The following is a 106,704-nucleotide window of genomic DNA, read 5'->3' as shown; positions in this document are numbered from 1 at the left end:
AAACTGGTTTTGCCTTTGTGATGAAATTTACCGATAAAACAGGTATCAGGAAGTAGGTATCAGGATTTAGCTTAAAGCTAAGCCCTAACTCCTAAACCCTCGAACCTTATATACAACCTTTAGGGTGGTTTTAGCGGTGGGGCTCACCTGTTCCCATTCCGAACACAGAAGTTAAGCCCACCAGCGCCGATGGTACTGCGAATAGCGGGAGAGTAGGTCGCCGCCAGTTTTTTATTAAAAGTCTCATACAAATGAATGTATGAGACTTTTTTGTTTTATACCCAATCCCAATTATTTTTGACAGATACCAGATACCAGATACCAGATACCAGATACCAAATGACAGAAGCTGGAAGTTTCGTAGGAGCTGTCTGTTCATAGCATTCATAGATCAGCTTTAAACCAGGAGCCCCGTAGGGGTGACCTGTTAATAGCTTAAAGTAATGTCTTATTTTTATATAGGAGTCCTGTAGGGGCGATCTGTTAAGAATTAGAAAAATAATTTCTGAAGGAAACAATAATATCTTACCTTTTAATAAGTCTATTTAGTATCAAAATAAGATTTAATATTGGCAATATTCATTTTCACTGTGAGTCTGTATGTTAAAAAGCCGATTAACATTCCAATTGTATTTAAAAATACATCATCGATATCAGCTACGCCTAAACCGGTAACAAACTGCATTAATTCTATAAATGAAATGCAGCAAATAAAAAATAAGGTGAGAGGGATAAATCTATTAAATATTTTTACTGCTAAACCTAACCAACCGAAAGGAAGAAATATGAGTATATTTCCTATAATATTAATTAAGAAAATTTCATTATGTAGAGTTGTATCGGCAAAGAATAAATGAATAGTATTAAAAGGAACCGTTTGTAAATAGCCTATACCAGATAAATGTCTTCCAGATCCAAAAAACATCATATATAATAGCAGAATGCCGTAAACTATTATAAATGCTACAAAATATCTTTTCATACTGTGTGTTTTAAAAGAGTTTGTAGTGTTATTAGTGATGATCCTGTGAGACAAATTTACACTAATATTTTAAAAATAAAAAAAGCCTCACAAAAGTAAGGCCATATAGGTTATTTAAAAGTTAAGTTTAAACCTGAATTACTCCCAAATTAAATTTCTCAGTAATAGGCGAGTGATTAGCAGCTTCAATTCCCATTGAAATCCATTTTCTGGTATCTACAGGGTTTATGATAGCATCTGTCCATAATCTGGCAGCTGCATAAGTAGCTTCTGTCTGTTTTTGATATCTTTTTGAAATTGTATCCAATATTTCGTTATGTTCCTCTTCAGAAATTTGTTTTCCTTGTTTTTTTAAAGTAAATTCCTGAATTTGAGCTAAAACTTTCGCTGCCTGTGATCCTCCCATTACTGCTAAATCTGCCCATGGCCAAGCTACAATTAACCTCGGATCATAAGCTTTTCCGCACATTGCATAATTTCCTGCGCCATACGAATTTCCTGTAATGATGGTGAATTTCGGAACAACAGAGTTGGAAACTGCATTTACCATTTTTGCGCCGTCTTTGATGATTCCGCCATGCTCTGATTTTGAACCAACCATAAATCCTGTCACATCCTGTAAGAAAACTAAAGGAATTTTCCTCTGATTACAATTGGCAATGAATCTTGTAGCTTTATCCGCTGAATCAGAATAAATTACTCCTCCGAACTGCATTTCTCCTTTACCGCTTTTTACCAGCTTTCTCTGATTGGCAACAATTCCTACCGACCAGCCGTCGATTCTTGCTGTGGCACAAATAATACTTTTGCCATAATCTGGTTTGTATTCTTCATATTCCGAATTATCGACAAGACATTTTATAATTTCATAAGTATCGTATTGTTCGGTGCGGGAAACAGGCATGATGCCGAAAATATCTTCTGACTTCACTTTAGGAGGAAAGCTTTCAATCCTGTCGAAACCCGCTTTTTCGGTACTTCCGATGGACTTCATAATATTTTTAATCCTGTCTAAAGCATCTTTGTCATCTTTTGCTTTATAATCTGTAACTCCTGAGATTGAACAATGGGTGGTAGCGCCACCTAATGTTTCATTATCGATACTTTCTCCGATGGCTGCTTTTACAAGGTAGCTTCCGGCAAGGAAAATAGAACCGGTACCATCCACAATCATAGCTTCATCACTCATAATTGGAAGATAGGCACCACCGGCAACGCAACTGCCCATTACAGCAGAAATCTGTATGATTCCCATAGAGCTCATCTTGGCATTATTTCTAAAGATTCTCCCGAAGTGCTCTTTATCCGGGAAAATTTCATCCTGCATTGGCAGATAAACGCCTGCGGAATCTACAAGATAAATAATAGGAAGCTTGTTTTCCATTGCAATTTCCTGAGCTCTCAGGTTTTTCTTACCTGTGATCGGAAACCATGCTCCGGCCTTTACTGAAGCGTCATTTGCTACCACAAGACATTGTCTTCCGGAAACGTATCCCATTACTACAACAACGCCTCCGCTTGGGCAGCCTCCATGTTCCTCATACATTTCGAAGCCTGCAAAAGCACCGATTTCTATGGATTCCGAACCTTTATCGAGAAGATATTCAATTCTTTCTCTTGCTGTCATTTTTCCCTCGTCACGAAGCTTCTGAAGTCTTTTTTCTCCGCCTCCTTTTTTTATTTCGGCAAGTAGTCTATTTATTTCTGATAATTTTAATCTGTTTTGATCTTCTCGTTTGTTGAATTCAATGTCCATAAAGATTTCGATTTTTTCCGCTTAAAGATACTATTTTTCAGAGTAACTCATATTGAATTAAAACAAATGTTTAATTTATTGGTATTCAGAATTTTGTGAATTTTTTAACATATAAATATTTTTAAATGTTTGATATTTTTTCTAACTTTACGTCAGAGTAATAGAGATGATATCTCTGGTAAATACTCTAAGTTCCTAGTTTATTTTTTTAATAGTTTATTATTTGAAGGCCCTGAAAGTTGAACAAATTTTCAGGGTTTTTTGTTTCTAATTTTAAAATATTTAACAGATGATTCAAATAAAAATTAATTGAAAAGAAATGTTTCTCAAAAACTTATTAAGTTTAGTGTAATTTTTTTACGGATTTGTGAAAGCTATTTGTAAATTTGCAAATAATTTAAAAGGAGGGTAGAATATGCACAAAATGGCGCTCTTCAGATTGCATCTGATTGTGTTTTTATGGGGATTTACGGCAATTTTAGGAAAGCTGATTCATGCAAACGCTCAAATTCTTGTTTTTTACAGGATGCTGATAGCAGCGGTTTGTCTTTTTGTGTTTATCAGGGTGATTAAAAAAGACAGTATCAGGGTTTCGAAGAAAATTTTTTTCCAACTGGCTGCCATTGGCTTTTCGATGGCGCTTCACTGGTTCTGTTTTTTTCATTCCATTAAAGTTTCAAACGTTTCTATTGCTTTAAGCTGCCTTTCTTTATCCACATTATTTGCTTCAATTTTGGAACCCGTTATTTTTAAAAGAAAAATTGATGTTTCTGAAGTGATTATGGGAGTGGTAATTGTTGCCTGTATTTTATTGATATTTAAAACAGAATTCAGATTTAAAGAAGGAATATTATACGGTGTGGTTTGTGCAATTTTCGGGACTATATTTTCTGTTTTTAACGGGAAAATGTTTGGAAAGACGAGTTCCGGAAATATTATTTTTTACGAAATATTTTGCGGATGGTTCATTTTGATGATAATTTATTTATTTACCGGACAAATTTTTCACATGAATGAAATAAGTTACCGTGATATTGCGTTAATATGCTTGTTGGCGAGTGTTTTCACGGCTTTTCCCATGCTGGAATCGGTGAACCTGATGAAATATATTTCGCCTTTCACGTTAATTTTAACAGTTAATTTAGAACCGGTTTACGGAATTATACTAGCTTTTTTTATCTTTGGGGAATCAGAACACATGAGCCCGATTTTTTACATCGCTTCAGGGGTTATGATACTGGCAATCATTGCCAACGGATTAATAAAAGCTAAGAAACAAAAAACTTTAAATTAAGCATCAATTTATATGATGAAAAAATATTTTTTACTTGTATTTTCTCTGGTTTTCGGGATATCACAATCTCAGATTATCAGAAAATATTCCAACGAATTCCTGAATATCGGTGCAGGAGCAAGAGGTTTAGCCATGGGTGGAGCCGTAATCTCCAACCAGGACGATGTTTATTCTCCTATGTGGAACCCGGCTGGTTTAATGGCCATCGAAAAAGACTGGCAGGGCGCGGCAATGCATGCAGAATATTTCGAATCTATTGCAAAATATGATTATCTGGCATACGCAAAAGTTCTGGAAACGGGAGTTTTCGGAGTTTCTGTAGTGAGACTGGGGGTAGATAACATTTTAAATACAACTCAATTAATAGATACTGAAGGGAATATTGATTACGATAAAATTACAAAGTTCTCACAGTCTGACTATGCTGCGATTCTTTCCTATGCATTCAATCCGGGAGGGAATACCAAGCTGGACGTAGGTATTAATGCTAAAATAGTTTACAGAAACGTAGGGAAATTTGCAAATGGATATGGTTTCGGTTTTGATATCGGGGCTATTTATAAATTGGATAACGGGTGGAAACTCGGAGGTATGCTGAGAGATGCGACTACTACGGTGAACTTCTGGAGCATTAATCAAAAAGAACTTTCTACAGTGGTAAACGGTGAAGAATTCAACCCGGCGCCAAAAGATAAGTTAGAACTTACAATGCCGAAACTAAATGTAGGAGCCAGTAAATTATTTGAACTTAACAGCAGTGTGTATGTTTTACCTGAAGCAGGTTTAAATATCGATTTTGCGAAAACAGCAGCGCTTATTTCAACAGATTTTGCAAGTATTACACCGTACGCCGGAGCGGAACTTGGCTATCAGAAAATGATTTTTGTGAGATTGGGTATCAACAGGTTCCAGTCTATTACAGATATTGAAGATCTTAAAAGAAAAGTTTCCTTCCAGCCTAGCGCAGGGATCGGGATCAGATACAGAGGTCTTACACTTGATTATGCGATTACAAATTCTGGAATCGGAGGATCCAATTTCTACTCTAATTTCTTCTCCCTGAAACTGGATATGGGACAGTTTAGAAATGATTAAAATTTAATGAAAAAAATTATATTACTTTTTTTAATATTTTTTAAAACAAGCCTTTTTTGTCAAACGGGTTTCGTAAGTAATATTAATCCGCAACTTAAACATATTCATGCCGAAGTTGGAGATAATGTAGAAGTAAAATTTACGGAAGTATTAAATTATAATGCATCAGACTTTATAAAAAAGCTTACAGCAGAAGTTAAAACTTTAAATGATTTTGATTTCGGTATTCTAGAAAATAATTTGTTTAATAAAAAAGAAAGAGAATATCTACATAATTTTTGTAAAAATAATAATATTGACAAAGTAATTATACTCTATAGAAACCCTTTTTTTACTCAATATTCACCATATAAAAATCTTTATAGATTAAAATTTGATTTTGGAATTCTTACTCAAGTGAGGAAAAAGAAAGTAATTTACTATATGAATAGAATTATTTTAGCATATTACGATATTAAAACAGATAAGTTATCCTATGTTTATTTGTCAGGTGAAGATTCATTACACAAAGAATATCTAAAAAGGAATTTGGATGAAAATGTCGTAGATGAGTCGAATAGACTTATCAATAGTAATGAAATTGTATCGGATTTTATATATAAATTTGAAAGTAGGCTTAAAAAAAATTTTAATGAGGCGATGAAAAAATAATGCCTAAATAATATAAATAATAATAAAATGAAAAAGCTTTCACTAATTATATTTACAGCCTGCTCAATGCTTTCTTTCGGGCAAAAGGTTTCAGATTATAAATATATTTCAATTCCTTCCAAATTCGAAACTTTTAAAGAAGATTTCGGTTTAGGTGATGTATTAACGAAGACATTAAGAAGTAAAAATTATACTGTTCTTCCATCAGATAAGCTGCAGTGGCCTGCAGATGCGCAAAGTAATCCTTGTAATGTTTTGATGGCGGATATTATTAATGACAGTGGATTTTTGAGAAATAAAGTATTGGTAGAGTTTAAAGATTGTAATAATAAGAATGTTGCATCCATTAAAGGTGCTTCAAATATTAAAGATTTTAAAGAAGGATATCAGGATGCTTTAAAGCAGACTTTTGTATCAATTTCACCTGCTAATCCTGTAAATCAGGTGAATAATAATCCTGTTAATACAACCAATACTGTTTCGGCAACAAAAGAAATACAGATTACAAATGATAGCCCGGCTGATAATAATGCAATAAAATTCAGCAATGGAAAAGTTGATCTGAACAGAATTCAGATAGATAACAAGCAGTTTATTCTTGTAGGACAGAATAGTTCATCTCCATTTGCAACTTTCAAAACAACAACAAAGGATGATGTTTTCAGGGTGAAATTACAGAATGGAGAGTCCACTTTAGGATATTTTGAAAACGGAAATATTGTAATAGAAATTCCACTGGGTAACGGAGAATATTCTAAGGAAATATTTTTGAAGAAATAAATAATAAAAAATAAAAGTCCTCAAACCGAGGGCTTTTATTTTTTTCTGATACTATTAATTTCCATTAAAAAACTCATAAATAACCTTTGCCTTGCTTTTACCAAGTATCTCTTCCAGAGTTTCCAAACTAGCCTCTTTAATCCTTTTTACAGATTTTAATCTTGATAAAAGCAATTCAATCGTTTTATCCCCGACACCCGAAATTTCTTCCAGTTCAGATTTTATGGTTGAATTTTTTCTTCTTGTCCGGTGATGCTTTACTCCAAACCTGTGAGCTTCATCTCTTACTCTTTGCAAGATTTTAAGCGTCTCAGATTTTTTATCAAGATATAGCGGAATAGGATCTTCCGGAAAGAAAATTTCTTCTAATCTCTTAGCGATCCCAACGATAGTGATTTTCCCATACAAACCTAATAACCGCAGACTTTTTACCGCAGAAGATAATTGTCCTTTTCCACCATCAATCAAGATCAGTTGTGGTAAATTTTCACTTTCATCCAGCATTCTTTTATAGCGGCGGTAGATTACCTCTTCCATAGTAGCAAAGTCATTCGGGCCTTCTACTGTTTTAGGATGAAAAATCCTGTAATCTGCCTTGCTTGGCTTCCCGTCTTTGAAAACTACACAGGCTGAAACAGGATTTGTTCCCTGTATATTTGAGTTATCGAAACCTTCAATATGTCGTGGTTCCACGGGCATTCTCAACAGCTTCTGCATTTCAGCCATAATTCTGTTCGTATGTCTTTCCGGATCTACAATCTGTACCTGTTTAAGTTTTTCCAGGCGGTATTCCTTCGCATTTTTTTCGGAAAGCTCAACGATTCGTTTTTTATCTCCTACTTTCGGAACAATAAGCTTTACATTCGGAATCTCCACAGTGAGATGAAACGGAAGCAGCACTTCCTTAGAATCCGAACTGAATTTCTGACGAATCTCTATTAAAGCCTGTTCCATGATTTCCTCATCGCTTTCTTCCAGAATTTTTTTAATTTCTGTGGTAAAGCTCTGGATGATATTTCCATTTCTGATTTTAAAGAAATTGACGTAAGCTGCAGTTTCATCACTCGTCATTCCAAAAACATCCACATCGTCAATATTAGGATTTACAACGGTATTTTTTGCCTGATAATCTTCCAGAACATCCAATCTTTCCTTTATAATCTGTGCATTTTCAAACTGCAGATTGGATGCGTGCTTCATCATCTGATTGGTAAGGTATTCTTTAGCCTTACGGAAATCACCCTTGATAATTCCCCGGATCGCATCTATTTTCTCATCATAATCCTGTTTGCTTTCAAGGCCTTCACATGGGCCCTCACAGTTTTTGATATGATATTCCAGACATACTTTGTATTTTCCGTCATCTATTTTATCTGGAGAAAGATTTAAGTTACATGTTCGCAGCTTATAAATATGCTTAATAGTATCGAGTAAAATTTTTGCGGGGCGTACTTTTGCGTATGGCCCATAATATTCTGAACCGTCTTTTATAACCGTTCTGGTAAGAAATATTCTGGGAAAATCTTCATTTTTTATACAGATCCATGGATAGGTTTTGTCATCCTTCAGCATGACATTATAAAACGGCTGATGCTCTTTGATCAAGTTGTTTTCCAATAAAAGTGCGTCGTATTCACTATTTACAATGGTTGTTTCCAGCCTCTGGATTTTCCCCACCATGATTCTCGTCCTGTAGCCTGATAGATTTTTATTGAAATAGGAAAGAACCCTTTTCTTTAAATTTTTTGCCTTTCCTACATATAAAAGCTGTTCATTTTTATCATAATAACGATAAACTCCGGGCTCAGAAGGTAAAGTTTTGAGTTGTAATTCTAAAGAAGGATTCATATAACAAAATTAAGGAATTTAAAGCCATAAAAAAAGCCGTAGAAAGTCCTACGGCCATACAATTTATGTTAAAATTATTTTATCCGTTGCTCATTGCAGTATATTCCTGCACCAAAAAGCTGAAATAATCCCATTCTACAGAGTTTTTAGGATATTTCTTCACAAATTCTGCATTATCCCCGAAAAGGAAATCATAATTATCTTCAAAATCGTCTTTATGAAGCCACATTACCTTATCGCCTTTCTTTACATAATAAGATTTGATAACACCTCCTCCCAGCTGAGGGCTTCCCATTACAGAAAATCCTGCTGTTTCCTTAGCTCTCGGATCATGATATACTGAAATAATATCATCAAATTCAGGATTGATGACCTGCATCAGGAATTCTTTGTCATCTTTCTTATTTTTCAAAGAAACGGTTTGATTAATGAAATAAATCCTGTCGTTATTGGTTCTTTTGGTTAGCTTTTTTGTGCTGTAGTTTCTGATATTTCCCATATAGCTTGCCACTTTAGCAAATTTTTCTGCATTGCTTGGGTAAACATACATTTCAGCGATCTGCTCTGCATTAAAAGTCTCACTTTTCTTCGTGATGCTGTCTTTAAGGGCAACTTCAAAGATTTGTCCTTTTTTTGTGTCAATCTTACTGCAAAAGCCTTTGTGTGTAGATCCGTCTTTTAAAATAAGGGTAGAAGTTTTTTTAGGAGACGGAGCGTTGAAGCCTTCATTAAAAAGGTACATTTCCATCTTTTTGATCTCGTCTTTAGAGTATTTTACTTTCTGTGCGAAAGAAGCTGCACTTACAAGTAACAATGCAAACAGCAAAGTTTTTAGTTTCATAAGGATATTAATTTTTTATTTCGGCGGTAAAAATAGGAAATTAAATGACTTGTTTTCAGAAAAATATAATCCTGCAAAATTTAGTTTTTACAATAATTGTTAAATGCGTAATTTTAAGACAAATTTTTAGAGAATGATATACGGTGTAGATGTTTTCAGTTTCCATGATGTTTTGGAGATCTGTAAAGCTCCAAATAAAGCTAAGCTTAATAAAGCGGCAAAAGATCAGATTTTAAAATCCCAGAAAAACGTTCAGAAAATTGTAGAGTCAGACCGTTGTGTTTATGGCATAAATACAGGTTTCGGGCCTCTTTGTGACACAAAAATTTCTGCTGATGAAACAGCGCTTTTACAATATAATTTAATAATCTCCCACGCCGTGGGTGTTGGAAAGCCTATTGATAAAGAACTTTCAAAAATCATGATGATTGCTAAAGTTCATGCATTGTCAAAAGGATTTTCAGGAGTTTCTCTTGAAGTGATCGAGAGGATGATTTTAATGTTGGAAAAAGATATCATTCCCATAGTTCCGGAGCAGGGTTCTGTAGGTGCTTCCGGGGATCTGGCGCCTTTAGCCCATCTTGTTTTACCGCTTTTGGGCCTAGGAAAAGTATGGGTAGGAAACGAAATTTTTCCGACTGCTGAAGTTTTGGAGAAAAATAATTTAGATCCGTTGATCTTAGGTCCGAAAGAAGGATTAGGATTAATTAATGGTACCCAGTTTATCCTTGCCCATGCTATCAGAGGGCTGGAAAAATTTGAATATTTACTTGATCTGGCTGATATGACGGCTGCAATGAGCCTTGAAGCTTACAGAGGTTCTGCAAGTCCTTTCAAAAAAGAGCTGCATGAGATAAGACCTTTTGAAGGAAGTAAAAAAGTGGCAGCGAGAATGCTGAAGTTTTTGAAAAATTCCGAAAACATGAAGGCTCATGAAGATTGTGAAAGAGTTCAGGATCCGTATTCCATGAGATGTGTACCACAGGTTCACGGTGCAAGCAGAAATGCTTTCGAACATTTGAAAATAATGGCTGAAACAGAACTGAATTCCGTAACAGACAACCCGATTGTTTTAAGCGCTGAAGAATCTATCTCCGGAGGTAACTTCCATGGGCAGCTGATGGCTTTACCGTTGGATTATGCAACGTTGGCTGCTGCGGAATTAGGAAATATTTCAGACAGAAGAAGTTATTTATTATTGGAAGGGAAATATGGCCTACCAAGATTATTGACGGAAAGTTCAGGCTTAAATTCAGGATTTATGATTCCTCAATATACTTCTGCAGCTTTGGTTACAGAAAATAAAACACTATGTTTCCCGGCTTCAGCGGATTCTATTCCTACAAGTCTGGGGCAGGAAGATCATGTTTCGATGGGAAGTATTTCAGGTAGAAAATTCAATCAGGTTCTTGGAAATCTGGTGAATATTTTATCGGTTGAATTAATGTTTGCAGCGCAGGGATTAGAATTTAGAAGACCGGCAAAATGTTCTAAAATTATTGAAGAAAATTATGCGATCATCCGTTCGAAAGTTGCTAAGCTTGAAGACGACCGATTGATAGGCGAAGATATGCTGGCTATCGCAGAATTGATTAACGAAAGAAAATTTGTAGTTAATTAATTTTGACTTAAATAATATGAAGGCTTCCAGAGATGGGAGCCGTTTTATTTTTACCACGAATTATACAAATTTGAACAGATTTTTAGGTATCCTTTAACTTATAAGTTTTTAAAATAATATAAATAACAAACTAACTTTCAAAAAAATAAACTTAAACATCTTTACAAATCTGTGTAATTCGTGGTAAAAAAAATAATAATTTTGTTATTGTAAAAAACAGACAAATGACAATTAAAAGAACAGATTCTTCCAACACAGACTTTCAGAATTTAGTTAAGCTTTTAGATGCCGACCTGGCAATTCGTAACGGTGAAGATCATGCTTTTTATGACCAGTTCAATAAAATTGATATGATTAAAAACTGCATCGTCATTTATATTGATGAAATGCCTGCCGCCTGCGGAGCTTTCAAAAAGTTTGAAGAGGAGACTGTTGAAATTAAAAGAATGTACACCAGCCCTGATTTCAGGAAACGAGGGCTTGCAAGTACTATTGTAAGGGAGCTGGAAGCCTGGGCAAAAGAACTGGGTAATAAAAAAGCCGTTCTGGAAAGCTCTCTGGAACAAAATGAGGCCCTTTCCGTATATGAGAAAAGCGGCTACCAGAGAATTCCAAATTACGGGCAATATATCGGGATTGATAAAAGTGTCTGCTACGAGAAGATGCTGTGATTTAATACTTTAAATATTATTTTCAGCATAACAAAAGTTCAATAAATTAAAATTTCAGCAATGTGTAATTCAATGTAAAGTGATATCTTGGTGTTGCCAATCAAATATTATTTTATATGAAAAGAAATGTATTTTACTTGCTCATGCTGTTCTTAATGTTCACAGCGTGCAACAGAGATGACCTGCAAAACAGCCCTGCTGAAATGGAAATTATCCAAAAAGATCCGCTCACAGCAAAACAGATCAACGACAAAATCAACGAAACAATTAAAACGAAAGGAAGATTTTCCTGGAAAGAATCTTCTGATCATTTTGTATGGAGTGCCATTTATCAGGGAAATAAAATAGCATCCATAGGTTTTGGATCTTCTTTTGACAGAAGCCTGACTCCGGATAATAAAGCCATTGAAGATGAAATTTTAAAAATAATTGAACAATACGAAGGAAAGAATGACAGATTACTACTGTCTTCAGATCAGTACCTCAATCAGATAGATGTAGCAATAGAAAAGCAGGAAACGGTGATTGCATTACGCAAAATGAAAAATATCCGCTATCTGGAACCGGCAGATTACCGTTATTTTGAAAATGAAAGAAAATTCAACGGTGCTTCAAAATCAAGCGGAAGCTCAGGGTGCGGCTTTGAATCCACAACATTAAATGCAGCAGATTATACAACAGTAACTCCAAACGCCAAAGCACCATGGTCTTTTACGAAACATAACATTACAAATGCCTGGAATTACAGTACCGGAGCCGGGATCACCATCGGAGTAATCGATAGTGGAGTTTCCCCGGAACAGAGCTTATTGGGAAACAGTTTCAATAATGGTCTTTCATCAGGAAGAACCATCAGTAAGAATGGGGTTTATGTAGATTCTGTGTGGCCTTGGAGCAGTGGTTTTGACGGTTCGGGGGATCAGTGTGGTCATGGAACAAGCATGGCTTCGGCAGCGGCGGCACCAAGAAATAACCTGGGTCAGCCGGTGGGTGTTGCCTACAATGCTAATCTGGTGACATACAGAGCGGCTTCAAATGTAGTTCTGGACGGTTATCATGAGCAAAATGGAGTGAAAATAGCATTTACAGAACTCGGAAATAATAATAATGTTAAAATTATATCGATGTCTATGGGACACATTTTCTCTGTCGGAAAAATTGAAGATGGAGTGAAATATGCCTATTCAAAAGGAAAACTGATTTTTTGTGCCGGTGGAACTTCTACAAGCTTTACTAATTTCGTTGGGGTGATTTTCCCGGCCTGGATGTCAGAAGCACAGGCTGTTACTGGAGTGAAAGAAAATACCTCAAACCAAAAATGTGATGTATGCCACTCTGGTGCAGAGATTGATTTTACTTATCAGATGGAAAGAGCTTCAGGAAGCAATATTCCGGTGTTAAGCTATTATAATGGACAGACAGATTATGTGGGAGGCTCTTCCGTAGCAACTGCTTCCACTGCAGGAATTGCAGCCTTGGTGTGGGCTAAAAACCCGACTTGGACAAGGGATCAGGTTCTTAATAAGATGAGACAGTCATCTACATATTATCCAAACCCGAATTCAGACTACGGATACGGAAATATCAATGTTCTGCAGGCTGTTCAATAAATATTGAAGTCAATGTAGTTTAAATATCAGTTTTGAAATTATCAATACAGTAATGTCATTCATGGATGGCATTACTTTTTATTTTATACTTATAAAATTTATTCTGAATATTTAGACCAGATTGCGTATTTCTACTTATAGTGAAAAATGAGTACATCTACTCTAGTAAATTCATGTATTGCAGGCTAACTTTGTCCTGTGATCACAAACAAAAAACTTACAACCATGGAGACCAGAAACCATTAAAACGGGGCGTAAACCGAAAAGCCAAAAGAGTAGGAACTCAAAATTATTATGGAAACACAAGATTTAGTAGTAGGAGGCTGGACAAAATATCATGCTCTTACACCAGAAGATCAGAAAGTATTTGATGAAGCAATGCGCGGATTCGTTGGGGTAAAATATACACCTCAGGAAGTATCTACACAATTAGTAAACGGTACCAACTACCGTTACAAATGTGTTGCTTCAATGCCGCCAGCAATGGTAGTTTGGGAAGCAATTGTAGAAATTTATGCTCCTATCGAAGGTGTGCCGCATGTTGTTTCTATTCATAGAATTTAATTTCAACATTTTACTTATAGGACCGGAGGATTTTTCTTCCGGTTTTTTTTATCCGATTCTTACACTCGTCATGCTCAGCGATCCGGCAATCAATTCGTCATTAAATAAAGCCAGATTTTCAGATTTTTCCTTTAAGCCTAATGTATAGATCAACGGCAGATAATGATCCGGAGTAGGAACCGCATATTGCAAAAAAGTTCCCTGTTTCTGATAATCAATAATATTCTGAAAATTTCCGTCCAAAAGCCAGTTGTTGGTTTTCTCACGGGCTTCTATTGCCCAATCCCAGCCGGCTCCCACGGTGTTGATGTTTTTCCAGTCTACCAGTCTCAGGTTATGAACAATATTTCCGCTTCCGATAATTAAAATTCCTTTTTCGCGGAGCTTATTTAATTTTTTAGCTAAATCAAAATGATATTGCGGAGGCTTCGTATAATCAATGCTCATCTGTATTACAGGAATATCTGCTTTAGGATACATATGTCTGATAACAGACCATGCGCCATGATCCAAACCCCAATGATGATCTTCTTCTACCAAAACAGGAGCTAACAGCTCGGCGGTCTCTCTTGCAAGCTCCGGACTTCCGTGTGCAGGATATTGTACATCAAATAAAGCTTGTGGAAAGCCCCCGAAATCATGAATGGTTCTGGGCATTTCCATCGCAGTTACCTTGGTTCCGTTGGTAAACCAATGTGCAGAAATACATACAATTGCATTGGGTCTTGGAATTTCAGTGGCTGCTTTCCGGAACCCCTGTACAAACTGGTTTTCTTCAATAGCATTCATCGGCGAACCGTGCCCAAGAAATAAAACAGGCATTCTTTGAGTGTTCCCGAAATTTTCGCTGATGTTTTGTAGATCGTTGAGGTTCATTTTGTTTAGAAAATAGAAATAGAAAATAGAAAATAGAAAAAAGAAAAAAGAACAAAGACGCAAAACTGGTATGTCTTTTTATCTTTGCTCTTTTATCTTTATTATTTGTTAACTCTTACGCTTGCTTTACAAACTGTAATTCTCCTGCAAGTTTTACGTCTTCGCTTACCATTACACCACCTGCTTCAAGAGCTGCATTCCAGTTTAATCCGAAATCTTTTCTGTTGATTTTTCCTTCAAAAGAGAATCCTGCTTTTGTATTTCCCCACGGGTCTACATTGATTCCGTTAAAATCTACATCTAAAGTAACGGGTTTTGTAACACCATTGATGGTAAGATTTCCTGTTACAGATCCATTTAAAGCCTGAGCTTCGAACGTGATGGTAGGATTAGCTTCAGCATTGAAAAACTCTGCAGATTTTAAGTGATTATCTCTGTCTGTATTGTGTGTTGAGATAGAATCTGTCTGGATGGTAGCTGTAGTTTTTGCATTAGCAAAAGTATCGTCTTCAGCTTCGATTTCTGCATTGAAATTGGTGAAATTTCCTTTAATATTAGAAATCATCATGTGTTTTACTTTGAAAGTAATTTCACTGTGTGCTGGGTCTAGGTTCCATTTTGTTGCCATTGTATTATATTTTTTTGTTATTTATATTGCAAATGTAGTTCAGGATACAGGCTCAAATCATTGATTTAGGATAAGAAATGATTTTTACATAAATTTCATTGATTTTGCCATGATATTGAATTAAATAGTTAAAGGTACTCAGCACTAAAGTAATTCTATTCCTTCTATCAACTCGGAATAACAATTTGAAAAATCTTACATTAAGTTAATAAATTTTTCCCATCAATACCACATTCTCATTTTATGAATCTTTTATTTTAACATTTCTTAACGGATGATTTTTATTTCTTATTTTTGATGGATTCAATTTTTTACGATGAAATTATATAAGTTTTCTTTATTGATGATGGTTTTGGGCGGTTCGGCGTTTGCCCAGACCCAAAAATTTACGATGGCGGAGGCTGTTAACGGTCTGAGAAGCAATCTTGCGGTGAAAAATATCTCGCAGTTTTCATGGTCTAATGATGGTAAATCATACATTCAGGCAGTAAAAGGCGGTTATTTGATTACTGATCTGAAGAATAATAAGCAGGATACTTTGGTTTCCCTTACACAATTAAACAAGAATCTGGGGGATAATAAGTTAAAGGCTGTTCCGCAGATAAAATTCATCAGTACTTCTGAAGGATATTTCAACTCGGATGATAAAATGGCCTGGGTAGAAAAATCAGGAAACGGCTGGAAGGTGAAAAACGCTGTGGAGGTAGATAAGGAAGCTTCTAATGTAAAAGTGTTTGGTGACAATCAGACTTTTGCTTTTACTGTAAAAAATAATTTATTCATAAATAAAAACGGTAAAACAATTGCCGTAACAAATGATTCAGACGAAAATATTCTGAACGGTGCCTCCAATGTTCACAGAAACGAATTCGGAATTGACACAGGAATTTTCCCGGCTCCTGATTCTGAAAGTGTGGCCTTTTACAGAATGGATCAGACGATGGTAGCAGATTACCCGATTATAGACTGGTCCGTAACTCCGGCGGTGAATCACAATATAAAATATCCTATGGCAGGGCAGACTTCACATCAGGTGACATTGGGTGTTTTCAATATCAAAACACAGTCAACGATTTTTTTAAATATTGAAGGAGAAAAAGATCAGTATTTAACAGCTGTAACATGGAGCCCGGATTCAAAATATATTTTTGTGGGGGTGCTGAACAGAGGTCAGAATCACATGAAAATGAATCAGTATGACGCTGCGACAGGAAATTTAGTAAAAACTTTGTTTGAGGAAACAAGCGATAAGTATGTGGAACCACAGCATCCTTTGACATTTTTCCCGAATTCCAATACAGATTTCATCTGGCAGAGCCAGAGAACGGGTTATAACCATTTGTTTCATTACAGCTTAGAAAAAGGACTGGTTGCCCAGATCACCAAAGGCGATTGGCTGGTAACCGATATTTTAGGTTTCAATGAAAAGAAAAAGGAAATTTACTTTACCTCTACAAAGGAAACTCCTCTCGAAAAACATTTGTATAAAATCAACTGGACAAACTTCAAAATGCAGCGTCTGGACAATGCTGAAGGGGTACACACCGGAATTTTAAGCAGTGACGGGAATTATCTTTACGATATGTACAGTAACGCCAATACGCCAAGAGTTGCAAACATCATCAATACTAATACATTAAAAACTAATAATCTTCTCACAGCTGAAAATACATTAAAAAATTATCAGCGTCCCGAAATTAAAAACGTAAACCTAAAAGCAGATGACGGAACTCCTCTATACGGGAAAATAATTCTTCCAACGAATTTTGATCCCAATAAAAAATATCCTGCTATTGTTTATCTATACAATGGGCCGCATTTGCAGCTGATCACCAACAGTTTCCCGGCTTCCGGAAATCTGTGGTATGAATACATGGCCCAAAACGGATACATTATTTTCACGATGGACGGAAGAGGTTCTGCCAACCGTGGTCTGAAGTTTGAGCAGGCTGTTTTCAGAAATCTGGGAACCACTGAAATGAACGATCAGATGAAAGGGGTAGACTACCTGAAATCTCTTCCTTATGTAGATGCTGAAAGAATGGGGATTCACGGATGGAGCTTCGGAGGCTTTATGACAACCAGCTTTATGCTTCGTAAGCCTGAAGTTTTCAAAGTAGGTGTGGCCGGAGGTCCTGTAATCGACTGGAAGATGTACGAAATCATGTACGGCGAAAGATATATGGATACACCCCAGGAAAATCCGCAGGGATATGCAACGGCAAATCTTTTGGATAAAGTTCAAAACCTGAAGGGCAAATTACTGATGATCCATGGAGCTCAGGATGATGTGGTGGTTTGGCAGCATTCCGTGAAATTCATAAAATCTGCTGTTGATAACGGCGTACAGATCGACTATTTTGCTTATCCTGGCCATCCTCACAATGTAATCGGGAAAGACAGAGTGCACCTGATGCAGAAAATAACTGATTATTTTGATTTATATTTGAAGAAATAATCTTTAAATACAGTCCACGAGGCTGGATTTTTTGTTTGATATTCTTTAAATAGCTAGGATTAAATCTTAAAAGAAAAGCATATTTCATTCTTATCAAACATCAATGTTTCTAATTTTTAGTTGAAGTAAATTTGCTTAAATAAAATCAACAATATGGAATTAGGAATAGGAATGTTTGGCGACTTGGCGGTTGACCAAAGCACCGGAAAATATAGAGATGCAGGAATAAAATTACGTGAAATCCTAGAGCAGGTAAAATTCATGGATGAAATAGGAATTGATGTTTTTGCAATGGGTGAACATCACCGTCCGGATTATGCGGTTTCTTCCCCTGAAATGGTTTTGGCTGCAGCGGCCAGCATCACAAAAAATATAAAATTAGCAAGTGGTGTAACGGTTTTAAGCTCATCCGAACCGGTAAAGGTATATGAAGATTTTTCAACATTGGATTTAATTTCAGACGGCCGTGCGGAAATCTTTGTAGGACGTGGCAGCTTCATAGAATCTTTTCCTTTATATGGCTATTCCCTGCAGGATTATGAGGAGCTTTTTGATGAAAAGCTGGATTTATTATTAAAAATAAATTCTGAAGAAAATGTAACCTGGTCAGGAAAGCTTCGTGCTCCGATGAACAATCAAACTGTGTATCCGAGAGCAAAAAATGACGGAAAGCTTCCGATCTGGAGAGCCGTTGGCGGAACTCCGCAGTCTGTTTTAAGTGCTGCAAAATTAGGTATGCCGTTAGTAGTTGCTATTATCGGGGGAATGCCGATTCAGTTTAAAAATTTAATTGAATTTTATAAGCAGGAATATGAAAAAGCGGGTCATGATGTATCAAAAATGCAGATTGCCGTTCATTCTCATACTTTTGTGAGCAATGATCCTAAAGTAATAGACGATTATTTTTACAAGTATAAAACTCAGGTCGACAGAATCGGTGCTTCACGAGGATGGGCTCCCTATACCAAGATGCAGTATGAAGGGGGAAGAGGAGAGGACGGTGCCCTGTTCATCGGAAATCCGAAAGAAGTTGCAGATAAGATTACTTATTTGAAGCAAATTTTCGGAATTACGAGATTTATCGGCCACATGGATGTTGGTGATCCTTCCCATGATCTTATGATGAAATCCATCGAACTATTCGGGAAAGAAGTAAAACCGGTTGTAAAGGATTTATAAAAAGCAGACCCTTCGTTGATTCCAGCGGAGGGTTTTTTATCATTTCAGATTAATATCCTTAATTTTACAAAAAAAATCATGAACCAGCCATCCAAAGATCCATTACACGGTAAAAGACTAGACACCATTCTTGAAGAGCTGGTAGAATATTACAACGGGTTTGAGAAATTGGGTGAGCAGATTAAAATTAAATGTTTTACAGATAACCCCAGCATAAGCTCTTCATTAAAATTTCTTAGAAAAACACCCTGGGCAAGGGAAAAAGTAGAAAGCTTATACCTTTATGTTTTAAGACAGAAAAAAAGAAACGAAAAATAAAAGAGGTACATTTAAAACTCTTCTTTTAACGTTTTCGCACAGCCACTCATTTCAAAAACAGTATATTTGTGATGTTAAATCGTGAAGAGCATCACGAAAAAAAGAAAAAATATGACAATTGAAAACAATCACGTTGTAGCGGTAAGCTACATCCTTCATACAATCGAAGAAGACGGAAGTAAGATTCTTGTAGAAGAAACAACAGCAGAAAATCCCCTTACATTTTTATACGGTGTAGGAATGATGATTCCAAAATTTGAGCAGAATATCCTTGGCATGAAAGCTGGTGATAAAGCTGCTTTTACCATTCAGCCGGAAGAAGCTTATGGCGAGAGACAGCCGGATGCTATCGCACAATTGCCGATAGAGATGTTCAAAGAATCCGGAACACCGCCTGTAGGAGCTATTTTACCTTTGTCTGATAATCAGGGTAATAATTTCCAGGCATTTGTTTTAGAAGTAACTCCTGAAATGGTAGTAGCAGATCTTAACCATCCTATGGCTGGGAAAGTGCTGGATTTTCAGGTGGAAATTTTAAACACACGTCCGGCAACTCAGGAAGAGCTTTCACACGGCCACGCCCATGGAATTGACGGAAACGAAGCTCACTAAAATATAAATGTCCGATTTTTTCGGACATTTTTTTATTCTAAAAATTCGCCGCTCACATAAAACCAGCGGTTCTGAATCATTTTAAACGTTGACAGCTCATGATGTACCTGCTTTTGGCCGTTTTCATCAATGTAATACGCTTTAAATTCAACTTTATTCATTGAAGGTTTATCCATGATTTCCAGCTTTGTCCATTCATTTATTTCTCCCCATTCTTGCAGGTCTTTTTTACTGTGGTTTTGTCTCTTGCTTGGAGATGTGGTTTGCATTAAATATTCACCATTCGGAATAGCAAATGCCGAAAACCTTGATCGCATCAAAGCTTCTGCGGTAGGAGCATTTTTTTCTCCGGAATGATAGGGTTTACAGCATTCTTCGTAGGATTTTCCTGAACAGCAGGGACAATTCATTTCTTGATTTTTTTAAAGGACAAATTTACGGGAATATTTTTTCACAAAAATGAATCTAATTGTTTATTCAGGGATTCTGTATCAATAGGAACGGGCTTTAGCCCGTTTAAATAAAGAATAACTCAATTATGGCTTTAGCCAAAACTTATATTAAATCTCCCACAGATTTCACGAATGTTTATTATATAATATTAAAAAGAAAAAATGTGCACAATCATCTGTGAAAATCTGTGCAATACTTGGGAAATAAAAAAGCATCCAAAAAATGAATGCTTTTAAAAATTTATTTAATAAAACCTCTGCTTCTCAATAAAGGTTTAATATCCGGATCGTGTCCTGTAAAATCCCTGAATGCCTGATTCAGATCAACAGAATTTCCTACAGAAAGAATATATTTTCTGAAACGGTCACCGTTTTCTCTTGTCAGTCCGCCGTTGTTTTTAATCCATTCCCAAGCGTCATTATCCAGCGTTTCGGACCATAGGTAAGCGTAATATCCTGCAGAATAACCACCTCCCCAGATATGTGCAAAATAAGGAGTATGATATCTTGGAGGAACCGTAGATAAGGTAAATCCATGATTCATTAAGGATTGTTTTTCAAAATCCAGAACAGGAATAAGCTGGCTTTCATTTGTTACGGTATGCCAATCCATATCAAGAGCCGCCGCAGAAACCAATTCCGTCGTCATATATCCTTGATTGAAGGTGGCAGCTTTTTTAATTTTATCAACTAATGCCTGCGGAATCGGCTGTTTTGTTTCATAATGAAGCGCATAATTCTTCAAAACAACAGGATCTAAAGCCCAGTGTTCATTAATCTGTGAAGGAAACTCCACAAAATCTCTCGGTACATTTGTTCCGGAAAGGGAAGGATATTTCTGACTGGCAAACATTCCGTGGATAGAATGGCCAAATTCATGGAAAATAGTTGTCACATCATCATAGCTTATTAATGAAGGTTTTCCCGGAGCCGGCTTCTGATAATTGTAGCAGTTGACAATCACCGGTTTGGTTCCCAATAAATAAGATTGCTCAACAAAATTGCTCATCCATGCGCCTCCGTTTTTGGAATCTCTTGTATAAAAATCCAGATAATAAATCGCAATAGATTTTCCATCATGGTCGAAAACTTCATAGGTAACCACATCAGGATGATAAACCGGAAGATCAGTCCTCTTTTTGAATGTTAATCCGTAAAATTTTTCAGCCGCGAAAAAAACTCCTTTCTCTAAAACTGTTGTAATTTCAAAATAAGGTTTTATTTCACTTTCATCAAGATCAAATTTTGCTTTTCTTACCTGTTCGGCATAAAAATTCCAATCCCAGGGCTCCACTTTGAAGCCTCCCTTTTGCTGATCTATTAAGTCCTGAATATCTTTAGCTTCACGTTTTGCTGTTTCTACAGCAGGTGTAGCAATCTGGTTCATCAGTTTTGTAGCAGCTTCAGGTGTTTTTGCCATCTGATCCTGCAGTTTCCATTCTGCAAAGCTTTTTTTTCCTAAAATCTGAGCTTTTTTAAGTCTGAGCTTTGCTAATTTTTCAATGGTTTCTCTAGTATCGCTTCCATCACCTTTTTCAGCTCTCAGCCAGGATGCCTTGAAGAGTTTTTCTCTTGTTGCCCTGTTTTTAAGGTTTTGTAAAAGTGGCTGTTGTGTAGTATTTTGCAGTGCTAATAAATATTGTCCCGGTTTTCCGGCGTTTTTAGCATCACTTGCAGCAGCCGCAATTTCATCGGCGGAAAGTCCGTCCAGTTCTTTAGCATAAGAGAAGAAAACGCCGCCCTGTTTTCTGGCTTCCAGCAATTTATTGGAATATTGTGTGGAAAGGGAAGCTAATTCCTGGTTTACCTGCTTTAATTTTTCTTTGTCGGCTGCAGAAAGATTAGCTCCGGCAATTTCAAAATTCTGCTTGTAAAATTGTAAAAGTCTTTTGCTTTCAGAATCCAGCCCGTTATCGTTGATGGATTTAATTCTTTTATACAGATTTTCATTCAGGTACATTTTATCAGAATGTGCCGCAAAAACAGGTGCATATTCTTCATCAAGTGCCTGTAAAGTTGGGTTGGTGTTAGCGCTTGTTAAGTTTGAAAATACAATCATGGCTCTTTTCAGAACTTCACCGCTTTTTTCCAGGGCTACAATCGTGTTTTCGAATGTCGGCATATCAGGATTATTGGCTATTTTCAGGATTTCAGCATCATGTTGTTTTAATCCGAAATCGAAAGCCGGTTTAAAATGTTCATTTTTAATTTTATCAAACTCCGGTGCTTCGTACTGAAGCTTGCTTTTCTTCATGAACGGGTTTGAGGAAAGGGATGCGTCGGGAGCCGGAACTTCCTGCTGGGTATCGGTGCTTTTCATTGTAGTACAAGATTGATTAAATGCTATTGCAGAGATTAATAATACCGATGAAATCTTCTTCATAAATTAGTTATTAATAAAGCATAAAGATATTAAACTTAAATATAAATATGCTATATAAACAAATGGAATATAAGAAATGGAAACAATTTAAGGTTCGCAGGGCTTTGGCTTTATGTAAATAAATATTTATCAAAACAGATGTAATATTTTTCATAAATTAGTTGTTATTAAACTATATATACATCAATACCAAAAAACAGTAACATGAAATCAACAACACTTTTTATTTCTGCGGCAATTGTTCTATTATCATCTTGTGAAGGAAAGCATGACAGGAGAAACAACGAAAATGAAAAAAACAACTGGGTAGAAAAAGTTGTTACAAATGATAACGGCCCCATCAGGCAAAAGGAAGTAACCGGAGATTTTGATGAAATCGAAGTTTCACAGGCTATTGACGCTGAAATTATAAAATCTGATATTGAAAAAGTAGTGATTTCCGCTCCTGAAAATATCATAGATGAGGTATTGGTGGATATAAGCGGTGGAAAACTTCATATCCATTACAAAAAAGGAATCCGCGTGATGAACACCCATAATGTTTCCGCAAAAATTTATACCAAAGATTTTACAAAGCTTAATGCCAATTCAGCTGCTAAAATTACGGTAAAAGATAAGTTCGTTCAGGATAAAACAACCATTGAGATATCCAGTGCAGCAACTGTTTCCGGTGATCTTGAAGCGAATGACTTTGATCTTTCTGCGGATAGCAGCAGCAATTTCAATGGGAAAGTTTGGGCGGTAGACCTGGATGTGGACGCATCTTCAGCTGCGAGCATTAATATTTCAGGAAAAGCAAAAAATGCGGAAGTTACTTCTTCATCAGGAAGCAGCATATCTGCAGAAAATGTAATTGCAAATAATGTAGACGCAGAAGCTTCCAGCGGCGCAAGCATACAGATCAGTGCTTCTTCATCCATTAAAGCAGAAGCCTCATCAGCCGGAAGTGTAAATGTGTATAAAAAAGGAAATGTAACTACGGTAACTAAAGAAGAAAGCAGTGGCGGAAGCGTAAGTATCCAATAACTAGCCGGCAGCTTCCTCATCTTCTTCATCGGATGAGGAACCTTCCCATTCGCGGTTATCAAAATTAAGATTATCGTAAGCCAATAATTCCTCCTCTCGCTGGAGGATTTCTTTTGTGGTAAAGAGAATAAGCTCGTCTTCCTCTTCTTTCATTTTGGCTAATTTTTTTACGGAAGCTTTATCAATAGCCATAAATCTTTGTGCGAGGCGCCTTGCTGCATATTTTCGCATTCCGGTTTCATGAAGAACGTCCACTGCCATATCAACGGCGGTTCCCAGTGTTTCGCGGTAGATATTTGTAATTCCGTTGTTGAGGTAATCATAGGCATCCAGCCTGTTTTTAGCCCTCACGAAAATTTTCACTTTAGGATAATGTTCGCGAACCAGATCTGCAATGAATTTATTATCATCAGGATCATCAAGACAAAGGACCAGAATTTCGGCATCTTCAATTCCCGCAGCTCTTAAGGTGGGAATTTTGGTGGCATCACCGTAATATACTTTGAAACCGTAGCTTCTCAATAATTTTACCCTGTCAGAATCCCGGTCCAGGACAGTGGCTGAGATTTTATTGGCCTTTAAAAGTCTTCCCACCGTACTTCCGAAATGCCCGAAGCCTACAATAATGATTTTCTTTTGAGAAACATTACTGTCCAGAATATTAAAATCATGATTGCCTTCCGGAATTTCCCTGATAAATCTTGGAGTAATCAGCTTATCATTAATCATTAAAAGAAATGGTGTAATGCACATGGTAATTGCCGTTACGGCCATCATTTGTGCATTCAGTTCAGGACTGATGAGATAAAGGCTTGAGGCGTAGTTAATCAATACAAAAGCAAATTCTCCCACCTGCGAAAGTGCAAATGCATAAAACAGGCTTTGAGGGCTGTCTATCCTGAAGAATTTTCCAATAGCATACAAAACAATAAATTTTATAGCTAAAACCGCAAAAACAGTACTGAAAATAAATACCGGATCATTCTGAATGATATTGAAATTCATTGTAGAACCCACACTTACAAAAAATACGGCGAGCAAAAGTCCTTTAAAGGGATCAATCTGTGCTTCAAGCTCGTGTCTGAACTCACTGTTGGCAAGCATTACGCCTGCAAGGAAAGCTCCTAACGCTGGCGAAAGCCCAATGGCAACCATCAGTTCTGAAACGCCGATCACCAGGAATAGGGAAGAGGCAGTTAAAAGTTCAGTCATCCCTGATTTTGAAACATATCTTAAAAACGGAACAAAAATGTAGCGTCCCAGTAAAATTAGTATCACAACACCCAAGATTACCGTTGCAAACTGAAGCCATTCGGGTAAAGTCTGGATGAGAACCTGGATGTCATTATCATTATGTTTTGCTTTATAATTCGCAATAAGCGGAAGTATAGCCAAAATAGGGATCACCGCAATATCCTGAAACAAAAGGGTAGAAAACGAAGCTTCCCCGGCGAGGGTTTTCAAATTGTTTTTTTCCTGCAAAGTCTGCAGAACAATAGCTGTAGAAGACAGTGCAAAGCACATGGCAATGGCAATCGCCTTATCAACCCTCCAGCCGGCCCATATAAAAACCAGAAAAAGCAAAGAAATCGTTAAAAGCATCTGGGTGAGCCCTAATCCAACAATTTTTTTTCGCATATCCCAGAATTTTCTGGGTTCCAGCTCAAGGCCAACCAAAAATAAAAGCATAATCACCCCGAATTCGCTGGCGTGCATAATGTCGTTCACATCTTTCCCTGTAAGCTTCAAAACGTAAGGCCCTATGATAATACCTCCTGCGATGTATCCAATTACAGAGCTTAATCCCAGCTTTTTTGCCAGCGGAACCATAATAATGGCAACGCCTAAAAAAATAAGGGTATTCATCGCTAGGCTGGTTTCCATAGGCTTACTGATTCAGAGATTCTGCGAACTCCTGCTTATGCAGAATGATATCTTTTTTTGATAATTTATTGGCTTCGTAAACGATTTTGATATTTTTGATATTGGCTTTAAAAACATTGAGGGAAACAATCAGTCCGCTGATCAATTCTTCCACGGTGTATTTATAAGTTCCTTCTTTGGTAAAAGATCTTTGTTTTCCGCCTGTGGTGACGAGAATATGAACTTCTTTGCCTTCCAGAGGATTGTATTCTCCCTCTTTCAGCCAGTCGCGATCAAAAACTTCATCTATCCAAAGCCTAAGCAAGGGCGGCATTCCAAACCAGATTAGAGGAAACTGGAAAATAAAACGGTCGTAAGTTTTTAATCTTTTTCTTTCACGAAAAGCGGCAATATGAAAATCCGGATATTCTTCGTAAAGATCCCGAAGGGTAAAATGCTGATGACGGACATAGAAATTGATGAGCTCTACATTTGAGTTTGAGTGCTCTAAATAAGGGTGCGCAAAAACTACCAACGTCTTCTTCATAAGCCTCTTTTCAGTAAATATAATGAAAAAAGCTTACATTAAAGGTAGGTTTTAATTAGGTTTATTAATTTTTTAATATAAAAAATAGAATTTTAAGTTAAATAAAAATAACGAATGAGTTTTAAATGAATTGAGGATATTTTTTAGTTTGTAAAGGCATTTTTCTCAGTAAAGAACGGTGTTGCTGTCATTCTGACGAAGGAAGAATCTCTTATTCAAATTAATTAAATTTAATTTAATAGTGTTTGTCTTTCCGTAAGAATCTCGATTTTGTTTAAATAAAACAGCTCAGATTCCTACGAAATGACAAACATTGTGGAAATGTATTTCAAATAATTATTTTAATTTTTAAAGTAATTTAAAGAGATTCAGAAGAAAGCAAACAGATATTTCTACCATCCTCCCGAAGCACCACCGCCTCCGAAACTTCCGCCACCGCCGAAGCCTCCAAAGCCACCGCCACCACCGGAACTGCCACCACCAAAGCCTCCTCCTCCGAAGCTGCCCGGGAAAGGGAAAAATCCGCCAGGATAATTTCTGCGTCCTCTTTTGGATAAAATGACATCGTCATCATCATAATTGCCGCCGCCGCGACCTCCGCCTCTGTTCCCGAAAATAATAATCAGGATAATGAAAATGATAAAAGCAATTATCAGAATTTTTCCTACACCACCATCTCCTCCTGCTTCCTGGTCATTCAATGGTTTGAATTTCCCCTGTACGGCTTCCATAATGGCAGAAGTTCCACGGTTGATTCCTTCGTACCATTCGCCCTGCTTGAAATGAGGAGTCACGATATAGTCTAGGATCTGTCCTGCAACAGATGCCGTGAGATACTGCTCAACAGCTCTTCCCTGCTGGATAGACATGGTTCGGTCTTCTGTTGCAATTAAAAAAACAATGCCGTTATCAACGCCTTTTTTACCTATTTTCCACTTTTGGCCGAACATGGTAGCCAGAAAATTCACATCTTCACCTTTGGTAGACTTTATAATCACCACTTCAATTTCCGTTGAGGTAGAATCTGCAAAGGCAATCAGCTTTTTATTAAGATCGTCTTTTTCCTGCTGGCTCAATAGATTAGCTTCATCAAAAACAGGATAAAGAACAGCCGGTTTTTCCGGAACAGTATATTGTGCTGATACAAAAGTGTAAAAGCAGATCAGTAGAAATGAAAATACTATTTTAAGAGAACGTAATTTCATTAGGTAATTCGTTGTGGTTCTCGCCTGTTATGGGAAAGTGTTTCTTTAATTCCAAACCTGTTTCCAGGATAGCGCTTTTTAAGGCTTTGTAATAATTTCCTTTTGCAAATTCAGAGGTAATAAAGTCGTGCAGATGATCCCAGTAAGACTGGTGTACTTTTTCATGAATTCCTTTATCCCCGATGATGGTAAGGTATTTTTGTTCAAAATTGACATGGAAAAGCACGGCATTTCTTTCCTTGGTTTTATTCAGGCATAATTCTTCGAAAACCTTGAAGGCAATTTTAGCATTGTCTCCTTCTGTATTGGAATCTATATGCACCCTTATTTCGCCGGTGGAATGATCTTCCGCAGACTGAATAGCTTCCACGAGGGAAGCTATCTGCTGATTTGTTAAGAATTTATTATCCATTATTCTGAGAATACTTCAGGTGCTTTCTGAGCTCCTGCATCCGCTTTGAAATAAGGTTTTTCTTTAAAGTTTGTAAAATTCGCCAGAATATTATTCGGGAAAGTTTTGATGGATGTATTATAATCCTGAGCTGCTTCGTTATAGTAAACAGTTTCTGTTCTGATGCTGTTTTCGATAGCTGTATATTCTCTCTGGAAATTAATGTACTGCTGATCCGCTTTCAAGTTGGGATACTGCTCTACAACGGCCATCAATCTGCTTAATGCACCTGTAAGTTCACCCTGTGCAGCCTGGAATCTTGCGATATCCTGCTCTGTCATATTCGTAGGGTCTACGTTGATAGAAGTTGCTTTTGAACGGGCTTCAATCACTTTCGTTAAAGTTTCCTGCTCAAATTTTGAATATGATTTTACCGTTCTTTCCAGATTCGGGATCAGGTTGGCTCTTTTTTGATAAACGGTCTCTACATTAGACCATTTTGTATTTACATTTTGTTCTTTCGTTACAAAGCTATTGTAGCCGCTTTTCCCCCAGAAAAATAATACTGCAACAATAATAAGGAGAGCAATACCGATGGTTCCGGCGCTCAGACAGCCCTTGTTTTTCATAGTTTATTTTTTTTTAAAATTTTTTTGTGCTTACCAAATATACAAATTATGTGCTAATTTTGTAAAAATTATTTTAATGACGACAATAGTGGTGGCAATGGGAGAGAAGAATGAAATTGGTTTTGAAAATCAGTTGCTTTGGCATCTCCCGAAAGATTTAAAGCACTTTAAAGATATTACTTCGGGGCATCCGGTGATTATGGGAAGAAAAACCTATGAAAGCATCGGGAAACCGCTTCCCAACCGTACGAATATTGTGGTTTCCAGACAGAAAGACTGGTTTGAAGAAGGGATTTTAATTGTCGGAAGCATTAAAGAAGCTGTGAAATTCGCAAAAAAAATTGATGAGGATATCTTTATCATCGGAGGCGGAAATATTTATGAGCAGACAATGGATGTAGTTGACAGGCTGGAAGTTACTTTAGTGAAGGCAGACCTTCAGGCAGATACATTTTTTCCAAAAATCGATGAAAAAATCTGGAAAAAGGTAAGTGAAACCTGCCACGAAAAAGACGAAAAAAATCAATATGATTTTTGTTTCCAGACATTTGATAAGGTTAAAAGTGAATAGTTGTAAGAATTCTGGCTTCTAACTGCTAGCTTCTAACCTCTAAATTCTTTATCTTTGCACTTCTAAAATTTACTAATGAATAAATACATAAAGTTCGGAATCTCTGCTTTATTTATTGCAGTAGCTGTTTATCTGATGATGAACAGGAATATCGGCTGGGGAATAGTTTTGATCGTACTTTCTGCTTCACCGGTTTTACTTTTCTTTAAAAATGAATATATTCTTTTGGCTTTCTGGCAATTGAGAAAACAAAATATGGAAAAGGCCGCAGAATGGCTTTCTAAAATTACCAACTACCAATCTCAGCTTCACAAGTCTCAGTATGGATATTTTCATTATCTAACGGGGCTGACTCAGGCACAGGATCACCCTGCAAAAGTGGAGCCTCTGATGAAAAAAGCTTTGGAATATGGCTTAAATATGAAGCATGACAGAGCTATGGCTACATTAAATCTTGCCGCCGCAGCAATTTCTAAAGGAAGAAAGCAGGAGGGGCAAAAACTATTGGAAGAAGCAAAAAGGCTTGACAGTGCAGGAATGATGACGGACCAGATTAAAATGATGAAAGATCAGCTGAAAATGCCATCTATGCAAAAGCACATGCATAACCCTAATATGAGAAACAGAGGGAAATTCTTTTAATTGAGGGATTTAATTAAAAAATATAATTGCACTTGAGAGATCAGGTGCTTTTTTATTGTATTTATGTTATGGAATAATGCTTGTGAGATCCTTCGACTGCTTCGCGCTCAGGATGACATCGCTAATACTAAACTTTTTCAGTTATTAAGTTACTTGTGTCATCCTGAGCGCGAAGCAGTCGAAGGATTTTTTCTTAAGTTATTACATCTCAGAATTATTATGTTCATACCCATAAAATTTCGGGATCTGCCAATGGTATTTCACGGCTAAAGTTCTGATTGCCACAATTAGTAAAATGGTAAAAACCTGGATAATGGTATAAGAGAGTGTTGTGAATTTTGTTAATAATAAAAAAGCAGAACCGCCGACAATACAAGCAGTGGCATAAATTTCTTTCCTGAAAATCAAAGGAATCCTGTTAAGTAAAATATCCCGGATAATCCCTCCAAAACAGCCGGTAATGGTCCCTAAGCCTATACATATTAAAGGGTGAATATCTGCATGTAATCCTTTCTGAACACCGATAATAGTAAATAATCCGAGCCCGAAACTATCAAAAATAAACAAGGTTACCCTGAAATTTTTTTCAAATGATTTAAAAACCATCGTGAAAATACTGGTCAGGATAATTAATGCGCAGGTTAATAAATCGTGCATCCAGAAAACCGGAATATCCAGCAATAAATCCCGGACAGTTCCCCCGCCTACAGAAGTTACGAAGGCAATAATCAATACACCGAACGGATCAAGCCTTTTCTGCATTGCAGCGAAGCTTCCCGACATCGAAAATGAGATCGTTCCAAGGACTTCTATGGCAAAATTGAACTGTTCGTGCATAATATTTATGAGTAATAAGCAATGGGTAATCAGTAATATTAAATTATGGCGTTTTGCTTTGGGATAATTTAAACTTATATGATGTCATTACTTTAACCAATTCTTCACATTCTTGTTTTAAATGTAAAATTTTTTCATGACTTAAATATTCGAGTTCCTCAATTATATCAAGCCAAAGTTGAGTTTCATCAATTTCTTCGACCACGATGCAAAGTTTCGCAAATCTTTCTTTATCGGATCTTGCTCTTGAAACCGCTCTGTAATTGGCTGCTACAGAAGTCGCGGATCTGATAATTTGTTTCCTGATAACTGAAAGGTCGTCAGAATAGGGTAATGGTGATAAAGATTTAATAATAGAAACTGAAAACCTTTTAGTTCTATCCCTAAATACTTGATTGAAATCTGTAGTAATAAAATTACTCATTACCCATTACTTATTATTAACTCTTACGGCTTCCGGAACCAACAATTCATATTCGCCGTTGTGATTGATAATTTCTCTTACAATGCTGCTGCTGATGAAAGATTTTCCTGATGAGGTTAATAAAAATATCGTCTCCAGTTTTTTATGAGCTAAAGTCCTGTTGGTGTGGGCGATCGCTTTTTCAAATTCAAAATCTGCCGGATTTCTCAGGCCTCTGAGAATGTACTGTGCATTTTTTTCGAAGCAGTAATCTACCGTTAAGCCTTCGAAAAAATCTACTTCCACATTTGGGAATTCGGCAACGGAATTTTGGATAAACTCCATTCTTCTTTCCAGTGGAAACATATATTTCTTCTGAGAATTCTGCCCGATAGCTATAATTAATTTATCAAAAAGCGGCGCCGCTCTTTCTATAATATCATAATGCCCTAAAGTAATAGGATCAAAAGACCCCGGAAAAACAGCAATTTTCATGCGTATACAGTTATAAGTTATGAGTTATAAATCGCAATTGTGGATAGTAGTGAATCTTCAAATTTGAGTTTTGCCTTCTGCCATCATCAATCTACTAATTTCTAACTTCTAATTACTAATTCTAAATTTATTTAAAGCTTTTTCAACTTCATTTCCACAAAGGTCTGTGATTGAAATTCCGTAGATTTTTGCCTGTTGGGGAAGAATACTTGCGGGTGAGAATCCCGGGTTGGTATTCATTTCCAGCATGTAGGGAATGCCGTCCATTAAAATGAATTCACTTCTTGAAAAGCCACTCATTCCAAGAGAATTGTAGGCTCTTTTAGCAATTTCTTCTACCCGGATTCTTGTTTCATCGTCAATTCTTGCAGGGGTAATTTCCTCGGAAGCTCCTTCATATTTCGCTTCATAATCGAAGAATTCATTCTGAGGGACAATTTCTGTAATTCCTAAAACAATGGTTTCGCCTTTATAATCAATTACTCCCACAGAAACTTCCATACCGTCCAGGAAACTTTCAATTAAGATTTCATCATCTTCCTTGAAGGCCACTTCTGTTGCAGCGATCAATTCTGATTTTTCTTTAACCTTTGAAATTCCCAGTGAAGAGCCCGATTGATTGGGCTTAACAAAAACAGGCAGCCCCAGACTTTCTATAATTTCATCTGTATTTATTTCCTCTCCTTTTCTCAAATAAACACTCTTTGCAGAAGGGATTCCGTATTTTGAAAGCACGGCCAGTGTATCTTTCTTATTGAATGTCAAAGCACTCTGGTAAAAATCGCATCCGGTATATTTTTGTCCGATAGCATCCCAGTAAGCCTGAAGGATACCGTTCTCACCGGGTGTTCCGTGGATAATATTAAAGCAGACATCAAATTTCAATGTTTTATCTTCCAGCATTACCGAAAAGTCACCTTTGTTGATTTCGTGTTTTTCGCCATTTTCATTTAAAAAATACCACTCATCTTTCAGAATAACTACTTTATATACATCGTAAAGATTTCTGTCTAAGGAATCATAAATTAATTGTCCGCTTTTTAATGATACAACATATTCGTCTGAATAGCCTCCCATTACTACGGCAACACTTTTTTTGCTCATAACCGTTAAGTATCAATTAGGGCAAATTTAATGAAATTATGCAATGCAATACGGGAAATTCATAAATTTTAAAATTCAAAATGAATTGTGTTAAATTAAAAGCACATTCTAAAATTATTAATTATATTTGCTGTCTAATTATAGTAATTTTAAGTATGCTTAAATCACTTTTCAATTGGAAAGTTTTACTGAACTTAGTCGTAGCCATCGGCGTTTTTGTGGGGTTGGTCTGGCTTACGTTTCGTTGGTTGGAATATCATACTAACCATGGTCAGGAAATTCCGGTTCCTAATATTGTAAATAAATCTGTACAGGAAGCCATCAAGATATTGGACGATTCAGGATTGGAATACGAGGTAGACAGTGCCCAGTATAATCCTAAATACAGGCCTTTCCAAGTGTTGCAGGTATATCCTACACCCGGTTCCCGCGTAAAAGACGGAAGATCAATTATATTAAAAGTAAATCCAAGAACCTGGGCAAAAGTGGAGGTTCCGGATGTGATCAATAAATATTCCGGGCTGGCTTTCCAGAGACTGGAGCAGGTAGGCCTGAAAGTAGGGGATACGCTTTTTGAACCTAGTATTCAGAAAGATGCTGTATTGAGAATTATCTATAAAGGAAATGCTGTAAAACCAAAGACAAAACTCCCTAGATTCTCAACTGTAGACGTTGTAATCGGATCTGGTCCTATGAGAAACATACCAATCCCAAATGTTGTAGGATTAACGGTAAAAGAAGCAAGAGCCATTATTGCAAGAAATATGTTTGAAGTAGGACTCGTAGAGCATGAAGACGGAAGCAAAGACGAATCTGATATTATCTATTATCAGGATCCGGCAGCAGGAGATGCAAGGGATCAGGGAATGCAGATCGATCTCTGGGCAAGTAAGAAAACACCGGCAGAGCTTGGTGCTAAAATAGAACAGCTGAACTCCATATACAGAATGAAAGTAGACACTTCTCTGCCTCCGATACAATATGAAGAAGTTCCTGCTCATCCGGAACCTCATTATGAGTCACCGGCAAATATTCCGGCTCCGGAACCTAGAAGAGAAACTCCGAAACCGGCTGAAACAAAACCGGAAGTAACGAAAACTACAACTGCAAAACCGGCGGCTTCTGCAACAGAAAATAAACCTAAAGCTTCTACAGCAGCAAATAACGCTGGAAGCACATCAAATAAAACAACAACTACAACCACGCAGAAACCTGCAGAAAAGCCAAAAGCTAAAAAAGTAGTCGTAGAATAATAAGCAGATGCTATAAAAAATACAGGCTTCAACTCATCATGTTGAAGCTTTTTGTATAAAAAATAAGACAATGACAGAAGATAACGAAGATTTTTTGGATGAAGAATTATTAGACCAAAACAGTATTGATAATATTGATATTGATGAGGAAAATAAGGGATTGTATGAACATCTTAATATCACTGTTGATAAAAGTCAGGAGCCATTAAGAATTGATAAGTTTTTATTGATTTTCCGCCAGAATTCTTCAAGGAATAAGATCTCACAAACCTGCCGTGCCGGAAACGTAATCGTAAACGGTGTTGCTGTAAAGCAAAACTATCGAGTAAAGCCTGGAGATCAGATTTCGGTACTATTGGCGCATCCTCCGAGGGAGAATGTGATTATTCCGCAAAATATTCCTATTAATATTGTATACGAAGATGATGATCTTATCGTTGTTGATAAAGAACCGGGAATGGTTGTTCATCCGGGATTCGGGAACTGGGACGGAACTCTTGTGAATGCGCTGGCTTACCATTTTGAGCAGAACGGAGAAAAATCCGATCTGGACCGGGTAGGATTGGTTCATAGGATCGACAAGGACACTTCAGGATTACTGGTTATTGCTAAAAATGAATATGCCTTAAGTTATCTGGCCAAACAATTCTTTGACAGAAAAACAAAAAGATTATACTGGGCTTTTGTCTGGGGAAATGTACAGGACGATGAAGGCACTATTAGAGGCCATATCGGCCGTCATCCTAAAAACAGGATGCAGATGCACACCTATGAAGACGGAAGCCAGGGAAAACATGCGGTGACTCATTATAAAGTTCTGGAAAGATTTAGATATATGACATGGGTGGAATGCAAACTGGAAACAGGAAGGACTCATCAGATCAGGGCACACTTCAAACATATCGGCCATACGCTGTTTAATGATGAAAGATATGAAGGGCATACTCCGCTTCGGGGAGTGAATCTGCCTAAGTATAAGCAGTTTATAAAAAATGTTTTCGACATTTTGCCGAGACATGCGCTCCATGCGCACACTTTAGGATTTATACATCCTACTACAAAGAAGGAATTATATTTTGAGAGCCCAATGCCGAAAGATATGGCGGATGCTGTAAAAAAATGGAGAAATTATTTAGAAAACTAAAAATATATTGAGAATTTTTTTATATTTGTTGAATTGAAATCAAGATTTGTTATGAGAAAACTATATGCTATCGTATGTTTAGCTCTTTTGTCAAATGCATACAAAGCACAAGAAACATTACCATACTATCAACAGTACCTTTTGGATGGTGAGTTTCTTTTCAACCCTGCACAATATGGTAAAACAGACTATGTGCAGCTTAATCTTAACTATCAGCAGCAATTTTCGAAGTTCAGCGAGTCTCCCAACGTACAGTCTGTGGGGATTAACGCGAACATCTTTGATAGAGTAGGAGCGGGTTTATCTGTATTCAGAGACAGTAATGGCCCTATCTCTGCAGGAGGTATTACGGCTGGTGCTTCCTATTTTATCCCTCTTAGCAGCGAAGGAGACAGAAAAGACCAGTTCTCTTTCGGTACAAGCGTTAGCTTTTACAACATGAATTTTGATTATTCAAAAATCAATACACAGGATGCTTCAGACCCCTTATTACAGGGGAGTGAAAGTAATATCTTCATGGCGTATGCCAACTTTGGTGCACAGGCTACTTATAGAAATATCTTCGCAGGAGTTTCTGTAAATGATATTGCACTTACCAATGATGAAGCTATCGTAAACGGACGTGAGCCTTCTCCGATCAAATTCTTCTTAAACTTAGGATATGACTGGCATGTAGGAGATAACATCTATTTCACACCATCAGCTTTAATCAACCTTAATACGAACTCTACAAGAACAATCGATTATAACTTAATGGGTACGTTCTTTAATGATATCAACTCATTCTCTTTCGGGGTAAGCTACAGATCTGTTCAGAACAGATTTGACAGTCAGCAATTACAGATTGCACCGGTAGTAAAAGTAAGATTCAATAAATTCATGATTGGAGCTACTTACAACCTTGGTTTATCTGATATTCAGGAATATGGAGGAAACAGCTTCATGATCGGGTTAGGATATAACTTCGATAACTTCATTAACCACAGAGGTTATAGATATTAATTGATTTAATTTAAATAAATTTGAGCTCTGAAATTTTTCAGGGCTTTTTTTATGATCTATATTCACATCCCGTTTTGTAAGCAGAAATGCAGCTATTGCAATTTTCATTTTTCAACTTCTTTAAACTTTAAAGATGAAGTGCTTGCTGCCATGAAGAAGGAAATCTTTTTACGAAAAGATGAGCTGCAAAACAAAAGCTTACAGACGCTTTATTTCGGTGGCGGAACTCCCTCCATACTTTCAGCTGATGAAATCAGGTCTTTAATAGATGAGGTCTTAAAATATTTCAGCTTCGATGGAGACATTGAAATCACCTTGGAAGCCAATCCGGATGACTTGGATAAAAACTTTTTAAAAGGATTATCAAATTCACCAATCAACAGATTGTCTATCGGAACCCAAAGTTTTTTTGAGGAAGATTTAAAATTAATGAATCGTGCACATACGGCAAACGAAGCCGAAGATTCTATCAAGAGAGCACAGGATTTCGGGTTTGAAAATTTAAGTATTGATTTAATTTACGGTTCACCAACTTCCAATCTTGAAATCTGGAAGGAAAATTTAAATAAGACCATCACTCTTGAAGTTCCACATATATCATCGTATGCCTTAACGGTGGAACCGAAAACTGCACTGGAGAACTGGATTGCAAAAGGAAAAATAATAAGCCCGAAGGAGGAGGAACAAAACAGAGAATTTTATTATTTATCGGATTTTTTGAAAGATCATGGATTTGAACACTATGAAGTTTCCAATTTTGCGAAACCTGGTTTCTATTCAAGGCACAATTCTTCTTACTGGAAATATAAGGAATACCTGGGAATCGGGCCTTCGGCACATTCTTACAACGGTTTTGATGTAAGAAGCTGGAATGTTGCTAATAATCAACAATATATTAAAAAATTAAATTCCAATCTTTTGGCCAAAGAAGAAGAAGTTCTGTCTCAAAAAGATCAGTTCAATGAAATGATTATGATTGGGTTAAGGACCATTTGGGGGGTAGATCTGGAAAGTTTAAAAGAGAAATTTAATGATAAAATTCTGGAATATTTTCAAAGAGAAATTAAATCAAAATTAGAAGAAAAAGTTTTAATTATTGAAGAAAATCACTTAAAAATTCCCGAAAAGCATTGGTTTATGGCGGATGGCATTGCTTCGGATTTGTTTATGGTATAAGCTGGAAGCCAGAGGCAGGAAGATGGAAGACCGGTTTGTGGAAAAACTTCAAACACCCAGCTTCAAGCATCCAACAAATTCACTATTTTTGTATAAAATTTCAGCTCAATTTTGAAAACTAAGAAACAAGATTATTCGCATCTTTCACCAAAACAGCCTATCGGGATTTTTGATAGTGGAGTGGGAGGATTAACGGTAGCCAAAGAAATTAAAAGACTTCTTCCTAATGAAGATTTAATTTATTTTGGAGACACAAAACACCTTCCGTACGGCGAAAAATCTAAAGAAGCCATCATTGAATATTCTACTAAAATCACCAATTTTCTGCTTGAACAAAACTGTAAGGCAATTGTAATTGCATGCAATACGGCTACAGCAAACGCTTTGAACGAAGTAATGCAGTCGGTGGCCGGGAAAGTTCCTGTAATTGACGTTATTAATCCAGTTGCAGAAAAAGTTTCGTATGAAATTCATAATAATGTAGGAGTGATTGCAACAAAAGCAACCGTAAATTCTGGCTTATACAAGAAAAGTATCCGTAAGCATAATAAATGGATCAAAGTGGATGAGCTGGCAACGCCTCTACTGGTTCCGGCAATTGAAGAAGGTTTCAAAAATCATCCGATTACACATGCTATTATTTATAATTATTTGAGCAATAGTAAATTAAAAAACATTGAAACCTTGATTTTAGGATGTACTCATTATCCTTTATTAATCGACGAAATCAAGCAATATTACGGAAATCGCGTTCGTGTAATAGATTCCCCAAATATCGTAGCGAATCATTTGAAAATTATTTTAGATAAATACCATCTTCTGAATGATCAGAATCCAAAACCGAATTATCATTTTTATCTTTCGGATTTAACGAAAAACTTTGAAAAAATATCAAAGAAATTCTTCGGGAAATCAATCGACTTAGAACTAAAAGTATTATAAATAATAAAGCTGTCTCTATTTGAAACAGCTTTTATTGATATTAAAAGTTATTTGGATTTTTATAAATTCCTCTATCGCTCGGTTTGTCATCCCGTAGGGATCTAAGCATAGTATTAGAGAAAAATAATGAAAAGATTAGTGCCTAGATCCCTATGGGATGACAAACTGCGTGGATATTTTTTATATTTCCAAGATCACTTTCTTATTTTCCAATCTCTTTTTCGGAGTGTGAATCGGCTGGTTTTTATCGTCATCCGACTTTTTACCGATTACTACAGCAAAAAGGCTTTCATATTTTTCATTATTTAAAATAGCATCATATTTCTCTGTTTCAATTCCTTCCATTGGCGTAGAATCGATCTCCATGGCTGCACAGGCAGAAAGGAAAACCCCAAGAGAAAGATAAACCTGATGTTTTAGCCAGGATTTAATTTCAGCTTCACCTTTTGGTTTTACAAAAGTTTTATAATAATTAATTGATCCTTCAGGCAGATTTTCTTCTATTTGTTTTTCAAAATCTGCGGGATTTTTCAGGGTTTGAAATACAATAAGCTGGCTGCTCTCCAATACTTTCTCTTTGTTAAAATAGGAAGCATCGGCCAGCTGCTGTTTAACTTCAGGATTACTAACGAATACAAAGTTCCATGGCTGGCTGTTAATAGAAGATGGGCTTAGGTGTAAGATTTCTTTAAGTTCCTGTATTTGTTCTTCGCTTACACTACCCTGAGGATTATACTTTTTAACACTATATCTCGATTTCATTTTGTCTAAAAAGTTCATAATTTTATACTATATTTTTTATAGTTGCAAAACTAATGTAAGTTTATTAACTTTGCAATAACGGTCTAAAAAGATAGTAAGAGATGTATACAATAGACAATAAAAATTACCCGTGCTGTACTACCGTAACCATGCGGTTTATCGGGGGAAAGTGGAAATCTGTGATCTTATATCATCTTGTCGATGATGCTAAAAGATATAATGAATTAAGGAAACTGATTCCTACAATTACAGAAAGAACTTTAAGTCTTCAGCTAAAACAACAGAAAAGTTTACACGGAAAAGCCGCCATTAATGGTAGAATATTCATTAACGGAATTTGGAAAAACATTAATTCCTGTATTGAAAGAAATAGCAAAATGGAGCGAAGAAGCAGTGCAAAACTCATACAAAGTAGAGGTTATAAGCCATCATACTGGTAAAGAATTTCCAAAAGGTTTATCCTGATTATTCTGAAATATCAGTATTATCTTCTTTATTTGGCTCAAAAAAGCTGAAGCTTACATTTCCGTATTTTCTGGTATCAGTCAGATTCGGATGGTCAAATTTCATACGGCTCTGGTGCTCTATGACTAAGATTCCGTTTGGTTTCAGGTATTTATTATTTAAAACCAAAGAAATTATTTCGTAGTATTTTTTTTCTTCCATTTCGAAAGGCGCATCAGAAAATACTAGTTCAAAAGATTTTTTGTTTCTGAATTTTTTCAGCCAGTCGAAAACATCTCCCCGCTGAACATTCACCTGCAGGGCCATATCAAGTTCTGCAGCTGTAGAATTGATAAAAGCCGTATGTTTAGGGTTCATTTCCACGGAAGTTACGTCCTGACATCCTCTTGAGGCAAATTCCAGTGTGATGGAACCAATTCCGGCAAAAAGATCCAGCACAGAAATTGACTGCATATCATATTTGTTCTCAAGAATACTGAACAAAGCTTCCTTCGCAAAATCCGTTGTAGGTCTTACATCAAAATTTCTGGGAGCGGCTATTTTCTTGGCTTTCCATCTGCCTGAGATTATTCTGAACATGTTTTTTAGGATTTAGGATTTGGGATTTAGGAAATTAAGGTTTTTTGTCAAACTAAGCCCTAATTGCTAATTCCTTATACCTTAATTAAGTATAAAGTTTTTATTAGGAATATTATCATATATAATTTTCAGGTTCTTTACGAACTTCTGTAATTCCGAAATAAAGGTTTCATTTTCAGTGGTTTCACCATAAGCGTAGAAATTGGTTTCATTAATTCCAAAACCTATTTTGCTTAAAGTAAACATCACGAAATAAAGAAAATCAACCTCAGAATTTACATCCAGATTATTGTATAAAATAACTTTTTTGTTGTCTATAGCGAAAAACTCACATTGATTATGATAAAGATTAATGTGAATTTCCTTGTTATTTTTATTATTAATTGAATTTAAAAACTTTTCACCGGAAAAATTAAAATTGACAGGCAATGCCAGCTCTTTAATTTTCTTGTAAAAATTCTTTGGGAAAGTATAATAAAACTGAACTTTAAATTTTTCATTGATGGAAAGCATCAATTCTTCCTTTTCCTTGTCTACAGGGGCATTGTAAGCAATTAAATCAAATCCTGTCTCATGCTGCGAAAATCCTTCAGGCATCAGGGTAAAATGATTCAGTGCAGAGATTACCTGAATTTCATCAAATCTTTGCCTGATCAAAACTTCATCCAGCTGATCCGCGATAAAATTCTCCGGCGATTCTTCGTCCACGAAATAAGATTTCTCTTCCACAATGCTTTTATTCTTAGCAATCTGGTAGGTTAATCCGTCTTTGGTAAAAAGTAAATTAAGTACGTTCATATTTCAATTCCTGCAAATTTAGTGAAATTCTACCATTACCGCACCCGATTGATGATGAAGTATTTCCTTATTATAAAAATCGAGGCCGGCCTGGCTTTCCAGAACATCAAAAACCATTCTCTGAAGTATACCATCACCGATTCCGTGAACAATTTCAAGTCTTTTCAAATGATTTTTACGGCAAAATTCAAGTGTATTCAATAATTTTTCTTTTTGTATGAAAAGCCGCTCAAAACTGTCATAATCATTAGGATTTTTAACCAAATTGTGAAAATGCAGATCAAGAACCAATGCATTTTTCTGGTGTTTTTTGGAAATGTTTTTCTTGGGCTCCGCTTTTTTTACAACTTTAATGTTTTCGTATAAATCAGAATTTTTTGGAACAAGTTTCTCTTTCGGGTATTGATAGGTAAAGCCGTAATTGTCTTTAAAAACGACGATATTTCCGTTGACCGAAGTCACCACTCCGCTCAAATCTTCATCTACCACAGAAACTTTATCGCCTATTTTCATATTTGTCATTGCGAGGACCGAAGCAATCCTTTTCCTCAACTTTTTTAATGATTAAAATTTAGGGCCCAGCTCAATAATTTCTAAATCCTTAATCTCCGAACCATCAATCACAAACCGCATCATCGTCCTCACTTTATGCCATCCCTGTTTTCCACACGCACCGGGATTCAGATGGAGCAGATTATTTTTACTGTCAAACATCGCTTTCAAAATGTGTGAATGCCCGGAAATAAAAAGGTTTGGAGCTTTCTCCGAGATTTCTTTTTGGGCTAAAGGAGTATATTTTCCGGGATAACCGCCAATATGAATCATCAAAACTTCCACATTTTCACACATAAAACGACTCACTTCCGGAAATTCCGAACGGATTTTTGCGTTGTCAATATTTCCGTAAACGCCTTTTAATGGTTTGATTTTTTCAAGCTGTTCAATCACGTCCATACTCCCAAAATCTCCGCCATGCCAGATTTCATCAGCCTGTTGGGCATATTCTAGAATACGGTCGTCTATGTAGGAATGAGAATCGGAAAGCAGAAGGATTTTTGTCATGAATATATATAACTGTTTTTTTGACATCACAAATTTAACTAATAAAACCCGAATTGATTAACTTTGAAAAAATTAAAAAAATGAAGCAGAAACTTTCTTTTTTCCTTCTTCTTTTGGCTGTTGGGATTTTCAATGCGCAGGTGGAGGAGAAGAAAATGGATGAATTAATCCAGAATACATTAAAAACTTTCGATGTTCCGGGCATGTCCGTGGGTGTCATCAAAGATGGAAAGGTTATTTACTCAAAAGGTTTTGGAGTACGTTCTTTAACGACAAAGCAGCCGATGGATGATCAGACATTGGTAGGAATAGCCTCTAATTCCAAAGGTTTTACCTGTACTGCCCTTGCGATTCTGGCCGATGAAGGTAAGCTGAACTGGGACGATAAAGTTTCAAAATATATCCCCGAATTTCAAATGTACGATCCGTATGTTTCTCAAAACGTAACAATTAAAGATTTGGTGACTCACAGAGCCGGATTAGGGCTTGGCCAGGGAGACCTGATGTTCTTTCCGGAAGGCGGAAGCCTCACCGTGAATGATATTGTTCACAATGTAAGATATTTAAAACCGGAAAACCCTTTCAGAACGACTTTAGATTATAATAACATCATGTTTATCGTTGCCGGTGAGGTGATTCACAGAGTTTCCGGGTTGAGCTGGGCAGATTTTATCGAACAGAGAATCATGAAGCCTGTCGGTATGAATTCAAGCTTCGGGAGCTACAACAGAGCGAAAGCGGTTGCCAACAAAATTGATGCGCACGCACCAGTGGATGGGAAAGCAATTGCTGTTCCCCACGACTGGAATGAAACGGCCAATGCAGCCGGAGGAATCATGAGCAATATTAAAGACATGACGCTTTGGGCAGAATGCTTACTGAATAATTTTACAACAAAGGACGGCAAAAAATTAGTTTCAGATAAAAATGTACAGCAGCTTTGGAGCTTGCAGATTCCGGCAGGTACCGCTCCGAAAAGCCCTTATGATACGGGTTTCTATGGCTATGGGCTGGGATGGTTTCTGAGTGATGTTAAAGGCCATAAGCAAATTCAGCATACAGGCGGATTGATCGGGACGGTAACGCAGTTCACTTTGATTCCTGATATGAAGCTTGGAATTGTTGTTTTGACAAACCAACAGTCAGGAGCCGCCTTCAACACGATTACAAATACCGTTAAAGATTCTTAATTAGGTATTGCAGACAGAAACTGGCTGAAAACATACGGCGACAGAATGAAAAAAATGGAGGAAGGGTTTGATAAGCAAAAGAAAGAAGCTTTCGCAAAATCTGATGCATTTAAAAAAGAGAAAAACCTTCAGCCGAAACCTGAGCAGTTTGTCGGAATTTACAATGATAAGTGGTTTGGTGACGTAGAAATTGCCAAACAGGGAAATATATATATAGAGTTTCCTGCAAAAATTCTCCAAGATTAAAAGGCGAATTATTGCCTTTTTCAAATAATTCTTTCATTATCAAATGGGACGACAGAAGCTATGATGCCGATGCCTACATTATTTTTGATTATGATGAAACAGGAAAAGCACAGTCCGCAAAATTGAAACCGATTTCAGAAATTACCGATTTCAGTTTTGATTTTGATGAGCTGGATCTGAGAAGGAAATAACGAAAAATAAATGATATTCAATTATATCAATAGGGACGGGCTTTAGCCCGTCTTTTTTTGTGTGTAGCGCTGGCTTTAGCCAAAACTTATGCTATTAAAATTCACAATTGACCATTCACAATTCACTTTAAAACCACTCCGACAAAAATTCTTTGAATTTTCGCCACCCCTCCAAAGGAGGGGAATTTGCGCGAGTGACTATATTTTCCCGGGGTCATAGAAAAAAAGCAATTTCTTTTGGGCGCCGTCAAATTCAGACCACGATTGGCAGTCTATCTCAAAACCGGCAACACCACATGTGGGGAAATGGAAGATATCTTCAGAAATAGAATTCGCAAAATTTGAAATCCCATTATTGTGTGAAAAAAAGGCAACCGATTCAAGATTATCATCCAGATCATAAATTACCGACTCAAAATTGCTTTCTGAGGGATTGTAAAGTTTCTCATCCGTTGTAATGTTGATATTGTAAGACTGGTTGAAAATTTTACACGTATTCAGCGCACGAACCGCGGGGCTTGATACAAAATAATCAATCGATATCTTATTGTCTTTCATAAACCGAGACATGTGCAGGGCTTCTTTTAACCCTTTGTCTGCCAATGGTCTGTCAAAGTCGTCCGTTTCTTCCGGCCAGTCGCTTTTCGCATGTCTTACAAGGATGAGTTTCTTCATATTATCGCTTTTTGGAAAAATAAAATTATAAAAAAAATAACGTAAAAAAACATGATTTATAAAAAAAACTGTGTATGAAATAAAATCATTAAAATTTACTAAATTTGCAGACTTATGGGACAGATACTCGCAATAGACTATGGAAAGGCGCGTTGTGGCATTGCTGCAACGGATGATATGCAGATTATTGCGAGCGGATTGGATACCGTTCAGACTGCTTTACTGGTGAGTTTTCTTAAAAAATATTTCACGGAAAACAAGGTAGATGAAGTGGTGATCGGGCTTCCTGTGGATTTAAAAGGGAATGCTTCCGAAGTGGAAAATGATATTTTAAAGTTCATAGAAACTTTTGAAAAAGAGTTCCCGGATATTAAAGTAAACCGTTTCGATGAAAGATTTACATCAAAAATGGCTTCGTTTTTTATATCACAAAGCGGAAAAAGCAAAAAACAGAGACAGGAAAAAGGATTAATAGATAAAGTAAGCGCAACCATCATATTGCAGAATTTTTTAGAACAAAGAACAAGATGATTTTACCGATAAGAGCCTTTGGTGACCCAGTTTTAAGAAAAGTAGGAAAGGATATTGATAAAGATTATCCTAACCTGCAGGAGCTGATAGGAAGTATGTTTGATACCATGTACAGTGCAAATGGCATAGGATTGGCAGCACCGCAAATCGGGCTGGATATCCGTCTGTTTGTGATTGATGTGAGCCCTCTGGCGGAAGATGAGGATTATGAAGATATCAAGGATGAGCTGGCAGAATTCAAAAAAGTATTCATTAATGCTAAAATTCTTGAAGAGTCGGGTGAAGAATGGAAATTCAATGAGGGATGCCTTTCTATTCCGGATGTAAGAGAAGATGTAAAGAGAAAAGGAACGATCTTAATTGAATATTATGACGAAAATTTTGTGAAACATACAGAAACTTTTTCCGATATTAGAGCCCGCGTAATTCAGCATGAATATGATCATATTGAAGGAATTTTGTTCACAGACCATTTAAGCGCTCTAAAAAAGAAGCTGGTAAAGGGAAAACTGACGAAAATTACTCAGGGTGATGTAAGCATTAATTATAAAATGAGATTTCCAAAATAAGTAAACAAGGATTAAAAAAATAAATATTAAAGCGCAAAAAGTTTCATGCGGAGCTTGTCTGAAGTAGTGAAAACGGATTGCAGAATTTACAAAAAATAAAATTATGTTGTTAGAAAAAATAATTTCAATCTCTGGAAAGCCAGGACTTTACAAATTAGTTTCCCAATTAAGAAACGGGTTTATTATTGAAGATGTTACGACGAAGAAAAAAGTAAGCATTGGAAACTCCAGCCAGGTGAGCTTACTGGATAATATCGCGATGTTTACAGTTGATAAAGAAGTTCCTTTGTTCGAAGTTTTTGAAAATATTGCTAAAAACTACGATTATAAAGAAGCAATCGCTCACAAATCCAGCGATGCAGAACTAAAGGAATTCATGACGGCTTCACTTCCAAACTATGATACGGAAAGAGTGTATGCTTCTGACATCAAGAAATTGGCTCAGTGGTACAATATCCTTCAGAAAGCAGGATACATCACTCCGGAAAGCTTCGTAAAAGCAGAGCCTGAAACATTGGACGGTGAGCCGGCAGAAGAAGTAAGCATTGAAAAAGAAGCTCCGAAAAAAGCAGCAAAAGCTGAAAAACCGGCAGCTCCAAAAGTAAAAGCTACTTCTGCCGCAAAATCTGCTCCTAAAAGTACACACAGAAAACAAGGGTAATCATTAATTTGACCTAAAAATAATGCAAACCTTGCCAGAAATGGTGAGGTTTTTTGTTTAAAAGTAATTCGTTATTCGCAATGGCACAAGGATTTTATCTTCGATAAATTTAGTAATGTAAGGATTTTTATAGATTAAAGTATCACCATCCTTACCCAAAATCTTTGTTTTTTTGCGTCTTAAAAAGTGTTACAAAGTAAGCTTTTGCTCCTTTGCGGGTAACCAATAAATTTGTACAAATACAGGACATTCAGAAGATTTTACCTTAAATTTGTATGACTTCAATTCTTAAATTATGAATACCAAACAGGAAAAACTGGAAGCTTTCGGAAGATTATTAGATATTATGGATGATCTTCGCGAAAAATGCCCGTGGGATCAGAAGCAGACGTTGCAATCTCTTCGTCATCTTACGTTGGAAGAAACCTACGAGCTTTCAGATGCTATTTTGCAGGAAGATTTACAGGAAATAAAGAAAGAATTGGGAGATGTTCTGCTTCATCTTGTTTTTTATGCTAAAATAGGCTCGGAAAAAGGAAGCTTTGACATTGCAGATGTTATTAATTCCCTGAATGAAAAGTTGATTTTCCGCCATCCTCATATTTACGGAGATACAGAAGTGAAAGACGAAGAAGAAGTAAAGCAGAACTGGGAAAAATTAAAATTAAAAGAAGGCAATACGTCTATTCTGGGTGGTGTTCCGAAAAGTTTACCGAGCCTTGTAAAAGCATACCGAATTCAGGATAAAGTAAAAGGTATCGGTTTTGAATTTCATGATGCTGAAGATGCCTGGAAGAAAGTAGATGAAGAAATCCGCGAATTTCATGAAGAAAAGGATCCTGATAAAAAAGAAATGGAATTGGGAGATGTCTTTTTTTCATTAATTAATTATGCAAGAATTTCCGGGATTAATCCTGATTCCGCATTGGAAAGAACCAATTTAAAATTCATTTCTAGATTCCAGAAAATGGAAACGCTTGCCACAGAACAGAATTTAAAGCTTGGAGAAATGTCACTGGAAGAAATGGATATTCTTTGGGAAAAAGCTAAGCTTTTACAATAGGCGAGGTGAAAATCTTACACGGAAGATCGTTCATCAGCAGATTATTAATACCTTAGAGAAAAATATAAGATTTTCTTATTTTCAGTTTAAAAAATTAAAAAAATAAGTATGCTACGTGTTTTTGCTTTATCTGCATTTTTCTTATTCAGCTGTAATCCGAAAGCACAGGATTCGCCGAAAACTGATGATTTAAAAATAGAATTTTCCCTTCCGAAAAAGCTGAAGGAAGTTTCAGGAATTACAATATCTCATGACAAGAATATGATTTGGGCTATTGAAGATCAAGGCAATAAAAATGTGATTTACGGTCTTGATAAGAAAGGAAATCTCATGAGTGATGTATTAGTAGAAAATATTGAAAACAACGACTGGGAAGATATTACAAGCGATCCTTCCGGAAATATCTACATTGGTGATTTTGGAAACAATGAAAATGACAGACAGGATCTTGAAATTTTAAAAGTTGATTTAAAAGACTCGGCTCAGAAAACAACAAAAGTTGTTCAGACCACAAAATTCCATTATGAAGGGCAGACAGAATTTCCTCCAAAAAAATCAAACTGGCTTTATGATTGTGAAGCTTTTGTAGAAATGGATGGCAATTTTTATCTTTTCACTAAAAATAGAAGTAAGGGTTTTGACGGAACTTTTTTAGTTTTCCAAATTCCTAATAAAGAAGGGAACTTTGAAGCTAAAATGGTAGGTAAATTAAAGCTTCAGGGCGGTTATAGCGATGCAGCCATAACTTCGGCAACCATTAACAGCACGAAAGATAAAATTGTTTTGTTAAATCATAAAAATATTCAGGTATTAACCGGCTTTACAGCAAACGATTTCAGCAAAACAAAAATTCAGAAAATATCACTGAATCATAATTCCCAAAAGGAAGCTATTGCGTTTATGGATGATAAAACGCTTCTTATTGCTGATGAAAAGGACAAAAAAGAAGGTGGAAATGTGTATCAGTTTACCTTAAAATAAAAAACCGCAGAAATTTCTGCGGTTTTTTTATGGTTTTTAAGCAAACGAATTGGCTTTCTTAATCAATTTTATTTGCTTTAAAAAGTCATTCCCACTCCAGCAGAAATCCTTCCGCCATCTGATCCGGTAAAGTAATTGAGCCTTGCGGAGAACATTTCAACAATACTCAGCCAGAATCCTGCACCTACAGACTGATGCCATTTTTTGGAATCTTCATGGTCATTCCACACACGTCCTACATCAAAACCTACCAGAATACCCATGTTTGCAGGAACAATATTGTTTTTTACCCTCCCAAAATCCCAGCGGATTTCAGAGTTATTGGTGAAATAAGATCGTCCCGAAAACCTTTCGTTTCTGAAGGCTCTCATTCCGTTGTTTCCGCCGATGGCTGCGGCCTGGTAGAACTCAAAATTATTATTGCTGATCCACATTGCATTGCTGGAATTAGCAAATACAAAATTTCCTCTGTTGTCTATTTTCTGATCAAATGCAAGTCTTCCGCGAAGGATCAGGAAGTTTCTTTCAAAATCGGAAAGATTGGCCTTCCAGTCGGCATTTACCGTGAATTCCAAACCTAAAGTAGGGAAAGCTTTATTATCAAAATTTTTATAGCTGAATGTATAATTGGCTCCGGCAAATTGTTGGTTTTTGAAAACCTCCGGCCTTACATCCGATGAAACATCTACAAAGCGGTCGCCGTTTCTCTGAACTTTATTATTTTCAAAAGTTAATTGAAATTGATGAAATAAATTCGCCCAGCTTTTTTTAGAAATAGAAGGTGCAAAATTAAATTTAGAAATCCTTGCCCTGTTGTATTCTCTTTCTATGACATCTTTATCATACTCGCTTTCATTGGACAGTCCGAAGAAGTTTTCAGCAAAACGAGGAGTGGTGAAACCCGCATCAATATTAAAATCCCAACCTGCGATTGCTTTTTTGAAAATTCCTTTGTAGGCCGCATTAAATCCGCCGGTTGCAGTATAAAAGTTCACTTTTAAGCTATGCTTTTGAGTGTACGGTTCACGAATGAAATTATTTAATGTATAATTTGCCAACACTCCCAGGATTACACCGTCATCAGGATTATAATCTGCATTCGGATAGCCTGCAAAAAAGTTGTATTTCGGATGCTTGTAATTGTAGGTATTGATGTTGTAATCATCAGAAATATTTTTCGTTGCTCCGTGGGTATTATATGTATTTTTTTGCGATTTGAAATCATATATTTTTACCTTGCTGCCATCGGCTACATTATAAGTGTCGTGATTATATCCGCCGATCAGTCTGATGTTCATTTTCGGATTCCCGTCTCCCGAAACTTCGTAAATATCATCATCTTCGAGGCCATAAACCCAAAGTTCCTTTGTTTTGGTATCATTATATGTTTTTTCAAATACCAGCTCAGGATTTTCCTTGTTTTTATCTAATTTATATTGCTTTACATTTACAGTATTGCCTGTTTTTGTAATCTCAAATTTATCAGGGTTTACAGTCCCTGCAAGCGGAACTTTCTTCTGCAGAACATCATAATACTGAGAAGCATACGTCTCTAATTTGGTTTTTCTTAGTTTTAATTTTCTCTGAATATCGGCAATGGTTTCATCCTGAACTTCTTTAGGAAGGTTTTTGAAAGCTTCATCTATGTCGCTGTCTGTCAGATGTTCCTGGATATATTTTGCCTGCGCAATCCAGTCTTTTTCTTCAGAACCTTTTAAGAAAACCAGGTCCAGCGGATAAGGTTCCATGGCAAGCCATTTCACACTTTTAATGTCATCTTTGAATGTTTTCATGTGTCGGATTGCCGGGACATTCATGATAAGCTTGAATGCTGCACCGTCATATTTGCTGAACGCCTGATCCCTGTCCCGAGGGATTGGCTTGTAAATTATTTTGTCTCCATCGCTGTATTCCGCACATTTCCATTGATCTGCATGCCTGTCCCAATCCCCGATCAGCATATCAAAAATCCTTGCTCTGATATAAGTTTCCTGATCTACTGAATATTTGTAATTCTTATTAAAATTTTTCAGTACGTCATCTGTTGAAATTACATCTTTAGCATTGTCAAGAGAAGCCAGTGTTTTCGGATCAGAAGAAAATCTTTCTTCTATCATGTACATTTCGTCTCCATAAGTCAGGTTATATTCACCTAAAGCCTTCTGTTTTGGGATGTAAAATAATCTGGGATTACTATGGAAAAGGTTAATTTTTTCCGCCATATTTCCAACGGCAAATGATGTAAACGGATGATTGGTGGTGTAAAAATCCAGCAGAAACTTTTCTGGGAAAGTATTATTCAATTCATTTCCGAAAGTACTTTTCTTAAAAGCCATATTGTTAAGGAATCGTACAGCGCTTTTTTTAACGCCTCTCATTACAAATTCCTGTTCATCCTGAGACATCAGCCTTAAGCTGTTCGATTGGTTTCCGCCGCCCTCCCTGAAAGGCCTGTAGCCGCCGTCAAGTGTTGAAATATTGGCAGTTTGGGCTTCGATCGGCATTCCATAATATCTACGGTAATGCTCTCCCCAAAGCCATCTGTAAAATTTTCTTTTTTCTGTTAATTTCTTAGGATAAATTGTAGAGGTTACAGTAACAGGAAAAGAATTCGGATAATTATTAATAAATTCTTTCGGCTTATCAATTACCTGGATATGTGAAATTTTTTCCAGTTTATTATCTTTTGTTGAAAAATATTCAACATCGGAGCTTTGGTCTTTTCTGATGTTTAGTATAGCAAAACCGCTTCCTCCGTAAGAAAAATCTGTTCGTTCTCTGATAGTTGCAGGGTCTACTTTAGAGCCGGCCCCGCTTATGATCTGCCTGATATTTCTATCTTCGTGATACTGTAAATTATGATCATGACCGGAAACGAAAATTACGTTTTCCTTTTCCTGGACAATACTTTTCAGTCGGTTTGCGAGGTCTGCATAGTTTTGATTATTAATATCTTCCGGACTTGCTCCGGATGAGCTTCTCAGAATATTAATGACGCTTGCCACTCCGGGAACAGGAATCTTGCTTTTTAAAGGAAAAAGATGAGATTTTGCCGAGCTGTAACCTGCATGTGTTCCACTGCTGATAACCGGGTGGTGGAGGGCAACGATAATTTTTTTATCCTGATTTTTATTAATTAAATCTTTAAACTCTATGAAAAGATCTTCGCGTGTTTTGATGTTGCAGTTTTTATTGATTCCCGGATTTTTGTCCCAGTTTTGCAATACCCATTCCGTGTCAATTACTATGAGCTTGATGTCTTTTGTCAGGCTGATATCATCAATCGCACAAGAATTTTTCGGTAGAAAAGCTTTTTTATCATTGAAATAATTTTTTACAAAATCTTCCTGTGCCTTTAAACCTTCAAGACCGTGATACCAATCGTGATTTCCCGGGATCACTAATGTTTTTCCTTTGAAGCTTTTTGTAATTTCAAGCTGATTCTGAAGCTTTTGTTTTGCTAATGCATAAGTTTTATCCGTTTCCTCCGGCATTCCTTTAGGATAGATATTATCTCCTAAAAATATGAGCATAGAATTTTTATCCGCAGTTTCCAGCTGACTTTTAAGAAGATCCAACGTATGCTGAGACTGAATTTCATCTGCATTTCCAGCATCACCCACTAAGAAAATTTTAAAGTCATTCTCAGATTTTATATCAGAATTTTCTACTTCAGATAAGTTTTTACCCTTTTTTACGTTATATGTTGCGCAGGAATATAGAAATCCAGCCGACAATACTACTCTAAGGATAACGGAAGTATTTTTTAGATGAGTTTTCAAGGATAAATTCATAAATTTACATTAACAAAATTTCAGTGATGAGCATTTTACAAAAAGCCAAGGATTACGTTGAAATCTTATTCAAAGATAAGCTATCTTCTGTATATTTTTATCATAATTTTATTCATACTACGTATACTGTAAATAAAGCAGAAGAAATTATAAAGAATACACCCATTTCCAAAGAAGATCAGGAAAAGGTGCTGTTGGCGCTTTGGTTTCATGATACAGGTTATATAGAATGTGCTCAGGAGCATGAAGAGGAGGGAGTAAAGATTATGAAAAATTTTCTCCAAAAAGAAAATTATCCTGAAAATTATATTAAAGATGTTGAAAATTTAATCTTGGCCACAAAAATTACTTATCAGCCACAAAATCTTTTAGAACAAATCGTAAAAGATGCTGACTGCAGTCATTTTGCCAGCCATGATTATAATGATATTTCCGATGCATTGAGAAAAGAATGGGAGCTTACTAATGTAAGATGTTTTTCAAACGATGAATGGAATGCAGGAAACCTTGATATGCTTAAAAATAAGCACCATTATTACACTGAATACGCAAAGCAGAACTGGCAGCCTTTGAAAGAAAAAAATATTAAAAAAATTGAGAAAAAACTAGAAAAAGAAGACGTGAAAAAGGAGCCGGAAAGTAAAAAAGAAAAAGAACCAAAATCTGATAGAAGTGTCGATACGCTTTTCAGAGTCACTTTGAATAACCATACAAGATTGAGCGATATTGCAGACAGCAAAGCGAATATTTTACTTTCTGTAAATGCCATCATTATCTCTGTATGTCTTTCTGTGCTGGTTCCTAAACTGGATACCCCAAAAAATTCACATTTAATTATTCCTAGTTTTATCTTATTGTTGTCTAGTGTTTTAACGATTATTTTTGCTATTTTATCTACCAAACCCAATGTTACAAAAACCAGATTTACATTACAGGATGTGGCAGACAGAAAAGTAAATCTTTTATTTTTTGGTAATTTTAACAGGATGCTTTTCGATGATTATAACAGCGCAATGAAAGATTTAATTAAGGACAGGGATTATATTTATGATTCTATGGTGAAGGATTTGTATTATCTGGGGAAAGTTTTGGATAGAAAATACAAGCTTTTATCTACGACGTATAAGATTTTCATGGCGGGAATTATTATTTCGGTATTGTCTTTCGGATATGCTTTCCTATCGCTTTAATTGACAATTTCTACCAAAGAAACCCTTAGTGCGAGCAGCCCGGTGATCCCTTGTAAATCTTCTACTTTTAAGAATTCAACATCGTTTTTTAAGATTTCTTTCTTCTGTAGCTTGTTGATATATTCAAGGTACTCTTTTTGATTTTCCATCCCAAAATACACGATGGTAATTTTTCCCGGGCAGGTAATCCTTTCCGTTGAATCCTTGATGTGTGCTTTATCTATCCGTTTTTTAATGATTTCGTAGTAAGAATTAAAGGCGCCGTCTACATCGAAACGTTTTTCGTCCATTCGGAAACGGATATCGATTTTTTCATTATACACAAAAATTAATGAAGCAATATCCAATGAAATCGGAAGATCTTTCTTGAAATTCTGCATTTCCCTTTCCATATTGCAGATCGTTTTAAGTTGCCAGTATCTCAACTTATGGACTACTTTTGAATGATAATGAAGTTCAGGTGCAATATTTTGGCCGGTATAAAGGTTATGTTCAACACCATCGGACTTAAATCTTTCGTAGTAATGAGGGAATATCTGCTGCGCCTGTACCTGGCTTTCATCCAGCATATCGGCTAATTTTCTGTTTACCAGAGTTATAGAATCATCCAGGCTTTTTCTGTTGCCATAAAACAGATCATTTTGAGTAAAAACCTGCGTAAAATAATCTTTAATTTTAGCCTTTATTTCACTGGACGATTTAATTTCCAGCTTGGCTTGTAAAAAAGGATGAATCTCTTCCCGTAAAAGCCTTTGAAAACGCTGCTCACTGTCTGCTTTAATTTCATTATTCAGTTCATTTTCAAAAATATCGAGCGCCAGTAAATATTTCTCTGAATCTGAATTTATCAATGTAAAAATACCGTGAAGAGAATCAATCTGCTGATTAAGATCTTCAAGCATTAAATTAAACCTTTTTTCCGATGAAGAACGGATATCTGAAAAGCCGAAAACCGGGGTAAGGTTTTTAAATGAAATCTGCTTTAGGGTGTATATTTTTTTGGAAAGGGAAGCGTTGAAATACTTTTCTGCTTCGTTTCTGAATTTCCAGACTACGCTGTCATGAATGGTAGTATATTCCCTCTGAATGATCGCCTCGATCTGAAAATTTTTCTCAAAACTGAATCTGTTTAATGAAAATAAGATCATGTCTGTAAAAAACTCCATTTTCTTGAGCTTAAGACCATTGAAACTATTGGCCAGAGGTGAGGTAAACTCCATGATAGCCAGCAAATCACCGTCTTTCATGATGGGAATCACCATGAAGCTGTTAATTTTATTCTTCTTTAAGATATTAAAAGATGGGAGGGATTTTATTTCATTATCAAGATTATCAACATTTGATATTACAATCGGCCTTGAGTTATGATTGAGATTATTAAATGTATTTTTCCTGGTCTCCTCATCAAAGGCATTGATCCAGAAATCCAGAATATGATTCGTAAAAACACTTTCATAAATAGGAATTCTTTCAAGCCTTTGGTCTTTTTTATTGAAAAGCATTAGCCCAAAATTAAGCTCGGCAACATCAAAGTAAGATTTAAATATCTCTTTTAAATTATCATCCGGAGACAAATTTTCCGGGTCAATCTGAATCATGGTAGATTTCAGGTCAGAAAGTGCTACTTCTGAAGTACAGTCTACCAGAGAAATGATGGTAAATCCTTTCAAAATCCAGGATTGGGAAGGAAAATATTTTTTCCAGAGTTTATAATCATCCAGATTTTCCAGTAGCATGTTAATCACTTCTTCTGATGGGATTTTGGCATTTTCTGTAGGATAAATTTCGGTGAAATCTGCATTAACGGTAATTTTATAATGCTTCATAATCCCTTGCCTGTTCGGGATGTCATAGTAAAACGGGATGGTACTTTTAATATCCCTTTTAAAGTACGCCTGAAGGATCATGCAACAGCAAAATACGTAAAATTCGTCATCATCAATATTCCTTAGCTCAATTTCAAAATCTTTTCCGGCGTCTTTCAGGATGTTTTTAAATCTTTCCGTATAATTAAACGTAATGTTGGAAAGCGGTATGCTAGCCGCTTTTATCTCATTGTTGGTAAGCCCTGTTGGAAAAAGATCAGCCAGTAAAAGCCTGATAAGCTCATCATGTTTTTCAAGAAGGGAAGTGTCCTGAAAGCCGTCTCTAAGCTCCTGAAAATTTTTTGTCTTTTCTATTAAAGATTGTGCATAATTTACACGATACTCCAGACGGTCATTATACCGGATATGCTCAAGCACATCCAAATATTTTTTGAATGAAATAAAAACCTGGAATGGAGCTTCTTTTTTGTAGAGAATTGACAAAAGTTCAAATTTCAAGTAAAGTTATGAAAAAAGCCGGATTTTGGATTGCAGATTTTTATTTTTTGACTTAATTATATTTAAATTTTTAAGTTCAAACACCGCAGAGGATCATATTTATCTTAAAAACATAGAACGGCATAAAATAAAAGAAGCACAACATTTCTGCTGTGCTTTCTTTATTATTTTTAAATCCGAATTTTATAATCCGAATGCTCTTGCAAATAAATCCGGAGCAACGCCCAATACAATGATTGAAGCAATTACAAATACCGCAACTATATTATAAGTAACCGTTACTTTTTCTGAAGATTTGAATGATGTTTCTTTGAAGAAGAACATTGCAATAATCAGTCTCAGATAATAAGCAATTGAAACTGCTGAACCTAAAACGGCTATTAAAACCAGAAAAGCCGCACCGTTCATTGCCTGGGAGAATAAAGCAAATTTACCCATAAAACCAGCCGTTAAAGGAACTCCCGCCATTGAAAGCATAGAAATTGCCGCTACTGTTGCTAATAAAGGTTCTGTTTTTGCCAACCCTTTGAAAGCTCCGAAAGAAGTTTCTCTTTTCAGTTTTTCAACATAAATAAGACACATGAAAACTCCTACTGTAGATAAAGCGTAAGCAAATAAATAAAACGCTAAATTATAAGTGGAAAGGCTTGTCATCCCAAAGAAAACCAACCCAATGTATCCCGCGTGGGAAACTGAAGAATATGCCAGCATTCTTTTTGCGTTTGTCTGGGCAAGACCCATTACGTTCGCTAAAAGCAATGTGATAATTAAGAATACTCCGAAAACATTGATCCATTCTCCTGTAACACCACCAAACCCGATGGTCATTAACCTAAACAATGCGAAAAATCCTGAGATTTTTACCACACTCGCCATAAAAGCTGTAATCAGTGAAGGCGCACCGTAATAAACATCAGGGCTCCACATGTGGAAAGGCGCTAATGCTACTTTGAATGCCAATGCACAAAGGATTAATAAAACCCCTAAAATAAACATGACATCCTTAGGATTTGCTACCCCAAAATCGTGAATTTTATATAAATCAAAACTTCCGGCACTTCCGTAGATAAATGCAATACCGAACAACAGGAAACCTGTAGCGAATGCACCCATAAGGAAATATTTAATGGAAGCTTCGTTTGATCTCAAATCTGTTTTATTAGCTCCTGCCATTACGTATAAAGGAATAGAAAGGATTTCAACTCCTAAGAATAATGTTACCATGTTTTGGTATCCGAAAAGGATAATCCCTCCACAAAGAGCAAAAAGTATTAATGCATATAATTCTGACTGGTGGCTTCTGTGGTTGCTGAATGCAAAACCTCCCAAAAAGAATAGTAATAATGTCGTTACGATTGATATTTTAGTGAATAGCGCAGTATTTGCGGTGTAGTCATACATGTGTCTGTACTGTTCAAAGAAAGCACATTCCGGCATGAAACTCACACATAATGCGATGATTAATCCCAAAATCCCAATGTATCTTGCGAATTTCCCTTGTTCAAAAACTCCTGAAAATAACGCAACAACTGCCGTTAGGAAAACAATAATTAAAACACTCATAATTTATGTTTGAGATTTTGAGTTCAAAGTTTAAAGTTCAAAGTCTAAAGCCTTTGTTCTTTCCTCTTTATTCTTCTCGATCTCTTAATTTTTTAATTTTTAAATCTTTTAATATTAATTGGCCATTGAAGCGTAGATAAACTTCACTGAACTACTCACCATTTCGATTACCGGCTGTGGGAAAATACCAAGTACAATCACAAAAACCGCTAAACTTGCCAATACAGAAAATTCTACTGCAGATAAATCTTTCGCTGTACTTAATACCGCTTCATCTCCCTGCCCAAACATTGCTTTTCCGTAGAATCTTAATAAGTATACAGCACAAAGAATTACCGTAAGACCAGCAATTACTGCTGCTGTTCCGTTAAAATCATAAACCGATTTCAACAAAATAAATTCCCCGATGAATCCATTAGTCAATGGAACTCCCATTGAACCTAATATAATGATCAAGAACAATACGGCAAACTTAGGTGTTACTTTTGCAAGGCCTCCCATTTGTCTGATGTCTCTTGATTTAAATCTCTTATATAAAATATCACAACAGTAGAATAGACCTACCACGTTGATACCGTGAGCAAATGTCTGTACCAAAGCCCCTTCAGCACCCTCAACATTGAAAGTTCCTCTTAAAGAAATTACTGCTGAAGCAAAGATACCTGCCACCATTAATCCAACGTGAGAGAAAGAAGAATACGCAATGATTCTTTTCATATCTGTCTGGATGATCGCGATTAAAGCTCCATGTACAATTCCTACAATCGCAAGAATAATTACAATCTGTCCTGAAATTCCTGCAATCGGAAGCGGAGTGATTGGTAATAAATAACGCATAACCCCATATACCGCCATTTTTAGCATGATCCCTGATAATAACATCGAGCCCTGCGTTGGTGAATAGGTATAGGTGTCTGGCTGCCATGTATGGAAAGGGAATACCGGCAATTTCACTGCAAAGGCAAAGAAAATGAACCAGAATACCACAGTCTGCTGTGTTTCGTTTAATTGAGCATTATATAAATCTGTCAGGGCAAAAGATGCAGAGTGATTGTAAACATAAATCAATCCGGCTAGCATGAATAATGACCCAACGAATGTATATACGAAGAATTTCGTAGTGAATTCAAATCTTTTATTTTCCTGACCCCAAAGTCCGGCAATAAACCAGATCGGAATCAGCGTTACTTCCCAGAAAATATAGAATAATAATCCGTCAAGCGATGTGAAAACTCCTACAAGCCCGAACTGCATCAGCAGAATCAAACCGTAGAAAGTATTTCTGTAGCTTACATTTTCATTAAAAGAAGATAAAATAATGATTGGCGCTAAAATATTAGTCAGCAATAAAAGAAGCAGGCTCATCCCATCGATACCGAAGTGAAGAGAACTCTTCATAAATTGTGACCAGGGATAATTGATCTCATGCTGTAATACGCTGTCTACCGTCGGAGCAAAATTAAAATCCGCCGCAATGTAGAAGGTAACCAGCATCTGAACCAATGCAATTCCCAATGCCAAATATTTGCTGGAATTGTTTTTCCACGCAAAAACTAATCCCGAACCTACTAGAGGTAATAGTAATAATGTTAATAACAAACCAGACATTATTATTGTAATAAAAAGTTAACAATTAATATAATTCCCACCGCTAAAGACATGATCAAAATGTAATTCTCAACATTTCCGTTCTGAATACGCTTCATGGCTTTTCCGCTGTCTTCAGCGCCGTCACCCACAAAATCTACAAAACGATCAAGAATACCTTTGTCAAACATCTTTCCTCCGCGCCCTAATCCTTCAACAGTTTTTACAATAATTGCATTGTAAAGTTCGTCAATATATAATTTTCTGGCAGACAGTTTTTCCCATCCTGTATACATCTCTTCCGGTAAAGCCTGTTTTTTCTTGTTAACATAAGTATTTTTAACAATAAACCAAACACAGAAGAACATCAGAACTGTTGCTCCCAATAATATCATTTCAGTACCAAACGGAACTCCCGAAAGGGTAGCTTCCATTTGCTTAAAGCTTTCCTCAGTAAGAACCGGTTTTAGCCATTCCATTAATTTTGCATAATGACCGTGGCCTATGAAGTGAGGAAGGTTAATTAAACCACCTAAAACAGAAAGCATAGCTAATACGATCAATGGTATTGTCATATTAGACGGGCTTTCGTGTAAGTGGTGTTTCTGTTCTTCAGTACCTCTGAATTCTCCGTGGAAGGTAAGATAGTACAGTCTGAACATGTATGTTGCAGTAACAGCCGCTAAAACAAATAAAATTACCCAGTAAACAGGATTTTTAGCGAAAGCTGCTACTAAAATTTCGTCTTTAGAAATCATTCCCGATAATAAAGGGAATCCTGAAATGGCCAATGTCCCGATAAGGAAAGTGGCATGAGTAAGAGGAATATATTTTTTAAGACCTCCCATGAAACGCATATCCTGTTCGTTGCTCATTGCGTGAATTACAGAACCTGCGCCCAGGAACAATAATGCTTTGAAGAAAGCGTGAGTCATTACGTGGAACATCGCCGTAGTATAAGCTCCCAATCCTAAAGCAATGAACATAAATCCAAGCTGTGAAACGGTAGAGTAGGCTAATACTTTTTTGATGTCGTTCTGACGTAGTGCGTAAAATCCTGCCAAAGCAGCCGTTAAGAATCCGATGAATAAAATTCCTCCCTGAACGGTTGGGGCCAACGTAAATAAGAAATTTGATCTTACTACTAAATAAATACCTGCCGTAACCATCGTTGCCGCGTGAATTAACGCAGAAACTGGAGTTGGACCAGCCATCGCGTCCGGTAACCAAGTATATAATGGAACCTGAGCAGATTTACCCGTTGCACCGATAAATAAACTCGCCGTAATAAAAATAATTACGCTTCCATCTAATTCAAATTTGCCTGCGTTTTCAGCTACTGTTAAATAATCAACAGCGTTGGTTTGTCCGGCGATCATGAAGATACCGATCAACAACGCAAGGTCACCAATTCTGTTCATGATGAAAGCTTTTCTTGCTGCTTTACCATATTCTTCGTTGGTGTACCAGAATCCGATCAGTAAGTAAGAACACAATCCTACACCTTCCCATCCGATGAATAAGATCAGGTAGTTGCTTCCCATTACCAATAATAACATGGAGAAGATAAACAGGTTCAGATAAGTGAAAAACTTATAGAATCCTTTATCATGGCTCATATATCCGATAGAGTAGAGGTGAATCAAAGATCCGATCCCTGTGATGATCATTATCATCATTAACGACAGCTGATCGATCTGGAAACCGAAATTGATCTGAACTCCATTTACTCTAAACCATTCAAAAGCTTTTACAATGACAGCAGGGCTTTCGGAATTAAAATTCATGAAAATACTTACAGCAATACAGAATGGGATAAAAACCATTGTCGTAGCCAGAGAACCTACCAATATTTTTGGAAGATTTTTCCCGAATAAACCGTTTATAAGAAACCCTAAAAGTGGTAAAAGTATTATTGCATATACTAGATTTTCCATTCTTATCCTCTTAATTTATTAAATATACTTACATCAACAGAACGGGTATTTCTATACAGCATAGCAATAATTGCCAAGCCTACCGCCACTTCCGCAGCAGCCACCACCATAATGAAGAAAACTAAAAGTTGTCCGTCGCCGTTACCTTTGTATGCAGAAAACGCAGCCAATAAAAGGTTTACAGAATTCAGCATAAGCTCTACACAACCCAAAATAACAATAGCATTTTTTCTCAATAATACTCCCAACACTCCCAGACAGAATAATACTGACGAAAGAATGATGAAATAATTCAGAGGGATGCTTTGTATAAATGTATTTACTTCTCCCATAATTTTATAAATCTTTTTTACCGATTAATACCGCACCTACAATACCTGCCAAAATAAGGATGGATGCAAGCTCAAACGGTAAAACATATTCATTAAACAAAAGTCTGCCCAGATTTTTCGTAAGACCAACGCCCTTGTCTACATTTTCAACAACAACATGATTGTCCTGAACTCCTCTGAATACACCTAAAACTCCAATTAATAAAAGACCGGCCGTAAAAACTCCAACAAATTTTAAAGTATTGTTCTTCTTACTTTCGTCTTGTTTATTAAGGTTAAGCATCATCAGGATATAAAGGAATAATACCATGATGGCTCCTGCGTAAACAATAATCTGGATAATCGCAAGGAATTGTGCATTCAGAAGGATGTACATGCCTGCAATAGAAAACATTGTAACAATTAATGACAAAATAGCATATAAAGGATTTCTGGCAAATACGAAATACACCGCACTCGCCACTGCTAAAAACGCCACCAAGAAAAATAAAAACTGATCCATTATTTTACCGCATTTTTTTGTTTCTCGGATTGTCTTTCTGTGATATCAATCCTTTCATTTATTTTTTCCACCAACTTATCTTTTCCGTAAATGAAAGAACCTCTGTTGGTTTCCACGTCTACCAATCTGTCTGTAAGATAGATTGCAGATTTTGGACAGGCTTCTTCACACATACCGCAGAAAATACATCTCAGCATATTAATTTCATATACTGATGCGTATTTTTCCTCTCTGTAAAGGTGCTTCTCTTCCTTGGTTCTCTCAGCAGCAGTCATTGTAATTGCTTCTGCAGGACAGGCCACTGCACAAAGCCCGCAAGCTGTACATCTTTCTCTGCCTTCCTCGTCTCTTTTCAAAACGTGCTGACCTCTCCAGATTTCTGCTCTCGGTTTCTGCACTTCCGGATATGAATATACTGCGGGAGCACCTTTCAATACGGTTCTTACAGCATGCTTAAATGTAATCCCCATTCCTGTAAAAATTGCAGGTAAGTAGATTTTTTCAGCAAGGGTCATTTCTTTATTAGAAACAACTTTTGATCTGTTAGTTAATTTCATTTAATTATAGATGTTAGATGTTAGACGTTAGATGTTAGAAGATGGAAGCGGGAAGTTTTACCCGGATCACCAAATTATCACATCATCACATCATCTCATTTTCAAATTATTCTAATTTCCAAATGCTAAAATTACAGCTCCTGTAATCAGCAAGTTCACCAATGCCATTGGAATCAACGTTTTCCATCCCAAGTGCATTAACTGGTCATATCTAAATCTCGGAAGCGTCCATCTTATCCACATAAAGATCAAAATTCCGATGATTGTTTTAGTTAAGAATGCTCCAATACTGATAATTCCAGCAATATTTTCTCCCCAATGTTCTGTTGCCCATTCAATTCCGGGATAGTTGTAACCACCGAAGAAAAGGACAACCATGAAAGCATTAGAAATAAACATATTCACGTATTCACCGAACATGTACAAACCTAATTTCATGGATGAGTATTCTGTAGAATATCCTGTTACCAATTCAGATTCACACTCTGGTAAATCGAATGGATGCCTGTTTGTTTCTGCTAAAGCAGCTACGAAGAAAACAAGGAATGCAATCGGCTGGTAGAAAATGTTCCAGTTCAAGCCTGAAACCCAAGGAATAACTCCCCAAAGTTTTCCGCCAGTTTGACTTTCTGTAATTTCTTTTAAATCTAAACTTCCTGTCATCATAATGATAGAAAGTAATGCCAATCCCATTGCCAATTCGTAAGAAATCATCTGAGAAGAAGCACGGATAGCGCCTAATAATGAATATTTGTTATTCGAAGCCCAACCTCCGATCATAATTCCGTAAACGCCAATGGAAGCCATTCCGATGATGAAAAGTACACCAACGTCAATGTTAGCCACCTGAAGATCATAAGAAACTCCACCAAAATTTAAACTTTTACCCCAAGGAATAACCGCTCCTGTGATTAATGAAATAAACATTACCAACGCCGGCCCCAATACGAAAAGGAATTTTTCTGCATTGGCAGGCGTAAAATCTTCTTTAAAGAAAAATTTTCCACCGTCAGCAAGAGGCTGCAGCAATCCGAAAGGTCCGGCTCTGTTTGGACCGATTCTATCCTGCATAATAGAGGCAACTTTTCTTTCCGCCCAGGTAGAGTAGGCCGCAATCGTTAACGAAAGCAGGAAAAGCGCTAATACAAGTATAAGTTTAAATGTAAGTAAATCCATTTTTTATTTAAATGTTTTGAAGATGGGAGTTGGAAGCTGGAAGTTTATCACGTCGTGGCATTAACTCATCATCACATTACCAATTTATTTTATTTTTTAACGATATTAAAGTTAGAAGTAGAAGTGGAATATTTTACGGTTACAAACCTCCATCTTCCATCTTCAGACTTCTAGCTTTTTATTTTTCGTCTTTTTCACTGATTTCTTTAGCCATCGGGTTTTCTAAAACTCTTAGCTCATCCTTAGGCTTTTCGTAGTGGTTCAATGAAATAACTGAATGTCTGTCGATATGTCTAGGACCTTCGATGTTCCAGTCAGAAAGTTCTTTTCTTTCGAAACGGCAGGTATCGCAGATGAATTCTTCCACTTCACCCCACTGGTCTTTTCTTGCAGTAACTCTCACAATTTCATCACCTTTCATCCAAACCGTAGCTTTTCCTGAACACTTATCACATTTACAAGAAGCGTTCATAGGCTTTGTAAACCAGACTCTGCTTGCAAAACGGGCTGTTCTGTCTGTTAATGCTCCTACCGGACAAACGTCAATAACGTTTCCGATGAAGTCATTGTCTAAAGCTTTATTTAAATACGTTGAAATTTCAGCGTGATCTCCTCTGAAAAGAATTCCGTGTTCTCTTTCACCTGTCAGCTGGTTTGCAGCTAATACACATCTTGCACACAGAATACAACGGTTCATATTTAATTTAATATGAGGGCCAAGATCGTCTGCGTCATACGTATTTCTTTCGAATTCTGTTCTGGTATTTTCTACTCCGTGCTCATAGCCAAGATCCTGAAGGTGGCATTCTCCGGCCTGATCACAAATAGGGCAGTCAAGCGGGTGATTTACCAGCAAAAACTCAGTGACAGCTTTTCTACCTTCCTGAGCTTTTTCAGAAGTAAGATTTTTTACTTCCATACCATCCATCACGTTTGTTCTGCAGCTTGCAACCAATTTTGGCATAGGGCGAGGATCTGCTTCAGACCCTTTAGAAACTTCCACCAGGCAAGTTCTGCATCTTCCTCCACTGGTTTCCAATTTGCTGTAATAGCACATTGCAGGAGGTACAGATTTTCCACCGATCTGTCTTGCTGCTTCCAAAATAGAAGTTCCAGGCAAAACTTCAGTAGTTTGTCCGTCTATTGTTATTTTGAATTTTTTAACCTCTTCGCTCATATTCTATGCTTTTCGCTTATACTGTTTAAGCAGTTCAGCTATATTTTAATTATACTTTTTTGTATTAAATGTATATCCGATCCCAAAATCCACCTCACCATACACAAAATCCTGTGAAGCCTTATCCGGCTTATTGTTAAGAGTAGTTTTGATATCCGGCATATTGATATACCCGAATTTCCCTTCTACCTGAACCACAATATGTCTTATGGCAACAATACTGAGAGCTGCTCTGATATCTGCCCCGAAGCCTGCCAAATGGAATCTGTCACTTCTTTCATTTCCCATCAGCTTTACGTTGGACTTTGGTAATAAAGCTCCAATTCCGGCTCCGTAGCTTAAGAAAATATCAATATTTTTTTTGTTTAAAACATTATGATACTTCTGAGCCCCGATATTGATATAATTAAGACCATCCGTATGTTCAAAAGTCAATAATTTTGAATCGCTTAAGTTAACCTGTCCGTTCTGAACCGTAGAAGCATATTCCGGATTATTGATATATCCTTTAAAATTTACAGTCTGATCCTGATCCATTACATATTTCATGTGATCCATTCCTAAAGTAACCCCGAGATTATCCTTAGGAAAATAGGTAATCCTATAGTTTACCTGCGGAATTGTGATTGAACCGGGATTAAAATATACTCCCCAATCAAATTTCGTCTGTCTGTCGTGAGCGACTACATTATTCAGTTGAAAATCATATCCATCCCCTTTAAAATGAATATCCGAATTTGAATATACTGAATTGTTCCACCCCCAAAATACCATCACTGATCCTTTCTTAAACGGATCCACGTGAGATTTTTGAGCATTTAAGCCCAAAGTTACTGTTACTAATAACAGTAATAAACACTTTTTTATCACCCTAATTTATCTAGTCTAGTTATGAATTTAAACTGATGGCGCCGGAATAGGATCTGCGTAATTCGCTAAACCATAGTTTTGTGTAAGACACAATTCCGGATTTTTCACGTGCCACTCAAATTCATCCCTAAAATGGCGTATCGCTGCCGCGACAGGCCAGGCTGCTGCATCACCCAAAGGACAAATGGTATTTCCCTCGATCTTTCTCTGGATATCCCAAAGTAAGTCTATATCTTCCATTTTACCTTCACCTTTTTCTATTTTCTTTAAAATTTTATACATCCATCCCGTACCCTCTCGGCATGGTGTACATTGACCGCAACTTTCGTGATTATAAAATCTTGCTAAAGTCATGGTATGCTCTACAATACACTGGTCCTCATCTAATACGATAAAGCCTCCCGAACCCATCATTGTACCGGTAGCAAAGCCACCGTCTGCCAAGGATTCGTAGTTCATGTATCTTGGTTCTCCGTTTACGGTTTTTAATAATAAATTCGCAGGAACAATCGGAACTGAGCTTCCTCCAGGGATACAAGCCTTTAATCTTTTTCCGTCTTTAATACCGCCGCAATATTCATCAGAATAAATGAATTCTTCAACCGTAATGGTCATGTCGATTTCATAAACTCCCGGTTTGTTGATGTTTCCACAAGCGGAAATTAATTTCGTACCTGTAGATCTTCCAACACCTATTTTAGCGTATTCAGCTCCTGTAATATCAATGATTGGAACTACTGCTGCGATAGATTCAACGTTATTTACTACCGTTGGTCTTTCCCAAAGTCCTTTTACAGCCGGGAATGGCGGTTTTAGTCTTGGATTTCCTCTTTTACCTTCAAGAGATTCAAGCAATGCAGTTTCTTCACCGCAAATATATGCTCCACCACCTCTTTGAACATAAATTTCGCAATCGAAACCTGTTCCTAAAATGTTTTTACCTAAAAATCCTGCTGCTTTAGCTTCTTCAATCGCCTCTTCTAAAATATCCGGAATCCATGAATATTCTCCACGGATGTAGATATAAGAAACATTTGAACCCAAACAGTACGATGAAATCAACATTCCTTCAATCAATAAATGAGGAAGGAATTCCATGAGATATCTGTCTTTGAACGTTCCCGGTTCAGATTCATCGGCATTGACTACCAAGTGTCTAGGAACACCTTCCGGTTTTGCCAGGAAGCTCCACTTCATCCCGGTTGGGAATCCGGCACCACCACGTCCACGAAGTCCGGAAGCTTTTACTTCTTCCAAAATTTCGTCCGGTGTCATTTTCAAGGCTTTTTCTGCTGCTGTGTAACCTCCCTGTTTGCGGTAGGTTTCAAAGTAACGTATACCTTCTATATGTGCGTCTTTAAGTAAAAGTTTTTTACTCATTGTAATATGCTTTTGGCGAATGGCTTATAACTTTTGGCTATTTGCTGCGCGCCTTTTTTAATTAGTTTAAAATTTATTTAGCCCAAATCAACCTGTCCTTCTCTGCAAAGATCAAGGATTTCGTCAACTTTCTCTATCGTTAAATTTTCGTGAAAGAATTTTCCCAACTGCATCATCGGAGCATATCCGCAAGCACCAAGACATTCAGCTGGCTTTAATGTGAACATTCCGTCTTCCGTAGTTTCTCCGTCCTTAATGTTCAGCTTGGTTCTGATATGGTTAAGGATTTTTTCACTTCCGCAAACCATGCAAGGCCCCGTTCTGCAAACTTCCAAAACATATTTACCAACCGGCTTCATATTGAACATTGTATAAAAAGTAGCTACTTCATATACTTCAATTGGCTTAATACTTAATAATTCAGCAACATAATCCATCACAGGAACGTCTAACCATCCTCCGAATTCCTTCTGTGCCAAGTGAAGTACAGGAAGAAGGGCAGATTTTTGTCTTCCTTCAGGATATCTTGCGATAATTTTGTGTACCTGTGCTAAACTTTCCGGTTTAAAAGCTATTGTTTCGCTCATTTTATTTAATGTATTATTGTACAATGTACAATGTACTAATGACTTATTTATTTTAATCACTGCAAAATCATTACTACATTTTACAATGATACTTTTTATAATTTTATGCGTCTAATTCTCCCGCAATAATATTCATACTACACATCGTAACGATTGCATCAGAAATTACAGAACCTGTAATCATCTCAGGATACGCCTGGTAGTAGATAAAACATGGTCTTCTAAAGTGCAGCCTGTAAGGACTTCTTCCGCCATCACTCACCAAATAGAATCCTAATTCTCCGTTTCCACCTTCTACAGCATGGTAAACTTCACCTTTCGGTACGTCAGTTTCTCCCATTACGATTTTGAAATGGTAGATTAATGCTTCCATTTTCTGGTAAACATCTGCCTTTTCAGGAAGATAGAAATCAGGAACATCCGCGTGGAATGGTCCTTCAGGAAGATTTTCGTATGCTTGTTTGATGATTTTAATGGATTCCCAGATTTCCTGCTGACGAACCATAAAGCGGTCGTAAGTATCTCCCGAGGTTCCCACAGGGATGATAAAGTCGAAATCCTGGTAAGAAGAATAAGGCTGTGCAACTCTCACGTCATAATCTACACCTGCTGCACGTAAGTTCGGACCTGTGAAACCATAGCTTAATGCTCTTTCTGCAGAAATGGCTCCAGCTCCGATGGTTCTGTCCATGAAAATCCTGTTTCTTTCCAATAATGTACAGAATTCTTTGAATCTTGGAGGGAAAGTTTTAAGGAAATCCTTAATCAACTCATGGAATTTGGGTGTGAAATCTCTTTCAAAACCTCCGATTCTTCCCATATTAGTGGTCATTCTGGCTCCGCAGATCTGCTCATACATGTCGTAAATACGTTCTCTTTCGATAAACATATAGGTAAGACCGGTAATCGCTCCTGAGTCCATTCCGGTTACCCCATTACAGATAAGGTGGTCACCGATTCTTGCCAGCTCCATCAAAATGACACGCATATAGTCTACGCGCTTTGGAACTTCAACGCCAATCAGTTTTTCAACTGTCATGTGCCAACCTAAATTGTTGATCGGTGCAGAACAGTAATTCATACGGTCGGTAAGGGTAGTGATCTGAGAATAGTTTCTTCTTTCAGAAATTTTCTCAAATGCTCTGTGGATGTAGCCCACGGTTTGCTCTGCGTGAAGGATTCTTTCCCCGTCCATCGTTAAGATATTCTGGAAAATCCCGTGCGTTGCAGGGTGGGTAGGTCCTAAATTGAGGGTGTATAGCTGACCGTCAATTTGTTCCTTGCTTTCGTATTGGTTAAGTATATTAGATAATGAGTTATCTTTCATAATTTAAATGCTTTAGGCTATAGGCTTTAGGCTTTAAGCTTATTGCTTGCTGCTTACTGCTTATTGCATTATATTTTTATCTTCCGAACATTGCATCGTCCTTATCTGTTCTTGTGCCATCTTCAAGACGATATTCTTTCAGCATAGGGTGGTATCCAAGATCTTCCATATTCAAAATAGGTCTAAGATCAGGATGCCCTTTAAATTTAATTCCGAAGAAATCATAAGTTTCTCTTTCCATCCAGTTGGCTCCTGCATATAGATCTACTAAAGAATCTACTTCAATATTTTCTCTGGACATAAAGATTTTCAAACGTAACCTGAAGTTGGTCATCATATTATGTAAGTGATAAACCACCCCGATTTCTTTCTCAGGAAACTCCGGGTAATGGATTCCACAAATATCCGTAAGGAAATTAATTTCCAGTGATGAATCTTTAAGATAGTGAACAATTTTCTTCATATCTTCTTTCTTCACCTCTATGGTCAGCATTCCATACGGTTCTGAGCTTGTAATTACAGATTCCGGAAATTCTCTTGTGATTGCTTCTAATACAAATTCGTTTGTCATTTTAATTTAATTCAAAGATTAAAAGATTAAAAGATTAAAAGGTTTAATGTTTTCGTATTAATTTTTTAATCCTTTAATTCTTAAATTTTTAATCAATTCCGTAAGAATCTAGTAATTTTTGGTATTCCGGCATATCTCTTCTTCTGATGCTTTCGCTTTCTGCCAAAGCCTGAACCTGCATTACTCCTTCAATAATCTGCTCCGGTCTTGGAGGGCATCCCGGAACGTATACGTCTACCGGAATTATTTTATCAATTCCTTGTAATACAGAATAAGTATCAAAAATACCGCCGCTGGAAGCACAGGCTCCCACTGCTACCACCCATTTCGGCTCAGCCATCTGAGTGTAAACTTCTTTTAGGACAGGTCCTAATTTCTTAGATATAGTTCCGCAAACCATCAACATATCCGCTTGTCTCGGCGAGAAAGAGTTTCTTTCCATACCGAATCTCGAAGCGTCATAAGTCGGGTTCAGGGTAGCCATAAACTCGATACCACAACAAGAGGTTGCAAAAGGCAACGGCCAAAGAGAAAATTTCCTTGCCATCCCGATCACACTGCTCAGTTTCGTTGCGAAAAACCCTTCTCCTTCAAATCCTTCCGGAGCAGGTGCATCTGTTCTTATTACTGGTTTGTTATCTGACATTTTGTTTATAAATATTTAAAGATTTAGGAATTTAAAGATTTAAGTATTTGCTAATTTTTAATCTCTTAATCATTCAATCTTTTAATGTTAAAATTTATTTATCCCAATCCAGCGCGCCGCGTTTCCAGACATAAAAAAATGCCATGAAGAAAATCGCCACGAATGTAAGTACTGCCAGGAATCCTTCCATTCCGAATTCTCTGAAGTTTACAGCATATGGATAAAAGAATACGATCTCAATATCGAATAATACGAATAATACCGCAGTCAAAAAGTATTTAATGGAAAACGGTGTTCTTGCATTTCCTTCTACAGGGACTCCACACTCCCAGCTTTGGTTTTTTACAGAATTTCCTTTTTTCTGTTTCGGACCTAAAAAATGCGCTCCAAGCAATGAAATGGCTACGAAACCGATCGCAACACCTGCTTGTATAAGGATTGGAATATAACTTTCAGGTAAATTCATTTTTGCATTATTATCTCAATTTGCAAATTTACAGAATAAACAAGAAAGCATGAAATTAATCTACTTAAAAGTGGGATGAAAATGGGAAAAACCGATAATTTAGAATCAATAAAAATAACATTTATTTCTTCATTTTTTTAAGGAGAGAGTAGGCCAGAAACGAAATATATCCAAAAATAACACTTGCATAGATTATGTTAACTATTGTATTCGTTCTATCATCCTCAATTTGAAAAAGAAGATTGTAAATGATATATCCGGCAATCAGAATCCCGAAAATGATGAGTTGTGGTTTCATGTGAAGAGTTATAAGTTTTGAGTTATAAATTATGAGTTAAAATTGAGTATGAATTTTTAGCTTTATTTTTAAGTGATGTTTCCTTTAAAATCTCCTTTAAAATTAAATAAACAGTCTTAAATTTAACTCATAATTTATAACTCATAACCATTAATTATTTAAGGTTAATGAATACGTTCTTCTTCTTTTGTGGTTTACCGGGTTATAATCCTGCCATAAAACCTGTACGCTTTTGTTTTCTTCCAATTCGGGGTTTGTTTCAGCATATTCTATTCCCATACTTGTAAAACGAACAAAAATTTCTTTAAAGATAATGGCTGTTACGCCACGTCTCTGATATTCAGGATGGATTCCTATGAGATAAAAATTGGCCCTGTCGTTCTTCTTGCCTGCCTGAAGGAAATGCCACCATCCGAACGGGAACAGTTTTCCTTTTGATTTTTGTAAAGCTTTTGAGTAAGAAGGCATGGTAATGGCAAATGAAACCAATTCATTGTTTTCATCAACTACACAAATGACATAGTTTTTATCAATAAACGGGAAATATTTCTCCTTATATGTTTTTATCTGCTCTTCTGTGATAGGGGTATAGGTTGAAAGATGCTTGTAAGTTTCGTCGAGCAGTTTGAACATAGGCTCCACAAACGGTAGAATTTCTTCTTTTGTCTTGAAAGGCAAAACTTTAAGCTTATATTTCTGAGCAATCAATCCACTGAATTTTTCAACTTTTTCCGGTAAAACTTTAGGGAAATTCATTTCAAATTCTACCCATTCTTTTTCCTTCGTTAAGCCAAGTTTTTCAAGATGTTTAGGATAATATTCATGATTATAAATACCAATCATGGTTGCCAGTTTGTCGAAACCCATTGTAAGCATTCCTGCCTTGTCGAGATTCGTAAATCCCATTGGGCCTTCAATTTTATGGATGCTGTTTTCTTTAGCATACTCTATCGCCTTTTGAATCAGAGCTTTGGAAACTTCTTCATCATCAATGAAATCTATCCATCCAAAACGCACTTTTCTAATGCCTAATTCTTTTTCTTCCTTTTGGTTGATAATTACCGCTATTCTTCCGACTACTTTGTTGTCTTTTAGTGCTAAAAACTGTTTAGCTTTGGAATATTGTAAGGCTGGATTTTCTTTGGCATCCCAGATTTTGAATTCATCTTTAATAAAAGATGGAACATAGTAGGGATTGTTTTTATATAAAACCATTGGAAATTTTACAAACTGCTTGAGTTCGCCCGGGGTTTTTACTTCAATAACAGATACTTTTGACATAGTGTTTTGGGGAGAATTAAAGAGCAAATATAATTAAATTATATCTAATACTTTGGCATAGTTTTTACATCATTATGGTTAAAAATATACATATAAATTAATTTAAAATGATCGATTATTACATAATTATCATCATTTCAATGCTTGTGAGCTGGTGGGTTTCATCGAGATTGAAATCGAAATTTGAGTATTATTCCAAAGTGCATTTGCGAAACGGGCTTTCAGGGAAAGAAGTGGCAGAAAAAATGTTGAGAGATAACGGAATAAATGATGTGCAGGTAATTTCTGTTCCCGGGCAATTAACTGATCATTATAATCCTGAAAATAAAACAGTTAACCTTTCCGAAGGCGTTTATATGCAAAGAAATGCAGCCGCTGCGGCAGTTGCTGCCCATGAATGCGGGCACGCAGTTCAGCATGCGGTGGGATATTCCATGCTTCAGCTTCGTTCAAAACTGGTTCCGGTTGTTAACATAAGTTCCAACCTCATGCAGTTTGTACTTATTGCAGGTATTGTCATTATGACAGCTACTAGATCTATTCATGATCCGAACGGAAATACAACGGTTTTAGCAATCGGTGTTTTAATGTTTGCCTTTACGACTCTTTTTGCTTTTGTGACACTTCCGGTGGAATATGATGCGAGCAACAGAGCGATGAAATGGCTAAAAGATACAGGGACGGTAACTGCAGAAGAATATGTAGGCGTTCAGGACAGCTTAAAATGGGCGGCAAGAACCTATGTAGTGGCCGCAATCGGCTCACTGGCGCAACTTCTTTACTGGGCATCTTTGCTGATGGGCGGTAGAAGGGATTAATCTAAAAATTCAAAAGAAATATATTGCATCTCGGACAATTTGTCTGAGATGCTTTCTTTTTGTGATAACTTCAAAGAGGCTTTAACTACACAATTTTCATTGGCGTCAAATTCCAACACCTTTGCATCATATTTTGAAAGCAGGGTGAAAATGATATTCTGCTGATTAAAATTAAACTCAATTCTAATGACGGTTTCCAACTCTTTAGTAATAATATTGACTTGCTTCAGCGTAATTTTCGCTGATTCTTTGTACGCTTTCACCAATCCGGAAACCCCTAATTTTGTCCCGCCATAATAACGGACGGAAATGACTAAAACATTGGTAATTTCATTAGCCAGCAATTGGTTGTAAATCGGCAGTCCGGCACTTCCGGATGGTTCTCCGTCGTCATTGGCGCGGTAATTTTCCCCGTTTAAACCCATCCTGAAGGCATAGCAATGATGGGTTGCCTTTGGATGTTCCGTACGGATTTTTTCCAATGCAGATTTTAATTCTTCTTCATTGTGTACAGGAAATGCATACCCGATAAATTTGCTTCCTTTTTCTTTCAGCAATATGTTTTCGACAGGTTTTTCTATGGTTTTATATTCGAACTGCATTTATTCCTCATTCTTATAAAATTCTATCAGATTATCTCTGAAATTTTCAACCTTGTATGGAGTAAAGTGAAAATCCGGTGCTTTTGTTCCGTTTTCTAATTTCAGACCTTCATTTTTTATCACAATAGCTTCATCCCAGAGGTTTTCATTGATAAACTGTTGCAGTGTAAATCTGCCGCCTTCAATAACCACAGACTGAATTTGTTCCTCATATAAAGCATTCATTAATTCATTTAAAAAATTTTCTTTCTGTATTTTAATGAATTGAATATTATCCTGAGCTTCGTTTTTAATTAAATTAAAAATCAATGTTCTTGCTTCTTTATTGTAAATGCTAAAATCCTGTGGAACTTTAAGATCAAAATCAATGAGAATTCTCACCGGATTTTCGCCCTGCACATTTCTTACCGTAAGGCTAGGGTTATCATTAAGGGCGGTCTGGGTTCCTACCAAAATAGCATGTTCATCGGCTCTCAGCTGATGTACAAACTGATTCACCAAAGCATTGGAAATGGAAGTGGGCTTAAAATCTTTGTCTAAAAATCCATCTCCGGATTCTGCCCATTTTAAAATAATGTAGGGTCTTTTCTTTTCGTGATAGGTAAAGAATCTTTTGTTTAATTCAATACATTCTTTTTCCAGAATTCTCGAAACAGCTTCTATTCCGGCATCCTGGATGATTTTTTTTCCTTTTCCGTTTACTTTGTCATGAGAATCCATTGCGCCGATTATCACTTTTTTGAATCCGAGCTCCTTAATTTTTAAGGCGCAGGGTGGGGTTTTTCCGTAATGGGCACATGGTTCCAGTGAAACATAAATTGTAGATTCCGGAATCAGGCTTTTATCTTCTACAGAATTGATGGCGTTGATTTCCGCGTGATTTTCACCGGCTTTATGATGGTAACCTTCTCCAATGATCTTGCCTTCGTGCACGATAACACTTCCCACCAGAGGATTGGGGTATGTTTTGCCTAAAGCTTTTTGAGCCAGCTCAATACATCTTTTGATATAAAATTCGTCTTGCATTATGTATGAAAAAGGCGAAGACAAATTGCTTTGCTCCGCCCTTTTAGATTTTAAATTAATTTATTCTCCTGAGATAATATTGTGGAGATTTTGTCTTAAAGTTTCCAGATGAGCTTTTTTCTCGTCAATGGTATTGAAAGTATCTTTTAATAAAGGATTTTCTCTCGACGGCTTATTGAAGAATGAAAGGTTGTTTTCCAGCTTCACGATTTCAGCTTCAAGATCAGAGATCTGGCTCTTGATTTTTCTTGCTTTATCCGTTAATTGGTTTTCCGTTAAACCTTCTTCTTTAAGCTCTAATTCATTGATTTTGTTTAATTTGAGCTTCTCTCTCAATGTTTTATTAAACTCTGAGTTAATTGAAATTTTATCTCTCGGAACTTTACCGATATTGTTCCAGGCCGTTTTTATGGCTTCTATTCTTTCGATGCTGCCTTCTTCGTCTGTAACGGTTTTAAGCTCATCAAGGATTGCTTTTTTATTCTTGTAATTTTCTTTCCAGTTATCCGTAGAGGTATTGCTTTTTTCTCTGTAGTTGTTGAAGAAAGCGTTACACGCATCACGGAATTCATCCCAGATCTTATTGGTCATGCTTTTCGGAACGTGGCCTATTTTTTTCCAGTCTTCCTGAAGCTTTTTAAACAAAGGAACGGCGATATCCCATTCTTCATTGTTCTGGTTGTCTTTTGCGGTCTGGATCAGCTTCAGCTTTTCCTCAAGATTAGCCTGCTGAGACCCTTTCAGGGATTTGTAATACGTATTTTTTGTAGTATTAAAAGTTCTTAGTGTTGTTTTGAAATCATTCCAGTTCTGGTTGGAAAGTTTTCTGGGAACACTTCCTGTTTTCAAGAATTCAGAACGGAGATCCTCCACTTTTCTGATGGCATTCTGCCAGTAATTGTGGTTTGGATTTTCTGATGGCTCAGAAAGCTTTTTGATCTCTGCGATGATCTGGTTTTTCTTTTCCAGATTGGTATTCTGCTCAGCTTCAATGGCTGCGGAAAGTTCGGATTTTCTTTCGTGGATTTTATTTGAAATTTCTTTGAATTCTTCCCACGTCTTTTCACGGAATTCTTCTGCGACAGGCTCTGCTTCTTCCTTCCAAAGTTTGTGAAGATATTGAAGCTCATTAAGTGCCTTTTGAATTACAGGCTCATGCTCAAGCTCTTTTGCACGTTCTATGATGTGCTGTCTTTTTTCAAGATTGTGGCTGTATTCCTGCTCAAGAAATTCTTTGTTGAGATCCAGCATCTGGTAAAACTGGTTCAGATGGTGAAAATAATTGTTATTAAGGATTCTGAATTCAGATTTTGCAACCTGTCCGGCATTAGACCAGTCTTCCTTAATTTCTCTGATGGATTTAAAAAGGTTGGTTCCGGGTTCAGAGTTTGTATAAAGATTTTTAAGTCTTTCGATAATACTTTGTCTGTGTTCAAGATTTTTCTTCTGCTCTTCTTCCTGTCCTTTCTGGTAAGAATCATATTTTTCTCTGAAAATATTTACTAAAGCAGAAAATCTGGCCTGTAAAGGATGTTCGTAGCTGAAGTTTTCCGGAGCATTTCCGGCATCAGTATATTCGTGTTTTTTGTCTTCCACCTCATCATGGATGTAATGACTTGCCTTTTCTTTTAGCTGATTGAATTTTTTGGAATTTTCACCTGCATTGGGAGCATTAATGATCTTCTCCATTTCCTTCAAAGCATCGGCCAGCGTAATTTCTACGTCATTCTCCTCTTCATGCTCAGTATCTTCTTCATGATGGTTTTCCTCCTGAGAAGCGGTATTTTCAGGTGTTTCCTCTTGAGGTACTTCGTTAGAAATTTTCTTTTCTTCGTTTTCAGAAAGGTTGTTTTCTGTAGTCATAGCAAATCTTTTATGAGTGGCGTTTAATATCTTTTAAATATAGCAAAAATGCCAATTAAAGCACTAATTTATGTTATTTTTTTTGAAAGTTCCAAATTTCCCACGCTTTTTCTGCTTGCTGCTCAAGCATATAATAACCGTTCACTGTTTTCGCCCCTTTTTCTGAAGCTTTGATGATGAATTGGGTATAATTCGGGTTGTAAATTAAATCTATAATTAAATGATCTTTGGATACACCCTCAAAAGGAAAATGCAGGCAGTCTTCCACATTCGGAAAAGTTCCTACAGGCGTACACTGAATGATGATTTTATGGTTTTCAACAGTTTCTTTATCTAGGTTTTCAAAATTAATTTCTGTGTTTCTGGAAACAATAATTGAAGAAATCTCATGTTTATCCAGAACATATTTGACGGCTTTTGCAGCGCCACCGTTTCCTAAAATCAAGGCAGAATCATGATGTTGCTTTTTATGAAGAAGCAGGGTTTTTTCGAATCCGAAAGCATCTGTATTATAGCCTGTTTTTTTTCCGTTTTGAATTAAAACACAGTTTACAGCTCCAATTTCTTCCGCCTCATCACTCAGTTCATCAAGATAATTAATGATTTTTTCTTTATAAGGAATGGTTACGTTAAAGCCCAAAAGGTCAGGCGTGGAAAGCAGATTTTCAACCTCATTGATTTCACTGAGATCAAAAATAGTATAGGAATAACCTTTCAGCATTAATTTCTGAAATTTGTCTTCAAAGAATTTTTTTGAGAAAGAGTAGGAGATATTTTTTCCTATCAAACCTAATTTTTTATTGGAATCCATATAATCAAAAATAAAAAAAAGACCGGAGAAAACCGGCCTTTGATGTAAAATATTTTTTAGTTTTAATCTACAATGAATTTTGTAGAATTGTTTTCGGTTTTAAGGATATAGTTGCCTTTTTTCAAGCCTTTTAGGTTGATTTTATTTGAATTTTTAAAAGGATTCTCTATAGTCTGAATTAACTTTCCTGAAAGGTCATAAATCTGAGCTTTTGAAATTTTGCTTACGTTTTCACCTCTCACAAAAAGCTCGTTGCTTTTTACAGGATTCGGGTAAACGCTGAAAGACTTATCCTTTGATGCTTCCGCGGTTCCTAATGTGCTGTTATAACAAGTCCAGCTCAGATCATCAATAGCAACTCTGTTTCCTCCGGCAGGATTGGTGATTTTAATTATAATATTTCCACTTATATTAATATTATTGATGGTAAAAGTTCCTACTGTTGCGCTGTAAGGAACTGTTCCCACTTGGGTTCCGTTGATTTCTACATTTAATGCATTGCTTGAGCCTGTATATTTAAGCTGTGTTTTTACTGTAAGGCTTTGGATTCCTCCAGAAACACTGGAGCTTAATAAATATCCGTTTCTGATTGTGATTGCTTTTCCATTAATGGTTTCATCGGTTCTTGCATCAGTTGCATTCCATGTAACATTATTGCTTGTCCACGTTTGAGCAAGATAATTGGTTCCTGTGGAAGGAATGCCGTCAAAAGTTTCTGTTCCGCAATTTCCGCCCGGCTGTCCTCCGGCAAGGGTAGTTCCTGATGCGGTATTGCTTGCTGTAGAAGAATTTCCTGCGGCATCTTTTGCAATAATATAAAAGTTGTATGTGGTAGAAGGATTTAGCCCTGAAACAGTTGCCGTTGTTCCCGAAACAGTTGCATAGAAAACGCCATCCTTGTAAATGTCATATCCAGCTATTCCAACATTATCTGTGGAAGCTGTCCAGCTTAATGAAATTGAATTGGAGTTAGGTGTATTTGTTGCTAAATTTGTTGGAGCAGTCGGAGCTTGTGTATCAGCAACCGGCGTTCCCCAGATTTGAGTGATATATTCCGGGTGATCAATAAAAGGGTTTCTGTTCCCCTGAAATGTATAAGACTTATTGTTTCTTTCAATTTCCACAGAAGAGACGGGGTCTGCAGCGCTCCAAGCCAATAGCTGATCAAGTTCCCATGTCTGAAGGCCTGGAAAAGCTGATCCTCCAAGCATATCTCCGGAAGTGAAGCCGCTAAGCTGGGTTTCATATCTTGTTACAAAATAAAAGATCATTCTAGCCACATCACCCTTAAAGGCATCAATTGGCTCAAAAACTGTCCCTGAATACCCCGCAGATGCTGAAGTTCCTAATTTTGAACCGTTTAAAGAGGTGTAAGAAGCTGTTCCTACTTCCCCAAAAGGATAATTTGACCTTTTATTATTAACCCATCCGTCAGTAGGACGAATAAAATGAATATCGGATACCATCGGGCTGGCTTCATTAAATAAACTTTGCGGAACGATATGTTCCCTGTTATAACAATCTGCCTCACTGTTATAAGAGCCACATTGGTTTGTTCCAACACTGTAGCTGTAAGCATCAGTTCCAGTTGGGTTTTCGGAATAAATATCTAAAATAGTACCGTCATTCTCATAGAAATTATCACGATCTGTGGTTTGGTAAGCGATCCATAAGCCACCATATCCGTGATCTACATGGCCATTGGTAATAATTTGTTTAAGTTTAGTTTTTAAAGCTGCCCCGGAAAGACCCGTTGTACCATCGTAGTATCCCGCAGGAATCTGGGCAAATGCATTAATAAAGGCAAATGCCATTAAAAAAGAGAGTAAAGTGCGTTTCATTTTTAAAAATTGGGCGGTAAAGGTACAAAAAAATGAAAACGGAACGTGTTAATTTTTAGTAATATAGTCTTTGCTTATTTTGGAAAATACCCAGGAAATGATGAAACCGAATAATGATGCGGTAAGAGCAACGATGAAATAATTCTGACCAACAATTTTTATCGGAAAAGGCAACGTTTCATTAGCTCTAAAAAATTCGGTGTACTGCTGGAAATAGCAAAGTGCCGTTCCCAGAATGAGCCCGGAAATAATTCCTGATATTACAATCAGACTCCCGGTATAGAAATATACCTGGCGGAGATGGCTTAACGGAAACCCTAATGAAATCAGGGATTTTGTCTGCTCTTTTTTATCCAGCTGAAGAATAATAATAGCACCCGCAAGATTGAATGTAGTAATGAAAATAACCAAAGCAAAAATCAAGTAGATAAATAACTTTTCTGTATTAATCATCTTCCAGAATGCGGCATTTTCCTCCTGTTTGGTTTTTATTTCAATATTTTTTCCCAGCGAAGAAAGAAGTTGTTGTTTTACAGCATCGGTATTCTCCGGATTTTTAATTTTGATTACAATCTGGTAAGCGGAATGTTTCGGGAGGTCAAGTAATTCTTCCGTTAGCTCTATTGGCGCAATGATATAATTGTCCAGCTGATCTTTTCCGGGAAAAACACCGGTGACAAGAATATCTTTTTTATTGTAAATATCTTCTTCCTTGTTAATGATTCCGGTTCCCGGCTTCGGCATAAAAACCGTTGCGTAGCCCGTAGAAGTGGCAACTGGAATAGACAGCCTGTTGTCTAAAGAATTTTCCATCAATACTTCATTAGAATATTTAAAGCCTGGATAAGCTCCGTAGAAAACATCTTTATCAATAGGATTTACCTTAATATAAGCAGAATCTACCCCTCTTAAATAAGCAATATCCCCTTTTCCATTATAGCTGATGTAAACTTTTTCTTCAATCACCCTGGAAAAATGGCTGATTTCTTTATTGTTTTTTAAAACAGAATCAATTTTGGAATAATCTTTCAGTTTTTTTCCTGAAGTGCTTTTAATAGTAAGGTCTGCGTGAAGATTGGAAATCAGTTCCTTATTAAGGTCTTCAAGCCCTGAAAAAACGGAAATAATCACAAACATTGCAGTGACGGCAACCATCATAGCACCCACAGCCAGCCACGTAATGAACGTAACAGCAGTACTGCCTTTTTTTGCTAAAAGGTATCTTGAAGCTATGTAAAATGCAATGTTTTTCAACTTTTTATAAAATAGGATTGTCGCCTTCGCCTCTCAACTCTCTGTCGAGCTTTTCAACATCGTCAAGAGTAGTGTCCAGATAAAAGTTCAGATTAGGAATTACACGCACCTGTTTTGCCATTTTCTGGCCAATGAAATTTCTGTATTGAGCTTTATTTTCCTCAATTTCTTTCATTACGGCTTTACGGTGTTCTTGTGGGAATATGCTTAAATAAATCTTGGCGATCCCAAGATCAGCAGTTACTTTTACATCCGAAACAGTTACCAGAATGCTTTGTTTGCTTTCTGAAGCCTGTTTACGGAAAAGTTCTGCGAAATCTTCCTGTATAATCTGTGCTACTTTTCTTTGTCTGTTACTTTCCATAAGTTATGCAAATTTAGTACTTTTGTTTGAATTGAACTTTCATATTTGATGGCTTTATCAAATTTATAACTTAATTTATTTTAAATATTTATGAAATTAGAACATATCGGCATTGCCGTGAAATCTTTAGGTGTTTCGGATGATCTTTTTACCAGGCTTTTAGGAAAAGAATCTTACAAAAAAGAGTCTGTGGAAAGAGAAGGAGTTGTTACTTCATTTTATGCCGCTGGAGAAAGTAAGATAGAGCTTCTGGAGGCGAGCAGGGAAGAAAGCCCGATCTCAAAATTTATTGATAAAAAGGAAGAGGGTATTCATCATCTGGCTTTTGGGGTAGAAAATATCTTTGCGGAAATAGAAAGATTAAAAAAAGAAGGGTTCCAATTTATCTCTGAAGAGCCTAAAGAAGGAGCTGATAATAAATTAGTTGTCTTTCTTCACCCGAAATCCACCAACGGTGTATTAGTAGAACTTTGCCAAGAAAAGCAATAAAAAATTTTGTAGTGAAATAAATTTTGCTATTTTTGCAGTCACAAAATTCAACCAAATTTTGAGGTCCTATAGCTCAGTTGGTTAGAGCACCTGACTCATAATCAGGTGGTCCCTGGTTCGAGCCCAGGTGGGACCACGGTTTTGAAGATAGACAATTCTTCGAAAATTTTAAAAACCCCTAAAATAGGGGTTTTTTTATGTTTTTATAGTTGCTATTTATAGACAAAAATAGTCATCGTTCCCGAAATAACTTTCCCCTCTTGTTTCCCCCCGTAGATTAAACAGCAGTTTTTCTCGAAAAACTTTGTTACCTAATTCTGGTACGATATGACCTAAGGTAAATTTAGAATGAGAAATTAATGACATAATATAAAATATTGGTTATCAGTTATTTGTATTTTTATATTTAAAATATTATACTTAAATTAGCTGATTTTTTCCTCTTCAAAATCTCTACTATAGTTATTGAGAATATAAACAAACAAATATTTTCGTTATGAATAACTATTCAATCAAAATTGTCAGAAGAACTGATAAACAAAATGCTAAAGGAGAAAACCCGCTGATTTTACAAATCATCATTAATTCTCGTTCAAAGAAGATAGGTTTAAAAGAATCTATTGATCCTAAGTTTTGGGATGATAAAAACTCCAAAGCTATTGGTAAAGGATTTAAAAGTTTAAATGTTAAGTTAAATAAAATAAAATCAGACTTAGAAGGGCATTGTAGCTTAAAAGAAGCTGGGGGAGTATCTATTACGTTTGATTTAATTGATCGGTATTTCAAAGGAAAAAGTGACAATGATTTCTATCAACTTTATGATGAAATTGTCGAAGCTAAAGGGCTTAAAGAAGCTACATCTTATAAATATTCGTTATTAAGAAAAAGACTTAAAAGTTATAAGTCGAATATTTATACTTCAGATATTGACTATAATTTTGTAAAAGGCTTTGACACATATTTGAAAAAATTGGATCTGAAAGAAGGAGGTGCTGTTTATAATATGCACAAGTGTCTGAAATCTATTATTCATCAAATCTACTTAATGGAGAAAATTAGTTTTTCTCCGTATAATAACTTTAAGTTTAAGGGGCCAAAAGTTAATGATGAGTTTTTACATGAGGAAGAGGTGGTACGTTTAAGAAATCTAGAATTGGATGAAGAACAAATTAAAAAGTATAAATTAACAAAAGATATGTTTCTATTCTCTTGTTATACTGGATTGAGATTTAGTGATTGTGATCAATTATTAGTTAAAAATGTTGATCTAAATAATTCGGTAATTTCGATCGTTCAAAAGAAAACGGATGATATTTTAAAAGTTCCTTTTAGCGCACAAGCTAAAAAGGTCTTATGTAAATATATAATCGGTAAAAAGAAAGATGAGAAGATTTTCCCCAGTATTACTAATCAGACTGTTAATAATAAATTAAAGGATTTGGCTGATTTAGCTAAGATTAATAAAAGAGTTCATTTTCATCTTGCCAGACATACGTTTGGGAGTAGCTTAGTGAATTCGTACAATATTCCTTTACCTTTAGTTAGTAAATTATTAGGTCATAAAAATATTTCAAACACTTTAATATATACTAATTCTAACTTTTCCATACTTAGAGATGCTATGAAAAACTTTAGTTACGGTAAAAAATCGTAATTTCGTAGAAGATAAAAATATAATTAAAATAAAAGCGTAAGCTGTTTATTCTCGTTACCGAAAACTGCCAATTTTCTAACGCACTGAGACTAAATAGTGAATCGCCCCGTCATGCGTGGGCTTTTCCTATTATGTGCGTTGGGTATGGCAGTACCTCGGTTACTAATACGGTTTAAGTTCCACGCTTTTTCTATGTATTAAATTGCCGTTTTGGAACTGAATGGTTACTAATAATCATGGGAAACTTTTCTTATCTGATTCAGAAAAAATTTCGAGACCTGAACTCAGAACAACAACGAATCTTCATTAGTGAATTTGAAAGACGAAAAAAATCTGTAGGAATATCTTACCTGCTATGGTTTCTTTTAGGATGGCATTACGCCTACCTTAAAAAATGGGGTTGGCTGATACTGTATGTTTTTACTGTGGGAGGTTTTTTTATCTGGGCAATTATTGACCTCTTCAGGATTCCTAAAATGGTAGAACAATACAATAATGATCTTGCCTTAGAGATATTACGAGATATTTCGATAATGTTTCCTGATGAAGCTCGGACATCAGCTGATAAAGATATCAATAAAAAGGTTTTAAACGACCTTTACATTACTCAAAAAACTCAATCAGGAGAAAGTTATTCATTTTATATAATCGTTGGTATAATCATCTTGTTTAGCGTTTCAACATTTTTATTAAAGCCTGATCGAGCTACAATGCAAAATGAAATTGCAGATAAAATCCTTTTACAACAACCTCAAATTTTCAAAAAAATGAAAGATTTCTTTTTGGGTGAAAAGTCTCCAGAAGAATATTCTCAAAATTATATAGTTAATACTCTTTCAAGAAAAGGTTATTCAAATGTAGGAATTTATGAGGAAGATCTTGTATTGGTAAGAAAACTGAAATACCATAATGAAGATTCAGATAAAGATTTAATTACAGCATACGGATTTTTAGGATTTACAAGAGTGATTTTTGAATACGAAAGTGTTATGGAAAAATCAAACTCACAAAGTCAAAGAGTGGGAGAAAATACAACTTTTGATTTCAAGAAGCTGGATAATGCAAAAGGAAATTATATACCTGGTAAAAATACTAACTACTATGAGCGTTTATCCAAAACTAAAAATAAGGTTGAAGATAACTATGAAGAAAAACCTGCAACTGTTGTTTCAGATTTGCAAGAAGATTCGATTAAAATTAATTAAACAATGAAAAATCTTTATATAATTTTTACTCTCTGTACTTTTTCGTTTTTTAATTCTCAGGGTTTATATGAGAAAGAATTAAAACAAACTAAAAGTTTTGTAAAAACGACTTTGAGAAACGAGCCATCTAAAATTATTGAATATGTCAAGCTTACAGATGGTAGATTAAAACAAAGTATGACGGAAAACCCAGTTGAAGAATTTGAGCTTCAATGGGAAATGTTCTATAAAATTCTCAGAAAAAATAATAAAATTGTCTATATCAGTAAATCCGATGATTTATGGGGGCATATTGGAGATAGCAAAACTTCTTATGATTATTACTTCAATGAAGAAGGAATCTTGGTTGGAGCTGAGAAAAGTCTTGATTTCTTTTTGTTAGATACAACGTGTACTAACCAAGTGAAATATTACGTTTCCTATATCAATGTAAAAGCGGAGAAACTGGAAAAAAAGGAAATATACAAAGATGATAAAGGAAATGTTATTGATTTTACTTCCAAAAAATGTAAAAATAGTAAGAGGTATATTCACAGTATCACTAATGATTTAGATAAGATAACTTTTCGTGATGTTGAAGGCTTCATGAAGGCGGAAAAAATTAAATACTATCAGACTGATAAAAATGAAACTCCCGAAACTAAAAAAAATATTGAGTACGAAAAAGAAAACCACGCCATTGGGTATCTTATAAAAGGAAGAACCCAAGGAAATGAGAATGCTGAAAGTAAAATAGGTGTTGAGCGAAAATTGATAGGTTATATTCCTGGAACGATGGGAAGAGGAGGAATACAACCTTCTCATAGTTGTACTGCAAGAGGTTCTATTATGATTGCCTATACTATAGATAAAGCAGGGGATGTAGTTTCTGCCAGAAGATCGGGAGGGGTTTTGGATTCATGTATAACATCAACCTCAATCGGTTGGATTAAGAAATATGTAAAGGCTGAAAAAGCCAATGTAACCTCTATGGGAACCTATAGGATTACATTTTAATGCTCTAAATGAATATATACCAAGATTAAGGGGAAAATAAAACAAGAAGAAGGCAAGTAAAAGCATGATATGTTTTACTGAAATAACAAGTAAGATAGAAGTGAAAATATAAGTCAGAATATAATAAGAAGCAAGTAAGTGTTCCCTGAAGAGTTTCTATGAAAATCTAAAGGAAAAAGCCCCGATTCTAAAAGAAAAGCGGGCTTTTAAATTTATATGAGATTGAGTAATACAAGAGAGAAGTTTTAAAAATGTCCTAGTGTCATTATTATTTTTTAATTAAATTTTCAAAATCATTTTTGAGAGTTAATCTTTCCCCTACATTTTTAAGCTTAAAATGTCTAATATGTCCATTTCTTAAAAAGCAGTTTGCTATAATAAATACTTCCTTTTCGCCATCTTCTGTTTCAAATTCAGTCTTTTCACAATTTGTTATAATTCTAGTAGTGAATCGACCTTTTTTATCAGTATAGTTAATCTTGTAAAATTTATTTCCTTCCCATTTTAACTTATTAATATTGTTATAAGAACGGGAAGAATAGTCAGGGTATTTTTCCTCAATTAAGTCTTCAAATTTTAAATTTATTTTTTCTATATCTACTTTTTCTAAAAAAGACGATTCGTTTTTATTTGAGAATAAATCTCTATATAGAATTTTTACACGATGATTTAGCATGATGATATCTTTAATTTCTACTAAAGAAAAACTAAACATATCTTTCTTATCTGGTTCCATTTGGATTTCCCTCGGGATTTTAAATAAATTTTCCTCCTTTATGCCTGCTTTTACAATTTCAATTTTATCGAAATCTATCGAAACTTTTTCAACAATTTTATATGGAATAAGTTCTTCTGAAAAGGTTTGTTTAATAGGGTTAAACCATTTACACTTTAATAAATATTTGCTTGAGTCTTTTTTAATTTCTCCATCGTCTGAATTTCTCCGATCCTTTAAAAACTTATCGTTTTCAATGACATCTATCACAGTCATTACCGGTGGCAGAAAGTCTAAATACGATTCTGTTCTAAACTTTTCATCATCTTTGTCTATTGACCAACTTATTTTCTTTTTTCCTAATTCTGCATCAGCAGAAAGTAAAACTACAAGATTATCTTTGAAATTAGTCTTTAATGATGTGTAGTTTTCTGTGGAATTATCTTTTTTTACATCAGATCCTTCAACCCTTTTAATCTCAATTATTTCATTAGTTTTGAACCAATGTTTTTCATAACAAGAATTTTTTGTATTATAAAATGTGCATAAGACTTGACCGGGTAAATTCTCTTTTTCTTCAGAATCAGAATTGTACTTCTTTTGATTTAGAATTTCGGTGACTACCATTATAGGCGGTGTCATCAGTGCATTAGCTCCAATTTTAGTATTTAAACTTAAAATAAAAGGGTGGTTTTTTAATGATACTAAATTGCCAATTTGGTATGAGTTCATAATTATAGTTAATAGTTTTAATTTTCCTATATTTGATTTGCTCGTAGAAAGTTGATTTTTTACAATTAGTCAGGACTATAGGACTTCGGTCTTACTGCCTTTGGCAGGAAAAAGGTTTGCAATGCAGTATTCCCGTTAGAAGGAATATAATGCACTCAAGCACTAAGATAAGTAATTTAATTGTAATCTCCAAACACATAAATTCTGATATTATTAGGTTTATAACAGGGGCAACATCAATTAGTTGCAATATATCTTTACGAACATTACAATGACTCAATTAATGGGTACTGGTCCGCTTTCCGTGAGGTATGTAAATCTAATAATCATTATTGCTAGAGCTTTCTACGAGTGTTTTTATGAGAATTGAACAAGAAAAGCCTATTTGGATGCAAAGTAAAGGATATTTACATATATCCAAAAGTTTGCAGATTTCCAGTAATTGGAGAATTTACAAATCAAAAATTGAAAATCCTAAGTTTATTGCTAAGTATGCTTTTTATCCTTTAATGCACTCAATTATTAAAGAGAGAAAATATAAAAAAGTAGACAAAAATAAATATGACAATAAATCTGATAGATGCCATAATCTAAAAAAACAAGATGGAAGTTTTGAAAAAACGGCTAAAAAAAGACCACTTCATTACGCAAGTCATTTTGATGCTTTGATTTATGGATATTATGCTTCAAAACTAAATGAATTGTATGAAAAAGAACTGATTAAGGATTCTTCTTTAAATGAATCTGTTAATGCTTACCGAAAAATCCCTTTAGAAGATACCGGAAAAGGTAAAAGTACAATTCATTTCGCAAAAGAAGTTTTTGACCAGATAAAAGAAAGAAGTTTAGAGAATTCCGAAGTAAGTGTGTTAACATTTGATATCAAAGGTTTTTTTTCTAGTTTAGATCATGAACTTTTGGAAAAAAAATGGGCGGCATTAATAGGCGAAAAAGAGCTTCCCAATGACCACAAGAATGTTTTTAAATCTTGTACAGATTTTCGTTATATTTTAAAAGATGATTTAAGAATCAATACAAAAAAGAAGGGCAAACGTTCAGGATTTGATGAAAAAAAACTGGCAAAAATAAGAAGAGAAAAAGGGTTTAAATGTTTTTTTGAATCTAATATTGACTTTAGGAATGCTGTAAAAACAGGAAAATTAAGAATATATAAAAATCCTTTCTTTCAATCAAGAGGAGATACTAAAGTGCAGGTTGGAATTCCACAGGGGCTTCCAATAAGCGCTGTCTTGGCCAATCTATATCTCTTAGATTTTGATAAAAGAATTGTTGATTATATAGTGAAAGAACGTAAAGGTTTCTATAGAAGATATTCAGATGATATAATTGTTGTTTGTAACAGTAATGATGTTGAAAATATAAAAATATTTGTTGAAAAATTGATTCTTGAAAGTAATCTTGAAATAAGTACTTCTAAAACGGAGCAATTTATTTTTAGACAAGAAATCTATAATGGTGCAGGTGATAAAAGGTTAACATCTATAAAAATTATGGGTTTCCAGGAAAAAATAGGTAGTCCTTTAATTTATTTAGGATTTGAATTTAGAGGATATAGTGTTTGTATAAAATCAACAAATCTGGCTAAATTTTATCGCAGATTAATTTCAATTGTGAAAAGAAGAGCGGGACGAGCAAAAAATAATAAAAACCCTTATGTCAAAACTGCGATTTTTAAAAATCAGGTGAAAAAATTGTATAAGAAACCATTACGGGATTTAGATAGAGAAAGTAATGAATTAAAACAATCTTTCAGGAATAAAGTATTTCTTGTTGAAAATAATAAGGGGGAATTTTCTGCAATTGTAAAGCCTTCCAATTATCAAAATAAATCAAATTATATCAGTTATATAAATAGATGTAAGAAAATCTTTGGGGATGATATTTTTGTTAGGCAACTGAGAAAGAAGGATCATATTCTTAATTCTGCAATAAAGAAACATTTAAACAGTTGAAGATATTCAAAAAAAGTTTGATGTAAATTCTGATCTTTTATAACGTTTCTCAATTTACTGAGCTTACAAAATCAGTAAACCTAATTTAGGTATAATATGACAAAGCGATCATTTGGTCGCTTTTTTTAGTATAGAATTTTTATTGCTGAAAATCAATACTTTCTGTTTTTGGTATCAAATGACTCTATAAAATAATCCATGCATTTAATGTTACTACAGTTAATTAAAATAAAAATTGTTTAACAAATAAAATTAAAGCAATGGATAAAAAATTAGCATTGTATGTATTCAAACAAAACCGAAAATTAAAGAAAGAAATTAAGCAGCTCAGAAATCTTATCAATGAAAAATGTAATTTTAAGGAATTATTGACAGTGAAAGAAGCCTGTGAGCATTTTGGGTTTAGTCACAAAACTTTTTACCGATACAAAGATATGGGACTAAAGACCATTCAGAAAAAACCTAATGCGAAAATTTATGTAAAAAAAGTCGATGTTGAAAAATTCTTAAATAAATAAAAAATGGTTGATAGAATAAAATTTGTTGTAGATAATGCAGGATTAAGCGAGGAAATTCTTAGAAAGAAATTCTTTAAAAATAAACCAAATAAAAACGGTGATATTGTTTATACTTTTCGTAATAATTATATTCAAGATGATGATATTAATGAGGATGAATCTAATGATGATATGGGAGTTGTGCCCAGTAAGTATAGCAAATATTTATATATTCAGTATGTTCAATATAAAATCTCGAAGAGATTACCAAATGTTGACTATAATGTTAAAAATAAATTAATTATTCACAGAAATATCAGAAAGGATTGGTATGGAATTGGAGTATTGGGCGATTTAGCTTCTAAATCGTTTGAGAGAATAATTAATAGATATGGCAAAGAATTTCAAATAGATAATAAATTATTATGGAAAGCTAGAATTACCCAAATTGAACTAGGTGTAACTCTTCGCTTACCCGTAAAAATGAAAGGTATATTAAGTTGTTTTCAAAGCTTTGAGGGACTGACCGAAAAAAATATATATAGTGAAAATGGACTAAGTTTTATTGGAAGTAATTTTTCAGTTTCGTTCTATGATAAAATAGTAAAAATGGAAAATAACAATGAATTGTTCGTTAAATCCAAAAACAAGAAAAAATTAAAAGATAAGGTAACTAAGAAAAATTATTTCTTAAGATTTGAGTTAAAAGTTGATAAAGTAAGTGGATTTTACAATAAAAATTTTGATGATAAGATTAACAATCTATTTAAAATAAAAGATAATTGGAATCATCTTTTGTATTCGATAGCACACTTATATGAAAAGGTAAAATTTATTGATGTCGTATCTCCAGAAGTTATGGATCTGATTAAAGGCGAAGAAAAAAAGCCGATGGATAATCTATTGAAATTTCAAGGAATTAAAAGTATTACACCAGATGTTTTTTTCGAGGAATTGTTGCCTCAGATGAAGAAGGAAAAGCAATCAAAATTTAAAAAAGAATACAGAGACTTTTATAATGATTATGAGCGCAAATTCAGACATGGTTTCAAGGAAGAATTTCGAGCTAAATTAGACGAGAAAATTGAGTCATTACTCAGAAGCTCTTAGTATAAAGAGTAATATAATACTTAAATTAGGTATAAAATATAATATATAGGTAAAAGGGTATAAGGAAGCAAGAAAGTTTCTTGTTAATCAAGTAAAATAATATTGGGCTATCATTAAAAAAATAAGATAGGGAATTTGCAATAGCTCATTAAGTGGTTTACTTTTCAAGCTGTAGTCAAATTAATAGCCATGAGGACGTTAATTAATAAGGCAAATTTCGATGTTCTTTTTTTAGTAATATATTTTCCTATTATGGTATTTAAAAGAGAATTTTCGACCATTAAATAAAATATGTCATAATTAGTTTTCTGATTATGACATTTTTCATTTATTCGTAATTTAATTAATCCTGAATGATAATGTTTGATTGTAATTCAAAGTTGTCGATAGCAAATTGATTAGAAAGGAAAGTGTCATTAATTCCTAATTTTATTGGATGAAATAGATCTTTCGGGGTTTTTATACCATTATAGTATTGATAGGATTTGTAAGAATTTTGTGTAGAGTACAGACCTCTATTTTCCAGCCTACCCTTATTTATATGTCCGCAACTTACCAAAAAATCTGATATTTTATGCTTGATATTTCCATTGAATTTATCTCTAGTGATGAGGTAATAATCCTTAATGTAAAATGTTCTAATATTTTCAATTGAAATTGAATTGTGCTTGTCAATTAGAGAAACTTTCTCCAATTCGCAGATTATTTTGAAGACTGATTTAATATCAATAAAATATTTTTCATCAACTTTTAATTTTGCAAAATTAGCATATGCACCATGGAACATTTCAGAAATAGTTTCTCTATCTAACGAGTATGCTTTTTCTTCTTGGGAAAAAGACATTTCAATGCCGTATTTTTCAGGATTTTTTATGATTTTTTTATAGTTTTCCTCTGTTACTAATTTTACCATTTAATAATTTTTTTTATGTTCTCTATAATGGACTTTTATTGTGAAGTTTCAATGTTTCAACTATATCTTCAGTTGTATGTAATTCCGCAATTTCTTCCAAACTTCCAATCGATATTTTTATAGGATCTTCAGATTCACGATGAATATAAAATCTAAATTCTTTTTGATACTCAAATTCTAATGGTTTTTCAAATAATGTAATTTTCTTATTTACTTTTTCTCTATCATAATAATCAATTAATCCATGTTCGAAATCTAATTGCATTTCACCTAATTTTGCTTCAATCAAACTCATGAATTTGGGGAGATCTTTAATCATTACGCAGTGAGATCCAAAATTTTTATTTCTTCGATCAATTTTAACTTCATTAGGGTTTTTCCAACCATGAGAAGAAATACAATACAAACTATAAATGTTTCCTAAAACATGTTCATGGGATTCTCTCAGGTGCATTGAAATATAATTTCCTTTGTAGTTTAATTTTGGGATTTCAATTGTACCTGCTGGTAAATTTTTTATAGAGTTTATTCCTTCATATTTATCTCCTCTTAATTCATTGTCTTCAAATTTCCTGAAAAATTGAATAGAGTTGAAAAAAAGATCACCATTGTAAAATAGATCTTTCATATATTTTTCCTGCCCAAATTTTAATAACAAAATAATATTATGTGAGTGTTTATTCATTAGTAGTAATTGATGTTTTATAAGGATCTAGAAATAACATTTGCAAATTATAAGTCTTTTTTTTAGTTGGAATTACTTATAAATATGATCCGTTCAAATATATCTAAATTTTATTTGAAATATAAAAATTGCTGAAATATTAATCAAGTGAAAAATAGTCAGAATTAGGAATGTAATATTGTCAAGATTTCTTTGCTTATATTAAATATATGTCAATCTGTCACATATTTTTTAATGGTATTGTAATTGAGATATAGAAAAATGCCCAAACTAGGATTGAAAGAAGTTGGGGCTTAGTATGGTTTAAAAGAAAAGGAAAGCCATACTTTATTTTAGAGTGCAAAGGTATTATATTTTTTTGACTCTTACAAATTTATTTTCCTTTCTTGGAAATGTGGCACCAATTGTCACTAATTAAAAAATATTAAAAAGATGAAAAATTTTCATTTAGTCCATGAAGATGGTGTGTACAAACTTAAAAAAGAAAATGCAGAAAGAGCATCGAAAGTAATAGATTCCAATAAACAGGATGCTATTAAAGAGTCGAAAGAATTTATCCAAAAACAAGGAGGAGGTTCTTTAAAGATTCATAAAAACGATGGTGGGTTTCAAGAAGAAAGGACATATCCTAAAGTGAATGATCCGAAAGAAAGCGAAGGATAATTAAGAATAGGAAATATGGAGCAACTTTACAAGACAGAAATTAGTGAATACTTAGAAGAATTAGGTAAGGAACTAGATATTACCCAAAAAGAGCATGAGGGTATTGTTGAAAGCTATCAAGCGGTTGGAAATTGGCTATCAAAAGATGATTCTTCTTTAACACCCTATAATCCCAAAATATTACCTCAAGGATCATTTATGTTAGGAACTATAGTTAAACCTATAAATCCGGCAGATGATATTGATATTGATCTGGTTTGTAAACTAGAAAAGAAGCCGATTGCTTGGACTCAAAGAGATTTAAAAATTAAAGTAGGTGAGAGGTTAAAATCTAATTCTACTTATGATAGAATGTTGTGGGAACATAAAGATGGAGAAAATTATGATGAAGGAGGTAGAAGATGTTGGACTTTAAAGTATGCTGATGTATCTGGTTACCATATGGACATTCTGCCATCTTTTTCATCTGAAAGTCTGACTTATTTGATGGAGAAAACTTTTAGTATAAATTCGGAGTTAAGTGAGCATGATCTACAAGCCTTAGCAATTAGAATTACTGATACTGAGAAGGAGAATTATAGCACAGATAATAATATTGAAAATTGGCATAAAAGTAATCCTTTTGGTTATGCTCAATGGTTTTTACAGAAAGCATTGATTAGTAAAAGAAAGATGTTTTCTTTAAATGAGTCTATCGATCCGGTTAGAGAATATGAAAAAGAAAAATTACCTTTACAAAGAGTCGTTCAGCTATTAAAGAGACATCGAGATATAATGTTTTCTTCTGATGAGTATGAATGTGAAAATAGACCAATTTCCGTTATAATTACAACTTTGGCTACTTTAGCTTATGACAAAAGTGAAAATTTGATAGATGCTTATTCGGGGATAGTAACGAGAATGCGAAATTTTATTGAAAATAGATTTAATCCAGTAACGGGGCAATATGAAAAATGGGTTGCGAATCCTATAAATAGAGTTGAGAATTTTGCAGATAAATGGACTGATGTAAGGCAAAAAGAAGAATATTTTTATCTATGGCTTGATAAACTTGAGGAAGATTTAGAGAAAATAAATAACAGTAAAGGCAAAGGATTGCAGTATTTAAATGAATCACTTTCCAAAATGTATGGAAAAGAAGTTACAAATAAAGTTTTTGTTAACAATGGTAGGAAAAAAGTGGATCTGAGACAGCAAGGGCAATTAAAAATGGCAGGAGTGACAGGGATGCTTGGAGAAGTAGGAAGAAAAGTACAGAAACATAATTTTGAGGGGGATTTTGGGGAGTAAATATTTTAGAGAGAAAATGCAATTAATTGGAATGCCTGCTAATATGCAATTATCTGCTATTATAGAGGCATTCCCTAATGCTAAAGTATTAAGTCATAAGAGAGATAGTTTTGAATTAGAAATCGAACTACAGCCTTCAGTCTTATGTGAAACCTATCAAATTAAGATAGTTTATATATCTAATAAGTCTGTGAAAGTATATGTTGTGGGTAAAGTATTGCAAATTGCAAAAAACAGAAAAAAATTACCTCATGTGTATAGTCCTAAAAAACAACAACTCTGTCTTTATTCTCCTTCAAAAAAAGAATGGAAACCAACTCAATATATTGTAAATACAATTATTCCATGGGCTTCTGAATGGTTATATTATTATGAATTGTGGTTAATTGACGGGATTTGGTATGGTGGTGGTCATGATGAATATCTCAACGAAAAATTAGATAAAATTATAAAAGATGAAAGATGAAAAATTTAAAATTCTTTCAATAGATGGGGGCGGGATTAAAGGTGTTTTTCCTGCCTTTTATTTAGCCTTAATCGAACAAGAGTTAGGTAAAAGAGTAGATGGTAAAGCTAAAATAAAAGACCATTTCAATCTGATTACTGGCACTTCTACTGGAGGGATAATTGCACTAGCGTTATCCCTTGGCGTTCCGGCAAAGGAGATATATGATTTATATCTTCAGAATGCACGAAATATTTTTGGAAATAAAAGACGATTTTTCTTCGGGCAAATAATTAAATCCGCTCACGAAAGGGATTTTTTAGAAAATCTCGTCAGAAGTAAATTTAAAGAGTACTTTAATCAAGAAGATCCAAGAATAAAAGACTGTCTAACTCATGTTGCAATTCCAATTTATGATTTAATTAAAGGCAACCCTAGTGTAATAAAATCACCGTATCATCCAAATTTTAAAAGAGATTTACATATACCGGCATATAAAGTCGCAATGGCAACTTCTGCTGCACCAACATACTTTGACCCGTATTCTTCTGATTATATTGATTTAGAAGGAATGGAAAGACCTTTTAAAAATAAAGTTGACGGAGGTGTAATGGCAAATAACCCAACAATAATTGGTCTTTTAGAAGCTACTAAATCCTTTGGTAAGAATTTGAAGGATTTGGAAATTCTTTCTTTAGGTACTGGGTATAAAAAATTTACAGAAGGTGATTCGAAAAGAAAAAAATGGGGATTGTTTTATTGGATGAAAAAAAACGGTCGAAAAAGATTAATAGAATTATTTATGCAAAGCCAATCGCAACTTGTTGAAAATTATATTAGTTTATTACATCATGGCGTTGATAAAACTGAAATAGATGATCCAAACTTTGTGTATGATAGAGTAAATGTTGTATTATGTGAGGATGATTTAATTGAGATGGACGAAAGTAATTCAGATAGAATAAAAAACTTTGCTGAATTAGCTTCTGCTGAATTTTTCGAAAAAGGTAGACAAATAATGGAAAATCATTTTTACTAGATATTTATTAGAAAGCTAAGAAAGTGGGAATTATTTAAATTATAATAAAATGAAGATAAGGTATGAAGAGCCTAAAAATTGGAGAGATTTACAAAATATTATTTCTGAAATATTAATTGAATGTGGCTATAGTTCTTCGGTGGAGAAATTAATAAAAACCGTTCGTGGAGATGTTGAGGTTGATGTTTTTGCAGAAAAAGAAGGTGGTTTTAAAACTGTAGTTTTGTGTGAATGCAAATATTGGGAAGGAAGAGTCACACAAACAATTGTTCATTCATTTAGAACTGTTATTAATGATTCTGGAGCTTCGTACGGTATTATTATATCTAAATCAGGATTTCAAAAAGGTTGCTATTCTGCTGCTTTCAATTCAAATCTTAGTCTTTTGTCTTTTGAAGAATTTCAAGAAACATTCCTTAAAGATTGGTTTCAATCGGTGATTGAACGGAATTATAAAATAGGAAGAGAAATCTTTTCCTTGAAAAATGCAATAATAGATATTTCACTTTCTGATTATCAACAAAAAGAGTTTGACGAAATTAGAAAAAGTTTAGAGCTTGAAGATTATTTTTTTCTTACGTTTAAAGAACATTATGTAGATCTAGATCAGCATGAAATATCAAAAAAAGAAATTGATGATCGAATTAATAGCTATGCAAAAAAACTTCCAATCGAGGTAAGATGTTATGAAGATTTTTTTAATTGGATCTATACCTCTAATACTAATGTCGTGAAAAAACTTAAGTCTTTTTTACAAACTTAAGGGAATAAATTTCCCCTATACTTTCCCCTTTGTAAAAACAATTGCTATAAAAGCCCATAAATAAAGGGAAAAATAAAAAATATTCGAGCCCAGGTGGGACCACTACAAAAAGACACTTGCAAGGCAGGTGTCTTTTTATTTTATAATCCGGTTCAGGTGAAACACTAAAACTTTATTCTTTACCTTTGTTTTCAAAACATTCAAAAAGCAAAATATGTCAATAACAAATGAACAGGAATTACTTGGGATGCAGAAAGTGAGTGAAGCGGTTGCATATACTTTGAGGGAAATGATCAACTATGCTCAACCAGGAAAGACCACAAAAGAAATTGATGAATATGGGGCTAAAATTCTTTCCGGGTTTGGGGCAAAATCTGCACCTTATCTTACCTATGGCTTTCCCGGATGGACGTGCATAAGTGTGGATAATGAATTTTGTCACGGTATTCCTTCGGAGAAAAGGGTTTTGAAAGATGGCGACCTCGTCAATATTGATGTTTCTGCAGAGCTTGATGGATATTGGGCAGATAACGGAGGGTCATTTGTGGTGGGAAAGGATATCAATCAGCATCAGAAACTAGTGAATGCTTCTAAAGAAATTTTGCAAAAAACAATTGATCATATTAAAGGTGGCGTAAAAATAGCAGACATCGGACTCCTTATGGAAACCGAAGCCAGAAAGAGAGGTTTCAAAGTTATAAAAAACCTCGCGGGACACGGTGTTGGAAGAAGTCTGCACGAGCAGCCGGATGAGTTGCTTAATTACAAAAACCGCTTCGATTCCAGAAGGTTTAAGAAAAATTCTGTAGTAGCGATAGAAACTTTTATTTCCACAGATTCCAATCTTGCCATAGAGCTGAATGACGGATGGACAATGGCAGGAAACAAAGGCGGATACATGGCGCAGCACGAACATACCATTATAGTTACGGACGGAAAACCCATCATTTTAACACAAATGAATGAAATTTTAAATTAAAAGTCATTGTTTACAGTGATCAGCCTATTTAATTTTTTTTACTAACTTTATAAAATAAAACACAACAACTATTTGATTTAAAATATTTTAAAATGTTCCCCTATGAAAGTATTTGATTATCAAAACAAGGATGGAAGGTTTATTTTCAGGCACAATGATTTTCCAAAATCCACAGAAGAAAAAGAAGTAAAGCTTCCAAAATGTATCGTAATAGATTACGAAATAAAGCAGACTCCCCAAAGAAAAGAGCTGCTGATAAAAGAAAGCAGAACCGGAAATACTTTGGTTTACGATGTCACCGGTTTATCTGAAAATGTCTTGCAAAAGCTTACCGAAGATATTCAGAAAAGTATCAGGATGAACAGCTTTTATATGCAAAAACATTTTATTCCTATCACGTAATTTTTAAAAGATAGAATTTTAAACACTTGCAGTTATGTAAGTGTTTTTTTTATGATTTAAATTTAATAATCTGGTAATCTGATTTTTAATTTTATTTCGGAATGTTTTCCAACCTTAGTTGGAGTTCCGGCATCTCTATAGATAGAAACGTTTGTTTAACCTAAAATGAAAATGTATGAGAAGCTTATATATAAAATTATTGTTATTTTTTCCGGTTTTGTTCCTTTCGCAGATTCCGACTATTGAAATTCCGGACGGCAAAGGTAGATTTGAAAAAAGCAATCAGGTAGTTCTTCAGAAGCTGGATATAGAGACTAAAATCACCGGCAGGATTTCTACCAATACTGTGACCATGGTTTTTAAAAATAATACAAACCGTTTAAGACAGGGTCGTGTAACTTTTCCGTTACCGGAAGGGGTGAATGCCAGCGGATACGCTCTGGATATCAACGGGAAGCTTCGCAATGCCGTTCCTGTGGAAAAAGAAAAAGCAAAAGAAGTTTACGAATCTATCAAAAAAAGAAATGTAGACCCGGGAATTCTGGAAAAAGTGGAAGGTAACAGTTTCCGCACAACAATTTATCCTATCAACCCCAATGGTGGCGAAAGAACGGTGCAAATCACCTATCATTATGAATTAAAAAAATCAGGAAATAATTATCAGTACTTTTTACCGCTGAGTTATTCTTCGGAAATCCCTTATTTTAGTGTAAAAACAACTGTTTTTCAAAATGGCATAATTCCGCAGCTTGAAGAAAAGCCGGACGGAAGCTTTGAATTCTTGAAGAAGGGCAATGTATGGACTGCAGAAATTCATAAATCAAAATATAAACCTGGCGGCAATTTAAGGATCAATTTTCCTCAAAATAATGAAAGTCAAAACGTGTTGATTCAAAAAGTAGCAGATAATTCTTCTTATTTTCTTGCAAATCTGCCGGTGAATTCAAATGAAAAAGCTAAAAATTTGCCTAACAAAGTGGCTGTTGTCTGGGATAATTCTTTAAGCGGAATAAAGCGGGATCATTCAAAAGAATGGGCACTGATGGAGGAATACTTTAAAATCAATAAAAATCTTACGGTAAGAACATATTTCATTAATAATACCTTTGATGAAGGAAAAAGCTTTAAAATAAATGATGGCAACTGGAGTGAATTGAAAGCATATTTGTCGCAGGCAATCTATGACGGCGGTACAGATTTAGGGCAGATAAAACCACTGAAAGAGGATGAAATCTTTTTCTTTACGGACGGCCTTTCTTCATTCGGAGATCTGAAAATGGTTTGGGATAAGCCGACGTACACTATTTCTTCTTCAAATAATGTGAATTTTAATCAATTAAAATTTATCAGCAATAAAACTGGCGGAGAATTTTTAAACATAAACAAAAATGATCCTAAAAATGAAGTGAGAAAACTGGTATATCAGCCTCTGAAATTTTTAGGAATAGAAACCAATAATACAATCTCCGAAGTATATCCCTCACTCCCTGAAACAATTTTTAACGATTTTGTTCTTACAGGAATTTTAATCGGCAACCAGACTGAAATTAAGGTGAAATTCGGCTACGGAAATGGGGTGACGGAGACAAAAACAATCAGTCTCAATACTCAGAATCAAACTGTGAAAGACTGGGAAATATCAAAATTCTGGGCCCAGAAAAAACTGAATGAGCTGGAGATTTTTGAAAAGCAAAATAAAGCTGAAATTAAAAACCTGAGCAGGCAGTTTGGCCTGGTAAGCAATAATATGAGCCTTATGGTGCTGGAAAATGTAGCGGATTATGTTCGTTATGAGATTACCCCTCCTGCAGAATTACAATCGCAGTTCGATGAAATAGTTAAGAATAAAATGGCGCAAAAGGACGAACGTGTAAAAGACCTGATGGACGATGCAGAACAGATTACCGAAACCCTGAAACAATGGTGGAAAAAAGATTTCGAACCAAAATCAAAGCCGAAAATATATCCTAAGCCAACATCTGATGTCGCAATGAGCGATACTCTGAGAAATGCAAGAATTGAAGAAGCAGTTGTTATCCGCGGACAGAGAAGTGTAACTCAGGCCACAAGATCCGTTGCTGCCGTTGAGGTTTCATCTGCAAGGGAATCAGATATTGAAGAAGTTGTTGTAACTGCTATGGGAACGCAAAAAAGATCAGTGTCAATGGATGTTTCTCAGGTTCTTCAGGGAAGAATTCAGGGAGTTGAAATAAGGTCTGCAGGTTATGTAAGGAATTCGGATATTGTCAATCCCGGAAGAATTAAAATGGTAGATATAGAATCTGATGCTGAATACATGAAGCTTTTCGGATCAGAAAAAAATCCTGAACGAATCTATCAGATTTATCTTAAAAACAGGAAAAATTATGAAAATCTTCCTCAGTATTATTTTGATGTTTCTCAGCTTTTGTTTAAAAATAATGATAAAAAATCAGGACTTAAAGTAGTAAGTTCTATTGCGGATCTTGAAATTGAGGATGAAGAATTGTATAAGTTGCTGGCTTACAGGTTGAAGCAGGCCGAAGTATATGATAAAGAGCTGTTTGCTGCGCAAAAAGTATTGGAATGGAGACCTTTCGATCCTCAGAGTTACAGGGATTATGCGCTGGCTCTGGAAGATAACAGGCAATATCAGGCTGCTTTGGATAATCTTTATAAAATTCTTACTCAATCTTATACGAAAGAACTGGCAGACCGCGACAGCGGAATTGAAGAAGTCATTATTATGGAAATCAACCAGCTTATTAGTAAGTACGGGGATAAATTGGATTTAAAAAATATCAATCCAAAAATCATTGCAGATCTTCCGGTGAACATCAGAGTGGTCATCAACTGGAACAAAGATGATACAGACATCGATCTTTGGGTGACCGATCCTAATAAAGAGCGATGCATGTATTCCCACAGAGAAACAGAAATCGGAGGTCGGATAAGCGATGATTTTACCAGCGGTTTCGGGCCGGAACAGTTTTTACTGAAAAAAGCTGTGAAAGGAAAATACCAGATCGAGACTAATTTCTTTGGCGAAAATCAGGTGGGAATTGCGGGGCCTACAGCAATTATGGCGGAAGTTTTCATCAATTATGCTACCGGAAAGCAGGAAAGGAAAATAGTAGTCTTTCAAAACCAGAAAAGCGGGACAAGAGAAAAAGATGGAATTTTAATCGGCGAATTTGAATTTTAGAAGGTAAAAACACAAAAATAATGTGAATGTGATGTGAAGTCGTATGAATAATGGAGAAGGAAGTGGCGCTTGCAGAAAATGTGAGCGCCTTTTTATAATAAAATCGTATCTTTTAGGCTTTAACTAATACAAAATGTGATGAAGCAGCTTTTTATTTTTTTAATGATAGTGTCCGGAATTAATCTTCATGCCCAGAAGGTATTTTCCGTACAATATTCCAGCCAGGCTGATGTGAAGGTTTTTGTAACGCAGTATGAAAGCCAGGCCGACCTTAAAGTCTATAAAGTGGAATACGAAAGCCAGGCAGGAAACAATGACGGCAAGTGGTTTTTTACCCAATATGAAAGCCAGGCGAAGAAAAAAATATTCTTTGTAGACTATGAAAGCCAGGCAGATCTTAAAATATTTTTTGTGAAATATGAAAGCCAGGCGGGCTGGAACAAAAATGATAAAAAACAACTGATGTACTAATTCAAACGGTACAAATCAAAAACCTCCTTAAAAAGGAGGCCAGTAATAAAAAAAATAATCAATTTAAATATAAAAAAAATAAATTGAGTGTATGGGGAGCCGTTCAAAGCATATTTACTTTGTATGACTTATAACAATAAAAATTCTTACCAGATTATACCAGAATATTGATTTGTGTTTTCTTAATAATCTCTCTGTGCTTATTTTGCACCAACCAAATAATAGATCTTCTATTATGGTATTATTTTCATCGTTGTAAACTTAAGATTAATCCTCATCTTTTGCAATATGTGACTATTGATTATTTTAAAATTTGAAATTAATATTGAATTTTATTTAAAAATAATAATTAAATAATAATTTTTAATTGAAATTTTACCTGCTTTGATAGATTGAGTCTGTTGCATTTTTTTTCAGTAATAAATTTTATTTTTTTCTTTGGAAAACTCTACATTTGAGCATGAATAATAGAAACAGTGGTAAAAATACGGGTGATGACACACTTTTCGGTTCAGACAAGCAGACGGGCAAGCTGAAACTTGCAGTTGAGGATATGTATTATTTATTAAGCAGGGGTTATCCGGAAAAAGCAGCAGCTGAGCTTGCAGGAAATCGCTATAAATTAAAAACCAGGCAGATTCAGGCATTGCGTGGCGCTTCAGCCTCTGAAAATCAGATCAAAATCAGGAAATCAAAGGAGCTTTCAATTTTAGATTTAAAAAATAAAACAATATATCTCGATGGTTTCAATGTCTTGATTCTGCTGGAAAGCCTGCTTTCTGAAGCGTATGTGTTTCAGGGTTTGGATGGCTTTTATCGTGATCTCTCCGGTGTACATGGCACTTACAAAAGAGTGAATCAGACCGGGAGGGCAATTGAATTGGTTTCCACTTTTTTTCAAAAATCACAAGCTGAAAAACTGATCTGGATTTTAGATAAGCCCGTTTCCAACAGCGGAAGGATCAAGCAGATTATTTCGGAGTTTGCCGTACAAAATGAACTCAACTGGGATTTTGACCTGCAGTATAATCCCGACAAATTTTTAACCGAAAATTCAGAAATTGTAATTTCTTCTGATGCATGGATTTTGGATTACTGTAAAAATTGGTTTAATCTCATCGGATATCTAATTGAAGAAGAAAAGCTTTCTGCCAATATTGTGAAAATGTTTTAGTCATGAACTTATTTGAACAGTATATTCCATTATTTTCAACGGATTGGAAAGAAAAATATCAGTCAGTTTTAGCAGACGAGCACCTTAATAATATAAGCCATAATATTCAAGAGTTTAAGGATAATAATTTAGAATGGAATCTGCCTTTTTTTAATGAAGAGATTACAATTGACCGCGCAGAAAGTTACAATATGTTTATTAGAATTCTCGACAGTCGAAATACTGATGAGGTTAAAACAAGGCAGCTGGAAGAAATTCCGTTTGAGCATTGGCTGAATATTTTAGGACAGAGGTTAACGTCAGCAAGCATCAGGGATGAAAGAGCAATTCCTCCACCTGAAAAACTCCTGCTTGCATCTTGCGAAAAGCCTTTTAATGAAGAAATTACCATTGCCCAAAGAGCTTGGGAAAAGCATGCCGGTAGAATGGATGATCAGTTTTGGGGTGAAGTAAAAGGAAATAATCAGCAGAAACAACAGGTAGTCATGGAAAAAGTTAATTACATTATCAAAAATAAAACCTGGTGGAATGTTTTCTTTCATTACAAGCATGGCCTTGTTTTTGAGATCAGGGAAAAAGCCGGCTACGGAATCCGCTGGAGCCACGGAGGAAAGCAGTTGATAGGCTTTCTGGAAGTTTTTATTAATGAATAAAGAGTTTTACAAATTTGCAAAACTCTCTATTAAAATATTTTCTTGAAATTGGCTTTACTTTATAAGCTTTATTGGGATCTTCATTTTTATAAGCTCTTAATCGCCGACTCCAAAGCCAGTTCCATCATTGGCTTTAAGGCTCTTTCTCTCTGGTCTGCAGATATTTTTTCCTGAGTCGGAATAATGTCGGTCACCGTAAGAACTGTTGCTGCATTTTTTCCCAAATGTTTTGCATTGGCAAATAGCCCGAAAGCTTCCATTTCAACGGCCGGACAATTATATTTTGTAGCAATCGCAGGAACAGCCGGATCTTTTCTGTAAAAAATATCACTGCTGTGAACGTTGATAGATTTTGTGTTTAATGAAAGTTCTTTCGCAGTTTCGTTAATCGTATTAAAAATTTTCCCCTGATGCGGAAGGGTTTCTTCCTCAATCTCCCATGCGTATTTTGCATATGTGCTTTCACTGGCTGCATTTTCTACATTTAAAATATCAAAAAGCTGAAGGTCAGTGCTGTAAGCCCCACAAGTTCCTATTCTGATAATTGTGTCCACTTCATATTCCGTAAACAGCTCAAAAGAATAGATGCCAATACTTGGAAAACCCATTCCGCTGGCTCCTACAGTGATTTCTTTACCTTTATAAAATCCAGTATAATAGAAAATTCCTCTTGTTTTACTTACCAGTTCTGCATTTTCCAGAAATTTTTCGGCAATAAACTGTGCGCGGAGCGGATCTCCCGGCATCAACAAAACTTTAGCAATTTCTCCTTTTTGTGCACTGATGTGAATACTCATAATATTATTTTGAATGAGCAAAGATAATAATAAGTGAATAGTGATCGGGCAATTTTCCATGTGAATTTTTTTAATGATCAGTTCAGAATTCACTTGCGAAGCAAAGCTTACATTCTTATCTTTATTAAAATTTAGATCAAAAATGAAAATAGAGCATATTGCTATCTGGGTGCAGGATTTAGAAAAAATCAGATCATTTTATGAAAAATATTTCGGTGCAGTTTCCAATGAAAAGTACTATAACCCGGTGAAAAAATTCGAGTCTTATTTTTTAAGTTTTGAAAACGGTTCCAGGCTGGAAATTATGCGAAGACCGGATATTCTGGAAAGCAGCAATTCTTATGAGGCACAGCAATTCGGAATTATTCATCTGGCATTTTCAACGGGAAGCAGAGAAAAAGTTGATGAATTGACAGAAATACTAAGAAAAGACGGCTATAAAGTCGTAGGAGAGCCCAGAACATCAGGTGATGGATACTACGAAAGTGTAATCCTGGATCCGGAAAACAATATTGTTGAGATTATAAAATAGTTTTAATTCTCAAAAAGAAATTAACTTTACTTTGGCTCGGCTCAGATCGAAGATCTGAGCCGATTTTTAATTTTATTTAATACATTCTTAATCAATTGTTTTAAATCACTTATTCACTTCCAATGAAAATTGACAATTCACTAATTGTATTCACAAATAATATTTTTATTTTTGTTAAATGATGGAAAGCAAATCCCCGTTTTTAGACACTTTGTTTCTGCTTCGGAAAGAGGAATGTATTACAATTTTCACAGATATTCAGGAAATTTCTGGAAAGGAAGAACAGGATGCAGCAGATTATTTTGAATCCGAATTCGAAAAAGAACGATTAGAATTTTTATCCGATCAGATCAGTTGTGATCGTGAAACGGCGGTATGGGCCGCAAAAGTCATGTACCATAGCGCCCAGTTACATTTGATAAGAGAAAATACAGCGAAAGATTTAAATAAATTAATTCCACCATTTAAAAGGGAAAGAAATATTTCAGCGATATTGTCTGCAGATTTATCGTTAAGATTTTTACCGCAAATTATTTCTGTTTTACAAAATGCTGATCCTGAGGATGCTTTGGTCAAAATGTTGGAAAATATTTTAAAAGAATTTCATTATTCAGCCATCGGATTTGACCTCGATTTGGAAAATATCAATTGGGAAGAAGAATTAAAAGATAAAACCTATAGAAAATTATATCTTGAAAGAATTGTGGAACAGAAAGCCTATTCTTTGGCGGAAATTCCGTACATCAATCAGTTGCTGATCGCTGAATTTGGAATGTATAAAGATATTTTTTGGAAAGAATTAAAAACAATCAATAATTAAACTTTGCGCTCTTTGCGTTTAAAAATTAATTAAAATCATGACTCAAAATATAGAAAAATTAAACACCGTTCTTACCTACGTTAAAGACACTTTTGTCGGGAAAAATGATGTGATAGATTTGTTGGGAATCTGCCTGTTGGCGAGGGAAAATGCATTTTTATACGGACCTCCCGGAACCGCAAAATCCGCCATTGTAAGAACACTGGCAAAAACCGTAAAAGACGGAAAGAATTTCGAATACCTTTTAACACGTTTCACAGAACCGAATGAGATTTTCGGGCCTTTTGATATCAGAAAGCTGAAGGAGGGAGAGTTGCTCACCAACACCGAAGGCATGATGCCGGAAGCGTCAATGGTTTTTCTTGATGAAATTTTTAATGCGAATTCCGCCATTCTGAACTCCCTTTTGATGGCTTTAAATGAAAAGATTTTCAAGAGAGGAAAAGAGACAAAAAACCTTCCTGCGCTCATGTTTGTGGGCGCGAGCAACGTTCTTCCTGAAGACGAAGCACTGAACGCTTTATTCGACCGTTTTCTGATCAGGATTAATGTAGATTACGTGAATCCGGACTTGCTTCAACAGGTACTTTTGGCGGGAAGAAGGCTTGAAAATAATATCGAAACAGAAATTCCCGAAATTCTTTCACATGAAATAAAAGAACTTCAGAATCTTTGTAAAACGGTTGATTTAAAACCTATTTACGAAGTGTATTTAAATACAATCATCAATCTCCGAAACACAGGAATCGCGATTTCCGACCGTAGAGCGGTGAAATTACAGAATCTTATCGCTGCAAGTGCCTTAATTTGCGGCAGAAATGAAGCAATTCTGTCGGATTTATGGGTTTTAAAGCATATTTGGGATACTGAAGAACAGATCGAAATTCTTGAAGGAATTATCAACAGAACCATTGAGAAAGACGACCATCCGAAATCGCATCCACAAGCGTTGCAAAACAAAACTCCGAATCCGGAAGAAGTCATGAAAGACGTAAAAATTCTGGTTGAAAAATGGAATAATGAAACGTTGACCTTTGAAGAGCAAAATGTAATTAAAGATAAATTAAGGTATCTTCAAACGCGTTGCGACTGGATCAGAAACCCGGAACAGAAACAATATATTCAAAAGGAAATCGAAAGTCTATGGCAAAAGATTCTTCAAACGGTTTAAAAGACTTTTGGGCAGAAATTCCGCGTACGGATGAAGATTTTCTCGGTTCCATTCGGGACTGGAAAAATGTTCAGGTTGCATTGGAAGATGACGTTATTTGGCTGAAAGGTTTTACTGATGAACAGGCCGCTTCGTCAGAAATTCAGCAGTTACCGAATTTCCTGCTTTATGAATTAAGAGAGGGGCTTTTATTTCGTAAAAATGCTTTAGTTCCAAGTAAAAAAGTGAGAACGGCTTTGCTGTGGACACCCATTGATAAGGCATTGCGATTAACTTTTCCTCCATCTAACCAAAAATTTTTCGGGATAAATGAAAAAGTTGAAGTTCAATTAAAGCCAAGCGAAGAAGAGCAGCCGGCCGCAGCTTTATTATGTTCAATGGTTGATATTAAAGAAACAATTGTCACCTTGCCAAAATTTAAACTCGAAAAGCTGGATTGGATTATTATTAATGATAAAGCACTATTTCTGGGAAATCCTTTATTGAGTCTTCCGGGGAAAACGTATTGGACGAAAGACAGCCATCTTTTACCGGCAGGTTTTGATTTCGAATTTAAAAATTTGAGCTCCTTATTGCAGAAAAAATATAATATAGGCCGGGATCAGTGGCTTTTATGGAACGAAAACGGAAGTATTCTGCCTATTAATAAGCATGATTTCCGAAAATTGTCCGTTAGCTCATTCCGTCTGACTGAAAAATCACAGGGATGGATATAATTACTTATTTTCAATCATATCAATCTTACTTCTGGGAGTGGACGACTGATGAAGATGTTCCGGACAGCACCGGATATAATGAAAACAACCTTATTTCAATTCCGAATCTCGGGGCACTTGCCTATAGACCTTATATAATTGAAATTTTAAAAGAATTAAAAAACCAGGGATTTCCGCCTTTTGGGTCATTGCTTCTGGTTTTATATGCGCTTCAGGACGGATACTTAAACCTTGACGGAATTTTTTATTATTTAAACAGACAAAAAGATTCATCATTTGGAAAACATCTCAAAAATGATATTGATCTTGCCATCAGTTTTTTAGAAAATGTAAGCCATTTAGGAAGATCATTAAAAAAAGGTCAGAATAAAATAATCCTTTTGCAGACTATTTTTAAAGATTGTCATAATGTAATTTCGGCTGTAAGCTCAAACTTAATTCTGAAAAGATTTGAGATGAACCCTCATATAATTGCTGAATGCGCAGAAAAAAAAGAACTTTCTTACGCCGCTGTGAACGCGGATATTAAGACTTTAGCTTTGCTTCATAATAAATTCCCAACTACACAATCTATCATTGAAGCGATGAAAGGTTTCGGCAATATTCCCGAATTGGATGATGAGGTTGTAGAGGAAGAAACCACCGTAGAAACCGGTAATGATTTTATTCAGGAATTAATTGAAGAACCAAAAACTTTCCAGATTGGAAGCTTAATTAAAAGAATATGGAGCGGCCTGAAAATCCCGATGCGTCATCTTTCTCCCGGAGAACAGCCGATCGGGGGAATTTCGGATATGACCAATAAAGGCGAGTTTCACAGAATGCTTTTGTCCGAATTTGCCAATGAAGATGATGTTTTCATGAATCGTG

Annotated in this window: 106 protein-coding genes, 1 tRNA gene, 1 rRNA gene and 1 pseudogene (1 of these 109 running past the window's edge); 56 read left to right on the top strand and 53 right to left on the bottom strand. The window is 35.5% G+C overall.

The window, feature by feature from the left end; genetic code table 11:
- Positions 1-120: 120 nt before the first annotated feature.
- Positions 121-229: ribosomal RNA gene (rrf, locus tag H560_RS0111470) — 5S ribosomal RNA — on the top strand.
- A 312-nt stretch (positions 230-541) separates the two neighbouring features.
- On the opposite strand, the gene H560_RS22375 is transcribed toward rrf, so the two are convergent.
- Both H560_RS22375 and H560_RS0111460 read right to left on the bottom strand, forming a co-directional pair.
- Positions 542-982, bottom strand: coding sequence for a VanZ family protein (locus H560_RS22375; protein WP_051289299.1), 441 nt, complete (start codon positions 980-982; stop codon positions 542-544).
- Positions 983-1,109: 127 nt separating this feature from the next.
- Entirely contained in the window at positions 1,110-2,738 is a 1,629-nt protein-coding gene (locus H560_RS0111460; protein ID WP_027380176.1) for an acyl-CoA carboxylase subunit beta, read from the bottom strand.
- Between the two features lie 415 nt (positions 2,739-3,153).
- Between H560_RS0111460 and H560_RS0111455 the strand changes: the two genes are divergently transcribed.
- From H560_RS0111455 to H560_RS0111440, 4 genes are read left to right on the top strand one after another with little or no spacing between them, the layout of a single operon-like run.
- The gene (locus tag H560_RS0111455) at positions 3,154-4,032 is read left to right on the top strand and encodes a DMT family transporter (RefSeq protein ID WP_027380175.1); all 879 of its coding nucleotides are present in this window, start codon (positions 3,154-3,156) and stop codon (positions 4,030-4,032) included.
- 12 nt (positions 4,033-4,044) lie between these two features.
- Complete coding sequence (locus H560_RS0111450; protein WP_027380174.1) at positions 4,045-5,127, top strand: putative type IX sorting system protein PorV2; 1,083 nt, start codon at positions 4,045-4,047, stop codon at positions 5,125-5,127.
- Positions 5,128-5,133: 6 nt separating this feature from the next.
- Entirely contained in the window at positions 5,134-5,778 is a 645-nt protein-coding gene (locus tag H560_RS0111445) for a hypothetical protein (protein WP_027380173.1), read from the top strand.
- 27 nt (positions 5,779-5,805) lie between these two features.
- Positions 5,806-6,558, top strand: coding sequence for a hypothetical protein (locus tag H560_RS0111440; protein WP_027380172.1), 753 nt, complete (start codon positions 5,806-5,808; stop codon positions 6,556-6,558).
- 54 nt (positions 6,559-6,612) lie between these two features.
- Here H560_RS0111440 and uvrC read toward each other — a convergent pair whose 3' ends face one another.
- Positions 6,613-8,406: an excinuclease ABC subunit UvrC gene (gene uvrC / locus H560_RS0111435; RefSeq protein ID WP_027380171.1), complete on the bottom strand. Its 1,794-nt coding sequence runs from the start codon at positions 8,404-8,406 to the stop codon at positions 6,613-6,615.
- A 79-nt stretch (positions 8,407-8,485) separates the two neighbouring features.
- Positions 8,486-9,247 carry a hypothetical protein gene (locus H560_RS0111430; protein ID WP_027380170.1) on the bottom strand — a complete coding sequence of 254 codons (762 nt, stop codon included), beginning with the start codon at positions 9,245-9,247 and terminating at the stop codon, positions 8,486-8,488.
- 133 nt (positions 9,248-9,380) lie between these two features.
- On the opposite strand from H560_RS0111430, the gene hutH reads away from it, so the two are divergent.
- The 4 genes from hutH (at position 9,381) to H560_RS0111405 (ending at position 13,713) form a co-directional block, all read left to right on the top strand.
- Positions 9,381-10,868, top strand: coding sequence for a histidine ammonia-lyase (hutH, locus tag H560_RS0111425; protein WP_027380169.1), 1,488 nt, complete (start codon positions 9,381-9,383; stop codon positions 10,866-10,868).
- Positions 10,869-11,092: 224 nt separating this feature from the next.
- Complete coding sequence (locus H560_RS0111415) at positions 11,093-11,539, top strand: GNAT family N-acetyltransferase (protein WP_027380168.1); 447 nt, start codon at positions 11,093-11,095, stop codon at positions 11,537-11,539.
- Positions 11,540-11,655: 116 nt separating this feature from the next.
- Complete coding sequence (locus tag H560_RS0111410) at positions 11,656-13,149, top strand: S8 family peptidase (RefSeq protein WP_027380167.1); 1,494 nt, start codon at positions 11,656-11,658, stop codon at positions 13,147-13,149.
- A 294-nt stretch (positions 13,150-13,443) separates the two neighbouring features.
- The gene (locus H560_RS0111405) at positions 13,444-13,713 is read left to right on the top strand and encodes a hypothetical protein (protein ID WP_027380166.1); all 270 of its coding nucleotides are present in this window, start codon (positions 13,444-13,446) and stop codon (positions 13,711-13,713) included.
- Positions 13,714-13,761: 48 nt separating this feature from the next.
- Here H560_RS0111405 and ygiD read toward each other — a convergent pair whose 3' ends face one another.
- Together ygiD and H560_RS0111395 are read right to left on the bottom strand one after the other, a co-directional pair.
- Positions 13,762-14,589: a 4,5-DOPA-extradiol-dioxygenase gene (gene ygiD, locus H560_RS0111400; protein WP_027380165.1), complete on the bottom strand. Its 828-nt coding sequence runs from the start codon at positions 14,587-14,589 to the stop codon at positions 13,762-13,764.
- A 115-nt stretch (positions 14,590-14,704) separates the two neighbouring features.
- Complete coding sequence (locus H560_RS0111395) at positions 14,705-15,217, bottom strand: YceI family protein (RefSeq protein WP_027380164.1); 513 nt, start codon at positions 15,215-15,217, stop codon at positions 14,705-14,707.
- 316 nt (positions 15,218-15,533) lie between these two features.
- Here H560_RS0111395 and H560_RS0111390 point away from each other — a divergent pair, with 316 nt between their 5' ends.
- From H560_RS0111390 to H560_RS0111375, 4 genes are all read left to right on the top strand, one after another.
- Positions 15,534-17,675: a S9 family peptidase gene (locus tag H560_RS0111390; RefSeq protein WP_027380163.1), complete on the top strand. Its 2,142-nt coding sequence runs from the start codon at positions 15,534-15,536 to the stop codon at positions 17,673-17,675.
- 153 nt (positions 17,676-17,828) lie between these two features.
- Positions 17,829-18,854 (top strand): LLM class flavin-dependent oxidoreductase, encoded by a 1,026-nt coding sequence (locus H560_RS0111385; protein ID WP_027380162.1) that lies wholly within the window; start codon positions 17,829-17,831, stop codon positions 18,852-18,854.
- A 78-nt stretch (positions 18,855-18,932) separates the two neighbouring features.
- Positions 18,933-19,172, top strand: a complete 240-nt coding sequence (locus tag H560_RS0111380; RefSeq protein WP_027380161.1) for a VF530 family protein — start codon at positions 18,933-18,935, stop codon at positions 19,170-19,172.
- Between the two features lie 111 nt (positions 19,173-19,283).
- Positions 19,284-19,784 carry an FKBP-type peptidyl-prolyl cis-trans isomerase gene (locus H560_RS0111375; RefSeq protein ID WP_027380160.1) on the top strand — a complete coding sequence of 167 codons (501 nt, stop codon included), beginning with the start codon at positions 19,284-19,286 and terminating at the stop codon, positions 19,782-19,784.
- 32 nt (positions 19,785-19,816) lie between these two features.
- Here the strand turns inward: H560_RS0111375 and H560_RS0111370 are convergent, their stop codons facing one another.
- On the bottom strand, positions 19,817-20,194 hold the full coding sequence (locus tag H560_RS0111370; RefSeq protein ID WP_027380159.1) for a YchJ family protein: 378 nt from the start codon (positions 20,192-20,194) through the stop codon (positions 19,817-19,819).
- 283 nt (positions 20,195-20,477) lie between these two features.
- Positions 20,478-22,619: a M3 family metallopeptidase gene (locus H560_RS0111365; protein WP_027380158.1), complete on the bottom strand. Its 2,142-nt coding sequence runs from the start codon at positions 22,617-22,619 to the stop codon at positions 20,478-20,480.
- 204 nt (positions 22,620-22,823) lie between these two features.
- Here H560_RS0111365 and H560_RS0111360 point away from each other — a divergent pair, with 204 nt between their 5' ends.
- Positions 22,824-23,645, top strand: a complete 822-nt coding sequence (locus tag H560_RS0111360; RefSeq protein WP_027380157.1) for a head GIN domain-containing protein — start codon at positions 22,824-22,826, stop codon at positions 23,643-23,645.
- On the opposite strand, the gene H560_RS0111355 is transcribed toward H560_RS0111360, so the two are convergent.
- The 5 genes from H560_RS0111355 to H560_RS0111335 all read right to left on the bottom strand — a co-directional run bounded on the left by H560_RS0111355 (position 23,646) and on the right by H560_RS0111335 (position 28,280).
- On the bottom strand, positions 23,646-25,529 hold the full coding sequence (locus tag H560_RS0111355; protein ID WP_027380156.1) for a monovalent cation:proton antiporter-2 (CPA2) family protein: 1,884 nt from the start codon (positions 25,527-25,529) through the stop codon (positions 23,646-23,648).
- A gap of 4 nt (positions 25,530-25,533) precedes the next feature.
- Positions 25,534-26,055, bottom strand: coding sequence for an NAD(P)H-dependent oxidoreductase (locus H560_RS0111350; protein WP_027380155.1), 522 nt, complete (start codon positions 26,053-26,055; stop codon positions 25,534-25,536).
- A gap of 392 nt (positions 26,056-26,447) precedes the next feature.
- Positions 26,448-27,260: a TPM domain-containing protein gene (locus tag H560_RS0111345; RefSeq protein WP_027380154.1), complete on the bottom strand. Its 813-nt coding sequence runs from the start codon at positions 27,258-27,260 to the stop codon at positions 26,448-26,450.
- Positions 27,241-27,672: a TPM domain-containing protein gene (locus tag H560_RS0111340; RefSeq protein WP_027380153.1), complete on the bottom strand. Its 432-nt coding sequence runs from the start codon at positions 27,670-27,672 to the stop codon at positions 27,241-27,243. Before H560_RS0111340 ends, H560_RS0111345 begins: the two co-directional genes overlap by 20 nt.
- Positions 27,672-28,280 (bottom strand): LemA family protein, encoded by a 609-nt coding sequence (locus H560_RS0111335; RefSeq protein ID WP_027380152.1) that lies wholly within the window; start codon positions 28,278-28,280, stop codon positions 27,672-27,674. Before H560_RS0111335 ends, H560_RS0111340 begins: the two co-directional genes overlap by 1 nt.
- A gap of 76 nt (positions 28,281-28,356) precedes the next feature.
- On the opposite strand from H560_RS0111335, the gene H560_RS0111330 reads away from it, so the two are divergent.
- Together H560_RS0111330 and H560_RS0111325 are read left to right on the top strand one after the other, a co-directional pair.
- Positions 28,357-28,851 carry a dihydrofolate reductase gene (locus H560_RS0111330; RefSeq protein ID WP_027380151.1) on the top strand — a complete coding sequence of 165 codons (495 nt, stop codon included), beginning with the start codon at positions 28,357-28,359 and terminating at the stop codon, positions 28,849-28,851.
- Positions 28,852-28,926: 75 nt separating this feature from the next.
- The gene (locus tag H560_RS0111325; RefSeq protein ID WP_027380150.1) at positions 28,927-29,493 is read left to right on the top strand and encodes a tetratricopeptide repeat protein; all 567 of its coding nucleotides are present in this window, start codon (positions 28,927-28,929) and stop codon (positions 29,491-29,493) included.
- Positions 29,494-29,694: 201 nt separating this feature from the next.
- Here H560_RS0111325 and H560_RS0111320 read toward each other — a convergent pair whose 3' ends face one another.
- From H560_RS0111320 to H560_RS0111305, 4 genes are all read right to left on the bottom strand, one after another.
- Positions 29,695-30,330 (bottom strand): trimeric intracellular cation channel family protein, encoded by a 636-nt coding sequence (locus tag H560_RS0111320; RefSeq protein WP_027380149.1) that lies wholly within the window; start codon positions 30,328-30,330, stop codon positions 29,695-29,697.
- Between the two features lie 43 nt (positions 30,331-30,373).
- The gene (locus H560_RS0111315) at positions 30,374-30,754 is read right to left on the bottom strand and encodes a four helix bundle protein (RefSeq protein ID WP_027380148.1); all 381 of its coding nucleotides are present in this window, start codon (positions 30,752-30,754) and stop codon (positions 30,374-30,376) included.
- Between the two features lie 6 nt (positions 30,755-30,760).
- On the bottom strand, positions 30,761-31,228 hold the full coding sequence (gene coaD / locus H560_RS0111310) for a pantetheine-phosphate adenylyltransferase (RefSeq protein WP_027380147.1): 468 nt from the start codon (positions 31,226-31,228) through the stop codon (positions 30,761-30,763).
- A 108-nt stretch (positions 31,229-31,336) separates the two neighbouring features.
- Positions 31,337-32,332, bottom strand: a complete 996-nt coding sequence (locus H560_RS0111305; protein WP_027380146.1) for a D-alanine--D-alanine ligase — start codon at positions 32,330-32,332, stop codon at positions 31,337-31,339.
- A 155-nt stretch (positions 32,333-32,487) separates the two neighbouring features.
- Between H560_RS0111305 and H560_RS0111300 the strand changes: the two genes are divergently transcribed.
- The 5 genes from H560_RS0111300 to murI all read left to right on the top strand — a co-directional run bounded on the left by H560_RS0111300 (position 32,488) and on the right by murI (position 37,849).
- Entirely contained in the window at positions 32,488-33,585 is a 1,098-nt protein-coding gene (locus H560_RS0111300) for a PASTA domain-containing protein (RefSeq protein WP_027380145.1), read from the top strand.
- A 70-nt stretch (positions 33,586-33,655) separates the two neighbouring features.
- Positions 33,656-34,729, top strand: coding sequence for an RluA family pseudouridine synthase (locus H560_RS0111295; RefSeq protein ID WP_027380144.1), 1,074 nt, complete (start codon positions 33,656-33,658; stop codon positions 34,727-34,729).
- Between the two features lie 51 nt (positions 34,730-34,780).
- The gene (locus tag H560_RS0111290; RefSeq protein ID WP_027380143.1) at positions 34,781-35,731 is read left to right on the top strand and encodes a PorP/SprF family type IX secretion system membrane protein; all 951 of its coding nucleotides are present in this window, start codon (positions 34,781-34,783) and stop codon (positions 35,729-35,731) included.
- Positions 35,732-35,782: 51 nt separating this feature from the next.
- Complete coding sequence (gene hemW / locus H560_RS0111285) at positions 35,783-36,907, top strand: radical SAM family heme chaperone HemW (protein ID WP_081413964.1); 1,125 nt, start codon at positions 35,783-35,785, stop codon at positions 36,905-36,907.
- Positions 36,908-37,018: 111 nt separating this feature from the next.
- The gene (murI, locus tag H560_RS0111280) at positions 37,019-37,849 is read left to right on the top strand and encodes a glutamate racemase (protein WP_027380141.1); all 831 of its coding nucleotides are present in this window, start codon (positions 37,019-37,021) and stop codon (positions 37,847-37,849) included.
- 180 nt (positions 37,850-38,029) lie between these two features.
- On the opposite strand, the gene H560_RS0111275 is transcribed toward murI, so the two are convergent.
- Positions 38,030-38,629: a nitroreductase family protein gene (locus H560_RS0111275; RefSeq protein ID WP_027380140.1), complete on the bottom strand. Its 600-nt coding sequence runs from the start codon at positions 38,627-38,629 to the stop codon at positions 38,030-38,032.
- Positions 38,630-38,712: 83 nt separating this feature from the next.
- On the opposite strand from H560_RS0111275, the pseudogene H560_RS21465 reads away from it, so the two are divergent.
- Positions 38,713-39,076: pseudogene (locus tag H560_RS21465) on the top strand (winged helix-turn-helix transcriptional regulator).
- Here H560_RS21465 and H560_RS0111265 read toward each other — a convergent pair.
- The 4 genes from H560_RS0111265 to H560_RS0111250 form a co-directional block, all read right to left on the bottom strand.
- A complete protein-coding gene (locus tag H560_RS0111265; protein WP_027380139.1) occupies positions 39,077-39,655 on the bottom strand; it encodes an RsmD family RNA methyltransferase in 579 nt (192 codons plus the stop codon). It lies immediately after the preceding pseudogene.
- A gap of 81 nt (positions 39,656-39,736) precedes the next feature.
- Complete coding sequence (locus tag H560_RS0111260; protein ID WP_027380138.1) at positions 39,737-40,453, bottom strand: DUF3822 family protein; 717 nt, start codon at positions 40,451-40,453, stop codon at positions 39,737-39,739.
- A gap of 18 nt (positions 40,454-40,471) precedes the next feature.
- The gene (locus tag H560_RS0111255; RefSeq protein WP_027380137.1) at positions 40,472-40,966 is read right to left on the bottom strand and encodes a Smr/MutS family protein; all 495 of its coding nucleotides are present in this window, start codon (positions 40,964-40,966) and stop codon (positions 40,472-40,474) included.
- Positions 40,967-41,017: 51 nt separating this feature from the next.
- Complete coding sequence (locus tag H560_RS0111250) at positions 41,018-41,515, bottom strand: metallophosphoesterase family protein (RefSeq protein ID WP_027380136.1); 498 nt, start codon at positions 41,513-41,515, stop codon at positions 41,018-41,020.
- Positions 41,516-41,595: 80 nt separating this feature from the next.
- On the opposite strand from H560_RS0111250, the gene H560_RS21460 reads away from it, so the two are divergent.
- Genes H560_RS21460 through H560_RS23750 form a run of 3 tightly spaced genes read left to right on the top strand, consistent with a single transcriptional unit; the run spans position 41,596 to position 43,142 of the window.
- Positions 41,596-42,705, top strand: coding sequence for a serine hydrolase domain-containing protein (locus H560_RS21460; protein WP_228372465.1), 1,110 nt, complete (start codon positions 41,596-41,598; stop codon positions 42,703-42,705).
- Positions 42,706-42,750: 45 nt separating this feature from the next.
- Entirely contained in the window at positions 42,751-42,951 is a 201-nt protein-coding gene (locus H560_RS23755) for a hypothetical protein (RefSeq protein WP_228372464.1), read from the top strand.
- A gap of 11 nt (positions 42,952-42,962) precedes the next feature.
- On the top strand, positions 42,963-43,142 hold the full coding sequence (locus tag H560_RS23750; RefSeq protein WP_262486270.1) for a DUF3471 domain-containing protein: 180 nt from the start codon (positions 42,963-42,965) through the stop codon (positions 43,140-43,142).
- 198 nt (positions 43,143-43,340) lie between these two features.
- Here the strand turns inward: H560_RS23750 and H560_RS0111240 are convergent, their stop codons facing one another.
- Complete coding sequence (locus H560_RS0111240; protein ID WP_027380135.1) at positions 43,341-43,817, bottom strand: SixA phosphatase family protein; 477 nt, start codon at positions 43,815-43,817, stop codon at positions 43,341-43,343.
- 114 nt (positions 43,818-43,931) lie between these two features.
- On the opposite strand from H560_RS0111240, the gene ruvX reads away from it, so the two are divergent.
- The 5 genes from ruvX to H560_RS0111215 all read left to right on the top strand — a co-directional run bounded on the left by ruvX (position 43,932) and on the right by H560_RS0111215 (position 47,622).
- Positions 43,932-44,348: a Holliday junction resolvase RuvX gene (gene ruvX / locus H560_RS0111235; RefSeq protein ID WP_027380134.1), complete on the top strand. Its 417-nt coding sequence runs from the start codon at positions 43,932-43,934 to the stop codon at positions 44,346-44,348.
- Positions 44,345-44,917 (top strand): peptide deformylase, encoded by a 573-nt coding sequence (gene def / locus H560_RS0111230; RefSeq protein ID WP_027380133.1) that lies wholly within the window; start codon positions 44,345-44,347, stop codon positions 44,915-44,917. The genes ruvX and def overlap by 4 nt, the downstream gene beginning before the upstream one ends.
- 103 nt (positions 44,918-45,020) lie before the next feature.
- Positions 45,021-45,578 (top strand): DUF5606 family protein, encoded by a 558-nt coding sequence (locus H560_RS0111225; RefSeq protein WP_027380132.1) that lies wholly within the window; start codon positions 45,021-45,023, stop codon positions 45,576-45,578.
- Between the two features lie 295 nt (positions 45,579-45,873).
- Positions 45,874-46,641: a nucleoside triphosphate pyrophosphohydrolase gene (mazG, locus tag H560_RS0111220; RefSeq protein ID WP_027380131.1), complete on the top strand. Its 768-nt coding sequence runs from the start codon at positions 45,874-45,876 to the stop codon at positions 46,639-46,641.
- Positions 46,642-46,749: 108 nt separating this feature from the next.
- Positions 46,750-47,622, top strand: coding sequence for a hypothetical protein (locus tag H560_RS0111215; RefSeq protein ID WP_027380130.1), 873 nt, complete (start codon positions 46,750-46,752; stop codon positions 47,620-47,622).
- Positions 47,623-47,699: 77 nt separating this feature from the next.
- On the opposite strand, the gene H560_RS0111210 is transcribed toward H560_RS0111215, so the two are convergent.
- Positions 47,700-51,404 (bottom strand): metallophosphoesterase, encoded by a 3,705-nt coding sequence (locus H560_RS0111210; protein WP_228372463.1) that lies wholly within the window; start codon positions 51,402-51,404, stop codon positions 47,700-47,702.
- A 38-nt stretch (positions 51,405-51,442) separates the two neighbouring features.
- Between H560_RS0111210 and H560_RS0111205 the strand changes: the two genes are divergently transcribed.
- The gene (locus H560_RS0111205; RefSeq protein ID WP_027380128.1) at positions 51,443-52,606 is read left to right on the top strand and encodes a Pycsar system effector family protein; all 1,164 of its coding nucleotides are present in this window, start codon (positions 51,443-51,445) and stop codon (positions 52,604-52,606) included.
- On the opposite strand, the gene H560_RS0111200 is transcribed toward H560_RS0111205, so the two are convergent.
- The 18 genes from H560_RS0111200 to H560_RS0111115 all read right to left on the bottom strand — a co-directional run bounded on the left by H560_RS0111200 (position 52,603) and on the right by H560_RS0111115 (position 71,187).
- A complete protein-coding gene (locus H560_RS0111200) occupies positions 52,603-54,915 on the bottom strand; it encodes a GAF domain-containing protein (RefSeq protein ID WP_027380127.1) in 2,313 nt (770 codons plus the stop codon). The two genes, H560_RS0111205 and H560_RS0111200, sit on opposite strands and share 4 nt — an antisense overlap.
- A 198-nt stretch (positions 54,916-55,113) precedes the next feature.
- Entirely contained in the window at positions 55,114-56,493 is a 1,380-nt protein-coding gene (locus H560_RS0111195; protein WP_027380126.1) for an NADH-quinone oxidoreductase subunit N, read from the bottom strand.
- A 114-nt stretch (positions 56,494-56,607) separates the two neighbouring features.
- On the bottom strand, positions 56,608-58,101 hold the full coding sequence (locus H560_RS0111190) for a complex I subunit 4 family protein (protein ID WP_034752636.1): 1,494 nt from the start codon (positions 58,099-58,101) through the stop codon (positions 56,608-56,610).
- 2 nt (positions 58,102-58,103) lie between these two features.
- Positions 58,104-60,017, bottom strand: coding sequence for an NADH-quinone oxidoreductase subunit L (nuoL, locus tag H560_RS0111185; protein ID WP_027380124.1), 1,914 nt, complete (start codon positions 60,015-60,017; stop codon positions 58,104-58,106).
- A 2-nt stretch (positions 60,018-60,019) separates the two neighbouring features.
- The gene (gene nuoK / locus H560_RS0111180; RefSeq protein WP_027380123.1) at positions 60,020-60,349 is read right to left on the bottom strand and encodes an NADH-quinone oxidoreductase subunit NuoK; all 330 of its coding nucleotides are present in this window, start codon (positions 60,347-60,349) and stop codon (positions 60,020-60,022) included.
- Positions 60,350-60,353: 4 nt separating this feature from the next.
- Positions 60,354-60,851, bottom strand: coding sequence for an NADH-quinone oxidoreductase subunit J family protein (locus H560_RS0111175; RefSeq protein ID WP_027380122.1), 498 nt, complete (start codon positions 60,849-60,851; stop codon positions 60,354-60,356).
- Positions 60,851-61,408 carry a NuoI/complex I 23 kDa subunit family protein gene (locus H560_RS0111170; RefSeq protein WP_027380121.1) on the bottom strand — a complete coding sequence of 186 codons (558 nt, stop codon included), beginning with the start codon at positions 61,406-61,408 and terminating at the stop codon, positions 60,851-60,853. Before H560_RS0111170 ends, H560_RS0111175 begins: the two co-directional genes overlap by 1 nt.
- 111 nt (positions 61,409-61,519) lie before the next feature.
- Positions 61,520-62,584 (bottom strand): NADH-quinone oxidoreductase subunit NuoH, encoded by a 1,065-nt coding sequence (nuoH, locus tag H560_RS0111165; RefSeq protein WP_027380120.1) that lies wholly within the window; start codon positions 62,582-62,584, stop codon positions 61,520-61,522.
- Positions 62,585-62,762: 178 nt separating this feature from the next.
- Positions 62,763-63,761, bottom strand: coding sequence for a 2Fe-2S iron-sulfur cluster-binding protein (locus H560_RS0111160; RefSeq protein WP_027380119.1), 999 nt, complete (start codon positions 63,759-63,761; stop codon positions 62,763-62,765).
- Between the two features lie 45 nt (positions 63,762-63,806).
- A complete protein-coding gene (locus H560_RS0111155) occupies positions 63,807-64,610 on the bottom strand; it encodes a hypothetical protein (RefSeq protein WP_034752678.1) in 804 nt (267 codons plus the stop codon).
- 48 nt (positions 64,611-64,658) lie between these two features.
- Positions 64,659-66,011 (bottom strand): NADH-quinone oxidoreductase subunit NuoF, encoded by a 1,353-nt coding sequence (gene nuoF / locus H560_RS0111150; RefSeq protein WP_027380117.1) that lies wholly within the window; start codon positions 66,009-66,011, stop codon positions 64,659-64,661.
- Between the two features lie 77 nt (positions 66,012-66,088).
- A complete protein-coding gene (locus H560_RS0111145; protein ID WP_027380116.1) occupies positions 66,089-66,598 on the bottom strand; it encodes an NADH-quinone oxidoreductase subunit NuoE family protein in 510 nt (169 codons plus the stop codon).
- Positions 66,599-66,701: 103 nt separating this feature from the next.
- Positions 66,702-67,925 carry an NADH dehydrogenase (quinone) subunit D gene (nuoD, locus tag H560_RS0111140; protein ID WP_027380115.1) on the bottom strand — a complete coding sequence of 408 codons (1,224 nt, stop codon included), beginning with the start codon at positions 67,923-67,925 and terminating at the stop codon, positions 66,702-66,704.
- A gap of 76 nt (positions 67,926-68,001) precedes the next feature.
- Entirely contained in the window at positions 68,002-68,496 is a 495-nt protein-coding gene (locus H560_RS0111135) for an NADH-quinone oxidoreductase subunit C (RefSeq protein ID WP_027380114.1), read from the bottom strand.
- Between the two features lie 88 nt (positions 68,497-68,584).
- Positions 68,585-69,142, bottom strand: a complete 558-nt coding sequence (locus H560_RS0111130; RefSeq protein ID WP_027380113.1) for an NADH-quinone oxidoreductase subunit B — start codon at positions 69,140-69,142, stop codon at positions 68,585-68,587.
- A gap of 94 nt (positions 69,143-69,236) precedes the next feature.
- Positions 69,237-69,608 carry an NADH-quinone oxidoreductase subunit A gene (locus tag H560_RS0111125; RefSeq protein ID WP_027380112.1) on the bottom strand — a complete coding sequence of 124 codons (372 nt, stop codon included), beginning with the start codon at positions 69,606-69,608 and terminating at the stop codon, positions 69,237-69,239.
- Positions 69,609-69,729: 121 nt separating this feature from the next.
- Positions 69,730-69,906 (bottom strand): hypothetical protein, encoded by a 177-nt coding sequence (locus tag H560_RS23175; protein ID WP_169725965.1) that lies wholly within the window; start codon positions 69,904-69,906, stop codon positions 69,730-69,732.
- 150 nt (positions 69,907-70,056) lie between these two features.
- On the bottom strand, positions 70,057-71,187 hold the full coding sequence (locus H560_RS0111115) for a GNAT family N-acetyltransferase (RefSeq protein ID WP_027380111.1): 1,131 nt from the start codon (positions 71,185-71,187) through the stop codon (positions 70,057-70,059).
- A gap of 107 nt (positions 71,188-71,294) precedes the next feature.
- Here H560_RS0111115 and H560_RS0111110 point away from each other — a divergent pair, with 107 nt between their 5' ends.
- A complete protein-coding gene (locus H560_RS0111110) occupies positions 71,295-72,005 on the top strand; it encodes a zinc metallopeptidase (RefSeq protein ID WP_027380110.1) in 711 nt (236 codons plus the stop codon).
- Here H560_RS0111110 and H560_RS0111105 read toward each other — a convergent pair.
- From H560_RS0111105 to rbfA, 7 genes are all read right to left on the bottom strand, one after another.
- Positions 72,002-72,607 (bottom strand): IMPACT family protein, encoded by a 606-nt coding sequence (locus tag H560_RS0111105; protein WP_027380109.1) that lies wholly within the window; start codon positions 72,605-72,607, stop codon positions 72,002-72,004. The two genes, H560_RS0111110 and H560_RS0111105, sit on opposite strands and share 4 nt — an antisense overlap.
- On the bottom strand, positions 72,608-73,633 hold the full coding sequence (gene ribD, locus H560_RS0111100; RefSeq protein ID WP_027380108.1) for a bifunctional diaminohydroxyphosphoribosylaminopyrimidine deaminase/5-amino-6-(5-phosphoribosylamino)uracil reductase RibD: 1,026 nt from the start codon (positions 73,631-73,633) through the stop codon (positions 72,608-72,610). It lies immediately after the preceding gene.
- A 60-nt stretch (positions 73,634-73,693) separates the two neighbouring features.
- On the bottom strand, positions 73,694-75,496 hold the full coding sequence (locus H560_RS0111095) for a DUF349 domain-containing protein (protein WP_027380107.1): 1,803 nt from the start codon (positions 75,494-75,496) through the stop codon (positions 73,694-73,696).
- 73 nt (positions 75,497-75,569) lie between these two features.
- A complete protein-coding gene (locus H560_RS0111090) occupies positions 75,570-76,307 on the bottom strand; it encodes a shikimate dehydrogenase family protein (protein WP_027380106.1) in 738 nt (245 codons plus the stop codon).
- Positions 76,308-76,369: 62 nt separating this feature from the next.
- Positions 76,370-78,148: an endonuclease gene (locus tag H560_RS0111085; protein WP_027380105.1), complete on the bottom strand. Its 1,779-nt coding sequence runs from the start codon at positions 78,146-78,148 to the stop codon at positions 76,370-76,372.
- A 48-nt stretch (positions 78,149-78,196) separates the two neighbouring features.
- Entirely contained in the window at positions 78,197-79,402 is a 1,206-nt protein-coding gene (locus H560_RS0111080; protein ID WP_027380104.1) for an ABC transporter permease, read from the bottom strand.
- 4 nt (positions 79,403-79,406) lie between these two features.
- A complete protein-coding gene (rbfA, locus tag H560_RS0111075) occupies positions 79,407-79,766 on the bottom strand; it encodes a 30S ribosome-binding factor RbfA (RefSeq protein ID WP_027380103.1) in 360 nt (119 codons plus the stop codon).
- 90 nt (positions 79,767-79,856) lie between these two features.
- Here rbfA and mce point away from each other — a divergent pair, with 90 nt between their 5' ends.
- The 5 genes from mce (at position 79,857) to H560_RS23355 (ending at position 84,110) form a co-directional block, all read left to right on the top strand.
- Positions 79,857-80,255: a methylmalonyl-CoA epimerase gene (gene mce, locus H560_RS0111070; RefSeq protein WP_027380102.1), complete on the top strand. Its 399-nt coding sequence runs from the start codon at positions 79,857-79,859 to the stop codon at positions 80,253-80,255.
- A gap of 62 nt (positions 80,256-80,317) precedes the next feature.
- Positions 80,318-80,391: transfer RNA gene (locus H560_RS0111065), tRNA-Ile, on the top strand.
- 360 nt (positions 80,392-80,751) lie between these two features.
- Positions 80,752-81,909 carry a site-specific integrase gene (locus H560_RS0111060; RefSeq protein WP_027380101.1) on the top strand — a complete coding sequence of 386 codons (1,158 nt, stop codon included), beginning with the start codon at positions 80,752-80,754 and terminating at the stop codon, positions 81,907-81,909.
- 476 nt (positions 81,910-82,385) lie between these two features.
- On the top strand, positions 82,386-83,114 hold the full coding sequence (locus H560_RS23190; protein ID WP_185095855.1) for a hypothetical protein: 729 nt from the start codon (positions 82,386-82,388) through the stop codon (positions 83,112-83,114).
- 3 nt (positions 83,115-83,117) lie between these two features.
- Positions 83,118-84,110 carry a hypothetical protein gene (locus tag H560_RS23355; protein ID WP_228372462.1) on the top strand — a complete coding sequence of 331 codons (993 nt, stop codon included), beginning with the start codon at positions 83,118-83,120 and terminating at the stop codon, positions 84,108-84,110.
- 268 nt (positions 84,111-84,378) lie between these two features.
- Here the strand turns inward: H560_RS23355 and H560_RS0111045 are convergent, their stop codons facing one another.
- On the bottom strand, positions 84,379-85,557 hold the full coding sequence (locus tag H560_RS0111045; protein WP_027380100.1) for a hypothetical protein: 1,179 nt from the start codon (positions 85,555-85,557) through the stop codon (positions 84,379-84,381).
- A gap of 389 nt (positions 85,558-85,946) precedes the next feature.
- On the opposite strand from H560_RS0111045, the gene H560_RS0111040 reads away from it, so the two are divergent.
- The 3 genes from H560_RS0111040 to H560_RS0111030 all read left to right on the top strand — a co-directional run bounded on the left by H560_RS0111040 (position 85,947) and on the right by H560_RS0111030 (position 89,137).
- Positions 85,947-87,530, top strand: coding sequence for a reverse transcriptase domain-containing protein (locus H560_RS0111040; RefSeq protein ID WP_228372461.1), 1,584 nt, complete (start codon positions 85,947-85,949; stop codon positions 87,528-87,530).
- A gap of 260 nt (positions 87,531-87,790) precedes the next feature.
- On the top strand, positions 87,791-88,048 hold the full coding sequence (locus tag H560_RS0111035) for a helix-turn-helix domain-containing protein (protein WP_027380098.1): 258 nt from the start codon (positions 87,791-87,793) through the stop codon (positions 88,046-88,048).
- A 3-nt stretch (positions 88,049-88,051) separates the two neighbouring features.
- Positions 88,052-89,137 carry a hypothetical protein gene (locus H560_RS0111030; protein WP_027380097.1) on the top strand — a complete coding sequence of 362 codons (1,086 nt, stop codon included), beginning with the start codon at positions 88,052-88,054 and terminating at the stop codon, positions 89,135-89,137.
- Positions 89,138-89,480: 343 nt separating this feature from the next.
- On the opposite strand, the gene H560_RS0111025 is transcribed toward H560_RS0111030, so the two are convergent.
- Together H560_RS0111025 and H560_RS0111020 are read right to left on the bottom strand one after the other, a co-directional pair.
- On the bottom strand, positions 89,481-90,050 hold the full coding sequence (locus tag H560_RS0111025) for a hypothetical protein (RefSeq protein WP_027380096.1): 570 nt from the start codon (positions 90,048-90,050) through the stop codon (positions 89,481-89,483).
- A 22-nt stretch (positions 90,051-90,072) separates the two neighbouring features.
- Positions 90,073-90,735, bottom strand: coding sequence for a hypothetical protein (locus tag H560_RS0111020; protein ID WP_155844992.1), 663 nt, complete (start codon positions 90,733-90,735; stop codon positions 90,073-90,075).
- A 432-nt stretch (positions 90,736-91,167) separates the two neighbouring features.
- Between H560_RS0111020 and H560_RS0111015 the strand changes: the two genes are divergently transcribed.
- The 11 genes from H560_RS0111015 (at position 91,168) to H560_RS0110965 (ending at position 101,798) form a co-directional block, all read left to right on the top strand.
- Entirely contained in the window at positions 91,168-91,398 is a 231-nt protein-coding gene (locus H560_RS0111015) for a DUF2188 domain-containing protein (protein ID WP_027380094.1), read from the top strand.
- A gap of 15 nt (positions 91,399-91,413) precedes the next feature.
- Positions 91,414-92,688: a nucleotidyltransferase domain-containing protein gene (locus tag H560_RS0111010; protein WP_027380093.1), complete on the top strand. Its 1,275-nt coding sequence runs from the start codon at positions 91,414-91,416 to the stop codon at positions 92,686-92,688.
- 16 nt (positions 92,689-92,704) lie between these two features.
- Entirely contained in the window at positions 92,705-93,154 is a 450-nt protein-coding gene (locus H560_RS0111005; protein ID WP_027380092.1) for a hypothetical protein, read from the top strand.
- Entirely contained in the window at positions 93,144-94,172 is a 1,029-nt protein-coding gene (locus tag H560_RS0111000; protein ID WP_027380091.1) for a CBASS cGAMP-activated phospholipase, read from the top strand. The genes H560_RS0111005 and H560_RS0111000 overlap by 11 nt, the downstream gene beginning before the upstream one ends.
- A gap of 49 nt (positions 94,173-94,221) precedes the next feature.
- Positions 94,222-94,935, top strand: coding sequence for a restriction endonuclease (locus tag H560_RS0110995; protein ID WP_027380090.1), 714 nt, complete (start codon positions 94,222-94,224; stop codon positions 94,933-94,935).
- 214 nt (positions 94,936-95,149) lie between these two features.
- The gene (gene map, locus H560_RS0110990) at positions 95,150-95,914 is read left to right on the top strand and encodes a type I methionyl aminopeptidase (protein WP_027380089.1); all 765 of its coding nucleotides are present in this window, start codon (positions 95,150-95,152) and stop codon (positions 95,912-95,914) included.
- Positions 95,915-96,016: 102 nt separating this feature from the next.
- Positions 96,017-96,316, top strand: coding sequence for a hypothetical protein (locus H560_RS0110985; protein WP_027380088.1), 300 nt, complete (start codon positions 96,017-96,019; stop codon positions 96,314-96,316).
- A 175-nt stretch (positions 96,317-96,491) separates the two neighbouring features.
- Entirely contained in the window at positions 96,492-99,500 is a 3,009-nt protein-coding gene (locus H560_RS0110980; protein ID WP_051289294.1) for a VIT domain-containing protein, read from the top strand.
- 138 nt (positions 99,501-99,638) lie between these two features.
- Entirely contained in the window at positions 99,639-99,971 is a 333-nt protein-coding gene (locus tag H560_RS0110975; RefSeq protein WP_027380086.1) for a DUF6150 family protein, read from the top strand.
- 460 nt (positions 99,972-100,431) lie between these two features.
- Entirely contained in the window at positions 100,432-101,145 is a 714-nt protein-coding gene (locus H560_RS0110970; RefSeq protein ID WP_027380085.1) for a DUF434 domain-containing protein, read from the top strand.
- A 2-nt stretch (positions 101,146-101,147) separates the two neighbouring features.
- Entirely contained in the window at positions 101,148-101,798 is a 651-nt protein-coding gene (locus H560_RS0110965; protein ID WP_027380084.1) for a hypothetical protein, read from the top strand.
- 86 nt (positions 101,799-101,884) lie between these two features.
- On the opposite strand, the gene deoD is transcribed toward H560_RS0110965, so the two are convergent.
- Entirely contained in the window at positions 101,885-102,595 is a 711-nt protein-coding gene (gene deoD, locus H560_RS0110960; protein ID WP_027380083.1) for a purine-nucleoside phosphorylase, read from the bottom strand.
- A gap of 142 nt (positions 102,596-102,737) precedes the next feature.
- Here deoD and H560_RS0110955 point away from each other — a divergent pair, with 142 nt between their 5' ends.
- The 5 genes from H560_RS0110955 to H560_RS0110935 form a co-directional block, all read left to right on the top strand.
- Entirely contained in the window at positions 102,738-103,127 is a 390-nt protein-coding gene (locus tag H560_RS0110955; protein WP_027380082.1) for a VOC family protein, read from the top strand.
- A 178-nt stretch (positions 103,128-103,305) separates the two neighbouring features.
- Positions 103,306-103,947: a hypothetical protein gene (locus H560_RS0110950; protein ID WP_228372460.1), complete on the top strand. Its 642-nt coding sequence runs from the start codon at positions 103,306-103,308 to the stop codon at positions 103,945-103,947.
- Positions 103,948-103,984: 37 nt separating this feature from the next.
- A complete protein-coding gene (locus tag H560_RS0110945) occupies positions 103,985-105,118 on the top strand; it encodes an AAA family ATPase (protein WP_027380080.1) in 1,134 nt (377 codons plus the stop codon).
- Positions 105,091-105,834, top strand: a complete 744-nt coding sequence (locus H560_RS0110940; RefSeq protein WP_027380079.1) for a hypothetical protein — start codon at positions 105,091-105,093, stop codon at positions 105,832-105,834. The genes H560_RS0110945 and H560_RS0110940 overlap by 28 nt, the downstream gene beginning before the upstream one ends.
- Positions 105,825-106,704, top strand: the 5' end (the start) of a protein-coding gene (locus H560_RS0110935) for a hypothetical protein (RefSeq protein WP_027380078.1). 1,514 nt of this gene lie beyond the right edge of the window; the window shows 880 of its 2,394 coding nt (coding positions 1-880); the start codon lies at positions 105,825-105,827; its stop codon lies beyond the right edge, outside the window. The genes H560_RS0110940 and H560_RS0110935 overlap by 10 nt, the downstream gene beginning before the upstream one ends.

This window comes from Chryseobacterium daeguense DSM 19388 (genome assembly GCF_000430825.1).
GTDB lineage: Bacteria > Bacteroidota > Bacteroidia > Flavobacteriales > Weeksellaceae > Chryseobacterium > Chryseobacterium daeguense.
Note: the sequence above shows the minus strand (reverse complement) of the source record. Positions and strands in the feature narration are given on the sequence as shown.

Coding starts and splice junctions, on each gene's coding strand:
- H560_RS0111375 (WP_027380160.1), top strand. CDS start 19,284: ATGACAATTGAAAACAATCACGTTGTAGCGGTAAGCTACATCCTTCAT.
- H560_RS0111135 (WP_027380114.1), bottom strand. CDS start 68,496: ATGACAAACGAATTTGTATTAGAAGCAATCACAAGAGAATTTCCGGAA.
- def (WP_027380133.1), top strand. CDS start 44,345: ATGATTTTACCGATAAGAGCCTTTGGTGACCCAGTTTTAAGAAAAGTA.
- H560_RS0111030 (WP_027380097.1), top strand. CDS start 88,052: ATGGTTGATAGAATAAAATTTGTTGTAGATAATGCAGGATTAAGCGAG.
- H560_RS0111095 (WP_027380107.1), bottom strand. CDS start 75,496: ATGACTACAGAAAACAACCTTTCTGAAAACGAAGAAAAGAAAATTTCT.
- H560_RS0111010 (WP_027380093.1), top strand. CDS start 91,414: ATGGAGCAACTTTACAAGACAGAAATTAGTGAATACTTAGAAGAATTA.
- H560_RS0111340 (WP_027380153.1), bottom strand. CDS start 27,672: ATGGATAATAAATTCTTAACAAATCAGCAGATAGCTTCCCTCGTGGAA.
- H560_RS0111455 (WP_027380175.1), top strand. CDS start 3,154: ATGCACAAAATGGCGCTCTTCAGATTGCATCTGATTGTGTTTTTATGG.
- H560_RS0111260 (WP_027380138.1), bottom strand. CDS start 40,453: ATGAACGTACTTAATTTACTTTTTACCAAAGACGGATTAACCTACCAG.
- uvrC (WP_027380171.1), bottom strand. CDS start 8,406: ATGAATCCTTCTTTAGAATTACAACTCAAAACTTTACCTTCTGAGCCC.
- H560_RS0111110 (WP_027380110.1), top strand. CDS start 71,295: ATGATCGATTATTACATAATTATCATCATTTCAATGCTTGTGAGCTGG.
- H560_RS0111115 (WP_027380111.1), bottom strand. CDS start 71,187: ATGTCAAAAGTATCTGTTATTGAAGTAAAAACCCCGGGCGAACTCAAG.
- H560_RS0111000 (WP_027380091.1), top strand. CDS start 93,144: ATGAAAGATGAAAAATTTAAAATTCTTTCAATAGATGGGGGCGGGATT.
- H560_RS22375 (WP_051289299.1), bottom strand. CDS start 982: ATGAAAAGATATTTTGTAGCATTTATAATAGTTTACGGCATTCTGCTA.
- H560_RS0110950 (WP_228372460.1), top strand. CDS start 103,306: ATGATGGAAAGCAAATCCCCGTTTTTAGACACTTTGTTTCTGCTTCGG.
- H560_RS0110945 (WP_027380080.1), top strand. CDS start 103,985: ATGACTCAAAATATAGAAAAATTAAACACCGTTCTTACCTACGTTAAA.
- H560_RS0111305 (WP_027380146.1), bottom strand. CDS start 32,332: ATGAGCAAAAAAAGTGTTGCCGTAGTAATGGGAGGCTATTCAGACGAA.
- deoD (WP_027380083.1), bottom strand. CDS start 102,595: ATGAGTATTCACATCAGTGCACAAAAAGGAGAAATTGCTAAAGTTTTG.
- H560_RS0111025 (WP_027380096.1), bottom strand. CDS start 90,050: ATGGTAAAATTAGTAACAGAGGAAAACTATAAAAAAATCATAAAAAAT.
- H560_RS0111365 (WP_027380158.1), bottom strand. CDS start 22,619: ATGAAGAAGATTTCATCGGTATTATTAATCTCTGCAATAGCATTTAAT.
- nuoL (WP_027380124.1), bottom strand. CDS start 60,017: ATGGAAAATCTAGTATATGCAATAATACTTTTACCACTTTTAGGGTTT.
- H560_RS0111430 (WP_027380170.1), bottom strand. CDS start 9,247: ATGAAACTAAAAACTTTGCTGTTTGCATTGTTACTTGTAAGTGCAGCT.
- H560_RS0111370 (WP_027380159.1), bottom strand. CDS start 20,194: ATGAATTGTCCCTGCTGTTCAGGAAAATCCTACGAAGAATGCTGTAAA.
- H560_RS0111405 (WP_027380166.1), top strand. CDS start 13,444: ATGGAAACACAAGATTTAGTAGTAGGAGGCTGGACAAAATATCATGCT.
- H560_RS0111320 (WP_027380149.1), bottom strand. CDS start 30,330: ATGCACGAACAGTTCAATTTTGCCATAGAAGTCCTTGGAACGATCTCA.
- nuoK (WP_027380123.1), bottom strand. CDS start 60,349: ATGGGAGAAGTAAATACATTTATACAAAGCATCCCTCTGAATTATTTC.
- mce (WP_027380102.1), top strand. CDS start 79,857: ATGAAATTAGAACATATCGGCATTGCCGTGAAATCTTTAGGTGTTTCG.
- H560_RS0111105 (WP_027380109.1), bottom strand. CDS start 72,607: ATGCAGTTCGAATATAAAACCATAGAAAAACCTGTCGAAAACATATTG.
- H560_RS0111360 (WP_027380157.1), top strand. CDS start 22,824: ATGAAATCAACAACACTTTTTATTTCTGCGGCAATTGTTCTATTATCA.
- H560_RS0111145 (WP_027380116.1), bottom strand. CDS start 66,598: ATGAGCGAAACAATAGCTTTTAAACCGGAAAGTTTAGCACAGGTACAC.
- H560_RS0111130 (WP_027380113.1), bottom strand. CDS start 69,142: ATGTCAGATAACAAACCAGTAATAAGAACAGATGCACCTGCTCCGGAA.
- H560_RS0111295 (WP_027380144.1), top strand. CDS start 33,656: ATGACAGAAGATAACGAAGATTTTTTGGATGAAGAATTATTAGACCAA.
- H560_RS0111020 (WP_155844992.1), bottom strand. CDS start 90,735: ATGAATAAACACTCACATAATATTATTTTGTTATTAAAATTTGGGCAG.
- H560_RS0110985 (WP_027380088.1), top strand. CDS start 96,017: ATGAAAGTATTTGATTATCAAAACAAGGATGGAAGGTTTATTTTCAGG.
- H560_RS0111250 (WP_027380136.1), bottom strand. CDS start 41,515: ATGACAAAAATCCTTCTGCTTTCCGATTCTCATTCCTACATAGACGAC.
- H560_RS0111255 (WP_027380137.1), bottom strand. CDS start 40,966: ATGAAAATAGGCGATAAAGTTTCTGTGGTAGATGAAGATTTGAGCGGA.
- H560_RS0110940 (WP_027380079.1), top strand. CDS start 105,091: ATGGCAAAAGATTCTTCAAACGGTTTAAAAGACTTTTGGGCAGAAATT.
- H560_RS0111240 (WP_027380135.1), bottom strand. CDS start 43,817: ATGAAGAAACTCATCCTTGTAAGACATGCGAAAAGCGACTGGCCGGAA.
- rbfA (WP_027380103.1), bottom strand. CDS start 79,766: ATGGAAAGTAACAGACAAAGAAAAGTAGCACAGATTATACAGGAAGAT.
- H560_RS0111440 (WP_027380172.1), top strand. CDS start 5,806: ATGAAAAAGCTTTCACTAATTATATTTACAGCCTGCTCAATGCTTTCT.
- H560_RS23755 (WP_228372464.1), top strand. CDS start 42,751: ATGAAAAAAATGGAGGAAGGGTTTGATAAGCAAAAGAAAGAAGCTTTC.
- H560_RS21460 (WP_228372465.1), top strand. CDS start 41,596: ATGAAGCAGAAACTTTCTTTTTTCCTTCTTCTTTTGGCTGTTGGGATT.
- H560_RS0111290 (WP_027380143.1), top strand. CDS start 34,781: ATGAGAAAACTATATGCTATCGTATGTTTAGCTCTTTTGTCAAATGCA.
- H560_RS0111190 (WP_034752636.1), bottom strand. CDS start 58,101: ATGTCTGGTTTGTTATTAACATTATTACTATTACCTCTAGTAGGTTCG.
- H560_RS23190 (WP_185095855.1), top strand. CDS start 82,386: ATGGTAGAACAATACAATAATGATCTTGCCTTAGAGATATTACGAGAT.
- H560_RS0111350 (WP_027380155.1), bottom strand. CDS start 26,055: ATGAAGAAGACGTTGGTAGTTTTTGCGCACCCTTATTTAGAGCACTCA.
- H560_RS0111300 (WP_027380145.1), top strand. CDS start 32,488: ATGCTTAAATCACTTTTCAATTGGAAAGTTTTACTGAACTTAGTCGTA.
- H560_RS0111450 (WP_027380174.1), top strand. CDS start 4,045: ATGATGAAAAAATATTTTTTACTTGTATTTTCTCTGGTTTTCGGGATA.
- H560_RS0111090 (WP_027380106.1), bottom strand. CDS start 76,307: ATGGATTCCAATAAAAAATTAGGTTTGATAGGAAAAAATATCTCCTAC.
- H560_RS0111265 (WP_027380139.1), bottom strand. CDS start 39,655: ATGTTCAGAATAATCTCAGGCAGATGGAAAGCCAAGAAAATAGCCGCT.
- hemW (WP_081413964.1), top strand. CDS start 35,783: ATGATCTATATTCACATCCCGTTTTGTAAGCAGAAATGCAGCTATTGC.
- ribD (WP_027380108.1), bottom strand. CDS start 73,633: ATGCAAGACGAATTTTATATCAAAAGATGTATTGAGCTGGCTCAAAAA.
- H560_RS0111390 (WP_027380163.1), top strand. CDS start 15,534: ATGAAATTATATAAGTTTTCTTTATTGATGATGGTTTTGGGCGGTTCG.
- nuoD (WP_027380115.1), bottom strand. CDS start 67,925: ATGAAAGATAACTCATTATCTAATATACTTAACCAATACGAAAGCAAG.
- H560_RS23355 (WP_228372462.1), top strand. CDS start 83,118: ATGAAAAATCTTTATATAATTTTTACTCTCTGTACTTTTTCGTTTTTT.
- H560_RS0110970 (WP_027380085.1), top strand. CDS start 100,432: ATGAATAATAGAAACAGTGGTAAAAATACGGGTGATGACACACTTTTC.
- hutH (WP_027380169.1), top strand. CDS start 9,381: ATGATATACGGTGTAGATGTTTTCAGTTTCCATGATGTTTTGGAGATC.
- H560_RS0111060 (WP_027380101.1), top strand. CDS start 80,752: ATGAATAACTATTCAATCAAAATTGTCAGAAGAACTGATAAACAAAAT.
- H560_RS0111345 (WP_027380154.1), bottom strand. CDS start 27,260: ATGAAATTACGTTCTCTTAAAATAGTATTTTCATTTCTACTGATCTGC.
- H560_RS0110980 (WP_051289294.1), top strand. CDS start 96,492: ATGAGAAGCTTATATATAAAATTATTGTTATTTTTTCCGGTTTTGTTC.
- nuoF (WP_027380117.1), bottom strand. CDS start 66,011: ATGAGTAAAAAACTTTTACTTAAAGACGCACATATAGAAGGTATACGT.
- ygiD (WP_027380165.1), bottom strand. CDS start 14,589: ATGAACCTCAACGATCTACAAAACATCAGCGAAAATTTCGGGAACACT.
- H560_RS0111460 (WP_027380176.1), bottom strand. CDS start 2,738: ATGGACATTGAATTCAACAAACGAGAAGATCAAAACAGATTAAAATTA.
- H560_RS0111335 (WP_027380152.1), bottom strand. CDS start 28,280: ATGAAAAACAAGGGCTGTCTGAGCGCCGGAACCATCGGTATTGCTCTC.
- H560_RS0110975 (WP_027380086.1), top strand. CDS start 99,639: ATGAAGCAGCTTTTTATTTTTTTAATGATAGTGTCCGGAATTAATCTT.
- H560_RS0111035 (WP_027380098.1), top strand. CDS start 87,791: ATGGATAAAAAATTAGCATTGTATGTATTCAAACAAAACCGAAAATTA.
- H560_RS0111045 (WP_027380100.1), bottom strand. CDS start 85,557: ATGAACTCATACCAAATTGGCAATTTAGTATCATTAAAAAACCACCCT.
- H560_RS0111225 (WP_027380132.1), top strand. CDS start 45,021: ATGTTGTTAGAAAAAATAATTTCAATCTCTGGAAAGCCAGGACTTTAC.
- H560_RS0110995 (WP_027380090.1), top strand. CDS start 94,222: ATGAAGATAAGGTATGAAGAGCCTAAAAATTGGAGAGATTTACAAAAT.
- H560_RS0111395 (WP_027380164.1), bottom strand. CDS start 15,217: ATGGCAACAAAATGGAACCTAGACCCAGCACACAGTGAAATTACTTTC.
- mazG (WP_027380131.1), top strand. CDS start 45,874: ATGAATACCAAACAGGAAAAACTGGAAGCTTTCGGAAGATTATTAGAT.
- H560_RS0111415 (WP_027380168.1), top strand. CDS start 11,093: ATGACAATTAAAAGAACAGATTCTTCCAACACAGACTTTCAGAATTTA.
- H560_RS0111215 (WP_027380130.1), top strand. CDS start 46,750: ATGCTACGTGTTTTTGCTTTATCTGCATTTTTCTTATTCAGCTGTAAT.
- H560_RS0110955 (WP_027380082.1), top strand. CDS start 102,738: ATGAAAATAGAGCATATTGCTATCTGGGTGCAGGATTTAGAAAAAATC.
- H560_RS0111330 (WP_027380151.1), top strand. CDS start 28,357: ATGACGACAATAGTGGTGGCAATGGGAGAGAAGAATGAAATTGGTTTT.
- H560_RS23175 (WP_169725965.1), bottom strand. CDS start 69,906: ATGAAACCACAACTCATCATTTTCGGGATTCTGATTGCCGGATATATC.
- H560_RS0111325 (WP_027380150.1), top strand. CDS start 28,927: ATGAATAAATACATAAAGTTCGGAATCTCTGCTTTATTTATTGCAGTA.
- map (WP_027380089.1), top strand. CDS start 95,150: ATGTCAATAACAAATGAACAGGAATTACTTGGGATGCAGAAAGTGAGT.
- H560_RS0111205 (WP_027380128.1), top strand. CDS start 51,443: ATGAGCATTTTACAAAAAGCCAAGGATTACGTTGAAATCTTATTCAAA.
- H560_RS0111445 (WP_027380173.1), top strand. CDS start 5,134: ATGAAAAAAATTATATTACTTTTTTTAATATTTTTTAAAACAAGCCTT.
- H560_RS0111355 (WP_027380156.1), bottom strand. CDS start 25,529: ATGGAAACCAGCCTAGCGATGAATACCCTTATTTTTTTAGGCGTTGCC.
- H560_RS0111385 (WP_027380162.1), top strand. CDS start 17,829: ATGGAATTAGGAATAGGAATGTTTGGCGACTTGGCGGTTGACCAAAGC.
- H560_RS0111410 (WP_027380167.1), top strand. CDS start 11,656: ATGAAAAGAAATGTATTTTACTTGCTCATGCTGTTCTTAATGTTCACA.
- H560_RS0111175 (WP_027380122.1), bottom strand. CDS start 60,851: ATGGATCAGTTTTTATTTTTCTTGGTGGCGTTTTTAGCAGTGGCGAGT.
- H560_RS0111085 (WP_027380105.1), bottom strand. CDS start 78,148: ATGAAACGCACTTTACTCTCTTTTTTAATGGCATTTGCCTTTATTAAT.
- H560_RS0111040 (WP_228372461.1), top strand. CDS start 85,947: ATGCAAAGTAAAGGATATTTACATATATCCAAAAGTTTGCAGATTTCC.
- H560_RS0111380 (WP_027380161.1), top strand. CDS start 18,933: ATGAACCAGCCATCCAAAGATCCATTACACGGTAAAAGACTAGACACC.
- ruvX (WP_027380134.1), top strand. CDS start 43,932: ATGGGACAGATACTCGCAATAGACTATGGAAAGGCGCGTTGTGGCATT.
- H560_RS0111005 (WP_027380092.1), top strand. CDS start 92,705: ATGCAATTAATTGGAATGCCTGCTAATATGCAATTATCTGCTATTATA.
- H560_RS0111160 (WP_027380119.1), bottom strand. CDS start 63,761: ATGAGCGAAGAGGTTAAAAAATTCAAAATAACAATAGACGGACAAACT.
- H560_RS0111125 (WP_027380112.1), bottom strand. CDS start 69,608: ATGAATTTACCTGAAAGTTATATTCCAATCCTTATACAAGCAGGTGTT.
- H560_RS0111275 (WP_027380140.1), bottom strand. CDS start 38,629: ATGAACTTTTTAGACAAAATGAAATCGAGATATAGTGTTAAAAAGTAT.
- H560_RS0110965 (WP_027380084.1), top strand. CDS start 101,148: ATGAACTTATTTGAACAGTATATTCCATTATTTTCAACGGATTGGAAA.
- nuoH (WP_027380120.1), bottom strand. CDS start 62,584: ATGGATTTACTTACATTTAAACTTATACTTGTATTAGCGCTTTTCCTG.
- H560_RS0111015 (WP_027380094.1), top strand. CDS start 91,168: ATGAAAAATTTTCATTTAGTCCATGAAGATGGTGTGTACAAACTTAAA.
- coaD (WP_027380147.1), bottom strand. CDS start 31,228: ATGAAAATTGCTGTTTTTCCGGGGTCTTTTGATCCTATTACTTTAGGG.
- H560_RS0111195 (WP_027380126.1), bottom strand. CDS start 56,493: ATGAGTGTTTTAATTATTGTTTTCCTAACGGCAGTTGTTGCGTTATTT.
- H560_RS0111170 (WP_027380121.1), bottom strand. CDS start 61,408: ATGAAATTAACTAACAGATCAAAAGTTGTTTCTAATAAAGAAATGACC.
- H560_RS0111315 (WP_027380148.1), bottom strand. CDS start 30,754: ATGAGTAATTTTATTACTACAGATTTCAATCAAGTATTTAGGGATAGA.